The organism is Streptomyces sp. NPDC051940, assembly GCF_040680895.1.
Lineage (GTDB): Bacteria > Actinomycetota > Actinomycetes > Streptomycetales > Streptomycetaceae > Streptomyces.
In genome coordinates, this window is record NZ_JBFAXR010000005.1 from 1 (window position 1) to 114,111 (window position 114,111).

Genomic DNA, 114,111 nt, shown 5'->3' on the forward strand with positions numbered 1-114,111 from the left:
GTCCCAGGCGCCGGCGTCAGGCAAGACACACCGCAACGGGTGGTGTGTGGGTGGGGGCAACCCCGCGCCGAAGGCGCGGGCGGCGCCGGCCCCGGGCCGGCAACCGCCCACCCCGCGACCGCCAACAAACGCCACCCGTCCCCGAGTTACCACTTTGTCCCATTCACCGGAGGTGACATGTACCCGTAATATCCGGAGCGCGCGGCGAGGAACCCCCGCCGCGCCCCCGTTCCCGCGAGGAGACCCATGCGCACTCTCGCCCGAATGACCCCCCTCCTGCGCAAGCGCCTGATCGGCGCGGCAGCCCTGGCCGCCACCCTGGCCCTGGCCCCGCTCAGCGCACCCGGCGGCGCGAACGCCGCCCACGCCACCACCACGGACGCGACCGACTGCGTCGACACCGCCCCGCTCGCCCGCAAGGCCTCGGGCGCCGACGCCCACGAGCCCAACGAGGTCACCGAGGCCAAGGCCGCCGCCCTGGACAAGGACCTGGCGAAGCGGCTCGCCGACCTGCGGCGCCAGGGCGGCGGCGGCACCCTCGCCGCCACCACCATCCCCGTCTACTTCCATGTCATCCACGACGGCGCGAACGGCAACCTCTCCTCGTCCGCCGTCAACGCCCAGATGTCCGTGCTGAACGCCGCCTACGCCGGCCAGGGCACCGGCAACGTCGACTCCGGCTTCCAGTTCTCCCTCGCCGGCACCGACTACACCGACAACGCCTCCTGGTACAACCTCGCCTCCGGCTCCACGGCCGAGAAGCAGATGAAGGCGGCGCTGCGCCAGGGCGGAGCGAACGCGCTCAACGTCTACACCGCCAACCTCGGCGGCGGCCTGCTCGGCTGGGCGACCTTCCCCAGCTCGTACGCCTCCAACCCGAGCAACGACGGCGTCGTCATCCTCGACGAGTCGCTGCCCGGCGGCTCGGCCACGAACTACGACGAGGGCGACACCGCCACCCACGAGGTCGGCCACTGGCTGGGCCTCTACCACACCTTCCAGGGCGGCTGTAACGGCAACGGCGACTACGTGGCCGACACCCCGGCCGAGAAGAGCCCCGCGTACCAGTGCCCGACCGGGCGCGACTCCTGCGTGAGGCAGGCGGGCGTGGACCCCATCCACAACTTCATGGACTACACGTACGACTCGTGCATGTACCAGTTCACCGCGGGCCAGGTGCAGCGCATGCAGGACAGCTGGCTGGCGTACCGGGCGTAACAGGAAACCCGCCCAACGGACCGGACCAACCGCTCAACCCGGGTAGTCCGACAACCGGTTGGCCGTGTTGACCGCCCGCAGCACCGCCGCCGCCTTGTTGCGGCACTCCGCGTCCTCCGCGGCGGGGTCGGAGTCGGCGACGACTCCGGCCCCGGCCTGGACGTACGCCGTGCCGTCGCGCAGCAGCGCGGTGCGGATCGCGATCGCGGTGTCCGCGTCGCCCGCGAAGTCGAGATAGCCGACGCAACCGCCGTACAGGCCACGCCGCGTGGGCTCCAGTTCCTCGATGATCTGCATCGCGCGCGGCTTCGGCGCGCCGGAGAGCGTGCCGGCCGGGAAGCAGGCGGTGAGGACGTCGAACGCGGTGCGGTCGGAGCGGACCGTGCCGGTGACCGTCGAGACGATGTGCATCACGTGGCTGTAGCGCTCGATCGACATGAAGTCGACGACCTCGACCGAGCCGGGCTCGCAGACGCGACCCAGGTCGTTGCGGCCGAGGTCCACGAGCATCAGGTGCTCGGCCCGCTCCTTCTCGTCCCGGATGAGCTCCTCCGCCAGCGCCGCGTCCTGCTGCGGCGTCGCCCCGCGCGGGCGCGTACCGGCGATCGGGTGCACCATCGCGTGCCCGTCCTCGACCTTGACCAGGGCCTCGGGGCTGGAGCCGACGACGTCGAAGTCCTCAAAGCGGAAGAGGTACATGTACGGAGACGGGTTCGTCGCCCGCAGGACGCGGTAGACGTCCAGCGCGCTCGCCGAGCACGGCGTCTCGAAGCGCTGCGACGGTACGACCTGGAACGCCTCCCCGGCGCGGATGCGCTCCTTGATGTCCTCGACCGCGTCCTGGTAGTCGGGGCCGCCCCACAGCGCCTTGTACTCGGGGAGTTCGGACGGCGGCAGCGGGACCGCGCCGGCCGCGACCGGGCGGGCCAGGTCCGCCTCCATCGCGTCGAGGCGGGCGACGGCGTCCGCGTACGCCTCGTCGACGCCGGTGTCGAGGTCGTTGTGGTTGATGGCGTTGGCGATGAGCAGGACGCTGCCGTCCCAGTGGTCGAGGACGGCGAGGTCGGAGGTGAGCAGCATGGTCAGCTCGGGCAGGCGCAGGTCGTCGGCGGCGCTGTCGCCGACGCGCTCCAGCCGGCGGACGATGTCGTAGCCGAGGTAGCCCGTCATACCGCCGGTGAAGGGCGGCAGTCCGGCGTCCTTGTGGTGCAGGTCGCGCGGCGTGTGCAGGGCGCCCACCGTGGCGCGCAGTGCCTCGAGCGGATCCCCGTCCACGGGGACGCCGACCGGCGGGGTGCCCAGCCAGTGCGCCCGGCCGTCCCGCACGGTGAGCGTGGCGGCGCTGCGCACGCCGACGAAGGAGTAGCGGGACCAGGTGCGTCCGTTCTCGGCCGACTCCAGGAGGAACGTCCCCGCGCGCTCGGCGGCGAGCTTCCGGTACAGCCCCACGGGCGTGTCCCCGTCGGCGAGCAGCCGCCGTACGACGGGAATGACCCGCCGGTCCTTGGCAAGCGTCCGGAACGTCTCGAGGTCGGGAGTCGTCATGGCCCGACTTTAGCGGGCCTCCCGACGGCCGCCCGCCACGCCGGCAGCGTCAGCCCAGCGCCAGCTCGCGCGAGTCGAAGCACGTCCGCGTGCCCGTGTGGCAGGCCGCCCCGACCTGGTCGACCTTCACGAGCACCGTGTCGCCGTCGCAGTCCAGCGCGACGGACTTGACGTGCTGCACGTGCCCCGAGGTGTCGCCCTTGACCCAGTACTCGCCGCGGGAGCGGCTCCAGTACGTCGCCCGGCCCGTGGTGAGCGTGCGGTGCAGGGCCTCGTCGTCCATCCAGGCCATCATCAGCACCTCGCCGGTGTCGTACTGCTGGGCGACGGCCGCGACGAGCCCGTCCGCTGTGCGCTTCAGGCGCGCGGCGACGGCCGGGTCGAGGGCGGAGGAGGTCGGGGGCGCGGAGGAGGGCGAAGGCTGGGCGCTGGACATACGCACATTCTGCCAACGAAAGAGCGATACCCGGAAACCCCGGAAACACCACCCGCCCGTTGGGGCATGCTTCGGCCATGCCTCACCCACCGTCCAGCGAACCTCACCCTCCGCAACCGGCCCCCGAGGAGCGCCCCGGATCAGGCGGACCGTTTCCTCCCGTACGGGAGGGCGGCCCCGGGGCGCGGATCGCCGCCGCCTCGGCCGTCGGCGTGCTGCTGCTCGCGGCCATAGCGCTAAGCGTCGGCCTGCTGAAGGACTCCGGCCCGGGCGACGCGGCGGCCGACGACCGCTCCGCCGCCGCGCCGTCGGCGCCCGTACGCACCGCGGAGGGGTCCGCGGCGACCGCCCGGCGGGCCGCCTCCACCGGCTTCGCGCACGTGGTCCTCTCCCCCGGTGCCTGCTTCGACCACCCGCTGCTCGACAAGACCGTCGCCGAGGTGGAGGAGCGCCCGTGCGACGCGCCGCACGACGGCGAGGTCATCGCCAACCACACCCTCACCGCGGAGTTCGCCACCCGGCGCGAACTGCGGGACCGGGTGATGCGGCTGTGCAAGGCCGACGCGGACAGGCGGATCCGGACCGTGCCGCCGGACGGCACGTACTACTACTTCTACGCCCTGTACCCGGACCTCGACGCCTACCGCTACCAGAACCAGGACACCGTCTCCTGCGCCCTGACCCTGGGCACCGAACCGGGAGCGGAGAAGCTCACCGCTCCGCTCGGCACGGCCCGCTGACAAGAAGCGCACCGCTCACCACGGCGGCACCCCCTGACCCATGCGCGGAGCCCGTACGCTGGCCGCATGACCACTCACGCGAAGCGCGAACGCCTGTTGCTGGCCGAACTGCTGGAAGCCGCGGGGCCCGACGCCCCGACCCTCTGCGAGGGCTGGACGACCCGGGACCTGGCCGCCCACGTGGTCGTCCGCGAGCGGCGCGGCGAGGCGGCGGGGATACTGGTCAAGGCGCTGGCCCCGCGGCTGGAGAGGGTGCAGCAGGAGTACGCGGCCAAGCCGTACGAGGAGTTGCTCCAGCTCATCCGCACCGGCCCGCCCCGTTTCTCGCCGTTCGCGCTGAAGCAGCTCGACGAGGCGTCGAACACCGTGGAGTTCTTCGTCCACTCCGAGGACATCCGCCGCGCCCAGCCGGACTCCGCGCCGCGGGACGTCGACCCGGTGCTGTCGGAGGCGCTGTGGAAGCGCCTGGAGCGCGGCGCCCGGCTGATGGGCCGCCGGTCGCCGGTGGGGCTGGTGCTGCGCCGCCCGGACGGGCAGACGGCGGTGGCCCACCGCGGCACCCCCGTGGTGACGGTGACGGGCGAGCCGGCCGAGCTGGTGCTGTTCGCGTACGGGCGGCAGCACGCGGCCCAGGTGGAGGCGGAGGGCGACAAGGACGCGGTGGCGAAGCTCTACGCGGCCTCACTGGGCGTCTGACGGCTCACGCCCCGCCCCGCGCCCGACCGATCGCCTACGACGCCCCGCCACCCGCCCGGCCCGCGGCCACCAGCGGCGCACCGGCCCCCCGCCCGCCCTTCACCTGTGCCGGGCGCGGCAGTTCGGCGCGCCGCACCGACGCCGACGACAGCCCCGCCATCGCGCCCAGCGCGCTGAACACCGCCCCCGCGACGAACACCGGCCCGACCCCCCACACCCCCACGGCGGCGCCGAACACCGGCAGGCTGAGCGGGGCCAGCCCGACCCCCGTGAGGCTCATCGCCGAGGTGACCCGGCCGAGGTACGCGGGCTCGGCGGCGGTCTGGATCAGCGCGATGGCCAGCCCGCCGCACATCCCGCAGAGCAGCCCGGACGCCAGGGACATCCCGGCGGCCGCGGGCAGCGAGGGCATGAAGGCGACGGCGGCCACGGACGCCGAGGACAGCACCAGCATCACGTTCTGTACGAGCCCGGCGCGCGGCACGCGCCCCTTCACCGCCAGCAGGGCGGCGCACACGGCCTGTCCGAGACCGAACGCGCCCACGATCCAGCCGTAGCCGGACGGCCCCCAGCCCCGGTCGTCGTTGAGCAGGATCAGGCCGACGCTGAGCAGGCCGTTGGTCCCCAGTTCGCTCATCGCGCCGGAGATCATCAGCGGGCCGATGACCCGGTGCCGGCGTATGTAGCGCAGCCCGTCGACGAGTTCGCCCCAAGCGCTCCCGGTACCCGCCGGCCCGGCGTCGTCCGCCGGCAGCTCCCGTATCCGCAGGGACGTCAGCAGCGGCACGGACAGCGCGAACAGCACCCCGGCGACGGCCATCGCCGCGGACGCCCCGCCGTGCACCATCGCCATCCCGCCCAGCGGCGGCCCGACGACGTAACCCAGCCGGATGACGAGCACCCGCAGCCCCTGGATCCGGGCTATCTGGTCCGGCGCGGCCAGGCGCGGTGGCAGTGCGCCCACCGCCGGCATGAACAGGGCGTCCACGACGCCGAACACGACCGCGCCGGCCACCAGCAGCCACAGCCCCGGCGAGGTCAGCCACAGCGCCGCGGCGACGCCGAGCACCACCGCGGCCCGTACGGCGTCGCTGCCGATCACCACGCGCCGCGGCCCGAACCGGTCCGCGACGACGCCCCCGCCGAGCATCAGCAGCGCGCGCGGCACGGCCCCGGCCGCCATCACCAGGCCCACTTCGGCCGGCCCGCCCACCTCCTTCGCCGCGAATCCGTAGGCGACCATGCAGACGGTGTCGCCGATGAGCGAGACGGCGTACGACGCCAGCCACCGCAGCACGTTGGCGTCCCGGTAGGCGGGTATGTCCTTGCCGTGCATGGGTGATCCCCCTCAGGGCCGGAACGGGTAGCCGTACATCTGCAGTTCGACGTGCTCGCGGCCCTCGGTCGCACCGGCTTCGTCCGCCGCGCGGCTGCGGGCGGCCCAGCGCTCGGCGAACTCGGCCGCCTCGTCGGCCATCTCCTGCAGCTCGGCGGGTGTCAGCCGGAAGATGCGGCCCGTACCGAAGGCGGCGGTGGCCCACTCGCGGGGCCAGGCCGGCTGCTCGCCGATGTACCGCATCAGGTTCTGCATACGGGCGGAGGCCACCTGGTGGCTGGTGCCGATGTAGGCGGCGACGCCCTCCGGGTCGTCCGCGAAGTCCGCCCAGTGCATGTCGTAGCGGTCCGCGCTGTGCCGCCACCACCGCTCGCGGCCGTCGGCGCCCTGCCGCGGCGCCTCCTCGATGTAGCCGTACTCGGCGAGCTTGCGCAGGTGGTAACTGACCAGCGAGACGGGCTCGTCGACCTGCTCCGCGAGCTGGGTGGCGGTGGCCGTGCCGGCCGCGACCAGCGCCCGGTCGAGCCGGATGCGCAGCGGATGGCCGAACGCCTTGAGCGCCGCTACGTCGGTGATCTTCTTGGCTGCCATGCCCTTCACCGTAGATACAAAAGAAAAACTGCGCAATAGTTTTTGCGCAACAAATCTTTTGCATCAGTGCAACGGCGAGGCCCGGGGCCATTGCGCCCCGGGCCTCCCCGTGTTCGGGTGGCGTACGCCGCCTAGACGTCCACCCCGTACCCGCGCAGCCAGGCGACCGGGTCGATCGCCGTGCCCCACTCCGGGGTCGTCCGCACCTCGAAGTGCAGGTGCGGGCCGGTGACGTTGCCGGTGGCGCCCGACAGGGCTATCCGGTCGCCCGCGTCGACGGTCTGCCCGACGGAGACGTCTATCTGGGAGAGGTGGGCGTACATCGAGTAGTCGCCGTCGGCGTGCTCGATCATCACCTCGTAGCCGAACGAGCCGTCCCAGCCGGCCTTGACGACCTTGCCGTCGACGGCGGCCTTGACGGTCGTGCCCACCGGCACCGACCAGTCCTGGCCGGTGTGGACGCCGGTGGACCAGTTGGAGCCGGACGCCTCGTAGCCGGCGGTGGGGGTGCCGCCGCTGACCGGCATGACGGCGGAGGGCTCGGTGGAGACCTGTGTGGTGGTCGTGGTCTGGGTGGAGGTCCCGGAGTCCGCCGAGGCGGTGTCGAGCGTGAGCTCCTCACCGGGGCTGATCAGGTTCGGGTCGTCGCCGATGACGGACTTGTTGGCCTCGTACAGGGCGGTCCAGCCGCCCTCCACGTCCTGCTCCATCGCGATGGTGGAGAGCGTGTCGCCGGACTGGACGGTGTACGTCGACTCCTCCGCGAACGCGGAGGTGGCGGTGGCCCCGATGACCGGCAGGGCGAGCGTGGCCCCGGCGGCGGAGGCTCGGGTGGCGATGCGGCGCGTGGCACTCGGGGCGCGGCGGCCGCGGTGACGGCCGGCGTTGGCGGAGGGCGTCGCGGGGGACGACGGCATCAAAGGTGTTCTCCTCTCCGGACGCCTGCGAGGTGAGCTGTCGGGTTCGGGTCGGAGTTCGCCCCGGCCGCGCTCGCGCGGCTTCACCCCAAGCCGCTTGGACGCAGCGGCAAGAGCCCGTTGGACGGACCCTCCCCCAAGCTCTTCGAGCAGGGGGTGCCCCCAGTCCCCCGCTCCCGCCCGGTGGCCGACGAGGCGGCCCGGTTTCGTCCCGCAAGGTCGCCGGGGGCGGGATTCGGCGGTCCGGCGATGCGGTGTTCGCGTCTCGAACGTCCGCAACGCTAGGGCGATCACGGATCGGAATTCAAGCTCATCAGACCAGCTGACCTTTTAATTCACCGGCGAACCCGGCAGGTTGCCGGTGAATTCCCCGCCCCGCTGAGACAAGATCCTATTTGTCACCAAAGTATTGACATCGACTTGGAATGCCAGAAGAATCCGCGCCCGAAGTCTCCTTGGCGGCCTCCCGGGGGAGCAGACCCGCACCGGCCGCTCGCTTGGCCCAGCGTCCGGCCCGGGCGCTGACTGTTTCCGCACGCGCTAAGGAGCAAGACAGATGACACCACCGTCCGCACGTTCCTGGAAGGCCTCGCGCCGGCAGGCTCTGGCCGGCATGGCCGGAGCAGCCGTGGCCCTGGGTGCAGCGAAACTGCCCGCCGCGTCCGCCGCGTCCCTGCGGGACAAGGCCCGCGCGCTGGCCCGCCGGATGACCCTCGAGCAGAAGATCGGCCAGCTGTTCGTGGTGGAGGTGGCCGGCCGGGACGCGTACGACGTGACGGACGCGGCCAAGGCGGTCAACCGCGGCCGCTACGGCGTCGACACCCCGGCCGAGGTGGTCCGCAAGTACCAGCCGGGCGGCGTCATCTACTTCTCGGCCCGCTCCGACGACAACCTCGGCGACCCGGCGCAGATCGCCCGGCTCTCCAACGGTCTGCAGGAGGTGGCGCTGGGCCTGCCGAACGGCACCCCGCTGAACATCTCCACCGACCAGGAGGGCGGCCTCGTCTTCCGGATGCCCACGCCGCCCACGACGGAGCAGCCCGGCAACATGGCGCTGGGCGCCACCTGGTCACCGGGCGACGCCTTCCGCTCGTACCAGATCATCGGCGAGGAGCTGAAGTCGGTCGGCATCAACGCCAACTACGGCCCGGTGGCGGACGTCAACGTCAACCCCGCCAACCCGGTCATCGGCATCCGCTCCTTCGGCGCCCAGCCCGAGGTCGTCGCCCAGTACGTCACGGCCGCCGTGCGCGGTCTGCACCGGGGCGGGGTGGCGGCCACCGCCAAGCACTTCCCCGGGCACGGCGACACCGACACCGACAGCCACTTCGGGCTGCCGCGGATCCCGCACACCCGCGAGCAGATGGACACGATCGACCTGCCGCCGTTCCGGGCGGCGATCGAGGCCGGGATCGAGACCATCATGACGGCACACGTCGTCGTGCCCTCACTGGACGCGAGCGGCGCGCCGGCGACCATGTCGCACCCGATCCTGACCGGGCTGCTCCGCGACGAACTGGGCTTCGAGGGGCTCGTCGTCACGGACGCCCTCGACATGCAGGGCGCCAGCGGCACCTACCCGCCGGACGTGGCCGCGGTGACGGCCCTCAAGGCCGGCGCGGACGTGCTGGTCCTCTCCCCCAACATGGACCTGGCGCACGGTGCGGTGCTGGCCGCCGTGAACTCGGGCGACATCCCGATGTCGCGGGTGGAGGAGTCCGTCGTCCGGGTGCTCACGCACAAGCTGCAGCGCGGCCTGTACGACGACGTCTTCGTCAGCCAGAAGCGGGCCGTACAGGTCGTGGGCAACGCGGAGTTCCTGGCCGACGCCCGGGAGATCACCAGCCGCTCCACGACCCTGATCAAGAACGAGGGCGGCGCGCTGCCGCTGGCACCGGGAGCCCGCAAGGTGCTGGTGACCGGCTGGGGGCCGACGCAGACGGCCCGGATCGGCAACTCCTTCACCTCCCGCGGGCACACGGTGACGGTGCGCGAGACCGGGGGAATGCCGTCGGCGACCGCGATCTCCGGGGCCGTTGCGGCGGCCGCCGGCGCGGACCTGGTCGTGGTGTCGTCGTTCCTCGCCATCGCCAACACCGCCACCGGCGACAAGGGCGCCGCCCAGGTGGCGCTCGTCAACGCGCTGCTGGCGACGGGCAAGCAGGTCGTGGTGATCGGCGTGCGCAACCCGTACGACATCAACCGCTACCCGGGCGCGCCGCTGTACCTCACGACGCTCGGGTACAACGTCACCAACATCGACTGCGGCGTCCAGGTCATCCTCGGCGAGCTGAACCCGAGCGGCCGGCTGCCGGTGGCGATCCCCGACCTGGCGAACCCGGGCACGGACCTGTACGGGATCGGGCACGGGCTGGAGTTCTGACGGTACGAGGGACGCTCGCGGGGCCGGTCGTGCTGACCGGCCCCGCGAGCGGGCGGGTTTCCGTGATTGACTCGATGTCATGAGCAACGAAACTCCCTGGACCATAGCGGTGCTCGGCCCCGGCGGCGTGGGCGGTCTGCTGGCCGCCCTGCTCGCGCGGGCCGGGCACCGTGTCGTGTGCCTGGCCGGCGAGGAGACCGCGCGGACGCTGCGGGAGGGCGGGATCTCCGTCCGCAGCGGGCAGTTCGGCGACTTCTCCGTCCCGGTCGAGGCCGATACCCAGCTGCGTGAGCCGGTCGACGCATGCGTCATCGCCGTGAAGGCGACCGCGATGCCGCAGGCCCTGGACCGGGTGCCGCCCGCGGCGCTCGGGGACGGTCTGGTGCTGCCGCTGCTGAACGGCGTCGACCATATGCCGCTCCTGCGCTCGCACTACTCGCCCGGGCAGGTCGTGGCCGGGGCGATCCGGGTGGAGTCGACGCGGACGGCGCCCGGCGTGATCGAGCAGGGCTCGCCGTTCGCGGACGTGGACCTGGCGAGCGACACCGCTCCGGCGAAGCGGGTGGAGGCGCTGGCAGCGGTGCTGCGGGACGCGGGGCCGGGCGTGTCCGGGCCCGGCGACGAACAGCGCATCCTGTGGACGAAGATGGCGTTCCTCGCCCCCATGGCCCTGTCCACCACGCGCTACCGGGCCCCGGTCGGCGTCGTACGCACCGAGCACCGGGCGGACCTGCTGGCGCTGCTCGCGGAGACGACGGCGGTGGCGGCGTCCCTCGGCGTCACCGTGGACGCGGACCGGGTGCGCGCGCTGTACGACTCGTTCCCGGAGCCGACCAAGTCGTCGATGCTGCGCGACGCGGAGGCGGGCCGCCCGCTGGAGCTGGACGCGATCGGCGGCGCCCTGCTGCGCGCGGCCGAGCGCGGCGGGGTCGCGACGCCGACGGCGGCGCGGCTGGTGGCGGAGATCGCGGCGGGCTGATCCGCCGCCCGGGGTCCACCGACCGGTGGACCCCGGGTTCAACCGGCCGCTGGAGACGGGTTCAACTGGCCGGTGCTGTCGCCGGACACACCCCTGCGACCAGCATGAATGCCATGACGAACCCCACTGTTCAGATGGCGCGCTGGAGCGCGCACCACCCCTGGCGGGCGATCGCCGGCTGGTTCCTGTTCGTGGCCCTGTGCCTCGGCGTCGGGGCCGCCGTCGGCGGGAATCCCGCCACCGGGAAGGACTTCGGCGTCGGCGAGGCCGGCCGCGCGGAGTCGATGGCCCTGGACGGCGGCCTGCAGCAGCGGCCGACCGAGCACGTCCTGATCACCGATCCGGACGGCGCCCTGGACCGTACCGAGGCGCAGGCCGCCGCGCGGGACGTGGCCGCCCGGATGGAGCGGCTGCCCGAGGTACGGTCGGTCGCCTCGCCCGTCGAGGCCGAGGGGGCCGTACGGGTCACCGTGGTCCTGAAGGGCGCCGAACTCGACGGCAAGAAGCACGTGGAGCCGCTGCGGGCGCAGACGGCCGAGGTGCAGCAGGCGTATCCGGGGCTGCGGGTCGAGGAGACCGGCGGACCGTCCGTCAGCAAGGGCGTGGAGAAGCTGCGCGGCGAGGACCTCTCCCGGACGGAGATGATCGCGCTGCCGGTCACGCTGCTCACGCTGCTGGTCGTCTTCCGTTCGGCGTCGATGGCACTGGTGCCGCTGCTGCTCGCGCTGTCGTCGATCGCCGCGAGCATCGGCCTGTCGATGGTCGCCTCGCACGTCTTCCCCGACGCCGGGGTGGGCGCCAACATCATCCTGCTGGTGGGCCTGGCGGTCGGCGTCGACTACACGCTCTTCTACCTCAAACGCGAGCGGGAGGAGCGGGCGAACGGCCGGCTGGACGCCCGTATGCGAGTGGAGCTGGCCGCCGCGACCTCCGGGCGTGCGGTCGTGGTCTCCGGGGTGGCGGTCGCGGCCTCCAGCGCCACGCTCTATCTGGTGGACGACGTGATCTTCTCGTCCATCGCGACGGCCGCGGTGCTGGTCACCATGGTCGCCGTGGTGAGCTCGCTGACCGTGCTCCCGGCGCTGCTCGCGAAGCTCGGCGCCCGTGCGGAGCGCCGTGAGCGGCGGCGGGCGGCCCGTAACAAGCCGCAGGCCGCGGGCTCGTCCCGTAACAGGCCGCACGCCGCCGGCCCCGGCCGCCTGACCCGCGCGGTGCTCGAGGCCACCCGCCGCCGCCCCGCCGCGACGCTGGCGCTCGCGACCGCCGTGCTGCTGGCGCTGGCCGCGCCGCTGCTGGGGCTGAAGCTCACCGACATGGGCCGCGAGACGCACCCCCGCGCCATCCCGGCGATGCAGACGTACGACCGGCTCAACGCGGCGTTCCCGGAACTGAAGTCGATGCACCAGGTCGTCGTCCGCTCCACCCCCGACCGCGCGCCGCAGGTCCGCGCCGCCCTTCAGGAGCTGGCCGAACGGGCCGCCGACGACCCGGCGATCACCGGCACGCCCGAGCTGCGCACCTCCCCCGACGGCCGGATCAGCCTGCTGGAGCTGCGCGTCCCGCACTACGGCAGCGACAAGGCGGCCACGGACTCCCTGGACCGGCTGCGCGACGACTACGTCCCCGCCACGGTCGGCGGGGTGGCGGGCGCGGACGCCGCCGTCACCGGAGACGTCGCCCGGTACGCGGACTACCCGGAGCACCAGAAGGAAAAGCTGCCGCTGGTCGTCGCCACCCTGCTGCTGGTCACGTTCGGGATGACGGTGTGGGCGTTCCGCTCCGTGGTCCTCGCGGGTGTCGGCGTCGTACTGAACCTCCTCTCCGCCGCCGCGTCCCTGGGTGTGCTGGTGGCGGTGTTCCAGCACGAATGGGCCGAGGGGCTGCTGGACTTCACCTCCACCGGCTCGATCGGCTCGCGGGTGCCGCTGTTCCTGTTCGTGATCCTCTTCGGCCTGTCGATGGACTACCAGATCTTCGTGGTCAGCCGGATCCAGGAGGCCGTCCGCTCCGGGGTGCCCACGCGGCAGGCGGTGCTCGACGGGATCGGCTCGTCGGCGGGCGTCGTGACCAGTGCGGCGTTCGTGATGGTGACGGTGTTCGCCAGCTTCGTACCGCTGCACATCATGGAGATGAAGCAGATCGGCTTCAGCCTGGCGGTGGCGGTCCTGCTGGACGCCTTCCTCATCCGGGTGCTGCTCCTGCCGGCTCTGCTGCTGCTGCTCGGCGAGCGGACCTGGTGGCCGGGGCGCAACGCCCGCCCCGTGTCGCGCGATGAGGCTCCGGTCGTCCGTGAACCGCAGATCGTACGCTGATCACATGTTGCAACGACCTCAGCGCGGCGACCCGTTCTGGATCTGGCTGCTGCACTCCTGGGATCTGCTGGCCTGGGCGGTGATCGGCCTGCTGGCCCTGATCACCGTCCTGGGCGGCACCCCGGGACCGCAGAAGTACGGGTCGCTCGCGCTGATGGCCGTGCTCGCCGCCGCCAACGCGGCGGTACGGCGCTGGGGCCGCAGACGGCCGCTGGGCGGGTACGCGTATCTGGCCCTGCTGGTGCCGGTGCTGGGCGCGCTGGCGTATCTGCGGGACGGGTACGGCGTGCTCTACACGGTCACGCTGGTGCAGTTCGTGATCTACGTCGACAGTCTGCGCGGTGCGCTCACCGCCAGCGCGCTCGGGGCCGTCGCCATCACGGCCGGCGGCGTGCTGCGCGAGGGCTGGGACACGGACACGCTCACCAAGAACACCATCTCCTCCCTCGGGGTGTACGCCGTGAGCGTGCTGATCGCCCTGCTCACCCCGCGGGCCCTCGAACTGCGCGACGAGCGGGCCCGGTTGCGTGCCCAGCTGGCCAGCACGCAGGCGGAGCTGGCGGAGGCGCTGCGCCGGGAGGGCGCGGCCCGGGAGCGGGCCAGGATGGCCCGGGAGATCCACGACACGCTCGCCCAGGGCTTCGCGTCGATCGTGGTACTGGCGGAGGCGGCCCGCGCGGGCCTCGCCGGGGATCCGGACCGCAGCGCCGCGCAGCTGCGCTCCATCGAGCAGACCGCGCGCGAGAACCTCACCGAGGCGCGGGCACTGGTCGGTTCGGGTCCCCAGATCGCGCCGGGCTCGGTGGCGCAGGCGATCCGCCGCACGGTGGAGCGCTTCGCGCAGGACACGGGGCTGGCGGTCGAGGCGGACCTGCCGGACGTGGACTGCGACCAGCCCACCCGGATCGCCCTCCTGCGCTGCGCCCAGGAGTCCCTCGCCAACGTCCGCAAGCATGCGGCGGCGTCCACGGTGGGCGTCGTCCTGGCCGAGCAGCCGTACGGCGTGGAGCTGGAGGTCACCGACGACGGCCGGGGCTTCGTGGTCGGCGACGCCCCGGGCTTCGGCCTGGACGGCATGCGGCGGCGTCTCGCGGAGCTGGGCGGCGAGTTGACGGTCACCAGCTCCCCCGGCGACGGCACCCGGGTCCTCGCGGTCCTGCCGCTCGGACCCGGCGGCCCCGCGCCGGTCCCCCCGGCGCGCGAACTCGAATCCGGCGCCCCCACCCACGACAGTCAGGTGTGACAGATGGCAGACAAACTCCGCGTCGTCGTGGTCGACGACCACACCGTCATGCGCGCCGGGGTCGTGGCCCTGCTGGCCGCGGAGGACGGTATCGAGATCGTCGGCGAGGCCGACGACGGCCGCGCGGCGGTCCGGCTGGTGGAGGACCTGGACCCGGATGTGGCGCTGGTCGATCTGCGGATGCCGGTGCTGGACGGCGTGGCGGCCACGGAGCGGATCGTGGCGGGCCCGGCCCGCACCCGGGTGCTGATCCTCACGACGTACGACACGGACACCGACATCGAGCGGGCGGTGGAGGCGGGCGCGATCGGCTACCTGCTGAAGGACGCCACCCGTGAGCAGCTCGCCGACGCGATCCGCTCCGCGTCGCGCGGCGAGACGGTGCTGGCGCCGCGGGTCGCGCAGCGGCTGGTCGCCAGGATGCGGCGGCCGGCGGAGCCGGTGCTCACGCGGCGCGAACTCGACGTCCTGCGCGGGGTCGCGGACGGGCTGTCGAACGCGGAGATCGGGCAGCGGCTGTTCATCGGGGAGGCGACCGTGAAGACGCATCTGCTGCGGGTGTTCGCGAAGCTCGACGTCTCCGACCGGACGCGCGCGGTGGTGGTGGCGCTGGAGCGGGGGCTGCTGGCGCGTTGAGCGGGGTGGGCCGCGACCCGGGGTCGCGGCCCATGTGCTGACGAGGTCAGCCCAGCCGCTCCACCACCATCGCGTTGGCCAGTCCGCCGGCCTCGCACATCACCTGCAGTCCGTACCGCCCGCCCCGCGCCTCGAGCACCCCCAGCAGCGTCCCCAGCAGCCGGGTGCCCGAGGCGCCCAGGGGGTGGCCGAGGGCCAGGGCGCCGCCGTGGGCGTTCATCCGCTCCTCGTCCGCGCCGACCTCCCGCGCCCACGCCAGCGGCACCGGCGCGAACGCCTCGTTCACCTCGTACGCGTCGAGGTCGTCCATCGTCAGCCCGGCCCGGGCGAGGACCTTGCGCGTCGCCGGCACGATGCCCATCAGCATCAGCACGGGATCGTCGCCGGTCACGGCGAAGGAGTGGAAGCGGGCCCGGGGTGTGAGGCCCAGCTCGGCCGCCTTCTCCTCGCTCATGACGAGCACGGCCGACGCGCCGTCCGTCAGCGGCGACGAATTGCCCGCCGTGATACGCCAGTCGATCTCGGGGAAGCGTTCGGCCACGGCCGGGTCGTAGAAGGACGGCTTGAGTCCCGCGAGGGCCTCGACCGTCGTCCCCGGGCGCAGCGTCTCGTCGGTGCGGTGTCCGCCGACGGGCAGGATGTCGCGGTCGAACGCGCCCGCCGCCACGGCCTTCGCCGCCAGCCGGTGCGACCGCTCCGCGAAGGCGTCGAGCGTCCGGCGGCCGAGCCCCCAGCGCGCCGCGATCAGCTCCGCGGAGTGGCCCTGCGGGATCAGCCCGCCCGGGTAGCGGGCCGCCACCCGCGGCCCGAACGGATCCTGTCCGACCGCCGCCGTCCCCATCGGCACCCGGCTCATCGACTCGACCCCGGCGGCGATGACGATGTCGTACGCGCCCGCCATCACCCCCTGCGCCGCGAAGTGCGCCGCCTGCTGGCTGGAGCCGCACTGCCGGTCGACGGTCGTGGCGGGGACGGACTCGGGGAAGCCGGCGGCGAGGACGGCGTTGCGGCCGATGTTGAACGCCTGGTTGCCCGCCTGGGTGACGCAGCCGGTGATCACGTCGTCGACCAGGGCGGGGTCCAGTCCGTTGCGGGTGACGAGCCCGCGCAGCACCTCCGCCAGCAGGTCCACGGGGTGCACGCCGGACAGGGCGCCGCCCGGCTTGCCCTTGCCGGACGCGGTGCGGACGGCGTCGACGACTACGGCGTTGGTGAGGGTCATGGCGTACCTCTCTGCGGCTGTCCGGAACGGACGGAGCGTCCTACCCGAGAGTTACATACCAACGGTAGGTATGTACAGTGCGGGGCCGCCTACACTGCCTCCATGGCCGTCCGCAGAACCCAGCAGGAACGCACCGCCGCCACCACGAACGACCTTCTCGGCGCAGCCCGCGCGCACTTCGCCCGCGACGGCTACGCGGCGGCGTCCGTGGACGCGATCTGCGTGCAGGCGGGCATCACGAAGGGCGCGCTCTACCACCACTTCCGCGGCAAGCAGGCGCTCTTCCAGGCGGTCTACGAAGCCGAGCAGCACCGCCTGCGCGAGGCGATCGCCGCCGCCCACCACCGCTGCCCCGACCCCTGGGACGGCATGTACGAGGGCGTCCGCGCCTTCCTCGGCCTGTCCCTCGAGCCGGGGACGCAGCGCATCACGCTGCTGGACGCGCCGGGCGCGCTCGGCTGGCCGCTGATGCGTGAGATCCGCGCCGACTGCCGCCGGATGACGGAGCGCGGCCTGGTCCAGGCGTACGGCGACGGGCCCCCGCCCGCGCCGGAGCTGGAGGCCCAGGTGGCGCTGCTGTACGGGGCCCAGTGCGAGTCGGCCATGGCGATCGCGCACGCGCCGGAGCCGGCCGGGCGGCAGGAGGCGGCCCTGGCCCAGTTCCGGCTGCTGCTGGACGCGCTGCGGGCGGGCGCGGGGCGGGGCGCCTCGGCGTGACCCCGGCGGCTCAGCCGCCCCGCCGTACCCCCACCACCGCGCTCAGGTCCCCCGCCAGGGGGATCTCCACCGAGCGCAGCGCCGGATGCTCCAGCCAGTGCAGGCGGGCCGTGTCGGGCGCGCCCTCGTGGAGCGGGGGCCACTGGCCGTACCCCGGCGTGAAGTCGTCGACCACCAGGGCGCCGCCCGGGGTGAGCAGCCGCTCCGGGTCCGCCGCGCCGCCGCCTTTCGCGTTGCCGCCGCCGTCGAGGACCAGCAGGTCGTACGGGCCGTGCGCGTACACCTCGGTCCAGTCGCCGCACAGCACGCGCACGTGCGGCACGTCGGCGAAGACCTCCGCGGCGGCCTTCGCGCGGGCCGGGTCCAGCTCCACGCTGAGGAGTTCGACGCCCCGGCCCGCCCCGCTCGCCAGCCAGGCCAGCCCCACACCGCAGCCCGTGCCGGTCTCGGCGATCCGGTGCCGGGCGCCGCCGGCCAGGGCGTGCAGCAGCCGGCCCTGCTCGACGCGGCAGGAGTACGCGAAGCCGTGCCGCCGCGCGGCGTCCACGGCGCGGCGGACCAGGGGCGGGAGGTCGGGGTGGGCGGAGTACGAGTCAGTGCCGCGTATCGACATGGGGTGCAGTATGCCGACTCACCCGCGCGCCGGCCCCCCGAACCAACTCCCGTGCCCGGCCCGGCACATGGTCACAGCGGCGGCTCGTCGGCCAGCCGCATCAGCCAGTGCGCCCGGGCCTCCTCCCCCGCCCCGCCGGACGCACCCGGGAAGAACCGGCCCCAGGAGTCGGCCCGCCCCAGCGCGCTCAGCCGCCATGCCAGGCTCACGGCGCGCCGCAGCTCCGCCGGAGTGCGGCCGTGGCCCGTCCAGGGCTCCAGATAGGCGTCACGGAGGCGGAACAGGGCGTCCGGGCCGTGGTCTTCGCGGGCCCGCGCGGCCGGCACCATCAGGCTGCAGAACGGGTGGCTGACGGCCGCGTCGCCCCAGTCGAAGAAGGTGTAGCGGCCGGGCGCGGGCCGGAAGAGCTGACCGTCGTGCAGATCGGAGTGGTCGAGGGAGTCGGCCACTCCCAGGTCCGCGAGCTCCGCGCACCAGTCGGCGAGGCGCGGGCGCAGGGCCTTGAGCGCCGCGCGCCGGTCCGCGTCCAGCGCGGTGTTCGCCGCGACCAGCCGGTCGAAGACCTCCGGCAGCGCGGCGGTGCGCGCACTGGGCACGCCCAGCTGCTCCATCTCCCCGGCGTACGGCGTGAGCGCGCGCTGCATCCGCCCGTACTGGCACACGAGGTCCTCCCAGGCGCCCAGTCCGAGGCCCTCCCTTCCGAGCACCGTGCGGAACAGGTCGCCCCCGTCGGGCAGCAGCGACCAGCCCCGCACCGCGTCCACGGCGAGCGGCCGCAGTACGTACTGCGGCACCCACGCGGCCAGGGCGGCCGTGAGCGGCCCCTCGAAGGCGGAGGCCGGCGGGTTCGCCTTGAACCACACGGCGCCGCCGCCCGCGACGGCCACCCGTACCAGCACCGACCACGGCCGCAGCCGCACGGCCCGTTCGCCGTCCGCCCGCAGGCCGTGCGCGGCCAGTCCGCCCGCCACCCAGGCGAGGGCCTCGGCCCGCCACAGGTCCTGGTCCCAGGGCGTCGCGGTGTCCTCGTAGTCGCCCCGGTCCACGCTCACCGTTGTCTCGATCGGCATCGCGCCATCCCAGCACGGGCGGGGGGCGGGGGGCCACCCTGTTTCGCCGGGGCGGACGCGCCGGTCAGCTAGCCGGTCCCCACATGCCGGGCCCACACGGCCCGGGTGTTGGGCCGCTCGGGGTGCCGCAGCATCTGCAGCACGTACGTGGCGTGCAGCCTGGCCCACGGACTGGGCCGCTCCGCCACCGCGGCCAGCCGGTCGCGGAGCCCGGGGCTGTCGATGGCGCGCGCGACGCCGACGTAGTGGCGGTCCTTGCAGCGGTAGGCCCGGCCCACCACCAGCTCCACCATGGCGGCGAGGCGTTCGCGGGCGATGTCGCCGTGCCCGGGGACGGCGAGCCTGCGCAGCCAGTCCTCCTTGGTCCCCCACTTCTTCGCGTGCGCGGTCCACACGTCCGGGTGACGGGCCTCCCACTCCAGGAAGTTGAGGACGTACGGCAGGCCCGGCCAGTGCGGCACGTCCGCCGCCGGGACCCGGTCCCAGATGCCGGACGGGAGGCCGTAGCGCTGCGCGGCGATGTGTTCGGCGATGGCCTGGCGGAACGCCGGATCGGCGTAGTCGGCGCGGGTGCGGTGCCAGTGCCCGTTCATCCGCTGCAGCGCCGCGGACACGGCGGCGCCCGTCGCCTCGTGGTGACGCAGGGCGGTCTCCCGCTCGGCCGGGTCCGCGGATATCAGCCCGTGGGTCCAGCCGAGGCGGCGCTCCCAGGATTCGTCGAACACGCGGGTCAGCGTACGGGGTGGCCCGACGCCCTCAGCTCGTCCTTGACCTCGCCGATCCGCAGGTCACCGAAGTGGAAGACGGAGGCCGCGAGGACCGCGTCCGCGCCCGCGTCGATCGCCGGGGCGAAGTCCGCGAGCTTGCCCGCACCGCCGGAGGCGATCACCGGGACGGTCACGTGCTTGCGGACGGCCGCGATCATCTCGATGTCGTAGCCGTCCTTCGTGCCGTCCGCGTCCATCGAGTTGAGCAGGATCTCCCCCGCCCCGAGCTCCGCCGCCCGGTGGGCCCACTCGACGGCGTCGAGCCCCGTGCCGCGGCGCCCGCCGTGCGTGGTGACCTCGAAGCCCGACGCGGTCGACGGATCCCGCCGCGCGTCCACCGACAGCACCAGCACCTGGCGGCCGAAGCGCTCCGCGATCTCGTGGATCAGCTCCGGCCGGGCGATGGCCGCGGTGTTGACGCCGACCTTGTCGGCGCCCGCCCGCAGCAGCTTGTCGACGTCGTCGGCGGTGCGCACGCCCCCGCCCACGGTCAGCGGGATGAACACCTGCTCGGCGGTGCGCCGCACCACGTCGTACGTCGTCTCCCGGTCGCCGGACGACGCGGTGATGTCGAGGAACGTCAGCTCGTCGGCGCCCTCCGCGTCGTACCGCTTCGCCAGCTCCACGGGATCGCCCGCGTCGCGCAGGTTCTGGAAGTTGACGCCCTTGACCACCCGTCCGGCGTCGACGTCCAGACAGGGGATGACTCGGACCGCCAGGGTCATGACTCTCCTCGGTAGGCCTCGAGCTCGACCTCGACGAGGATCCGCGAGTCTATGAAGCCCGAGACGACGACGAGCGTCCCGGCGGGACGCACCGCGTCGAACAGTTCCTTGTGCGCACGCCCCGCCTCGTCGACGTCCCGGGCGTGCGCGATGTACATCCGGGTGCGGATCACGGACTCGATCCCCACGCCGAGCTTGGCGATCGCGTCGAGCGCGTTCCGGAAGGACGCCAGCCCCTGCTCGTAGGGATCGCCCTCCCCCTGCAGCACCCCCCGTACGAACGGGATCCCGCCGGAGACCACCACACGGTCGCCCGCGGCCACCGCCCGGGAGAACCCCATCTCGTCCTCCCAGGGCTCCCCCTGTACCCGCTCGATCCCGTCCATCGCTACGACACCGCCTCCAGAGCCTCTTCCAGGGTGAACGCCTTGGCGTAGAGAGCCTTGCCGACGATGGCGCCCTCGACACCTTCCGGGACGAGGGTCGCAAGAGCACGCAGGTCGGCCAGCGAGGACACGCCGCCGGAGGCGACGACGGGCCGGTCGGTGCGGGCGCAGACGTTGCGCAGCAGCTCCAGGTTCGGGCCCTGCAGCGTGCCGTCCTTGGCGATGTCGGTGACGACGTAGCGGGCGCAGCCCTCGGCGTCCAGCCGCGCGAGCGTCTCGTACAGGTCGCCGCCGTCGCGGGTCCAGCCGCGGCCGCGCAGGGTCGTGCCCCGTACGTCCAGGCCCACCGCGATCTTGTCGCCGTGCTCGGCGATGACCTTGGCGACCCACTCGGGGCTCTCCAGGGCGGCCGTGCCGAGGTTGACGCGTGTGCAGCCGGTGGCGAGCGCGGCGGCGAGCGAGGCGTCGTCGCGGATGCCGCCGGACAGCTCGACCCTGATGTCCATCGCCTCGACGACGGCCGCGATCCGCTCGCGGTTGTCGCCCGTGCCGAAGGCCGCGTCCAGGTCCACCAGATGCAGCCACTCGGCACCCGACCGCTGCCAGGCCAGGGCGGCCTCGAGCGGGTCGCCGTAGCCGGTCTCGGTGCCGGACTCGCCGTGCACCAGGCGTACGGCCTGGCCGTCGCGGACGTCGACGGCGGGGAGGAGCTCAAGGGCAGCAGGCATCAGAGGGTCTCGATCCAGTTGGTCAGCAGCTGGGCGCCGGCGTCGCCGGACTTCTCGGGGTGGAACTGGGTGGCCCACAGCGGACCGTTCTCGACGGCCGCGACGAACGGCTCGCCGTGCGTGGTCCAGGTGACCAGCGGCTTGGCGATCCGCGGGTTGTGGATCTCCAGACTCCAGTCGTGCACGGCGTAGGAGTGGACGAAGTAGTAGCGGGCGTCCGCGTCCGTCCCGGCGAAGAGCCGCGAGCCCTCGGGCGCCTTCACCGTGTTCCAGCCCATGTGCGGCACGACGGGCGCGCGCAGCGCCTCCACCGTGCCGGGCCACTCGTCCAGGCCCTCGGTCCGCACGCCGTGCTCCACACCCCGGGCGAACAGGATCTGCATGCCGACGCAGATGCCCATCACCGGCCGCCCGCCGGCCAGCCGGCGCTCGATGATCCAGTCGCCGCGCGCGCCCTGCAGCCCGCGCATGCAGGCGGCGAACGCGCCGACGCCGGGGACCAGCAGCCCGTCGGCGTTCAGGGCCTTGTCGTAGTCCCGGGTGATCTCGACGTCGGCGCCCGTACGGGCCAGGGCCCGCTCCGCGGAGCGGACGTTGCCGAAGCCGTAGTCGAAGACGACGACCTTCTTGGCGGCCACCGCCGTCACCAGTCGACTCGGAGCAGGCCCGCCGCCAGTGCGAACACGGCCGCGAAACCGAGGAGCGCGAGCGTGCCCTTGGGCTTGCCCTGCTTGGCGAAGGAGATCAGCCCGCCGAGGAAGAACAGGCCGACGAAGATCAGGACGGTGGAGAGGCCGTTCACAGGGCGCCCTTCGTGGACGGGATGCCGGTCTGACGCGGATCGATCTCGCTGGCGTACCGCAGCGCCCGGGCGAGCGCCTTGAACTGGCACTCCACGATGTGGTGCGCGTTGCGCCCGTACGGCACGTGGACGTGCAGCGCGATCTGCGCCTGGGCCACGAAGGACTCCAGGATGTGCCGGGTCATGGTGGTGTCGTACTCGGCGCCGATCATCGGGGCCATGCCCGCGGGCTCGGTGTGCACGAGGTACGGGCGGCCGGAGAGGTCGACCGTGACCTGGGCGAGGGACTCGTCCAGCGGGACGGAGGCGTCCGCGAAGCGGACGATGCCCTTCTTGTCGCCGAGCGCCTGCCGGAAGGCGGCGCCCAGCGCGAGGGCGGTGTCCTCGATGGTGTGGTGCGAGTCGATGTGCAGGTCGCCGTCGGTCTTGACGGTCAGGTCGAACAGGCCGTGCCGGCCCAGCTGGTCCAGCATGTGGTCGAAGAAGCCGACCCCGGTGGACACGTCGACCTTGCCCGTGCCGTCGAGGTTGATCTCGACGACGACGGACGTCTCCTTGGTGGTTCGCTCCACGCGGCCCACGCGGTTCATGCGCTCGTCTCCTTCAGGCTGTGCTCGTCCTTGAGGACGGCGCGTACCGCTTCCAGGAACGCGTCGTTCTCCTGCGGGGTGCCGGCGGTCACCCGCAGATACCCCGGTACGCCGTTGTCCCGGACCAGGACGCCGTGGTCGAGGATCCGCTGCCACACGGCGTGCGCGTCGGTGAACCGCCCGAACTGGATGAAGTTCGCGTCGGACGGCGTGACCTCGCAGCCCAGCGCCGTCAGCTCGGCGACCACCCGGTCGCGCTCCGCCTTCAGCCGCTCGACGTACCTGAGCAGCGTATCGGTGTGCTCCAGCGCGGCGAGCGCGGTGGCCTGGGTGACGGACGACAGGTGGTACGGCAGCCGCACCAGCTGGACGGCGTCCACCACGGCCGGGTCGGCGGCCAGATAGCCGAGCCTGAGGCCCGCGGCGCCGAACGCCTTCGACATGGTGCGGGTGAGCACCAGGTTCGGCCGGCCCTCGATCAGCGGGAGCAGCGACGGCCGGTGGCTGAACTCGCCGTACGCCTCGTCCACGATCACCATGGACGGCCTGGCGGCCAGCGCCGCCTCGTACAGCCGCAGCACGGCCTCGGCGGAGACCGCCGTGCCCGTGGGGTTGTTGGGCGAGCAGATGAAGACCACGTCCGGCTTCTGCTCGGCGATGGTCCGCTCGGCGGCGGGCACGTCGATGGTGAAGTCGTCGTTGCGGGGTCCGCTGATCCAGCCGGTGCCCGTGCCGCGCGAGATGATCGCGTGCATCGAGTACGACGGCTCGAAGCCGATCGCGGTGCGGCCGGGGCCCGCGAAGGTCTGCAGCAGCTGCTGGATGATCTCGTTGGATCCGTTGGCCGCCCAGACGTTGTCGAGCGTGACGTGGTGGCCGGCCGTACGGCTCAGATAGGCGGCGAGTTCGGTGCGCAGCTCGACCGCGTTGCGGTCGGGGTAGCGGTTGAGCTCGCGGGCGGCCTCCGTGACGCGCTCGGCGATGCGCCGGACGAGGGCGTCGGGGAGCGGGTAGGGGTTCTCGTTGGTGTTCAGCCGGACCGGGACGTCGAGCTGGGGGGCGCCGTAGGGGGACTGGCCGCGCAGTTCGTCGCGGATCGGCAGGTCGTCAATCCTGGTCACGCGCCGGGCACCTTCCAGTCGAAGCGGGCCTTCAGGGCGGCGCCGTGCGCCGGCAGGTCCTCGGCGTTGGCGAGGTTCACCACATGCCGGGTGACGTCCGCCAGCGCCTCGCGGGTGTAGTCCACGACGTGGATGCCGCGCAGGAAGGACTGCACGGACAGGCCCGAGGAGTGGCAGGCGCAGCCGCCGGTGGGCAGCACGTGGTTCGACCCGGCGCAGTAGTCGCCGAGCGACACCGGGGCGTAGGCGCCGACGAAGATCGCGCCCGCGTTGCGGACCCGGGCGGCGACACCGGCGGCGTCCTCGGTCTGGATCTCCAGGTGCTCGGCGGCGTACGCGTCGACCACGGCGAGCCCGGCGTCCAGGTCGTCGACCAGCACGATGCCGGACTGGCGGCCGCTGAGGGCCTCGGTGATGCGCTCGCTGTGCCGGGTGGCCCCGACCTGCGGGCCCAGCTCGGCCTCGACCGCGTCGGCGAGGCGCTCGGAGGGCGTGACGAGGACGGCGGCGGCCAGCGGGTCGTGCTCGGCCTGGCTGATCAGGTCGGCGGCGACGTGCCGGGGGTCGGCGGTGTCGTCGGCGAGGACGGCGATCTCGGTGGGACCGGCCTCGGCGTCGATGCCGATACGTCCCTTGAGCAGGCGCTTGGCGGCGGCCACGTAGATGTTGCCGGGTCCGGTGACCAGCTTGGCGGCGGGGCACTCGTCCGTGCCGTACGCGAACATGGCGATGGCCTGGGCGCCGCCGGCGGCGTACACCTCGTCGACGCCGAGCAGCTCGCAGGCGGCGAGGATGGTGGGGTGCGGCAGGCCGCCGAACTCCTTCTGCGGGGGGCTGGCCACCGCGAGGGAACCGACTCCGGCCTCCTGGGCGGGGACGACGTTCATGACCACGGACGACGGGTAGACCGCCCGCCCGCCGGGCACGTACAGCCCGACGCGGTCCACCGGCACCCAGCGCTCGGTGACGGTGCCGCCCGGCACGACCTGCACGGTGACGTCCTGGCGGCGCTGCTCGCGGTGCACGATGCGGGCGCGGCGGATGGACTCCTCCAGCGCGGCGCGTACGTCCGGGTCCAGGTTCTCCAGCGCGTTCTTCAGCTCCTGGGCGGGAACTCTCACCTGCTCCAGCCGGACCCCGTCGAACCGCTCGTTGTACTCGATCACCGCCGCGTCGCCCCGATGATGGACGGCGTCGCAGATCGGCCGCACGCTGTTCAGCGCGGCCTCGACGTCGAACTCGGCTCGGGGCAGCAGGTCGGCGACGCGGGTGAGGTCCGCGCCGCGCAGATCGATTCGGGAGATCACGCCCCCAGTTTCTCAGACCCCGCTGACAGCCGGAGCCGCGTTCCAAGGTACGAGACACGGATTCCGGCATGCGGCGCACACGACGGGTGACCTCGGCCGCTCACCCCAGCCCGGCGCTCCGCGGCCGCAGACCGTCGGCCGTCGGGGCGTGCGCGGTCATGATCCGCGGCAGGGCGTACGGGTGCTTCTCCGCCAGCCAGGCGACGAGCCCCTCGCGGACCTCGCAGCGCAGGCTCCACACCGCGTCCGCGTCGCGCGCGGTGACCAGCGCCCGGACCTCGATGGTCGACGGCGTGGTGTCCGTCACCACCAGGTTCCAGTTCCGCCCGTCCCAGTGGTCGCTGGCCTCCACCAGCTCCCCGAGCCGCTCCCGCAGCGCCTGGACGGGGGTGTGGTGGTCCAGATGGAAGAAGACCGTTCCGGTGATCTCCGCGCCGCCCCGCGACCAGTTCTCGAAGGGCCGCGAGGTGAAGTACGAGACGGGCACCGTGTACCGCCGCTCGTCCCAGGTCTTGACGGTGAGGAAGGTGAGCGTGATCTCCTCGACCGTCCCCCACTCCCCCTCGACGACGACGGTGTCGCCCAGCCGGACCAGGTCCCCGAAGGCGATCTGCAGCCCGGCGAAGAGGTTCCCGAGCGTCGACTGCGCCGCGATGCCGGCGATGATCCCGATGATGCCCGCCGACGCCAGCATCGACGTCCCCACGGCCCGCATCTGCGGGAACGTCAGCAGCATGGCCGCCACCGTCACCACGATGACCACGAAGCCGGTGACCCGTTCGACGAGCGTCAGCTGGGTGCGTACCCGGCGCAGCCGCGCCGCGTCGCGCGAGCGGTTCGCGTAGCGGCTGTACGTGACCTCCACGATCACGTTGACGATGCGGTTCACCAGCCAGCCCACACCGGCCAGCAGCGCCAGCGTCAGCGCCCGGCCGACGAACTCCTCGTGGCCCTCGGTCAGCCCGGTCTCCTCATAGGAGCCCAGCAGCAGCGCGGAGAGCACGACCAGCCGCAGCGGCACCCGGCACCGTCTCAGCGCCCCCCACAGCGGGGTCTCGGGGTGCCGGGCGTCGGCCCGGCGGAGCAGGAAGTCGACGAGTGCGCCGACCGCCAGGGTGAGCACGACGGCGCCGCTGACGACCAGCACGGGACGGAGCACGTCCTCCGTGGACACGTGAGAGCCCTCCTTTGGGGGTCGGCTCGCTCGTGGTTCCTGACTGAACTTCCTAAGACAGTAACTGGCAGGATGAGCCCATGGCGATTGTGCTCTTCCATTCCGCTTACGGGCTGCGGCCCGCCGTCCACGCCGCCGCGGACCGGCTGCGCGCCGCAGGTCACGAGGTGGCCGTGCCCGATCTGCACGACGGCCGGACGGCCGAGACGGCGGAGGAGGCGATGGCGGTCCGGGAGGAGATCGGCACCGACGAGCTCCTCAAGCGGGCCGTCGCCGCGGCGGCCCCGTACTCCGACGCCGGCGCGGTGTACGCCGGCTTCTCCCTCGGCGGCTCGCTGGCGCAGAACCTGGCGCTGGCGGACGGCAGAGCGCGCGGCCTGCTGCTGTTCCACGGCACGTCGGACATCGCCGACGGGACGGTGTCGGCCGTCGACGACCTGCCCGTACAGCTGCACGTGGCGGACCCGGACCCGTTCGAGTCCCACGACTGGCAGACGGCCTGGTATCTGCGGATGCAGCGGGCGGGCACGGACCCGGAGGTCTTCCGCTACCCGGGCGCCGGGCACCTCTTCACGGACCCGGACCTGCCGGACTACGACGCGGAGGCCGCGGAGACGGCGATGACCCGGGCGCTGGGCTTCCTGGACGAGCTGCGGGGCTGAGGCCCCGGGTCCCGGCGGACCGCGGGGCGGCGGCGGGGCCCGTCGGCCCCGCGCACCGCCCCGGCGGGCGTCACTTCAGCTTGGCGTCGAGGGCCTTGGTGAAGTCGTCGGCCGTCATGGGCGTGTTCTGGGTGCCCGGGACGGTCAGCTTCTCGCCGTTGAGCAGCAGGGTCGGAGTGCCCTGCTGGTCGAAGGTGGCGGCCATCTTCTTCGCCCAGGTGTCGTACGTGCCCTCCTTGACGTCCTTCTCGAAGGCGGCGTTGTCCTTCAGGGCGTCCACCTGGTCGGCGATCTTGAGCAGGTAGGCGTCGTCGGCGAACTTGTCGTCCGACTCCTCGGGGTGGTTGTCCTTGGAGTACAGGGCCGTCTTGTACTCCAGGAAGGCGTCGGTGCTGACGTTCAGCGCGGCGCCGAGGGCGTTGACGGCGTTGGCGGAGCCGCTGCCGGTCAGGTTGTTGTCGAGGAAGGTCGCGAGGGTGAACTGGAGCCGGTACTTGCCGTCCTCCATGCCCTTGAGGACGGTCTCGCCGGCGCTCTGCTCGAACTGGGCGCAGACCGGGCAGCGCGGGTCCTCGTAGACGCGCAGGGTGTTCTTCGTGTTGTCGCCGATGAACAGGTCGGTGCCGTCCTTGCCGGCCGTGTTCGCCGGCTTGACCAGCGGCTTGTCGTCGTCGCCGCCCATCTGGTTGACGGCGATGGCGATGCCCGCGCCGAGGGCCAGCACGGCGACGACGGCGCCGCCGACGAGGATCTGGCGGCGGGTCTTGTCCTTCTTCGCCTGCCGCTCGCGCTCGACCCGCAGCCGCTCACGGGCGGCGCGCTTGGCTTCCTGGCTGTTCCGCTTGCTCATGGTGGTGGGTGCTCTCTGCTTCGTGGTGTACGGGTGTGGGTGTCCGGTGTGCGCCGCGTTCAGGCAGCGAGCGCGACCGGAGGCCCACGCCGGGCCACGGAGTGCGAGAGCAGGACCGGCCGGCGCACCGGGGAGTGCGCGAACGCCGCCCGTACGGACCGCAGGGGCGCGTCCAGCGCCGCCCGGCAGACGGCGGCGGCCAGCCGCAGCGGCCGGAAGGCCGTCGCGGCGGCGGTGCGCAGCAGCCCGGCCAGGGCCGCCTCGCCGCGGGCCAGCCACGCGGCGCCTGCCAGGCCGACCGCGACATGCGCGGCGAGCAGCAGCCAGGGGGACGCGGAGCCGGTGAGCAGGCTGTCGCCGCGGGCCGTCATCCGGGCCAGCGGGGTGCCGAGTTCGCCGCCCCCGCACAGCAGGTTCACGCCGAGGGTGCGCAGGGTGCCGTCTATGGGGCCGCCGGACGGCCCGTAACAGGCGTGCTGGCCGGTGGTGAAGACGGTGTCCGCGGCCAGCTCCAGCGGCACCAGCAGCGCCGCGATCCGCCAGAAGCCGCGCTCGCCGTCCCCCGCCAGCGCGAAGGCGAGGAGGAAGACGCCCGCCGTGAGCCAGGCCACCGTGGCGGCCGGCAGCGGGGCGGAGGAGAGCAGCACATGGGCACCCGCGGACAGGGTGACGCACAACGCCGTGAACAGCGCCGCGCGCACCGCCCGGATGCGTATGCCCGACATGGTCTCCATCGCCGCCGAGTCTCCCACGGCGGAGCGTAAGCAGTGGTTAAAGAATGACGGTCAGTCCAGACCTGCAATCCGTCCGTTACGGAACAGGTCCACGAAGATCTGGTGGTCCGCCCGCGCCCGCGCCCCGTAGTCGTGCGCGAAGTCGACCAGGTGGTCGCCGAAGCCCTTCGCGTCGTCCCCGATGACCGCGTCGATGGCCTGCTCGGTGGAGAAGGGCACCAGGTCGTGGCCGCTCTCGGCGACGTCGGCGGCGGCGTGCATGGTGGCCGTGGCCCGGCCCAGGTCCGCGACCACGCTCTCCATGTCCGCCGGATCGTCGATGTCGGACCAGTCGAGGTCCACGGCGTACGGGGACACCTCGGCGACGAGCTGTCCGCGGCTGCCGTTCCCGGTGGTCAGCTCGCTCCAGCCCAGCCACGGGTCGGCGGCGGCCTGCAGGGCCCGCTGGGAGATGACGGTGCGGTGGCCCTCGTGCTGGAAGTAGCCGCGGATCGCGGGGTCGGTGATGTGCCGGGAGACGGCGGGCGTCTGCCCCTGCTTCATATAGATCACGACGTCGTTCTCGAGGGCGTCGCTGTGCCCCTCGACGAGGAAGTTGTACGACGGCAGCCCGGCGCTGCCGATGCCGATGCCGCGGCGCCCTATGACGTCCTTGACCCGGTAGGCGTCGCGGTTGATGCGGTCGGTGTCGGGCAGGGTGGCGAGGTAGGCGTCGAAGGCGGCCAGGGCCTTCTCGCGGGTGGGGCCGTCCAGCGGGATCGCGCCGCCGCCGCGGCGGAAGCGGCGCTCGTAGTCCTCGATCTCGGTCATGGAGTCCAGCAGCGAGACCCGGGTGTGCAGCCGGGCCTGGTGCAGGGCCTGCAGCAGCGGGCCGCGGGCGGTGTCCAGGGTGAAGGGCGGGACCTCGTCGGCCTTGGCGCCGGTGGCCAGGGCGTGGATGCGCTCGTGGTACGCGGCGGCGTAGGCGCGCACCAGGCCGGAGATGCGCTCGTCGCTGAGGGCCTTGGTGTAGCCGATCAGCGCCAGCGAGGCGGCGAGGCGCTGGACGTCCCAGGTGAAGGGGCCGACGTAGGCCTCGTCGAAGTCGTTGACGTTGAAGACGAGGCGTCCGCGGGCGTCCATGTAGGTGCCGAAGTTCTCGGCGTGCAGATCGCCGTGGATCCACACCCGGGCGGTGCGCTCGTCGAGGAAGGGCCGGCTGCCGGCCGCCCGCTCCTGGTCCGCGTAGAACAGGCAGGCGGTGCCCCGGTAGAAGGCGAAGGCGGAGGCGGCCATCTTCCGGAACTTGACCCGGAAGGCCGCGGGATCGGCGGCGAGCAGCTCCCCGAAGGCGCCGTCGAAGACCTCAAGAATGAATTCGCCCCGCTGGGCATCGCTGTACGCCATGAGTCGGAGCGTACTGGAGCCCCGGGCGCCGGGGAGGCCCGCCCGCGCACCCGGGCCGGCGACGAGCCGCCCCGTTGTGTCAGTGCCGAGCCGTAGACTCTTCGGCGTCCCGAAAAGTACCCGCCGAGACACCCCGACCGGGAGGTCACCCCCGTGGCGAAGCCGCCGTTCACGCACCTGCACGTACACACGCAGTACTCGCTCCTGGACGGTGCCGCGCGGCTGAAGGACATGTTCAACGCGTGCAATGAAATGGGCATGTCCCATATCGCGATGACGGACCACGGCAACCTGCACGGCGCGTACGACTTCTACCAGCAGGCGGTCAAGGCGGGCGTCACGCCGATCATCGGCATCGAGGCGTACGTCGCCCCCGAGTCCCGGCGCAACAAGCGCCGTATCCAGTGGGGCCAGCCGCACCAGAAGAGGGACGACGTCTCGGGCTCCGGCGGCTACACGCACAAGACGATCTGGGCGGCGAGCGCGACCGGCCTGCACAACCTCTTCCGCCTCTCCTCCGACGCCTACGCCGAGGGCTGGCTGACGAAGTGGCCGCGGATGGACAGGGAGACCATCGCCGAGCACGCCGAGGGCCTCATCGCCTCCACCGGCTGCCCGTCCGGCGAGGTCCAGACCCGGCTGCGCCTCGGCCACTTCGACGAGGCCCTGAAGGCCGCCGCCGACTACCAGGAGATCTTCGGCAAGGAGCGCTACTTCCTGGAGCTGATGGACCACGGCATCGAGATCGAGCGCCGGGTCCGCGACGGTCTGCTGGACATCGGCAAGAAGCTCGGCATCCCGCCGCTCGTCACGAACGACTCGCACTACACCTACGCCCACGAGGCCGGCGCCCACGACGCCCTGCTGTGCATCCAGACCGGCAAGAACCTCTCCGACCCGGACCGCTTCAAGTTCGACGGCACGGGCTACTACCTGAAGTCGACGGACGAGATGTACGCCGTGGACTCCTCCGACGCCTGGCAGGAGGGGTGCGCGAACACCCTGCTGGTCGCCCAGCAGATCGACACCACCGGCTGGTTCGAGAAGCGCGACCTGATGCCCCGCTTCGAGGTGCCCGGCGGGTTCACCGAGGTCACCTGGTTCCAGGAGGAGGTCAAGCGCGGCATGGCCCGCCGCTACCCGGGCGGCGTGCCGGAGGACCGGCAGAAGCAGGCCGAGTACGAGATGGACGTCATCATCCAGATGGGGTTCCCGGGCTACTTCCTCGTGGTCGCCGACTTCATCATGTGGGCCAAGGAGAACGGCATCGCGGTGGGCCCCGGCCGCGGCTCCGCGGCCGGCTCGATCGTCGCGTACGCCATGGGCATCACGGACCTCGACCCGATCCCGCACGGCCTGATCTTCGAGCGGTTCCTCAACCCCGAGCGCGTCTCCATGCCCGATGTCGACATCGACTTCGACGAGCGCAGGCGCGCCGAGGTGATCCGCTATGTGACGCAGAAGTACGGCGCCGACAAGGTCGCCATGATCGGCACGTACGGCACCATCAAGGCCAAGAACGCGATCAAGGACTCGGCCCGGGTGCTCGGCTACCCGTACGCGATGGGCGACCGGCTCACCAAGGCGATGCCCGCAGACGTCCTCGGCAAGGGCATCCCGCTCTCCGGCATCCTCGACAAGGACCACCCCCGCTACAGCGAGGCGGCCGAGATCCGCGGGATGTACGAGAACGAGCCGGACGTGAAGAAGGTCATCGACACCGCCCGCGGCGTCGAGGGCCTGGTCCGGCAGATGGGTGTGCACGCCGCCGGCGTGATCATGTCCAGCGAGCGGCTCACCGACCACGTCCCGGTCTGGGTCCGGCACACCGACGGCGTGACGATCACGCAGTGGGACTACCCCACCTGCGAGAACCTCGGCCTGCTGAAGATGGACTTCCTGGGCCTGCGGAACCTCACGATCATGGACGACGCCGTCAAGATGGTGAAGTCCAACAAGGACGTCGACATCGAGCTCCTCGAGCTCCCCCTCGACGACCCCACGACCTTCGAGCTCCTCTCCCGCGGTGACACCCTGGGCGTCTTCCAGTTCGACGGCGGCCCCATGCGCTCCCTGCTGCGCATGATGAAGCCCGACAACTTCGAGGACATCTCCGCCGTCTCGGCCCTGTACCGGCCGGGCCCGATGGGCATGAACTCGCACATCAACTACGCCCTGCGCAAGAACAAGCAGCAGGAGATCACCCCGATCCACCCGGAGCTGGAAGAGCCCCTCCGGGAGGTCCTGGACATCACCTACGGCCTGATCGTCTACCAGGAGCAGGTGCAGAAGGCCGCCCAGATCATCGCCGGCTACTCGCTCGGCGAGGCGGACATCCTGCGCCGCGTGATGGGCAAGAAGAAGCCGGAAGAGCTGGCGAAGAACTTCACCATCTTCCAGGCGGGCGCCCGCAAGAACGGCTACTCGGACCAGGCCATCCAGGCCCTCTGGGACGTCCTGGTCCCCTTCGCCGGCTACGCCTTCAACAAGGCCCACTCCGCCGCGTACGGGCTGGTCTCCTACTGGACGGCGTACCTCAAGGCGAACTACCCCGCCGAGTACATGGCGGCGCTGCTCACCTCGGTCAAGGACGACAAGGACAAGTCCGCGATCTACCTCAACGAGTGCCGCCGGATGGGCATCAAGGTGCTCCCGCCGGACGTCAACGAGTCCGACTCGAACTTCACCGCCCGCGGCTCCGACGTGATCGTCTTCGGCCTCAACGCGGTGCGCAACGTCGGCACGAACGTGGTGGACTCGATCATCCGCTGCCGCAAGTCGAAGGGCCGCTACACGACGTTCCCCGACTTCCTGGAGAAGGTCGAGGCGGTCGTCTGCAACAAGCGCACCATCGAGTCCCTGATCAAGGCCGGCGCCTTCGACGCGATGGGCCACACGCGCAAGGGCCTCACGGCGCACTACGAGCCGATGATCGACAACGTGGTCGCGGTCAAGCGCAAGGAGGCCGAGGGCCAGTTCGACCTCTTCGGCGGCATGGGCGACGAGGGCGGCTCCGACGAGCCGTCGTTCGGGCTGGACGTCGAGTTCTCGGACATCGAGTGGGACAAGGCGTACCTCCTCGCCCAGGAACGCGAGATGCTCGGCCTGTACGTCTCCGACCACCCGCTCTTCGGCATCGAGCACGTCCTGAACGACAAGACGGACGCGTCCATCGCCGCGCTCAACGGCGGCGAGCACTCCGACGGCGCGATCGTCACGATCGGCGGCATCATCTCGGGCCTGCAGCGCAAGATGACCAAGCAGGGCAACGCGTGGGCCATCGCCACGGTGGAGGACCTGGCGGGCTCGATCGACTGCATGTTCTTCCCCGCCACGTACCAGCTGGTCTCCACCCAACTCGTCGAGGACGCGGTCGTCTTCGTCAAGGGCCGCCTCGACAAGCGCGAGGACGTCCCGCGCCTGGTCGCGATGGAGCTGATGGTCCCGGACCTCTCCGAGGCCTCGGCGAACGCCCCGGTGACGATCCAGATCCAGACGGTCAAGGTGACCCCGCCCCTGGTGGAACGCCTCGGCGAGGTCCTCACGCACCACCGCGGCGCGACGGAGGTCCGGGTCAAACTGGTAGGCGCCCAGAAAACCACAGTCCTCCGCCTCGACCGCCACCGAGTAACCGCAGACCCAGCCCTGTTCGGCGACCTAAAAGCCCTCCTGGGCCCCTCCTGCCTCGCAGGCTGACGCCTGCACACCCGGCGCCCGGTGCCCCAGCACCGGCCGCCGGGACATCAGGGCGAAGATCGCACCCCAGCCCGTCCGGCGTTTGAGGACGAGGCGCGCAGCGCCGACAAGCCCGCCACCAGGCACCAGGCCGAAGGGCCCAAACCCAGCCCGTCCGGCGCTTGAGGACGAGCGCCGCAGGCGCGATGCGGGCGCAGCCCGCGAACGGGGGGCCGGGGGCGGAGCCCCCGCAGCGTAAGGCGACGTGCGGGGAGGCCGGGGGCGGACGCCCGGCCGGGTCAGGCGACGTTGACCCGCTGCCCCGGAGGCGCCGCCTCCAGCCACGCAAGAAACCCCGTCAACGCGTCCTCGGACATCGCAAGCTCAAGCCGAACCCCCCGATGCCGACAGGCAAGCACAACCGCGTCGGACAGGAGCGCCAGCTCCTCCTCCCCCTCGGGAGCCCGCCGCTGAAGCACCTCAATCGCATCCCGAGAAAGCACCCGCCGCGGCCGAGGCGAATAGGAGAAGACCCGGAACCACTCGATCGAGTCACCGGAGTAGCGGGCGACCCCGTACACCCACCCCTTGCCGTCCTCCTCCCCCGGAGCCGCAGGCTCAGGGGCAGGCATACGCAGCGAACAGTCGAACGTACCGCCCGCCCGCTGGATCAGCCGCCGCCGCAGACCGAAGGCGAAGAGGCCCACGAGGGCGAGCAGCACCACACACCCGATCAGCACCAGAGCGAGGACCATGTCCATCGACCTCCTCGCTTCATCCTGCGCCAACGGACAGCGGGACCGCTGCCACCGCCTTCGGTGTCCGGGACCCCGCAGCCGCGGGATCCCCCTTCCATCGCCTCAGCCGCGGACCGCTCCGGGAGACCCGGAACGATCCGCGGCTGAGGGCCACGCTCTGTCTGTCGCTCGCCGCAGCGATTACCGCACACCCGCGACCGCGGCGAGACGAACCTCCGCACGCCGCTCGGCGTGCGCGTCGTCGTCCGCCTTGGCCCGCTCGAGCGCCCGCTCGGCGCGGTCGACGTCGACCTCGTCGGAGAGCTCGGCGATCTCCGCCAGCAGCGAGAGTTTGTTCTCGGCGAAGGAGATGAAGCCGCCGTGCACAGCGGCGACGACCGTCCCCTCCCCGCTCTCGCCGGTCGTGCGGATGGTCACCGGGCCGGACTCCAGCACACCGAGCAGCGGCTGGTGCCCCGCCATGATGCCGATGTCGCCGGACGAGGTGCGCGCCACGACCCGGGTTGCCTCGCCCGACCAGACCTTGCGGTCGGCGGCGACCAACTCGACGTGCAGCTCAGCCACGATGGCTCCTCAACTGGGGTTTCTCAGAGAATATCTGGTTTGCGCGTCCGGGGGCGGGAGAAACCCGCCCCCGGTGGGCGATCCCGCTCACGCGGGATCCGCGGCGCCGGAGCGCGGGCGTCAGGAAACGCCCAGCTCCTTCGCCTTCTTCTTCAGGTCGTCCAGACCGCCGCACATGAAGAACGCCTGCTCCGGGAAGTGGTCGAACTCACCGTCGGCGATCGCGTTGAACGCCGTGATGGACTCGTCCAGCGGAACGTCGGATCCGTCGAGACCGGTGAACTGCTTCGCCGCGTGGGTGTTCTGCGACAGGAAGCGCTCGATACGACGGGCCCGGGACACGGTGAGCTTGTCCTCTTCGGAGAGCTCGTCGATACCGAGGATCGCGATGATGTCCTGCAGGTCCTTGTACTTCTGCAGGATCCCCTTGACCCGGGTGGCACAGGCGTAGTGCTCGGCCGAGATGTACCGCGGGTCCAGGACTCGGGAGGTCGAGTCCAGCGGGTCCACCGCCGGGTAGATGCCCTTCTCGGAGATCGGACGGGAGAGAACCGTCGTCGCGTCCAGGTGGGCGAAGGTGGTGGCCGGGGCCGGGTCGGTCAGGTCGTCCGCGGGGACGTAGATCGCCTGCATCGAGGTGATCGAGTGACCACGGGTCGAGGTGATGCGCTCCTGGAGGAGACCCATCTCGTCGGCCAGGTTCGGCTGGTAGCCCACCGCGGAGGGCATCCGGCCGAGCAGGGTCGACACCTCGGAGCCGGCCTGGGTGAAGCGGAAGATGTTGTCGATGAAGAACAGCACGTCCTGCTTCTGCACATCGCGGAAGTACTCCGCCATGGTCAGACCCGCCAGGGCCACGCGCAGACGGGTGCCCGGGGGCTCGTCCATCTGGCCGAAGACGAGGGCCGTCTGCGGGAGCACGCCCGAGTCGGTCATCTCCTCGATGAGGTCGTTGCCCTCACGGGTACGCTCACCGACGCCGGCGAAGACGGAAACACCCTCGTGCAGCTTCGCCACACGCATGATCATTTCCTGGATCAGCACGGTCTTGCCGACACCGGCACCACCGAACAGACCGATCTTGCCGCCCTTGACGTACGGGGTGAGAAGGTCGACGACCTTGAGGCCGGTCTCGAACATCTCGGTCTTGGGCTCGAGGTCCGCGAAGGCCGGGGCCTTGCGGTGGATCGCCCAGCGCTCGGTGATCTCCGACTCCGGGACGTCCTCGTTGAGGACCTCGCCCAGGGTGTTGAACACGCGGCCCTTGGTGACGTCACCGACGGGGACGGTGATGCCGTCGCCGGTGTCGGTCACCTGGGCCTGGCGGACCAGGCCGTCGGTGGGCTGCATGGAGATGGCGCGCACCACGCCCTCGCCGAGGTGCTGCGCGACCTCGAGGGTGAGGATCTTCGTCTCGCCGGCGTTGGCCGGGTCGGCGACCTCGACCTTGAGCGCGTTGTAGATCTCCGGCATCGCGTCGACGGGGAATTCCACGTCGACGACCGGGCCGATGACCCTAGCGACGCGGCCGGTCGCAGTAGTCGTAGCAGTGGTCATAATTATCGGTCACTCCCCGCGTTAGCGTCGGCCAGGGCGTTCGCGCCGCCGACGATCTCGCTGATTTCCTGGGTGATTTCGGCCTGGCGGGCCGCGTTGGCAAGCCGCGTGAGCGACTTGATGAGGTCCTCGGCGTTGTCGGTCGCCGACTTCATCGCCCGGCGGCGGGCCGCGTGCTCGGAAGCGGCGGCCTGCAGCAGCGCGTTGTAGATCCGGCTCTCGACGTACCGCGGCAGCAGTGCGTCAAGCACACCCTCGGTCGACGGCTCGAAGTCGTACAGGGGCGCGAAGTCCTCGCCCTTGCCCTTGGTGAGCACCTCGGCGCTCTCCTCGGCGGACCTCTCCAGCGACATGGGCAGCAGCCGCTTGTCGACGGGCGTCTGCGTCATCATCGAGTAGAACTCGGTGAAGACGATGTGGATCTCGTCCACGCCGCCCTCCGAGGTCTCCTTCGACAGCGCCTCGATCAGCGGCGCCGCGACCTTCTTGGCGTCCGCGTAGGTCGGGCTGTCGGAGAAGCCGGTCCACGACTGCGTCACCGTGCGCTCGCGGAAGGCGTAGTACGACACGCCCTTGCGGCCCACGATGAAGTTGTCGACGACCTTGCCCTCGCCGGTCAGCTTGGCGGTCAGACGCTCCGCCTGCTTGATGGCGTTGGAGGAGTAGCCGCCGGCCAGACCGCGGTCGCTCGTGATGAGCAGGACCGCGGCCCGGACGGGCTTGTCGACCTCGGTGGTCAGCGGGTGCTTGATGTCAGAGCCCGAGGCCACCGCGGTCACCGCGTGGGTGAGTTCGGTCGCGTACGGCGTGGAGGCCGCCACCTGGCGCTGCGCCTTGATGACGCGCGAGGCGGCGATCATCTCCATCGCCTTGGTGATCTTCTTGGTCGCCGAGACGGAGCGGATCCGCCTCTTGTAGACCCGAAGCTGGGCTCCCATGCTCAGCCCTCGCCCAGCAGCTTGCCGTCCGAGGTCTCGAACTGGGGCTTGAACGCCTCGACGGCCTCGTCGATGGCCTGGATGGTCTCGTTGCCCATCTTGCCGCCCTCGACGATCGCCGTCATGAGGCCCTTGTGCTCGCGGTGCATGTAGTCGAGCAGCTCGCGCTCGAAGCGACGCACGTCGGCCACCGGGACGTCGTCCAGCTTGCCGTTGGTGCCGGCCCAGACGGAGACGACCTGGTCCTCGGTCGGGTACGGGGCGTACTGCGGCTGCTTCATCAGCTCCATCATGCGCTGACCGCGCTCGAGGGACGCCTTCGAGGCCGCGTCCAGGTCGGACCCGAAGGCGGCGAACGCCTCCAGCTCACGGAACTGGGCCAGGTCCAGCTTCAGGCGGCCGGAGACCTGCCGGATCGCCTTGTGCTGGGCGGCGCCACCGACTCGCGACACGGAGATACCGACGTTCAGGGCCGGGCGCTGGCCCGAGTTGAACAGGTCGGACTCCAGGAAGCACTGGCCGTCGGTGATGGAGATGACGTTGGTCGGGATGTACGCCGAGACGTCGTTGGCCTTGGTCTCGATGATCGGCAGACCGGTCATCGAGCCGGAGCCCATGTCCTCCGACAGCTTCGCGCAGCGCTCGAGCAGCCGGGAGTGCAGGTAGAAGACGTCACCCGGGTAGGCCTCACGGCCCGGCGGGCGGCGCAGCAGCAGGGAGACGGAGCGGTAGGCCTCGGCCTGCTTCGACAGGTCGTCGAAGATGATCAGGACGTGCTTGCCGTCGTACATCCACTCCTGGCCGATGGCGGAGCCGGTGTACGGGGCGAGGTACTTGAAGCCCGCCGGGTCCGACGCCGGGGCGGCGACGATGGTGGTGTACTCCAGCGCGTCCGCGTCCGCGAGCGACTGGCGCACGCTCGCGATGGTGGAGCCCTTCTGGCCGATGGCGACGTAGATGCAGCGGACCTGCTTGTTCACGTCACCGGAGCGCCAGGCCTCCTTCTGGTTGATGATCGTGTCGATCGCCAGGGCGGTCTTGCCCGTCTGGCGGTCGCCGATGATCAGCTGACGCTGGCCGCGGCCGATCGGGGTCATCGCGTCGACGGCCTTGTAGCCCGTCTCGAGCGGCTCGTGCACCGACTTGCGCTGCATGACCGTGGGGGCCTGCAGCTCCAGGGCGCGACGGCCGGTGGACGCGATCTCGCCGAGGCCGTCGATCGGGTTGCCCAGGGGGTCGACGACCCGGCCCAGGTAGCCCTCGCCGACCGGCACGGAGAGGACCTCGCCGGTGCGGGTGACCGACTGGCCCTCCTCGATACCGGCGAACTCACCGAGGATGACGACACCGATCTCGCGCTCCTCGAGGTTGAGGGCGAGGCCGAGGGTGCCGTCCTCGAACTTCAGCAGCTCGTTCGCCATGACCGAGGGAAGACCCTCGACCCTGGCGATGCCGTCCATGGCCTGCGAGACCGTGCCGACCTCTTCGCGCGAGGCCGCGTCCGGCTTGTACGACTGGACATAGGTCTCCAGCGCGTCCCGGATCTCCTCCGGCCGGATCGTGAGCTCCGCCATCTGGGTTCCCTGCTCTCCTTGTTGGGCCCGTAAGTCTGTCTTTGGGGGGTTTTGGGGGCTGACCCCCCAATTCAGGCAATCGGCCCAACTCGGGCCGTACCCCTACTTTGAGTTGGTTGTCCGGCGTCAGCCGGCCAGCCGCCGTGCCGCGTCGTCCAGCCGCTCCGCGATGGAGCCGCTGATGACCTCGTCGCCGACCCGGACCTCGATACCGCCGATGACGGCCGGGTCCACGTCCAGGTTGAGGTGCATGTCGCGGCCGTACAGCCGTCCCAGCACATCGCCGAGGCGCTGCTTCTGGGTGTCGCTCAGCGGTACCGCGGTCACGACCACGGCGACCATCCGGTTGCGGCGCTCGGCGGCCAGCTTGGACAGGGCCTCGAGCCCTGCTTCCAGGCTACGGCCACGCGGCGCACTCACAAGACGGTCGACCAGCCGCTCGGTCACCGGGTTGGCGCGACCACCGAGCAGCGTGTGCAGCAGCGTGGTCTTCGCCGAGGTGAGAGCGGTGCGGTCGGTCAGCGCGGAGCGCAGCTCCTTGTTGTCGGCGACGATGCGGCCGAACCGGAACAGTTCGTCCTCGACGTCGTCGAGCGAGCCGGCGCGCTGGGCGGCGGTCAGGTCCGCGGAGTCGGCGAGCTCCTCGAGCACGTCGACCAGGTCGCGGGACGCCGACCAGCGGGAGCGGACCATGCCGGAGACGAGATCGATCGTCTCGCCGCCGACCTGGCTGCCCAGGACGCGGGTGATCAGCTCGGCCTTGGCCTCACCGGGCTGGGCCGGGTCGGTCAGGACCCGTCGCAGCGACACCTCGCGGTCGAGCAGCGCGGTGACGGCGGCCAGCTCGTCGGCGAGCTTCGCCACGTCGACCGAGGTGTTGTCGGTCAGCGCGTCGAGCCGCTCCCGGGCGGCGGCCTGTGCCTCGCGGCTCGCTCCGTTCATCGAGCTGCCCCGGTCTCCGCACCGGCGCCGGCAGTGGCCTGCGTCTCGAGCTCGTCCAGGAAGCGGTCGATGACGCGCGACTGGCGGGCGTGGTCCTCGAGGGACTCGCCGACCAGCTTGCCGGCCAGGTCGGTGGCGAGCTTGCCCACGTCCTGGCGCAGCGACAGGGCTGCGGCCTTCTGGTCCGCGGCGAGCTGGGCGTGGCCGGCGGCGATGATCTCGTCGCGCTGGCGCTGCCCCTCGGCACGCATCTCGGCCTTGAGGAGTTCGCCCTCCTCACGGGCCTTCTCACGGAGCCGGTTGGCCTCACGCTGGGCCTCGGCGAGCTGCTCCTTGTACTGCTGGAGCGTCTCCTCGGCCTCGATCTGAGCCGCCTCGGCCTTCTCCATGCCGCCTTCGATGGAGGCGTGCCGCTCGTCGAGCACCTTGTTGATGCGCGGGAGGAGCACCTTCGCCAGCAGGCCGAAGACGATGAAGAACGCGATCAGGCCGATGACGAGTTCCGGCAGCGGCGGAACGAGGGGGTTCATCTCCTCGCCCTCAGCCGCAATCTGCAGGAGAGTCACGTCGTTGCCTTTCGTCGAAAGTGTCAGAGAGGCTGGATCACTGACCGAACACGAACGGCATGACGATGCCGATCAGGGCGAGCGCCTCACAGAAGGCGAAGCCCAGGATCATGTTGGTACGGATCAGACCGGTGGCCTCGGGCTGACGGGCCATGGCCTGCACACCGTTACCGAAGATGTAGCCGATGCCGATGCCGGGGCCGATGGCGGCGAGGCCGTAGCCGATGGAGCCGAGCGAACCGGAGACCTCAGCGGCGGTGGTGATAGCGGACATGCCGGTTATTCCTTCTCTTTGCGCGAACCGGTGGGGGTTGGCCACCGGACGTTCCGGGGGTTGGGGTTCTCAGTGCGCTTCTTCGAGCGCGCCGGAGATGTAGCTGGCAGACAGCGTCACGAAGACGTACGCCTGCACGGCCTGGATGAACAGCTCGAAGGCGATCATCACGCAGACCATGATGAAGGCGACGGGCGCGTACACGAACCCGAGACCGTTCAGGAAGAAGTAGGTCGCGATCGTGAACATCACGATCAGCAGGTGACCCGCGAACATGTTCGCGAAGAGTCGGACGGCGTGGGTGAACGGGCGGACCAGGACGTTCGAGAAGAACTCGATGACCATGACCAGCGGAAGGACCGCGCCCAGCTCCTTGTTGTAGCCGGTGAGGTTCTTCAGGCCGCCGACGAAGCCGTGCTTCTTGAAGGTCAGCGTCATCCAGGTCACGTAGACCACGAGGGCCAGGCCGGCCGGGAAGGCGATGATCGACGTCACCGGGAACTGGGCGAGCGGGATGATCGACCAGAGGTTCATCATCCAGACGAAGAAGAACAGGGCGACCATGAGGGGAACCCACTTCTCGCCCTCCCTCTTGCCCAGCGTCTCGTAGACGATGCCGCGGCGGACGAAGTCGTAACCCGCCTCACCGACCATCTGCAGCTTGCCGGGGACGACCTTGGGCTTGGCAAAGGCCATCCAGAAGAACACGCCCAGGACCAGCGTCGAGAGCAGCGCCAGCAGCATCGGCTTGTTGAACTCGACGCCGCCGACGGTGAACATCGGCTCGAAGATGAAGGAGTGCAGGCCCGGGGCCTGGAATCCGCAACCGCCGTCGACGAAGATCTTGCAGCTCGTGTCGAAAGCGAGCGTGGTGGAGTCGGCACTCACCGGCGAGCTCCTTCGGTGTGACGCATGGAAACGGAATCCTCAAGGTGTCGGCGCGGCGCGCAGCCGCGGGTCGGCACTGGACTGGACTTCAGCGTGATGGGGGGTGCACTCTGCTCGGCGCATCCACCGGGCCGGGAGGCCCTTCCGCCCATCAGCGTGGCACGGGGACGATAGCAGTCCCGGGAGCGGCTGAGCGCACCGGGTCTCATCAGTGCGCCCCTGTCTGTTTGTGGTCCTGGCCGTCGGAGGCGGAGTCGCCGCTCTTCTCGGGTTCCACGTACAGGGTCTTGGCCTTCAGATAGCCGCGGCCCATGGCCACGATCCACACCAGGGCGGTGCCGAGGATGGTCAGGCCGAAGACCTTGGTGTCGAAGAGGTCCGTGTTCTTGAACACGGCGAGCACGACGCCCAGCAGCAACAGCTGGGTCATGTACGTGATCAGACCCACACCCATCATGAGTTCGGGGTGCTTGTGGGAGAGGCGCTGAAGTGCGAACAGACCGAGGCCGAAGAAGACCATCACTACTACGGTGGCGGCGGCAGCCCCGATACCGCCCTTGACGCCCGACACCAGTGACCCGATGATCACGGCGAGGACGCCCGCGAGGGCGGTCGGAATCGCGGCGCCGCGGAGTACCCGGGCGTCGTTGACCTGCATCTAGCTATCTCCGGCGGGGAGTCGGGAGCAACTGGTCGTCGTTGACGAGCGTATCCCCGGGGCGAGGCGCGCACGTACGGTCAGGTACGCACGGCCGTCACGCCAGAGAACCGCCGCACTACGGTCCTTCGGCTCATCACCGGGTTCTCGTGAACGGTATCACAAAGTCCTTGACCCGAGCTTTACTCAAGGAGTGTGGTTGCGGTCACACGGAGGAGTTACTGCGCGTGTCGCTCGTTGCGCCGCGCCGCGGGATGCGTATGGGCACGTGACGGGCCCGCGTTCAGTGGCCGGGCCGACGCCAGCGGGCGCGTTCGCCCACCGCTGTGGCACCGACCAGGACCTTCTCCGGTTCGTCGGCGGCGGACCCCGGTTGGGGCTCGGGGAGGGGGTGTTGCGGGCGGCGGTAGCGGGGCGGGACGAAGCGCTGCGCCCAGCGGGGGACGGTCGGGGTGTACCGCGGGAGCAGGAGTACGACGAGGCCGACCGCCGAGAGGCCGACGATCGCGAAGAGGATCCACAACTGGTCGGACTGGACCGAGAACGTCACCATGCCGAAGGCCACGAGCGCCGCCCAGAAGTACATCAGCAGCACGGCCCGCATGTAGGAGTGCCCCATCTCCAGCAGCCGGTGGTGGAGATGGCCGCGGTCGGCGGCGAACGGGGACTGGCCGCGCCAGGTCCGCCGGACCACGGCGAGGACCAGGTCCGCGATCGGCACCGTCAGGATCGTCAGCGGCAGGACGAGCGGGATGAAGACGGGGACCGTCGCCTTGACGGTCTCGCGCTCGCCACCCGTGAAGAGGTTCATCGCGTCGGGGTCGACCTGCCCCGTGATGGAGATCGCGCCGGCCGCGAGGACGAGCCCCAGCAGCATGGAGCCGGAGTCGCCCATGAAGATGCGCGCCGGATGCATGTTGTGCGGGAGGAAGCCGAGGCACATGCCGAGCAGGATCGCCGAGAACAGGGCCGCGGGCGCCGCCGCCTCGATGCCGTAGCCGTACCAGATGCGGTAGGCGTACAGGAAGAACGCCGCCGCGGCGATGGCCACCATGCCGGCCGCCAGCCCGTCCAGGCCGTCGACGAAGTTCACGGCGTTGATGGAGATCACGACCAGCGCCACGGTCAGCAGCGTGCCCTGCATCGGCGTGAGGATGACGTTGCCCACCGTCGGGATCGGCAGCCACAGCACGGTCAGGCCCTGCAGCACCATCACGCCCGCGGCGACCATCTGCGCGCCCAGTTTGACCAGGGCGTCGACGCCCCACTTGTCGTCCAGGACACCGAGCAGCCAGATCAGCGCCGCCCCGGAGAGCAGCGCCCGCGGCTCGTTCAGCTCGAAGACGAACTCGAAGGCGTCCAGTTTGGAGGCGACCAGCAGCGCCGCGCACAGACCGCCGAACATCGCGATGCCGCCGAGCCGGGGCGTCGGCTCGCGGTGGACGTCGCGGTCCCGGATCTCGGGCATGGCACCGGCGGCGATGGCGAACTTCCGCACCGGGCCCGTCAGCAGATATGTGACGGCGGCCGCGATGAACAGCGTCAGCATAAATTCGCGCACAGGGTGCCCCACGAGTTCCAGTAGCCGATTCAGCCCCACACGATAGCCGCTCCCCCGAACGGCGGTGCCCGCCTTGGTTCACCAACCAAGACCCGCGGCGGGCGCCGCCGGTTGCAGGGATACCGCGGGCGCCCTACAGGGCGGAACGGGCCGGGACGCCCGTCAGCGCCGTCACGACCGGGTCGAGGGCCTGCTGGATCTCCTCGCCCACGGCCCGGAAGTAGGTGACCGGCGCCCCGTACGGGTCCCCCACCTCGTCGGCCTCCACACTCGGCGCGAGCAGCCAGCCACGCAGCGCAGCGGCGGCCCGTACCAGGGCGGCGGCGCGGGCCACGGCGCCGTCCTCCGGCGGCGGGAGGGTGGCGGCGTCTATGGCCCGGACCAGCCGGGCGAACTCCTTCAGCGTGAAGGTGCGCAGGCCCGCGGAGTGCCCCATGGAGATCACCTGGGCCCGGTGGTCGCGGGTGGCGGTGAGCACCAGGTCGGCCTCGATGACGTGCTCGTCGCGCAGCTCACGGCCGGTGAATCCTTCCGCCTGCGCGCCCATCTCGTGCAGCACGGTGGCGGCGTGCGCCTCCATCTGCGCGCCCTCGTGCCCCCAGGTGCCCGCGGACTCCACCAGGATGTCGCGGGCACCGTCGCCCAGCCGCACGTCCAGGGCATGCCGCGTCAGCCGCTCGGTGATCGGCGAGCGGCAGACGTTGCCCGTGCTGACGTGGAGGATGCGGAAGGTGCCTATGCCACGCCCGTAGGGGGCATTCACCGCTTCCTCGGGGGCCTGGGGGCCCGCGCGGTCGTCACTCAGCCACCTCGAGGTCGGGTACGACCTCGCGCAGCTGCTCCGCCGTCAGCGCGCCCGCGCGCAGCAGCACCGGCGTCTTGCCCGTGACGTCCACGATGGACGAGGGGACGCTGCGCGGGGTGCGGCCGCCGTCGAGGTAGACGGAGACGGAGTCGCCGAGCATGTCCTGGGCGGCGTCGCAGTCCTGCGGCGCGGGGTGGCCCGTGAGGTTGGCACTGGAGACGCCCATCGGGCCGACCTCGGTGAGCAGTTCGATGGCGACCGGGTGCAGCGGCATCCGGATCGCGACGGTGCCGCGGGTGTCGCCGAGGTCCCAGGTCAGGGACGGCTGGTGCTTGGCGACGATGGTCAGCGCGCCGGGCCAGAAGGCGTCGACGAGCTCCCAGGCCGACTCGGAGAGGTCCGTGACCAGGCCGTGCAGGGTGTTGGGGGAGCTGACGAGGACGGGCGTGGGCATGGCGCGCCCACGGCCCTTGGCCTCCAGCAGCGAGGCGACGCCCTCGATGCTGAAGGCGTCGGCACCGATGCCGTACACCGTGTCGGTGGGGAGAACGACCAGCTCACCGCGGCGGACGGCGGACGCGGCCTCGCGCAGTCCGGTCTTGCGGTCGGTTGGGTCGCCGCAGTCGTAGCGCCGTGCCATGGACTTCAAGCCTCCTCGTGCTGCTGCGTACGTTGATGTCTGCGGGGCCGCCTAGCGGGCGACACGGCGGGCCGTGGCGAACCGCGGCCGGTTGTTCAGGTCCGGATGGTCCGCGGCGTCCGCCCAGCCCCGCTCCTCGGTGAAGATCCAGGGCACCTGCCCGCCCTGGGTGTCGGCGTGCTCGACCACGACGACCCCGCCCGGGCGCAGCAGCCGCTGGGCGGTGCGCTCGATGCCGCGGATGCAGTCCAGCCCGTCCTCGCCCGAGAACAGCGCGAGCTGCGGGTCGTGGTCGCGCGCCTCGGGGGCGACGTACTCCCACTCGGTCAGCGGGATGTACGGCGGATTGCTGATGACCAGGTCGACCTGGCCGTTCAGCTCGGGCAGCGCGGTCAGCGCGTCCCCCGCGTGCAGAACGACGCGGGAGCCCTCGACGTTCTTCCGGGTCCACTTCAGCGCGCCCTCGTCCAGCTCCACGGCGTGCACCCGGGAGCGGGGCACCTCCTGGGCCAGGGCGAGCGCGATGGCGCCGGAGCCGGAGCACAGGTCGACGATCAGCGGCTCGACCACGTCCATGGCGCGTACGGCCCCTATGGCCCACTCCACCACGGACTCGGTCTCCGGCCGCGGCACGAAGACGCCCGGCCCGACCTGCAGCTCGAGATAGCGGAAGTACGCCAGGCCCGTGATGTGCTGGAGCGGCTCGCGGGCCTCGCGGCGGGCGATCGCCTCCCAGTAGCGGGCGTCGAAGTCGGCGTCCGGCACCAGGTGCAGCTGGCCGCGCTTGACCCCGTGCACCCAGGCGGCGAGCTCCTCCGCGTCATGCCGCGGCGAGGGCACGCCGGCGTCGGCCAGTCGCTGGGTGGCCTGCGCCACCTCGGCGAGCAGCACGCTCCGAGCGCCCGCGGGGCGGCCCCCGGTCTCATGCAGCACTGTCGAGCCTTCCGTTGTCGTACCGCTGTCGTACCGCGCAGGTCTACTGCGCGGCTGCGAGCTTCGCCGCGGAGTCGGCGTCCACGCAAGCCTGGATCACCGCGTCCAGCTCGCCGTCGAGGACCTGGTCGAGGTTGTACGCCTTGAAGCCAACCCGGTGGTCGGAGATGCGGTTCTCCGGGAAGTTGTACGTCCGGATCTTCTCCGAGCGGTCCACCGTGCGGACCTGGCTGCGACGGGCGTCGGCGGCTTCCTTCTCCGCCTCCTCCTGCGCCGCGGCGAGCAGCCTGGAGCGAAGGATACGCATCGCCTGCTCCTTGTTCTGCAGCTGGCTCTTCTCGTTCTGGCAGGAGGCCACGACTCCGGTCGGCAGGTGCGTGATGCGCACGGCGGAGTCGGTGGTGTTCACGGACTGCCCGCCGGGGCCCGAGGAGCGGTAGACGTCGATGCGCAGATCGTTCGGGTTGATCTCCACGTCGATCTCCTCGGCCTCGGGCGTGACCAGCACACCGGCCGCGGAGGTGTGGATCCGGCCCTGGGACTCGGTGGCCGGCACGCGCTGCACGCGGTGCACGCCGCCCTCGTACTTCAGCCGCGCCCAGACGCCCTGGCCGGGCTCGGTGGCGCCCTGGCCGCCCTTGGTCTTCACCGCGACCTGGACGTCCTTGTAGCCGCCCAGCTCGGACTCGGTGGCGTCGATGACCTCGGTCTTCCAGCCGACGCGCTCGGCGTAGCGGAGGTACATCCGCAGCAGGTCGCCGGCGAACAGCGCCGACTCGTCGCCGCCCGCGCCCGCCTTGACCTCCAGGATCACGTCCTTGTCGTCGCTGGGGTCGCGCGGGACGAGGAGGAGGCGGAGCTTCTCGGTGAGCTCCTCGCGCTGCTTCTCCAGGTCCTTGACCTCGGCGGCGAAGTCCGGGTCGTCGGCCGCCAGCTCGCGGGCCGTGCCGATGTCGTCGCCGGTCTGCTTCCAGGAGCGGTACGTGCTCACGATCGGGGTGAGCTCGGCGTAGCGCTTGTTCAGCCGCATCGCCTCACGCTGGTCGGCGAAGACCGACGGGTCGGCGAGCCGCGTCTCGAGATCGGCGTGTTCGGCGGTCAGGTCTTCGACAGCCTCGAACATCGGGGGCTCCTGGGGCGGGGATGGGATGGGCCGGGACCGACAAAGGCGCCGGTCCCCGCGCGCGCCCGGAAACGGGGTACGCGGGGCCGGCGCCTGGGAAGTCGCTACTTCGCGGCGGCCTTCTTGCCGAAGCGGGCCTCGAAGCGGGCCACGCGGCCACCGGTGTCGAGGATCTTCTGCTTGCCGGTGTAGAACGGGTGGCACTCGGAGCAGACCTCGGCACGGATGGTGCCGGAGGTGAGGGTGCTACGGGTGGTGAACGAGGCGCCACAGGTGCAGCTGACCTGGGTCTCGACGTACTCCGGGTGGATGTCGCGCTTCAAGGGATTCTCCTGGGTTGTGGGAGGGCGCCGGGTCGCAGGCGGCGGGTGCCGCGTGCGTGAACCGGGGCCGACTAACCAGTGTGCCACTTCTACGGCCACCAGCCAAAACGGGGACGGGGGGTTCCGTATTCCGCTCCGGTCGCGCTGCGGGGGCTGCGCCCCCGGGCCCCCTTGTCGGCGCTTCGCGCCATCCGGCCTCAGACGCCGGCCGGGCTGTATCGGCGCTTCGCGCCTCGTCCTCAAACGCCGGACGGGCTTGATTGGCGCTTCGCGCCTCGTCCTCGGGCGCCGGACGGGCTTTTGTGCTCGCCTCGGTCTCTTATCCGGCGTTCGCGGTGTCCGGGGTCGTGTCGTTCTTCTGGGTTTCTTCCGCCGCGCTGTTCTTCAGGGCCGACTTCGGGATGGCCTGGTCCGCCTTCAGGGCTGCCCAGACCTCGTCCGCCTGGGCGGTGAGCGGGACCACCCGGTTCGGGTCCTGGGTGTCGTACGTCACGGGGAGGGTGACCATCTGGATGTCGTTCGAGCCGATCGAGCGGACGCTCTTCGCCAGGTTCATCAGGTCCGTGACCGAGGAGAGGCCCTTGTCCGTGGTGATCGACGACGTCGCGGTGTCCGCGAGCCCGTACAGGCGCGTGGGGCTGGAGAAGACGCCGATGTCCTTGACCTGCTCCAGCAGGGCCCTGATGAACGTCTGCTGCAGCTTGATGCGGCCCAGGTCGCTGCCGTCGCCTATGGCGTGGCGGGTGCGGACCAGGCCCAGCGCCTGCTCGCCGTTCAGCGTGTGGGTGCCGGCGGAGAGCTTGAGGTGGGAGTCGGGGTCGTCGATCGACTCCGTGGTGGTGATCTCGACGCCGCCCAGCTTGTCGATCAGCTTCTTGAAGCCCGTGAAGTCGACCTCGACGAAGTGGTCGATCCGGATCCCGGTCATCGCCTCGACGGTCTTCACCGAGCACGCCGGGCCACCGGTCGAGTACGCGGAGTTGAACATCACGCGCTCCGCCGCCGGGGTGGTCGCGCCGTCCTCCTGGACGCACGACGGCCGGCTGACGAGCGTGTCGCGGGGGATGGAGACGACCGACGCCTTCTTCCGGTCGTCGTAGAGGTGGACGACCATCGCGGTGTCCGACCGGGCGCCGTCCTCGGCGCCGTACTTCGCGTTGTCGCCGGAGCGGGAGTCGGAGCCGAGGACCAGGATGTCCAGCGAGCCGTTGTCGACGTCCTCGGGGCGGTCCGCGCCGAGCTTGGCGTCGAGGTCGACGCTCGTCAGATTGCCGTTCAGCTTGGCGTACGCGAAGCCCGCGAGCCCGCCGCCCACGACGACGATCGCCGCCACCGCCCAGGCGGAGACGACCAGCGCCGTACGGCGGCGGCTGCGCTCGCGGGGCTTGCGGCGGCGGCCCTTGCCGCCCCTGGATATTCGGGGCGGGCGCGGGCCGCGGTCGGCTGCGGAATTGTCCGGCATCTGATCACATTCTGGTATCGGGGCTACCCGAAAGGGTTACATACGAATGTTCGGATACGCAAAGGATCTCCGGGCCGAGCGGCCCGGAGATCCTCTGTATTACGCCCTTGACCTGCGGTTTAGCCCCAGAGGTTGTAGTTCTGGTAGCCCGTGTAGATCTTGATGCGGGAACCGAACAGCGACGACGTCCCCTGACCCGTCCCCGGGTAGAGGTAGAGCGTGCCGCCGGGGGTGCGGGCGATCCAGTCGGCGATGCCGTCACCGGTGACGTCGCCGGGGGCGGCGAGCACGTTGTAGTCGGTCCAGGTGCGCACCTGGACCCGGGCCGCGAACGGCGCCGCGGCCTTGCCGGTGCCCTTCAGCAGGAACACCGCCCCGTCGCTGGAGCGGCGGGCCAGGATGTCCGCCCGGCCGTCCCGGTTCAGATCCCCGCTGCCGCGGAAGGAGTTGTACCCGCTGTAGCCGGACCCGGCGTAGATCCGGGCGTCGAACGTGCCGTTACCCTTGCCCGGGTAGACGTACATCTTGCCGTCGGACTGCACCGAGACGACGTCCGGGTAGCGGTCGCCGGTCAGATCGCCGGGGGCCGCGGTGTACTTGCGGGTCCCCCAGCTGCCGAAGAGCTTGGTGTCGGTGTACGTCGAGCTGCTCGCCGAGCGGTGGCGCCAGTAGATGGTGCCGGTGGACGTGCCGCGCAGCAGGTAGTCCTGGTAGCCGTCGCGGTTGAGGTCCGTCTGCAGCACCAGGTTGTACCGGCTCCAGTCGCCGGACAGCTTGGTCAGCGGGGCGAGGCCGCTGCCCGTGGACTTCTTGTAGTAGCCCGTGCCGTCCTTGTGGCGCAGGAAGACGTCGGCCTTGCCGTCCCGGCTGATGTCGTTGTCGTCGATCTTCGGGTGGACGTACGGGAAGTGGTAGCCGACCTTGGTGAACGCCTGGTAGGAGCCCAGGTAGTTGCAGGCCGTGGCGCCGTCGCCGATGCCCCACGAGGTGACGCCGATCACCTCGCCGTTCATCACCATCGGGCTGCCGGAGTCGCCCGGGCAGACCGTGGCGCCGGTGGCGTCGTTCCCCGTGCCGGGCTGGCCGGCGCAGATCATCTTCGACGGCTGGAAGGTGCCGGGCGAGAACTGGTCGAGGTTCGTCTTGCACTCGGCGCCGGGGTGCAGCGGCAGCTCGATCTTCTGCAGGGTGCTCGCCAGGCTGGCGGTGCTCTCGTCCGAGCCGGTCAGCCCCCAGCCGTACGAGACGGCGGTCTGGCCCGTCGTGTACTCGACCGGGTGGTCCTCGATCCACTTGGTGGTGACCCCGGACGCCGGCTTGGCGAGGGTCAGCACCGCGATGTCGTTGTTGATCGTCGAGTCGCTGTAGCCCTCGCGGACATAGGTCCGCGTGACGTCGATGAACTGGCCCTTGCTGTTGTCGGGCCCGCCCGCGAGCAGGTTCGTACCCGCCAGCACCGCGCCGTAGTTGGCCCAGTCGAGCCGGCCGCCGCTGCCGTTGTAGAGGCAGTGCGCGGCGGTGACCACCTTGTTCGGCGCGACCAGCGTGCCGCCGCAGGTGAAGTAGTAGGTGTCGCCGGTCTTGTTCCAGTCGAAGAACAGCTGCACCACATAGGGCGCCTCGCTGTACGACGTGTCGGAGCCGCCGATGATGTTGGTGTGGACCTCGCCCTCACCGGTGTCGACGACCGTGTAGCCCTTGGGCGGCAGCAGTTCGGGGCGCGACGCCGAGTCGTCCGCGAAGGACGTGGCGGCCAGCGTGCCCCCGCCGACGAGCGCCAGGGCGACGGCGGCGATGGTTATTCGGCGCGCCGTACGGCGCTTGTGGCGACCCTCGCCACGGCGGAAGAGATTACGCACCCGATCTCCCGTGGGTTCGAAGACTTGAGTGCTTCAGGACGGGAGACGGCAAAGCAAGCGATGTACGGGCCGGTCGTGCCCCCTGGTCCAGATCCGGCGCAGGGCCCCCACCTTCGGCGTCGCGATCCTATACGCACACCGGCCCCCTGCCGCCACGGGGGGGCAGGGGGCCGGTGTCACGGAAGGGACGTGACCGATCAGTCGCCGTTCGGCATCGGGGTCGTCTTCTGGATCTGCAGCAGGAACTCCGCGTTGGACTTCGTCTGCTTCATCTTGTCCAGCAGCAGCTCCATCGCCTGCTGCGAGTCGAGCGCGTGCAGCACCCGGCGCAGCTTCCAGACGACCGCGAGCTCCTCGGCGCCCATGAGGATCTCTTCCTTACGGGTGCCGGACGCGTCCACGTCCACCGCCGGGAAGATGCGCTTGTCCGAGAGCTTCCGGTCGAGCTTGAGCTCGAGGTTGCCGGTGCCCTTGAACTCCTCGAAGATCACCTCGTCCATCCGGGAGCCGGTGTCGACCAGCGCGGTGGCGAGGATGGTCAGCGAGCCGCCGTCCTCGATGTTCCGCGCGGCGCCGAAGAAGCGCTTAGGCGGGTAGAGCGCGGTCGAGTCGACACCACCGGACAGGATGCGGCCGGAGGCCGGGGCGGCCAGGTTGTAGGCGCGGCCCAGACGGGTGATCGAGTCCAGCAGCACGACCACGTCGTGGCCCAGCTCCACCAGGCGCTTGGCGCGCTCGATGGACAGCTCCGCGACCGTGGTGTGGTCCTCGGCCGGGCGGTCGAAGGTCGAGGAGATGACCTCGCCCTTGACCGAGCGCTGCATGTCGGTGACCTCTTCCGGACGCTCGTCGACCAGGACGACCATCAGGTGGCACTCGGGGTTGTTGTGGGTGATCGCGTTGGCGACCGCCTGCAGGATCATGGTCTTGCCGGTCTTCGGCGGGGCCACGATCAGACCTCGCTGGCCCTTGCCGATCGGCGCGACCAGATCGATGATCCGGGTCGTCAGCACGCCCGGGTCGGTCTCCAGGCGCAGCCGCTCCTGCGGGTACAGCGGGGTCAGCTTGCCGAACTCCGGACGGCCGCGGCCCTGCTCGGGCGCCTGGCCGTTGACGGAGTCCAGGCGCACCAGCGCGTTGAACTTCTCGCGCCGCTCGCCTTCCTTGGGCTGGCGCACCGCGCCGGTGACGTGGTCGCCCTTGCGCAGGCCGTTCTTGCGGACCTGGGCGAGGGAGACGTAGACGTCGTTCGGGCCCGGCAGGTAGCCGGAGGTGCGGACGAACGCGTAGTTGTCGAGGATGTCCAGGATGCCCGCGACGGGGATCAGGACGTCGTCGTCGGAGACCTGCGGCTCGTTGCCGAACTCCTCGCGGTCACGGCCGCGGCCCCGGCGGTCGCGGTAGCGGCCGCGGCGTCCGCGCCGGCCGCCGTCGTCGCCGAAGTCGTCGTCGCGGCGGTCGTCGCGGCCGCGGTCGCGGTTGCCGCCGCCCTGGTTCTGCTGGCCGCGGTCGCGGTCACGGCCGCCGCCCTGGGACTGGCCGCCCTGCTGGCCGCCGTCGCCCTTGTCGCCGCGCTGGCGGTCCTGTCGGTCCTGGCGGTCCTGGCGGTCGCGCCGGTCCCGGCGGCCCTGGCGGTCACGCCCGCGGCCCTCGCCCCGGCCCTCGGCGGTGTCCGCGGCGGCCTCGGCGCCGGCGTCCGCCTTGGTCTCGGCGGCCTCGGCGGCCTTCGCGTCGCCCTCGGCCTTCACCGACTCGCTCTTGCCCTTGGGCTGGCCGGGGATGTCGATCTGCTGCTGGGCGTCGGCGGCCGCCTTGTCACCCTTGGTCTCCGTGCCGGTGTCACCCGCACGGGTCCGCGAGGTGGCGCGGCGCTTCGGCTTGGTCTCGGCAGCGCCCTCGGCGGCGGGAGCGGCGGCGCCCTCGGTGGCGGCGGACGCGCCGCCGCCGGCCTGGCGCTCCTTGATCACATCGATCAGCTGGCTCTTGCGCATCCGCGCGGTGCCCTTGATGCCGAGGCCGGAGGCGACCTGCTGCAGCTCGGCGAGGACCATGCCCTCGAGGCCCGTGCCGCGCCGGCGCCGCGTGCTCGTCGCACGGGCCGGGGTGCCCTCGGCGTTGGGAGCGTCGGCGGGGCTGGCTGTGCCCTCGGCAGTCACGCCCATCAGATCGGTGGTGTCGCTCACGAAGGGTCCTTCCCTGGAGCGGGCGTCGGCCTGTCTGGCTCGGCGACCGGTTGTGCTTCTCCGGCGGCGATCCGCTTGGTGTGGATGGAGCCGCCGGGGCGGTGTTCCGCCGGATGGCGGAGAGGTCTGTGCGGGGTGGCGCGCTTGGCCGGCGTCTGCGGCAGCAGATGTGAGGCCCGCGCCGTCGGGAGCGTCACACTGCGCAGCGCAGGCTGCGCAGGCAGTGGGACAGTCAGGGGGCTCCCGGAAGAGGGCGGTCCCTAATGAGGCTCACCCCCGTGGGACCACGGCACACGGCACAACAGCTCTACGTTGTCGCAACGACTGGCTTGGAGTGCTGGTGCTGCCTTGAGGTTAACACTATCGGATCCAACAAACATTCCCCCTCTCGACGTGTCAGTCACGCTTTCGATCAGATCAGCCCGCCAGCGGCAGGATCCCCGCACCGTCGCTGTCGAGCGTGAGCTGATTGGCCGCCCAGCCGGGACCCGCCGACTCCGCGGTCTTCTCCGCGGACCCCTCCGTGGTCAGGGCGAGCACCGTCGGTCCGGCACCGGACACGACGGCCGGGACTCCGTCGGCCCGCAGCCTGCTGACCAGCGAGATGCTCTCAGGCATGGCCGGCGAACGGTAGTCCTGGTGCAGCCGGTCCTCGGTGGCCGTGAGCAGCAGGTCGGGGCGCCGGGTGAGGGCCTCGACGAGCAGTGCGGCGCGTCCGGCGTTGGCGGCGGCGTCGGCGTGCGGCACGGTGCGCGGCAGCAGACCGCGCGCCTCCTCCGTCAGCACCGGCCGGCCGGGCACGAAGACCACCGGGACGACGGACGCGGCCGGGTCCAGGCGTACGGCGTGGGCGCTGCCCCCGTCGGTCCAGGCGATGGTGAAGCCGCCGAGCAGACAGGCCGCCACGTTGTCGGGGTGGCCCTCCAGCTCCGTGGCGAGGTCGAGCACGGCGTCGTCGGAGAGCCGCTCGGCGCCGCCGATGGTCACGGCGCGGGCGGCGAGGATGCCGGCGCAGATGGCCGCCGAGGACGAGCCGAGGCCGCGCCCGTGCGGGATCCGGTTGGCGCAGACGATCTCCAGGCCGCGCGGCTGGCCGCCGAGCAGCTCGAACGCGGCGCGCATCGCCCGTACCAGCAGATGCGACTCGTCGCGGGGCAGCGTGTCCGCGCCCTCGCCGGCGATGTCTATGTCCAGCCCGGACTCGGCGACGCGCACGACCACGTCGTCGTACAGGCCCAGGGCCAGGCCGAAGGCGTCGAAGCCCGGGCCGAGATTGGCGCTGGTCGCCGGTACGCGGACACGTACGGGGGCGGCGCGGAAGGCGGGACCGGCCATCGGTTGGGTGACTCTCCTCGTCGTACAGCGGTGTGGGAGGTGGGTGCCTGTGGGGGCTGTGCCGCGATGGGGTGCTACCCCGAAGGCCGCCCCGAAGCGTCAGCACGCGCATTGCGGGGATGGCTCAACGCCAGCTTATCGAAGGAAGGTTCTGTCGCGACATAGGGCGCACAGGAGGCGCACGGTGTGTTGCGACGGGCGGATTGTGCGACCCGGCTTCGCCGCGGCCCGCGCCGGAGGGTTCCGGCGCGGGGCGGCGGGATTCTCCGCGACGCTCAGGCCAGCCCGAGCCTCGCCGCCGCCGCGTCCGCGTCGACCTGGACGGTGACGGGCTGCGGGGCGCCGGCGATGGCCCAGTCGGGGTCCTTCAGACCGTTGCCGGTGACCGTGCAGACGATGCGCTGCCCGGGCTCGACGCGGCCCTGTTCGGCGGCCTGCAGCAGGCCCGCGACGGACGCCGCGGAGGCCGGCTCGACGAAGACGCCCTCGCGGGCGGCGAGCAGCTTGTACGCGCGCAGGATCTGCCGGTCGGTGACGGACTCGATGTGCCCGCCCGACTCGTCGCGGGCGGCCTCGGCGAACTTCCAGGAGGCGGGGTTGCCGATGCGGATGGCCGTGGCGAGCGTGGAGGGGTTCGGCACCGGCTCGCCGCGCACGATCGGGGCCGCGCCGGCCGCCTGGTAGCCCCACATGTGCGGCGTGTGGGTGGCCAGTCCGTCCGCGGCGTACTCCTGGTAGCCCTTCCAGTACGCCGTGATGTTGCCGGCGTTGCCGACGGGCAGGACGTGGATGTCCGGGGCGTCGCCGAGGGCGTCCACGATCTCGAACGCGGCGGTCTTCTGGCCCTCGATGCGCACCGGGTTCACGGAGTTGACCAGCGACACCGGGTACTTCTCCGACAGCCCGCGGGCAAGCGTGAGGCAGTCGTCGAAGTTGCCCTGGACCTCGAGGATCTTCGCGCCGTGCACCAGCGCCTGGCCCATCTTGCCCAGCGCGATCTTGCCCTGCGGGACGAGCACCGCGCAGACCATGCCGGCGCGGCCGGCGTAGGCCGCGGCGGAGGCGGAGGTGTTGCCGGTGGAGGCGCAGATGACGGCCTGGGAGCCCTCCTCCTTGGCCCGGGTGATGGCCATGGTCATCCCGCGGTCCTTGAAGGAGCCGGTCGGGTTGGCGCCCTCGACCTTGAGGAAGACGTCGCAGCGGGTGAGCTCGGAGAGCGTCAGCGCCTTGACGAGCGGGGTCCCGCCCTCGCCGAGGGTGATCACCTCGGTCGTCTCGCCGACCGGCAGCCGGTCGCGGTACTCCTCGATGATGCCCCGCCACTGGCGGGTGCCGGACATTCGCGGTTCATCGACGATTGCGTTCATTTCCGGTGCTCCCTTACTCCCCTTCGACGCGCATGATGCTCGCGACGTCACGCACGGTGTCCAGCTCGCGCAGCTTCCCGACGACGGCCTGCAGGGCGGAGTCGGGCGCCCGGTGCGTGACCACGACGAGGGACGCCTCTCCATCCTTGCCCTGCTGGCGCACGGTGTCGATCGACACGTCGTGCTCCGCGAAGATCGTCGCCACATGGGCGAGCACGCCCGGCTTGTCCGCCACGTCGAGGCTGATGTGGTAGCGCGTGACGACGTCGCCCATGGGGGCGACCTGCAGTCGCGCGTACGCGGACTCACCCGGCCCGTTGGACTCGCCCAGCTTGTGCCGGGCCACGGCCACCAGGTCGCCCAGCACGGCGCTGGCGGTGGGCGCGCCGCCTGCGCCCGGCCCGTAGAACATCAGCTGGCCGGCCGCGCTGGCCTCGACGAAGACGGCGTTGTACGCGCCGCGCACGGAGGCGAGGGGATGGCTGAGCGGGATCATCGCGGGGTGTACCCGGGCGGTGACGGTCCGGCCGTCGGCGCCGCGCTCGCAGATCGCCAGCAGTTTGACCGTGCAGCCCATCCGCTGGGCGGAGGCCATGTCGGCGGCGGTGACCTCGGTGATGCCCTCGCGGTGTACGTCGTCGAGGGAGACCCGGGTGTGGAAGGCGATGCCGGCCAGGATCGCGGCCTTGGCGGCGGCGTCGAAGCCCTCCACGTCGGCCGTGGGGTCGGCCTCGGCGTAGCCCAGGGCGGTGGCCTCGTCGAGGGCCTCGGCGTAGCCGGCGCCGGAGGTGTCCATCTTGTCGAGGATGAAGTTCGTGGTGCCGTTGACGATGCCCAGGACCCGGTTGACCCGGTCGCCGGCGAGGGACTCGCGCAGCGGGCGGATCAGCGGGATGGCGCCCGCGACGGCGGCCTCGTAGTAGAGGTCGACGCCGTGCTGCGCGGCGGCGGCGTAGAGGCTGGGGCCGTCCTCGGCGAGCAGGGCCTTGTTGGCGGTGACGACGGAGGCGCCGTGCTCGAAGGCGGTGGTGATCAGACTGCGGGCGGGCTCGACGCCGCCGATGACCTCGATGACGATGTCGAGGTCGCCGCGTTTGACCAGGGCCATGGCGTCCGTGGTGAGCAGCTCCTCGGGGATGCCCGGGCGGGCGCGCCCCTTGCGGCGGACGGCGACGCCCACCAGCTCCACCTCGGCGCCGATCCGGGCCGTGAGGTCGTCCGCGTGCGTCGTCATGATGCGGGCCACCTCGGAACCGACGGATCCGCAGCCCAGCAGCGCCACTTTGAGCTTGCGCCCAGTGCCCATGACGACCTCGCTTCAATCGTTGCGTCGTGCGTCCCCGTCTTGAGTGGGGACGTCCTAGTTTCACGCAGCGGGGGCCCGAGGGAACCCGCTGTCCGTATGGTGAGATTCGCGGCGCGGGAAGTGAGACGGTACCGTCCGCCGCCCCCCGCGCCGCAAGGAATCGCTAACCGACGTCCAGCCGCAGCAGATCCTCCTCCGTCTCCCGGCGGACGATCACCCGGGCCGCGCCGTCCTTGACGACGACGACCGGCGGCCGCAGGGCGTGGTTGTAGTTGCTGGCCATGGCCCGGCAGTACGCCCCGGTGGCCGGTACGGCGAGCAGGTCGCCGGGCGCCAGGTCGGACGGCAGGTACGCGTCGCGGACGACGATGTCGCCGGACTCGCAGTGCTTGCCGACGACGCGCGTCAGCATCGGCTCGGCGTCCGAGGTGCGCGAGACGAGCGCGACGGAGTACTCCGCGTCGTACAGCGCGGTGCGGATGTTGTCGGACATGCCGCCGTCGACGGAGACGTACGTCCGCAGCCCCGGCAGGTCCTTGATGGTGCCGACGGTGTAGAGCGTGAAGGCCGTCGGGCCGACGATCGCGCGGCCCGGCTCCACCGACAGCCGCGGCACGGTCAGGCCCGCGGCCGCGCACTCGCGGGTGACGATCTCGCTCAGCGACTTGGCGATCTCGTACGGCTCGCGCGGGTCGTCGTCGGAGGTGTACGCGATGCCCAGGCCGCCGCCGAGGTCGATCTCGGGCAGCTCGACGCCGTGCTCGTCGCGGATGTCGCGCAGCAGTCCGACGACGCGGCGGGCGGAGACCTCGAAGCCGGCCATGTCGAAGATCTGCGAGCCGATGTGGCTGTGGATGCCGACCAGCTCGAGCGAGTCGAGGTTCAGCACCCGGCGTACCGCCTCGGCGGCCTGGCCGTCCTGCAGCGCGAGGCCGAACTTCTGGTCCTCGTGGGCGGTGGCGATGAACTCGTGGGTGTGCGCCTCCACGCCCACGGTGACGCGGATCTGCACGCGCTGGCGCCTGCCGGCCCGCTCCGCGGCGGCGGCCACGCGCACGATCTCCTGGTACGAGTCGAGGACGATCCGGCCGACCCCGGCCTCGACGGCCCGCTCGATCTCCTCGACCGTCTTGTTGTTGCCGTGGAAGGCGATCCGCTCGGCGGGCATCCCGGCGTCCAGGGCGAGGCCCAGCTCGGCGCCGGAGCAGACGTCGAGGTTGAGGCCCTCCTCCTTCAGCCAGCGCACGATCGCCCGGGAGAGGAACGCCTTGCCCGCGTAGAACACGTCCGCGCCGGCGAACGCGTCCGCCCAGGCGCGGCAGCGGGCGCGGAAGTCGTCCTCGTCGAGGAAGTAGGCGGGGGTGCCGAACTCCTCCGCGAGGTCGGTCACCCGGATACCGCCCACGGTGGCGACGCCGTCGCCGTCGCGCCGGACGGTACGGGCCCACACCCGGGGGTCGAGCTCGTTGAGGTCCGGCGGCGGCGGGGTGTAGTGCCCCTCGGGCAGCACGTCGGCGTGCCGGGGTCCTGCGGGGTGGGCGGAGCGGCTCACGGTACTTCTTCTCCTCGGGGGCTTCTCGGGTCTGTGGTCGGGGCCGGGTGCGGGGCGGCTCAGAGGCGTTTCGGCGCGCTGACGCCGAGCAGGGCCAGTGCGTTCGCCAGCGCGGTGCGCGCCGCCTCGGCCGTGCGCAGCCGCTCGTGGTGGGCGGCCGTCGCGGGTTCGTCGCCGCGGGGGAGGCACGGGGCGCGGGTCAGGTACGCCAGGAGTTCGTCGGCGAGCGTCTCGGCGTACCGGGCGACCCGGTCGGGCGCGCGGTGGCGGGCTGCGGACTCCACGGCTTCGGGAAGCCCCGCAACGAGGGTTCGGAGAGCCGGGTGGGCCCCCTGGGTGGAACGGTACGGGGTGCCGTCCGCCCCGGGCACATCGGTCCCACCCTGCGGACAGGGCCCGCTGCCGGCGGCCGCGATCCCCAGCTCGCGGGCGGCCCGCCGCAGGGCGTGGGCCCGGGCGTGGGCGTACCGCACCAGGAACAGCGGGTTGCTCTCGCGCTGGACCAGCAGCCCGCCGTCCAGCCGGGGGTGGTCCTGCGCGGCGGGGCGCACCGAGGCCCACGTCAGGGCGTCCTCGGTGAAGGCGGCCGGATCGTGGGCGGGGAGGGGTACGACGTGCACGGGCTCCTCCGGCGCGCTCCGGTCCCCGTCTCCCGCCGGGGCCGCCCCCGCCGCGCGCAGGACGCGGTCCAGGGCGGCGGCCCAGCGCACGGCGCGGGGTTCCGTGGGGGCCGGCAGGCGGTAGCGCAGCCCGGTGAGCGCGGTGCCGTGCCCGTACTCCGTGCCCTGCGCGAGGACGTCCCGTACGACGTCGGGCCGGGCGTCCGGCACCAGGGTGAGGTTGAGGAAGCCGGGGCCGGTGACCTCGACCTCGGCGATGGCGGGGTCGTCGGCGAGCCGGTGCGCGAGGATGGCGGCGATCTCCAGCGGGGGGCGCCGCGCGGCGCGCGCCAGCTGCAGGGGGGCGGCGGTGGCCCAGTCGCCCCGGCCGCCGGGGCGGGGGCGTTCGACGGCGACGCGGTCCGGGACCGCCACGTCCAGCTGCCCGTCCGCCACGGCCTCGCGCACCGTGCGCAGGACGGTGCGGGAGAGCTGGGCGGGGGTCACGTTCCTAGCGTATGCGGTGGGCCCGTGGGGTGGGCGAGTGGTTTTCCGGGGCGGGACCGGAGGGGGGCCGGACGCGGTTCAGCGCAGACGCACGGTGGCCGGCTCACCGTCGTCGGCGGCCGCCTCCTCCCGCCGCCCGCGCGGGGCCGTCGGCGAGGGGGCGGCGCGGCGGGCCAGGTCGTGGACCATCTTGACCAGCTGGGCGGGCTCGAACGGCTTGGCGAGAAACGCGTCTATCCGGACCGCCCTGGCCATCTCCTCCTCCAGCGGGGTGCAGGCGCTGATCATGGCGATGGGCAGGGCGCGGGTACGGGGGTCGGCCCGCAGCCGGGCCGCGGTGCGCAGTCCGTCGAGGCGGGGCATGACGAGGTCGAGGGTCACCAGGTCGGGCTGCACCCGGTGGATGATCTCCAGGCATTCGGCACCATCGGCCGCGGTCATGACCTCGAAGCCCTCCAGCTCGAGATTGACCCTGATCAGCTGCCGGATGACCTTGTTGTCGTCCACGACAAGGACCCGGCCCGACAAGCCAGGCACAAGGGAAAGCGTAGGCGGGCGGACTCCATCACGTCCGGGTTTTAACTACTTCCGGTTTCCGACCGGTTGCGGAATCGGTACGGCAAGATCCGGCCACCTCTGTCCGGCTCACGACCCCGCCTCGACCGTTCCGTGCAGGTCGCAGGCCGCCGGATGTCCGGACATCCCGGGCCGGCCCGCGCTGTGCCGGGAGCGGTCACTCCACCAGCGGGAACCGTCCCGACTCCAGCACCTGCCGCACCGCGTCCGTGCGGGCCCGGGGGGCCGCGTAGTCCGGGTGGGAGCGCAGTACCGCGGCTGCCGTGTGCAGGCGGATCATCTGGTCCTCCGCCTGCTGGACGCTCCGGCCGCCCGGCGTGACCGGGTGGCGGGCCAGGGCCGGGCGGCGGGGGTCGACGCGGCCGCGGCGCACGGCGGTGTCGACGCGGCGCGAACAGCGGCAGAACGCCTCGGGGTTGACCAGGCCGCAGGTGCGGTCCATGAAGCCGCGGATGCGGGTGCGGGCGCGCTCCAGGCGTTTGCGGTACGCGGCGGGGGTGACGTCCAGCACCCAGGCGGCCTCCGTGGAGCTGAGCTCGAAGACCTCGCCGAGGACGAAGGCCACCCGCTCCTGGCGGCCCAGGCACTGCAGCATCGCCTGGGTGCACGTCAGCCGGACCTCGGTGGCCAGTACGGACGCCTCCGGGCCGGTGTGGTCGGCGGTGGCCAGCCCGTCGGCGAGGCCGTCGCGGAACTCGTCGAAGCTGAGGCCGGCCGCCTCCTGGGGGCTCTGGCGGCGCAGGTTGAGCAGGTGGTTGACGCCGATCCGGTACGCCCAGGTGAGCAGGCGCGCCTCGGCCCGCCAGGTGCCCAGGGCGGCCAGGGCCTTGAGCAGGATCTCCTGTGTCGCGTCCTCGGCGTCGGCGGGCCGGTTCACCATGCGCAGGGCGAGCCGGTAGAGCGGGTCCTGGAGGTGGCGTACGACCTCCTCCAGGGCCTCCTCATCACCGGCCGCCGCGCGGGCGACGACGGCGGTCTCGGACTCGGCGTCCGCGAACGGCGGTTGGTACTGGTCTGCCATGCACCCATTGTCCGCGGCGGGCGCCCGTTCGCGCGGCCGCCCCGGTGCTCACCCCGCGGTCAGCCCGTGCCGGTCCAGCCAGCGCGACACCGCCTGCCCGATCGCGTCCGGCTGGTCCTCCATCGCGTTGTGGCCCGCGGTGCCCACCGACTCGACCTCCAGGGCCGCGTAGGTGCGCGCCGCCCAGTCGGCGGCCTCCGCGCTCAGCGGCGTACCGGGCTCGACGGTCATCAGGAGCTTCGGCACCTCGGGGCTGGCGGCGGCCCAGCGGCCGTACGCCTCGACGCGTTCGTGCACGTCGGCCGGGGAGCCGTCGATGGGGATCTCGCGGGGCCACACCAGCGTCGGCAGCCGGGACTCGGGGGTGGGGTAGGGCGCGCGGTAGACGTCGTGGTCCTCCTTCGACAGACCGCTGAGGACGCCCCGGGGGAGGTTGAACTCGATGAAGCTGTTCTCCTGGAGCACCATCCGCTCGCCCTCGGGGCCGCGCAGCCTCGCGAACAACGCCCGGCCCTCGGGCGGGAGGTCGGTCAGCCGCGCCGGCCGCAGGAAGGTCTCGATCAGCGCGACACCGCGCACCCTCCCCGGGTGCCGGGCGGCGTGGTCCATGGCCAGCGCCCCGCCCCAGTCGTGCCCGACCAGCACCATGTCGTCCAGCCCCATGGCCTCGAACCAGGCGTCCAGGTAGCCGACGTGGTCGGTGAACCGGTAGCCGATGTCCGGCTTCCCCGACTCCCCCATCCCGATCAGGTCCGGGGCCAGGATCCGGCCCTGGGAGGACAGATGGGGGATGACGTTGCGCCACATGTACGAGGAGTTGGGGTTGCCGTGCAGCAGGACGACCGGGGTGCCGGTGCCGGTCTCGCGGTAGGCGAGGTGGGAGTCCTTGATCTTGATGGTGTTCGTCATGGCCGGTGGTGTCCTTCCCGGTGGGACGGTGTTTCCGTCGCTCTCACCGGGGTTGGACACAGCGGGCGGCCCGGTTGTGACGGCCGGGCCCGAGAAATCTTCTACTGGTACTTCGCCGACCGCGCCTCGCGCTCCTTCTGCACCAGATCGAACCGCTCGCCCGGCGGCAGCTCCGGATGCCGGGCGGCCTGCCCGTACGGCTCCGCCTTCAGCAGCAGGCTCTGCAGGGTGAGCGCGTGCTGGCCGTGCATCTGCCGGGCCAGCTCGAAGGGCGACTGGTCCTCGTACGGGACCGTTCCGGTCTTCCCCTCGATCTCGCCGGTGCCGATCTTCTCCCCGTCGTACGGCAGGATCCCGGCGCTCGGCACAGGCCGCCACACCGCGGGCTCGCCGTCGACCACCCGGTCGCGCACGATCAGGCCCAGATAGGTGTGCCCCTCCTTCACCCACGACCGGCAGGGCGGGCTGGTCAGCGGCGCCCGGAAGGCGCGGGGCAGCTTCCCGGCGCCCTCCCGGCTGAAGAGCACCTGGTCGACGACGAGTTCGGCGGACCGGTCCCCGCGCCCCGCCGTACGCTCACTGCCCGGCCTGACGCGGAAGACAGCCACATGGTCGCCGAACGACACCCAGTCCTGGGCGTCGTCCGCGCTGAAGTCCGGATACGCCGGGTCGTACGCGGCGTCCCGGTCCTGGCAGCCGGCGTACGAACCGCCCGCCGCCCGCCGCGCACCTCCGCCGTCGCCCCCTCCCGTCGCCAGGGCGAGTCCCCCGCCGACCGCCATCACGGTCACCGCGGCCACCCACGCCGCCCATCTGTGTCCGGCCCGCCCCAGCACGCCCATCGTCTGCTCCCTCCCGGAGATCCAGCCCTCTGACGCGGGCGGACTCCGGACGGTTGCACAGCTCAGCGTATGCAGTTTCCTGCTCACAACATCCTATTTTTAAACACGTATTGACACCCGCGACCCCGCCCGCGAGAGTCATCCCCGCCAGCGATGCCGAATTCGTCAACAGGGAGCGAACGCATGCCGGAAACAGCTGGAGTATCGCGGCGGGCCGTCGTCGGCGGAGCCCTGGCCGCGGGGGCGGCCACCGCCTTCGGGGTCACCGCGACGCCCGCGAGCGCCGCCGGGTCGAGCGGGACGCCGAGCCGGCCCGCCGGACAGAAGACCATGGTGGGCGTGCCCTTCGACACGTATCCGACCGTACGGGTGGGGGTCATCGGGCTGGGCAACCGCGGCAACGGGATGACCCAGAGCTGGGCCGCCGTGCCCGGCGCCGTCGTCACGGCGGTCTGCGACATCCGGCCCGACCGCGCCAAGCGCAAGGCCGACCAGCTGGTGGCGGCGGGCAAGCCGCGGCCGCTGGAGTTCGGCGGGGCGCGCGAGTCGTACCAGGAGATGCTCAAGCGCGAGGACATCGACCTCGTGTACATCGCCACGCCGTGGGAGTTCCACTACGAGCAGGGCAAGGCGGCGCTGCTCGCCGGGAAGCACGTGCTGGTCGAACTCCCCATCGCCACCGAGCTCGACCAGCTGTGGGACCTGGTCAACACCTCCGAGCAGACCCGCCGCCATCTGATGCTGTCGGAGAACTGCTCCTACGGCCGCAACGAGCTGGCGATGCTGCGCATGGCCCACGACGGCGTCTTCGGCGACGTCACCAACGGGCACGGCGGCTATCTGCACGACCTGCGGGCGCTGCTGTTCTCGAACACCTACTACACCGACTCCTGGCGCCGGCTGTGGCACACCCGCAGCACCGCCTCGTTCTACCCGATGCACGGCCTCGCCCCGATCGCCGCCGCGATGGACGTCAACCGCGGCGACCGGATGGTGAGCATGACGGCCACCGCGTCCGCGCCCAAGGGGCTGGCCGACTACCGGGCCCGGTTCATGCCCAAGGACCACCCGTCCTGGAACGAGACGTACATCAACGGCGACCTGATCACGTGCATGATCACCACCGCCGACGGCCGGCTGATCCGCGCCGAGCACAGCGTCAGCTCGGCCCGCCCGTACAGCCGGATCAACACGCTCGGCGGCAGCCGCGGGCTCTTCGAGGACTACGCCGGCACGGACGGGACCGGCGCGCGCGTCTACGTCGAGCCCGACCACAGCGGCGACGCGTGGCGCGACTTCCAGGAGATGCGCGACGAGTACGACCACTGGCTGTGGCGGAAGATCGGCGACGACGCCGCGAACAACGGCGGGCACGGCGGCATGGACTGGGTGCTGCAGTGGCGCACGGTGCAGCTGATGCGGACCGGCCAGGTGCCGGACATCGACATCTACGACTCGGCCGCCTGGTGCTCGCCGGTGCCGCTGAGCGTGATGTCGCTGAACGACAAGGGACGTCCGGTCGACATCCCGGACTTCACCCGCGGCTCCTGGTCCGGTCTGCGGATCGGGCTCGACTCCCGCGAATCCGACATGCCGCCGGTCGCCGGCTGACGACTCCCCGGAGGTTTACGCCCATGTCCCTCTCCCGCAGATCCTTCGCGCTCGCGGGCGCCGCGACGCTGCTGCTGCCCGCCCGGGCGCTGGCGGCCGGCGCGGATGCCGCGCAGACAGAGGTCTCGATATCCGCCGTCGACCTCGACGGCCCGAACGTCACCACCGTCACGGTCACCGTCCGCAACACGGCCGCGAAGCGGCTGCGCGATCTGCACGTCACCTTCTCCGGCCCGGTGGGCTGGACGGTGGAGCCGGCCGTACGCGAGGTCCAGGGCACGTTCGCCCAGGGCACCGAGGCCACGGCCACCTTCGAGCTGCTGGTGCCGGCGCCCACGTCCGGCTTCCAGCTGCTGACCTTCACCGCGACCGCGACGTACACCGGCGGTGACGGCCTCGGCTCGGCCACCGGCAGCCGTACCGAGCGGCGCGGCACGGCGCTCGCGAACCTGGCGGCGGCGTACAACAACGTCGGCGTCACCGACGAGTCGAACACCACGCCCGGCAACTACGACGGCGGCGGCAACAGCTTCTCCGCCCAGAAGCTCGCCGACGTGGGCATCGTCCGGGGCGGCGCGGTCTCCGCCCTCGGCGCCCGGCTCACCTGGCCGGACGTGGCGTCCGGGATGCCGGGCAACGTGTCCTGCGGCAGCCAGGCCATCGCCCTGTCCGGCTCCGGCAGCCGGCTGGTCTTCCTGGGCTCGGGCGTCGGCTTCGGCGCGCTGGGCAGCGCGACGGTCTTCTACACCGACGGGACGTCCAGCTCGGGCACCTTCGGCTTCCCCAACTGGTCGTTCCAGAACGTCACCGACCACGGCGCGACGCAGATCGCGGCCGCCAACGGGCGCAATCTGCAGACCGGTTACGGCAACGCGGGCATCGCGTACAGCGTGTTCGCCAACTCCATCCCGCTGACGGCGGGCAAGACGGTCGAGCTCGTGGTGCTGCCGGGCAACGGCGGCATCCACGTGTTCGACATGGCGATCGCACCCTGACGCGACCGCCCCCCTCCGGCGGTCGCACCCTGACGCGACCGCCGCCCGGCGCCCGGATCCGCCTCCCCTCCGCGGATCCGGGCGCCGTCGCGTCCGCCGGACGTGCTACCAGTTCGTGAACGCCCCGTCCGGCGTGCGCAGATGCGGCCGCTCGGCCGCGACCGCCTGGTAGCGGCGGGCCTCCTCGCGGTCGATGTCCACCCCGATGCCCGGCACGTCGCTGTACTCGACCCGGCCGGGGACGACCGAGGGGCGGACGGTGAACAGGCCGGCCGCGACCGGCTCCGGGTCGGTCTGGTGCTCCTGGACCGCCACGTTGGGGCAGGCGAGGTTGAGCTGCAGGGAGGAGGCGGCGGTGACCGGGCCGAGCGGGTTGTGGGTGGCGAGCTTGATGTAGTGGGTCTCGGCCATCGCGGCTATCTTCTTCGCCTCGGTCAGGCCCGCCGCCACGCCCAGGTCGACGCGGGCGTAGTCGATCAGGTCGCCCTCGATGAGCCGGCGGAACTCCCACTTCGAGCCGAACTGCTCGCCCGCCGCCAGCGGTACGCCGGTCCGGGCGCGCAGCATCCTGAAGCTCTCCGGGTTCTCGCTGCGCAGCGGGTCCTCGACGAAGTAGGGGCGGGCCGCCTCGATCTCCCGGCACAGGGTGACCGCCTCCGGCGGATCGAGCCGGGTGTGCACGTCGAGGATCAGCTCCACCTCGTCCCCCACCGTCTCGCGGACCTGGTGGAACAGCTCCACCGAGCCGCGCAGGCAGCGCCGCGGGTCGAGGACGTCGTCCTCGTCGTGCACGGTCGAGAAGCGCAGATGGCCCCACCCCTCGGCGACGAGGTCGCGGCAGCGCTGCAGGAAGCGCTCACGGTCGTGGTAGCCGTCGCCGACATGGACGTACGCCGGGACGTGGTCGCGCACCCGGCCGCCGAGCAGCTCGTGCACCGGGACGCCGAGCGCCTTGCCGCGGATGTCCCACAGGGCCACGTCCACCGCCGCGATGGCGGCGGCGAGGAAGCGGTCGGCGGGGAAGAAGCCGCGCCGGAACATCACCTGCCACAGATGCTCGATACGGGTCGGATCCTCGCCGACGAGCAGCTCGGCCAGATGCTCGAGCCCGCCCGCGACGGCCTTCTGCCGCGATCTGATGCCTACCTCGCCCAGCCCGTGGATGCCCTCGTCCGTGTCCACGGCCACCAGCATCATGCTGTCGCCGTGGTCCGGGAGGGTCAGCACTTCCAGGCCGGTGATCTTCATGGGACTCCCTTGCGCGCTGTATGCAGCCTGAGGCGGTATGAAAACGTTCCCGCAACATCACTCAGAAACTCAAGAACGCATCATTGGCGTGAACCGGCTTCGAGTTCAAGCCCTTTGCCACCATGAAGTTTTCCTGGATGCAACACTCTTGACACTCCCGGGAACGTTCGCAAAGCTTCTCCGCGTCCAGCAGGTTGAACCGAGGGAGGCCGGGGCGTGGCAGTCACGATCAGGGAAGTGGCGAGCGCGGCGGGCGTCTCCGTGTCGACGGTGTCGCGGGCCTTCACCGCGCCCGACCAGGTCCAGCCGGCCACCCGGCAGCGGATCCTCGACGCGGCGGCCAAGCTCGGCTACGCGCCGAACCCGGCGGCCCGCTCGCTGCGCGGCGGGGGGACGGGCACCCTGGGCCTGATCGTCCCGGACATCGCGAACCCCTTCTTCCCGCCCATCGTCAAGGCGATGCAGGCCCGCGCCCGGCGCCAGGGCTACACGGTGCTGGTCGCCGACAGCGACGAGCGGGAGGCGGACGAGCTGGAGACCATCGCCGCGGTCTCCAAGAAGGTGGACGGCCTGATCCTGTGGGCCTCCACGCTGACCGAGGAGCGGCTGCAGGAGCTCAGCGGCCAGATGCCGCTGGTCCTGGTCAACCGGCATGTGCCGGGCATCCCGGAGCTGCACATCTCCCTGGACGCCGGCATCCACCAGGCCGCGGAGCATCTGCGTGCGTACGGGCACCGGCGGTGCGTCTTCGTCAACGCCTCCCGCGCCGAGCTGAGCCGCGGCAAGTCCATCCACGAGTCCTTCGAGGCGCTCGACCTCTCGCTGGCCGAACTCGGTCCGTACGAGCCGCGGTTCGAGACCGGTCTGCACGCGGCGACGCTGGTCGCGGCGCACGGCGCGACGGCCGTCATCGCCCACAACGACCTGGTGGCGCTCGGCGTCCTGCACCAGCTGGCGAAGCTGGGCGTCTCCGTCCCCGGCGAGGTCAGCGTGCTCGGCATCGACGACACCCTGCTCGCCTCCGTCTCGACCCCCGGGCTCACGACGATCCGGATCGATCCCGAGGAGCTGGCCACGCGGGCGAGCGACCTCCTCATCGACACGATCGCGGGCCGTCCGGGAGCCGGCCCCGCGGCACCGGTGGAGGTCGGCTCCCGGCTGATCCCCCGGGCCTCGACCGGACCGGCCCCCCGCTGACACGTACGCCCGAACACCAACGCACCCCACGAGCAAGGCCCCCGCACGTACACCCATGCCCTTACTGGAGTCGAAATGTCACGTATATCCCGCCGGGCGGCGGTCCTCGGTATCACCGCCGCCCTGTCGGCCACCGCGCTCACCGCCTGCTCCGCCGTCACCCCGAGCAAGTCCGGCACGGACGGCGGGGACGGGAAGACCGTGCTGCGCGTCCAGGGCATGCCGCCGGCCACCGACAAGGCCGCGCTGGCGCTGTTCGAGAAGCAGGTCGCGGCCTTCGAGAAGGCCAACCCGGACATCGAGGTGAAGGGGTCGACGACCGTCTTCGACCCGCTGACCTTCTCCGCCAAGCTCGCCGGCGGCAACGTCGAGGACGTCATCAAGGTCCCGCTCACCGAGCCGCAGCGCCTCATCGAGCAGGGCCAGGTGCAGCCGATCACCGGCGGGCTGAAGGAGTGGGGCCACTTCAAGGAGTTCAACCCGCAGATCCTGAAGCCCCTCTCGGACTCCGCCGGCGAGGTCTACGGCGTACCGCAGAACCCGTACGCGCAGGGCCTGGTCTACAACCGCGAGCTGTTCGAGAAGGCCGGGCTCGACCCCGAGGCGCCGCCGAAGACCTGGGACGAGGTGCGCGCCGCCGCCAAGCAGATCGCGGAGAAGACCGGGAAGGCGGGCTTCGTCCACGAGTCGAAGGACAACCAGGGCGGCTGGCAGCTCACCATGCTCAGCTACGCCCACGGCGGCGACATGGAGAAGCAGGAGGGCGGCAAGTTCGTCGCGGACTTCGGCGACGCGACGAAGCAGGCGCTGCAGCTGCTGAAGGACATGCGCTGGAGCGACGACTCCCTGGGCAAGAACCAGCTCAACAGCCAGAACGACGTCATCCAGGACTTCGCCGCCGGCCAGATCGGGATGTTCATGGGCAGCCCCGGCACCTACCGGCTGGCCAAGACGCAGTACGGCATGGAGAACACCGACGCCTTCGGGGTGGCCCCCATGCCGCAGGCCGGCGGCAACGCCACGCTCACCGGCGGCGACGTCTACATGGTCCCCAAGTCGGTCGCCGAGAAGCAGGCCGACGCGGCCGTGAAGTGGCTGACCTACGCCTACGCCCAGCCGCAGTACGACACCAAGGCCGCCGAGCAGAACGCCAAGGACCTGTCCGCCGACCCGAAGGCCGCGGTGGGCGTGCCCACGCTGCCGGTCTTCGACGCCGCGCGCCAGGCGGAGATCAACGCCGCGATCAAGCCGTACGCGAACGTCAAGCTGGAGAACTTCCGGCCCTACCTGGACGGCCTGTCCGCCCTGGAGCTCAAGCCCGAGCCGCCGTACCAGGCGCAGACCCTCTACACCGCGCTGGACTCCGTCGTCCAGTCCGTGCTCACCAAGCGCGACGCCGACATCGACGCCCTGCTGGCCAAGGCCGAGAAGGACGTCAACGGCAAGCTCGCCGCGGACCAGAAGTAGCGATCCATGACCGTGCTCACCCCCGACAGCCGCACCGCCGGCCCGCAGGAGGCCCCCCGCAAGGGGGCCGCCCCGGTCCGGCGGGGCGGGGCCGCCAAGGCCCGCAGGCAGCTGACCGGCTGGCTGTTCCTGCTCCCCGCGCTGGTCGTCTTCGGCCTCTTCGCGTGGTGGCCGATCGTGCGCAGCCTGCTGATCAGCTTCCAGCACAACGACCTGGTCAACCCGCCGAGCTGGGTGGGCCTGGAGAACTTCCGGGCGGTCTTCGACGACCCGCTGCTCGGCACGGCCGTGTCGAACACCCTGCTGTTCGTCGGCCTCGGACTGCTCATCGGCTTCCCGCTGCCGCTGCTCCTCGCCTCGGTGATGTCGACGGTGGGCCGCGGCGCGGGCGTCTACCGCTTCCTGGCGTATCTGCCGGTGGTGATCCCGCCGGTGGTGGCGATCCTGCTGTGGAAGTGGTTCTACGATCCGGGCTCGGGCCTGTTCAACAGCGCCCTGGGCAAGATCGGCCTCGGCCCGTACCCGTGGCTGGAGTCCCCGGACACGGCGATGCTGTCGCTGGTACTGGAGGCCACCTGGGCCGGCATGGGCGGCGCGGTCCTCATCTATCTCGCCGCCATGGCCGGTATCCCCGGTGAGCTTTACGAGGCGGCCGAGGTGGACGGCGCGAGCGTGTGGCGGCGGATCTGGCACGTGATGCTGCCGCAGCTGCGCCCGGTGATCGGCCTGATGCTGCTGGTGCAGCTGATCGGCACGGTCCAGGTGTTCACCGAGCCGTATGTCTTCACCGGCGGCGGACCGGACAACGCCACGCTCACCGTGCTGCTGCTGATCTTCCGGTACGCCTTCCAGGACGGCGAGTACGGCCAGGCCGCCGCCCTCACCTTCCTGATGGTGCTCGTCCTCGCCGCGCTCTCCGCGGTCTATCTGCGGGCGACCCGCACCTGGAGCAAGTCATGACCGCACCCTCGACGTTCATCGCCCTGAACCGGGCCCGGCCGGCCTCCCGCACCGCGGTCCGCGTGGTGCAGGCGGCGGTCCTGCTGGGGCTGCTGCTCATCGGCATCGGACCGCTGTACTGGATGGTCAAGGGCGCCATCTCCAACCCGACCGAGCTGACCACCGAGCCGCTGGCCCTGTGGCCGGACGAGCCGCTGTTCGGCAACTTCTCCTCGGCGTACACCGACCTGGGCGTCGGCCGGTCGCTGCTGAACACCGTGCTGATCGTGGGTGGCTGCTGGTTCGTGCAGGTCTTCGTCTCCACGACGGCCGGGTTCGCGCTGTCCGTGCTGCGGCCGAGGTTCGGCAACGTGGTCTACGGGGCGATCCTCGCCACGATGTTCGTGCCGTACAGCGTCAACATGGTCAGCCTCTTCCTGACCGTCACCGACGTACCGCTGATCCACCTCAACCTGGGCGACACGTACTGGGCGATCTGGCTGCCGGCCGGCACCAACGCCTTCACCGTGCTGCTCGCCAAGCAGTTCTTCGACGCCCTGCCGAAGGAGCTGTTCGACGCGGCGCGCGTCGACGGGGCGTCCACCCGGCAGCTGCTGACGAAGATCGTGCTGCCGATGAGCCGGCCGGTGCTCGCCGTGATCAGCCTGCTGGCGGTCATGCACGCCTGGAAGGACTTCATCTGGCCGCTGGTGGCCCTGACCGACCCGGCGAAGCAGCCGATCAGCGTCACCCTCGCCCAGCTCGCCACGCAGGCGCCGCAGGACCAGTTGATCGCCGCCATGGTGATGGCGGTCATCCCGCCGGTGCTGGTGTTCGTCGTCTGCCAGAAGTACATCGTCTCCGGCCTCGGCTTCACGGGCGTCAAGGGCTGAGCGGCTCCGCCGCGGTCCGCACGGAGAAGAAACCGGGGCTCCGCCCCGGACCCCAACGCACCTTCCTCTTACGGGACAAGAGAAAGGCACCACCGCCATGTCCGCACTCCCCCGCCGCGCCTTCGTCCAGGGCGCCGCTGCCGCCACCGTCGTCACCGCGGTCGGCACCACCGCCGCCCACGCCGCCGATCCCGTCACCGTCTCCGCCGAGGGCATCACGCTCGTCGGCAACAGCGACGGCAGCCTGCTGGTCCGGGACGGCTCGGGCGCCGACCGGGTGCTGCTGCCGCACTTCATGATCAAGGACAGCGTCTACGGCCAGCAGCGCACCTGGGGCGGCACTCCTGCCCTCGTCACGCTGTCCGACGGCCGTCCCGCCATCCAGGTCACGTACAAGATGGCCACCTCCGCCGCGGCCGTCACCGTCACCGGAACCTTCGACGTCACCCCGCACAAGGCGCACCTGAAGTGGGAGGTCGGCGGCTCGGCCACCCTTCTGCCCACCGGGTTCATGTTCGCCCGCACGCTGTACGGCACGAGCGCGCCGGAGTCGTACGAGGCGCTGACCGTCTGGCAGCGCGACAGCCGCGGCGGCATCCCGTACGAGGTCAACGCGGGCCGCTCGTACATCGAGAGCTGGGCCGGGACCAAGGGCTTCTTCGTGCTGCCGACCAGCAACCCGGCGTACACGAACACCACCTGGATCCACGCCCCCGGTGCCTCGACGGGCACCACCACGGCCGTCTGCGAGGCGGACTTCGTCCTCGGCGACCTGCGCCCGCGCGCCGCGGGGGCCATCGCCGCCGCCCGGCCGCTGGGCGTGGAGGTGTGGACGGACCAGCCGTTCAACCTGTACCGGGCGGCCGGCCAGGAGATGACGCTGAAGGCCCAGGTGGTCAACGGCGGCCCGGCGGCGAAGGACGTCACCGTCACCTGGTGGGCCCGCGACTTCGCGGGCAACGTGCTGGGCAGCGACACGCGGACGCAGACCGTGGCCGCCGGCTCCGGCTGGGACACGTCCTTCACCCTGGCCTCGCCGACGCAGGGCATCGTCTTCACCGAGGTCGAGGCCGTCGCGGGCGACGACCGGGCGCTGGCCCGCACCAACCTCTCCGTCCTCCCGGACTTCGCCTACCGGGCGGGCGCCGAGTCGATGTTCGGCATCTCCAACTACCCCTGGCTGCTGAAGCCGGGCAAGGACGAGGTCCTGGCCCTGCTGAAGACCCTCGGCATCAAGTGGATCCGCATCGCCTACGCCGGCGCCCCCGGCATCGACACCGCGACCCTCGACGCGGCGGGCATCGGCCACAACGTCGAGCTGAGCGGCATCCCGGTCGGCGGCTCCGCCGAGCAGATCGCCGCCTGGGCGGACACCGCCGTGGCGCGGGCGCTGGACGCGAAGGCCGTCTACTTCGAGGTGTCCAACGAGGTCAACCAGCCCTGGATGTCCGGCCGCGGCGCCGACGCGTACGTCCGAGACGGGCTGAAGCAGGTCACCGACCGGCTGGCGGCAGCGGGCTCGCAGATGAAGGTGATGAACGCCGGGCTCGGCGGCATGGACTACGTCTGGACGGAGAACTTCCGAGCCGCGGGCGGCTGGGACCTCATCGACGTCTTCGCCTTCCACCCCGGCCGCGGCAACTTCGTCCCCGACTACGCCCCGGCGCCCGAGGAGTGGACGCAGGGCTCCACCGGCGTCTACTGGAACTTCCTCGGCGCGCTGCGCAAGGCCCGCCAGGTGGTCGACGAGTACGGCGGCGACAAGGAGATCTGGCTGACCGAGGCGTACGCCGCGACCAAGCCGAACGCCTGGTGGACCGACACCTACCGGCACGCCGCCGAGAACGTGCTGCTGCAGCTCGCGCTCGCCAAGTCCGAGGGGGTGCGCGGCGTCAACTGGTACCAGCTGCACGACTCGACGATCCACCATCCCCAGGAGGCCGACCCGGCGAACGTCGAGTACCACCACGGCCTGATGAACCGCGACACCTCCGCCAAGCCCTCGCTGCTGGCTTTCGCCACCGCGGCCCGGGTGCTGGACCAGGCCACGTTCGTCCGCTGGCTGTCCTTCGACGACGAGGAGGTCAAGGGGCTGCTCTTCGACACCCCCGACGGCCCGGTGTCGGTGCTGTGGACCCGTAAGGACGGCTACGTCCTGAACGCCGACCACGGCCCCGACGCCTGGTACGCCACCCCGGAGCCCTGGCTGGACCCGTGGCCGACGAAGACGGACGTGCTGCTGGAGACGGCGGCCACGGGAGGTACCGTCCGGGTGCTGGACTGCATCGGGCAGGAGACCGTGCTGACCGCCGAGGACGACAGGGTCCGGCTGCGCCTGGACGGCGCGCCGCGGGTGGTCTACGGACTGACGGACACGCCGGAGGGCGTCGTCCTGCCGGCGGCGGCGACCGCCGCGGCGATCGACGAGGAGCGCACCGCACGATGAGGAACGAGACGGCCGTCCACGACATCACCGTGATCGGCGGCGGCCTGGCCGGGACCTGCGCGGCCATCGCCGCCGCCCGGCTGGGCAGCCGGGTGGCCCTGGTCACCAACCGGCCCGTGCTCGGCGGCAACTCCTCCAGCGAGGTTCGGGTGTGGGTGGTCGGCGCCACCGGCCACGGGAAGAACCACCACGCCCGCGAGGGCGGCATCATGGGCGAGCTGCTGGTGGAGAACCAGTACCGCAACCCCGACGGCAACCCGTACTACTGGGACGCGGTCGTCCTGGACGCGGTGCGCAACGAGCCGAACATCAGCCTCTATCTGAACACCGACGTCCACGAGGTCGACGCCGAGGGCCCCGAGGACGAGCGCCGCATCACCTCCGTGACCGGCTGGATGATGGGCTCGGAGCGCCGCATCCGGTTCGAGTCGGACCTCTACCTCGACTGCACCGGCGACGGACTCGTCGGCGCGCTGGCCGGCGCCCGGCACCGGATCGGCCGGGAGTCGCGCGCGGAGTACGGCGAGCCGTGGGCGCCCGAGGAGGCCGACGGCATCACGCTCGGCTCGACGCTGCTGTTCTACACCAAGGACGTCGGCCACCCCGTCAAGTACGTACCGCCGTCGTTCGCGAAGGACATCACGCAGACGTCCATCCCCGAGCGCCGCATCATCAAGGCCGGCGACAACGGCTGCGCGTACTGGTGGATCGAGTTCGGCGGCGAGCTGGACACCGTGCACGACAACGAGCGCATCCGCGACGAGCTGTGGTCGGTCATCCACGGCATCTGGGACCACATCAAGAACTCCGGGCGGTTCGACGCGGAGAACATGACGCTGGAGTGGGTGGGCTCGGTCCCCGGCAAGCGCGAGTACCGCCGCTTCCTCGGTGACCACGTCCTCACCCAGCACGACATCCTCGGCCAGACGGAGTTCGACGACCGGGTCGCCTTCGGCGGCTGGTCGATCGACCTGCACCCGGCGCGGGGCATGTACGCCGCGGAGGCGGGCGCCAAGCAGCGGTACGCGGACGGGATCTACCACATCCCGTACCGCTCCCTGTACTCGGTGAACACCGCCAACATGCTGATGGCGGGCCGGGACATCTCCGCCAGCCATGTCGCGTTCGGCTCCACCCGGGTGATGGCCACCTGCGCCACGCTCGGCCAGGCGGCCGGCACGGCGGCGGCGCTGTGCGCCGCCTCGGGGGTCACACCCCGGGAGCTGCCGTACGCCGAGCTGCGGCGCACCCTGCTGCGGGAGGACGCCTCGCTGATCGGGCTGGCCTTCGACGATCCGGCCGAGCTGGCCCGTACGGCCACGGCTTCGGCGTCCTCGGCGCTGGAGACGCTCGCCGTCGAGGAACCGCAGGAGCGGTGGCCGCTGGCGGCGGACGCGGGCATCGTGCTGCCCGCCGACCCGGCGCTGACCGGGCTGTCGCTGCTGGTGGACGCGGCGGACGAGACCGAGCTGGTGGTGGACCTGTACGACCCGGAGCTGGGCCAGAACTATGTGCCGCGCTCCCTGGTCGCCACCGTCAGCGTCCCGGTGCCTGCGGGCGCGAAGCAGTGGGTGGACGTCGGGCTCGTGTGGACGCCGGACACCCCGCGCAACGCCTTCGCCGTGGTCCGCGCCAACGACGGCCTCGCCCTGTACTCGGCCGGGACGGCCGTCCCCGGGGTGCTGTGCTTCACCCGGGTCCCGCTGCGTCCGCAGGACGAGTCGCCGCAGCCGCTGCGCGAGTGGACGGACGCCGGCCTGCTGCGGCGGACGTTCTGCCTGCGGTACGGGCCGACCCGGGCGTACGGGGCGGACAAGGCGCTCGACGGGTACGCCCGGCCGTACGCGGGGCCGCACATGTGGGTGTCGGAGCCGGGTACGGAGGCGCCCTGGCTGCGGCTGGACTGGGCCGAGGAGGTTCCGGTCGGCCGCGTCGAGCTGCTCCTCGACGACGACGTCAACGAGGACCTGATCAACCTCCACCACCACCGCACCCCGTTCGACGTGCTGCCGACGCTGCTGCGCGACTACCGGATCGAGGCCCTGTCCACGTCCGGCGACGGCTGGCAGGAGATCGCCCGGGTGACGGACAACCGGCGCCGCCGGGTCGTCCACGAGCTGCCGCACGCCGTGCGCACGACCGCCCTGCGGGTCGTGGCGGAGGCCACCAACGGGGCGCCGTCCGCGCATATCGTCGCGGTGCGGGTGTACTGAGAAGGGAAGGGGACGGAGATGACCGGACGGGTCCTGGTCACGGGCGCCGCGGGGCGGATCGGCCGGGCGGTGCTGGACCGGCTCGCCGCCGAGGGCGTCGAGGCGCACGCCCTGGTGCTCCAGGACCCGGGCGACCTCCCGGCCCGGCTCACGGTGACGGGTGACGCGGCGAGCGCGGTGGCGGTACGGCACGCCCTCTCCGGGGTGGACGCGGTGATCCACCTCGCGGCGATCCCGACGCCGCAACGGCACGCCCCGCACGAGGTGTTCGCGGTGAACACGCTCTCCACCTTCACGGTGCTGGAGGAGGCGGGCCTCGCGGGGGTCCGCCGGGTCGCGCTGGCCGGCTCCTGGGGCGCCACCGGCCTGCCCTGGACGGCGGACCCCGAACCGCATCCGGCGTACGTGCCGGTGGATGCGGCGCTGCCGGCGCAGGTGGCGGACCCGTACGGGCTGTCGAAGCAGGTCGACGAGGTGACGGCGGCCGCCATGGCCCGCCGGCACGGGATGTCCGTGGTGTGCCTGCGCTACCCGTACATCGGCGGCTTCGACGAACGGCTGCGCGCGCACGCGGCGGCCGTCGAGGCCGATCCGGCGATCGGCGCCCGCGACCTGTGGACGTACCTGGAGGTGCGGGACGCCGCCCGGGCGGCCCTGCTGGCACTGTCGGTGGACGCCCCCGGCGCGCACGTCGTCCATCTCTGCGCGCCCGAGACGCTGGTGACGCACCCGACGGCGGACCTCATGGCCCGCTACCACCCCGGAACGGAGATCCGCCGCCCGCTGCCGGGCCGGACGGCGCCGGTGGACCTGTCGGCGGCGGAGGAACTGCTCGGCTTCCGGGCGCAGTTCGTGCTGTAGGCCGGACGTCGCGGGTCAGCCGAACTGCTTGCGCACCCTCGCCTCGAAGGCGGCGGCGAGCTTCTCGGCTCCGGCCAGGTCCACCCCGGAGTCGTCGTCGTTGAGGGCCGTGGCCACGACCGTGCCGACCCGGAAGACCAGCGCGGCGCCGTGCGGCCCGTACAGGTCGCTCTCGTTGCCGAAGGCGCGCGTGCCGGCGGTCTCGCCGTACATCGACGCCTCCCGGGACACCAGGCCGAACGCGTCGCGCGCGGCGTCCCTGCTCTCGTAGGCGCCGATGCGGAAGACGACCGAGCAGTCGGAGTCGCCGTCGCAGTTCGGCGCGTCCGGGTCCCGGTAGTAGATGTAGCCCGAGGCGGTCATGCCCCGGCACGGCGCGAGTCCCTCGACGTCCTCGTCCTCCACGGCGTCCGACCCGCACTGCGAGGTGACCGCCGCCCGGCCCGTGAAGGCGTGGGCGGTCCCGTCGCTGTTGTCGAGCGGGGCGAGCGGCCCCACGTCCGAAGCCGTCGGCAGGGCGGCCTTCACCTGGGCGGCCGTGAGGACCTGGGTGGGGTCCCCGCCCCGCCGGCCCGTGCTTCCGCCGTTCGCGTCGTCCGCACCGCCGCCGGTGTCCTCGCCGTCGCAGGCCGCGACGGCGAGGAGCACCGACGCCGCCAGCACCCCCCCGTAGCAGTGAACTGCGCATGCTGGCGTCTCCCCCGAGTCGTGAGTGGTCGTTGCACCGCGATTCTCGGCGGCGACCGGAGGGGCTCACCAACACCTTTCGAGGGTGCTCGAATCATCCGCCCGTACGAAGGAGGCGGCCGGCCTCCGCCGTGTGCTGGTAGTAGACGCTCGCCCCCTCGCGGTGGCGGGTGACCAGGCCGCAGCGGTGGAGTCTGCCCAGGTGGTACGAGACGGTGGCGGGGGCCAGGCGGTGGTTGCGGGCCAACTGGGTGGTGGTGCGGGGGCGGGCGACGGCGGCGAGCAGTCTGACGCGGGTCGCCCCCAGGACCTCGGCCAGAGCGGACCGCCCGGGGCGGCGGAGGTCCGGATCGATGCGGCGCATCGGGTAGATGACGGTGGTGGCGCGCTCCCCGAGCGTGTCCTCGCCGACCCCGCAGCCGTCCGTGAGGACGACCGACGGGATGAGGACGACCTCGCGGTCGGCGTACAGGCTGGTCTCGGAGACGTGGACGACGCTGAGGACGTCTTCGTGGAAGTCGACGGTGGGGTGCAGGGCGGTCAGCGCACGGCCGAGGCCCTCACGGGCGGCGAGGATCGCGTGCCGCTCGATGTCGACCTCGGCGCGGGCCCGGACCGTCTCCCACTCCGGCGCGAGCGCGAGGCGCCAGAACAGGGCGAGTTCGTCGGCGGCGAGCCGGGCGCAGTCCTGCTCGCCCCGCTCCAGCAGCCGCAGCAGCCCGTCCAGGCCGGCCGCCCGGCCGTCCCGGTCCGGGTCACCGGCCACGGCCCGCAGTTCGGCGGCGATCCGCTCCGGCGCGGTGGTGGCGACCGCGTGCAGCTCGGCGTCCAGATCCCCCTCGCCGGGGACGGGTGTCAGGAAGTCGGGGACGTACGAGCCGCAGGCGCCGTACAGCGCCGGCAGCAGCCGCAGGCCGGGAACGTCCCGCGCGACGACGCGACTGGTCCACGGCGTCCGGGTCATCGTCCAGGCCGGTGACCACTTGTGCCGCATGAGGACGGACGCCTCCAGCAGCGGCGAGGGCGCGAAACGGATGGAGGCGAGGGCCCCCGCGGTCAGCCGGATCCGGTACATGTGGTTCTCGCCCCCTGTCACCCGGCAGCATGCCCGACGGCCGGGGAACTCCGCCGTACCGGCCCCCGGTTCACGGCGTCGCGCCCGCCGCCCGGCGCGCACGGTAAAGTCCGGCCATGTCGATGCCTGGGGGACAACCCAACCCTTATCAGCAGCCTCCGCCCATACCCGCGCAGCCGCCCGCGATGCCCGGCCACCCGCCGACCGTGGCCGTGCCCGCCGAGCCGCCGTACCCGCAACAGCAGCAGCCCGCACCGGGGTTCGGGGCGCCGGCGCCCTTCCCGCAGCCCCCGGGGCCGCCGCAGCCCGGCGGACGGCGCGGGCGCGGGGTGCTCTGGGCGCTGGTGGGCGCGCTCGTCGCGTCCGCCGCCTGGGCCGGGGGCCTCTTCGCCACCGGGAACCTGACCTTCCTCACCGGTCCGGACCTGGGCGGCTACGCCTACACCAAGGACCTGTGCAAAGAGACGGACCTGAAGCCCTTCGAGAAGAACGGCCTGACCCTGCAGGAGTCCACCTCCGAGGACTCCCCCAACCCCCAGCCCCGCTCGCTCACCCACGCCGACCTGGACAGCATGCAGTGCCAGGTCGCGTTCGACGCGGGCACGCCCGGCACCGACGGGCTGCCGTCCAGCAGCCGGCTGTATCTGACGGCGGAGCGCCACAAGGCGACCGATCCGGGGCCGGAGTTCACCGCCCGGCAGCAGCACTGGAAGCAGTACTCCGACGACGAGTACACCTACTCGGTGAAGCCGGTATCCGGCGTCGGCGACGAGGCGTACCTGATCACGTACAAGAGCAAGGACGGCACTGCCTCCGGCTCCGGGGACGCGTGGGTCGTGCTCGCGGTGCGGGACGGCTGGCTGACGTACGAGTCGACGTTCAGCCAGTACCTCAGCGACAGCACGACCGGCGGTCCGGACCAGATCGACGACGCCAAGGCCGCCAGGATGCTCCAGGACAGCGCGGAGTCGAGCCTGGCGAAGCTCCGCGACTGACGCGTCGTGTCAGGCGGTGCCGCGTCACGTCAGGCGGTGCCGGGTCCACCACAGGCAGAACGCGGTCAGGAGGGCCGCGAGCGTCAGGAGCAGGCCCGTCTCCGCCCACTGCAGGGGCCAGAAGTGGGCGGAGGGGTGGTAGGTGACGCGCTGTTGGAGGCCGAGGCCGGCCAGCCAGTCGCGGCAGGGCCCGACCGCCCCGTCCGGGGCGCAGGCCCGGGGGTCCAGGGGGCCGGTGAAGGGGTGGCCCGACGCGTCGAGGGTCTGGTTGGCCAGCACCCAGCCGTCGTTGTCGGGGACGCGGCCGAGGATCACCGGGGCGCCCGCGTCCCCGCCGAACTGGAGCGCGTCCAGGTCCGTCACGTCCAGCGGGCGCCGGTCGCGGTACGGCGGGACCAGCCGCTCGCGGATCCACCCCTGGGTGGCGTACGCGAGTGCGTAGTAGACGCCGAGCGTCACCGCCATCGCCGGGATCGCCCGTCGTACGACCATGCCCACCGCGACACCGAGGGTGAACGCGAACAGCGCGTACCCGACCGGCACCACGCCCCGCGCGCTGAACTCCTGCGGTGTGATCCGCTCCCCGGTGACGAGGTCGATCCGGTGCGCCCAGGCCGTCACGGCCAGGCTGAGCAGCCCGGCGGTGACCGCCGCCGCGGCGCCCAGCAGCCCCAGTTTGACGGCGAGCCAGCGGGTGCGCGGCACGGACTGGTTCCAGGCGAGCCGGTACGTACCCGTCTCCAGCTCCCGGGCGAGCAGCGGGGCGCCCCAGAAGACGCCGATCAGCAGCGGTACGACGTACATGGCGAGGGTGGCGACGTCGTACGCGACGCCGCCCGCGCCGGACTTCGCCTCCCGCAGGAACGCCTCCCCGGCGGCGCCGCAGTCGGTGCCGCAGACCCTCAGGCCGGAGGCGTCGTACGCGTCGGACACGGCCCCCGCGGTGGCGGCGAGCAGCAGGCCGAGCGCGGCCAGCGCGGCTGCGCCGGCGAGCGCCTGGGTACGGAACTGGCGCCACGCGACCCAGATCACCGCGATCCCTCCAGTACGGGCTCCTCTTCGGCGGCCCGCGGCGCCATGTAGGCCAGCACCAGGTCCTCCAGGGTGAGCCGCTCGACGGTGTGCGAGGGCCCGCCGGCCGGGGTGCCGCCGCGCACGATCAGCGTGGACTGCCGGGCGGTGTGGCTCTCGCGCACCACCTCCGCGCCGGGCGGCAGCACCGCGGGGTCGCCGCGGGCGCCGGTGAGCCGGTAGTGGGAGGCGGTCAGGTCGTCGGCCGCGCCGCAGAGCCGGACCCGGGAGCCGACGAGGACGACGAGGTGGTCGCAGACCCGTTCCAGGTCGGACACCAGATGCGAGGAGAGGATGACGCCGGCGCCGTGTTCGGCGAGGTAGCCCATCAGCGACTGGATGAACTCCCGCCGTGCGAGGGGGTCGAGGCTGGCCACCGGCTCGTCGAGGACGAGGAGTTCGGGCCGCTTGGCCACGGCGAGCGTGAGGGCGAGCTGCGCGCGCTGGCCGCCGGAGAGCCGGCCGGCCTTCTGGCCCGGGTCGAGGCCGAGGCCCGCGATCCGCTCCTCGGCCAGGACCCGGTCCCAACGGGGGTTCGTGCGGGCGCCGTAGCGCAGATGGTCGGCGACGGTCAGCCCCGCGTACACGGGCGTGTCCTGGGCGACGAAACCCACCTTCGCCAGCTGGGCGGAGTCGCGGGCCGGCCGGCCGCCGAGGACCTCGATCCGGCCCGAGGTGGGGGTGAGCAGGCCGACGGCCAGGTGCAACAGCGTGGTCTTGCCCGCGCCGTTGGGGCCGACGAGGCCGACGACCCGGCCGGGCGGGACGGTCAGCGTGCAGTCGGCCAGCGCGGTGCGCCGCCCGTAGCGCTTGGTCAGCCGCTCGGCCCGGAGCACCGGTAACGCCGCTGAGCTCTTCATACGTTCCCCTCCACCATGTCGCGTACCTCGGCCGCTATCAGCGCCTCGATGCTCTCCGCGTCCAGCCCCGCGGCCCGGGCTCTCGTCAGCCAGTCGCGCAGCTCGGCCCGCAGCGGCTCGTGGGCGGCCAGCGACTCGTCGGCCAGGGTGCGGGTGACGAAGGTGCCGACGCCCGGGCGGGCGGCGACCAGTCCGTCGCGTTCCAGCTCCCGGTACGCCTTGAGCACCGTGTTCGGGTTGATCGGCACCTGGCCCACCACGTCCTTCACGGTGGGCAGTTGGTCACCCTCGTGCAGCAGGCCGAGCCGCAGCGCCTGCCTCACCTGGCGGACCAGCTGCAGATACGGGGCGACTCCGGACCGGCCGTCCAGATGGAACTCGATCAACACCCAACCCCATTCCTCTAGTTACCTAGCACTTTAGGGGAATGCGGGCGGGCGGGGTCAAGGGGCGGGAGCCCCCGGAAAGCCCAGAGGGCCGGACCGGAGGTGTCCGGTCCGGCCCTCTGGGGCCGTCAGTGTCGTGGGGCGTCAGCCCACGGCCTTGCGCACCAGGGCGACGATCTGCTTCTCCACCTCGGGCGTCACCTCGGTGACGGCGTAGGCGACCGGCCACATCGCGCCGTCGTCCAGCTTCGCCGGGTCGTTGAAGCCCAGCGTGGCGTAGCGCGCCTTGAACTTGTCGGCGGGCTGGAAGAACAGCACGTTCTTGCCGTCCAGCCAGTACGCCGGCATCCCGTACCAGAGCTTGGGGGCGAGGTCCGGGGCGTTCTCCGTGACGACGGCGTGGATCCGCTCGGCCAGCGCGCGGTCCGCGTCGCCCATCTCGGCGATCTTGGCCAGCAGGTCCTGCTTCGCCTGCTCGGCCTTCTCCGCCTTGGAGCCGCGGCGCGCCTCGGCCTTGAGCTCCTTGGCGTGGTCCTTCATCGCGGCCCGCTCGTCGGCGCTGAACCCCTCGTGCTTGCCGCTGTCCGTACTGGTCATGGCAGTTCCCCCTGGTGCATGTCGGTCCGGGATCTCGGACCGCACCCTATCCGTCAGCACACCGTCCGCGCGTGGTGCGCCGCGCCGATCGCCACCGCGTCGCTGCCGAGGGCGGCGCGCAGGAGCTTCACGGGGTGGCCGCTGACGGGGGGTTCGGCGGCGAGGGACGCCGTGATCGCCGGCTCCAGGAGGTGCCAGGCGCGGGTGACGCCGCCGCCGATCACCACCGTGGTGATGTCGACCAGGCCGGCCGTGACCAGGATGCCCCGCGCGATGCCCGCGCCGGCCGCCGTGAACACGGCCGCCGCGTCCGGGTCGCCGGCGTCGGCCGCCTCGGCCACGCCGTGCGCGGTCGTCACGCGGCCGGTGCGCTCGGCGTAACGGGCGGCGAGGGAACGGCCGGAGGCGAGCGTCTCCAGATGGCCCGTACCGCCGCAGGTGCACGGCAGGTCGCCGAAGCCTGGGATATGGCCGATCTCGCCGGCCGCCCCGTGCGGTCCCACGACCAGCGCGCCGTCCAGCCACAGCGCGCCGCCGACGCCCGTGCCGAGGGTGATGCCGAGCGCGGCGGGCTCTCCCTGGACCGCGCCCCCGCCGACCTCGCCGAGGAGGAAGGCGTTGACGTCGTTGTCGAGGGTGGCGGGGACGCCGAGGGCGTCCTCGACGGTCGCCGTGACGGGGAAGCCCGCCCAGTCGTGGAAGGAGTTGCTGGCGGCGACGATCCGGCCGGTGCGGGTGTCGACGACACCCGCGGCCCCCACCCCGACGCCGGTCAGGCGGGCGCCGGGTGAGCGGTCGAGGAGCCGCCGGATGCCGTCGACGGCGACGGCGGTCATCGCCGTGCCGCCCTCGGCGGCGGGGGTGGGTGCCTCGACCCGGTCCAGTACGCCGAGGTCCGGCGTGCACAGCAGCACCTGGGTGGTGGTGCCGCCGATGTCGACGCCGGCGACGACGTCGTACGCGGGCGGGTTCATCCGGCGGCCCGCTTCCCGGCGGCGAGCGCGGCCAGCCGCTCCTCGCGCCGCCTGCGCTGCAGCACGGGGTCGGGGACGGGGACGGCCGCGAGCAGCCGCCGGGTGTAGTCGGTCCCGGGGTGCAGCAGGGTCTCCATGGTGGCGCCCTGCTCCTCGATCCGCCCGGCCCGCATCACGACGACGCGCTGGGCGAACTGCTGCACCACGGCCAGGTCGTGCGAGACGAACAGGCAGGCGAAGCCCAGCTCGTCCTGGAGCTCGGAGACGACCTCCAGCACGGTCTGCTGCACGCTCACGTCGAGCGCGCTGGTCGGCTCGTCCGCGACGAGCAGCCGGGGCTGCAGCACCAGCGCCCGCGCCAGGCTGACGCGCTGGCGCTGGCCGCCGGACAGCTCGCGCGGCGCGCGGTCGGCGAGCGCCCGCGGCAGGCGTACCTGCTCCAGCACCTCCTCCACCCGGGCGCGCCGCTCGGCACCGGACATCCGGCGCCGGTGCACGCGCAGCGGTTCGGCGACGCACTCGGCGACGCTCATCCGCGCGTCCAGCGACGCCACCGGGTCCTGCAGCACCACGCCGATGCCGGAGCGCAGTTCGCGCCGGGCGCGGGAGCGGGTGCGGCCGAGGTCGGAGCCGAGCAGGGTGACCGAGCCGGCGGACGGCTTGATCAGGCCCAGCGCGACCCGGGCGGCGGTGGACTTGCCCGAGCCGGACTCGCCGACCAGGCCGACGGTCTCGCCCGGCCGTACGTCGATGGAGACGCCGTCCAGGGCGCGCACCGCGCCGGGCCCGCGGCCGTACACCACAGCGATGTCGGTCAGCGAGACCACGGGCTCGGCGGTGGCGGGCGGCGCGGCCTTGGGCGCGGCGGCAGCCGGTCGCGTCGTCCCCTCCTCTGCCACCGCGAGCCGCGGTACGGCCGCCAGCAGCCGCTTGGTGTAGGCGTGTTCCGGGCGCAGCAGGACGTCCTCGACCGTGCCGGTCTCGACGATCTCGCCCTGCAGCATCACGGCGACGCGGTCGGCGAAGTCGGCGACCACGCCCATGTTGTGGGTGACCAGCAGCACGCCCGTACCGGCCTCGGCGGCGAGCTTTCGCAGCAGGTCCAGGATCTCGGCCTGCACGGTCACGTCGAGGGCGGTGGTGGGCTCGTCGGCGATGAGCAGGCCGGGCTCGTTGGCGATGGCCATGGCGATGACGACGCGCTGGCGCTGGCCGCCGGACAGCTCGAAGGGGTAGGCGGACGCCCGCTTCTCCGGGTCCGGGATGCCGACCTTGCGCAGCAGCTCGACGGCCTCGGCGCGGGCCTCGGCGGCGGTGACGTCGCGGTGGTTGCGGATCACCTCGGCGATCTGCTTCCCGATCCGGGTGAGCGGGTCCAGCGCGGTGGCCGGCTCCTGGAAGACCATGGCGGCGGACTTGCCGCGCAGCCGGCACAGCTCGGCCTCGGTGGCGGCCGCGATATCGGTGCCGCCGATCGCGACGCGGCCCTCGGTACGGGCGTTGCGCGGCAGCAAGCCCATCGTCGCGAAGGCGACGGTGGACTTGCCGGAGCCGGACTCGCCGACCAGGGCGAGCGTCTCGCCGGGCCGCACGTGCAGGGAGACCCCGCGTACGGCCGGTACGTCGCCGGTCTCGGTGGAGAAGGTGACGTTCAGACCGTCGACGTCGAGTACGCGGGTGTCAACGGTGGTGGTCACGAGCGCCCCCTCACGCCGAAGGCGTCGCGCAGGCCGTCACCGACGGCGTTGAACGCGCAGACGACGAGGATCACGGCGAGTCCCGGCGGCAGGATGAGCCACCAGCGGCCGGAGTACGCGGCCGTCAGGCCGGCGGAGAGCATGCCGCCCCAATCTGTAGCGGGAGGCTGGACCCCGAGGCCCAGGTACGAGACGTACGCCACCAGCAGGATCGCGTCGGCGACCTGGAAGGTCGCGGCGACCACGATGGTGGAGACGGAGTTGGGCAGCACGTGCCGGGTGATGGCCCGGGTGTGCGAGCCGCCGATGGCGCGCAGGGTGAGCACGTAGTCGCGGCTCTTGAGGGTGAGCGTCTCGGCCCGGATCAGCCGGGACGGCACCAGCCACGACACGAGGCCGAGGATGAGGACCAGCCCCCACACGCCGGGGGTGGATATCGCGGAGACCACCAGCAGGATGAACAGCGCCGGGATCGCGATGCCGGCGTCCACGACGCGCATCATCACCGCGTCGACCCAGCCGCCCGCGTAGCCGGCGGCGGCGCCCCACAGGGTGCCGATCAGCGTGGCGAGGACGCCCGCCGCGAGGCCCACCAGCAGGGAGACCTTCCCGCCGTACATCAGCCGGCCGACGATGTCGTGGCCGACGGCGTCCGTGCCGAGCCAGTGGGCGCCGCTGGGGCCCTGGTTGGCCTGGTCGAGGGCGGTGTGCGTCTGGTCCGTGTCGTACAGGAACGGGCCGACGAAGCAGAACAGGACGAACAGGACCACGACCGTCAGGCCGATCACGGCCAGCCGGTTGCGGGTGAAGCGGCGCAGCGCGAGGCGGCGGCCGGGGACGGCGGGCGCGGCGTCCTTGGTCAGTACGGCGCTCATGCGCGGCCCTCCTTCACTCGGGGGTCGACGATCCGCTGCACGATGTCGGCGATGAGCGTGCCGACGACGGTCGCGACCGAGATGATCAGGACGCAGCCCAGCAGGACGGGGTAGTCCGAGGACTGGGCGGCGTTCCAGAAGAGCAGCCCCATACCGGGGTAGTTGAACAGCTGCTCGACGACGAGCGCGCCGCCGAAGACCACCGGGACGTAGTAGCCGAGCATCGCCACCACGGGGGTGAGCGAGTTGCGGAACACGTGCCGCCACAGGATCGCGGTCTGCCGGGTGCCGCCGGCGCGGGCGGTGCGGACGTAGTCCTCCTCGAGGTTCTCCAGCGTGGCCGAGCGCATGTAGCGGCTGAACACGGCGATCATCGAGGCGGCGCCCGCGATCACCGGCAGCACCAGCGCGTTCGGCTCGGCGAGTACGTCGGAGAGGGTCTCGCCCTGCGGGGCCTGCGGCGGGAACCAGGGCAGGGTCTGGGTGAAGACCAGGATCAGGATGAGGCCGAGGAAGTACACCGGGGTCGCGTAGGCCACGAAGCTGAGCGTGGTGATCACGTAGTCGGCGGGCTTGTTGCGCCGTACGGCCTGCCACATGCCGAGCGGAATCGCCAGCGCCAGGCCCACCACCGCGGAGAGCACGGTGAGCAGCAGCGTCTTGGGCAGCCGCTGCAGGACCAGGTCCGTGACGGACTCGTTCAGCGTGTACGAGGTGCCGAGGTCGCCGTGCAGCAGCGTGTTCAGGTAGTGCGCGTACTGCACGGGCAGCGACTGGTCGAGGCCCTGCTCGTGGTTGAACGCCGCGATCTGCTGGGCCGTCGCCTGCGGCCCGAGGATGCCGCGGGCGGGGCCGCCGGGCAGGGCGTGGAGCAGACAGAAGACCACCACGGTCACGATGAGGATCACCGCGAGGGCTTGCAGCAACCGCCTTGTGAGGTAAAGGAGGGTAGCCATGTGCTTTCCGGTGGGACTTGCCGGGTGGGAGCCGGCGGGGGGTGCCGGAGATCCGGCGGGGAGGGTGATGCCCTCCCTGCCCGGTGGTCCGGGCGGGAGGGTGGTGCCCTCCCCGTCCGCGGCCGCGTGGGCGAAGCGGGTGGGCCGCCGGGACGGCCGCGGACGGGGAGGAGTCGCGGAGAGGAGTCAGAGCCGGGGGCTCACTTGCTCCACTTCCACTGCGCGGGGTGGAAGTTGGCGAGGGAGTCCTGGGCGAAGGTCTCCAGCCCGCTCTTCAGCACCGAGACCTGGTAGACCGGCTCGGGCAGCCAGATCACCGGCAGGTCCTTGGCGAGGGCCGCACTGTAGTCCTGCATGGCCTTCGGGTCGTTCGAGGTGTTGGTGGCCTCGATCAGCTTGTCCACCTCGGGGTTGGCGTAGCTGCCGAAGTTGGAGCCGCCGTCGCTCTGGAAGAGCGAGTCACCGGTCGGGTAGGCCGGGAAGTACCAGCTGCCGGCGGTGCCGAAGTAGGACAGCTGCCACTTGCAGACCGCCTGGTCGGTGGTGCAGGTCGGGGTCTGCGACAGCACCGAGTTGACCGGCGCGGTCTTGATCGAGAAGCCGATGCCGGACTTGGCGAGCGACGACTGGATCGCGCTCATCATGTTGTCGGTCACGGACGAGCCGGACTGCGACAGCACCTGCATCTTGAACTCGGTGCCCTCCTTGACGCCCTCGCCGCACTGCGCGGCGCCGGTGCCCGGAGCGGTGCACACCATGACCCCGCCCTTCTCCGTCCAGCCGTGCGAGGTCAGCAGCTCGCGGGCCTTGTCGTTGGAGAACGGGTAGGGGTTGTCCTTCTGCTCCTGGGAGAGGAAGTCCGACTCCTGGCCCTGCGGGATCGGCCCGTAACCCTCGACGGCGGTGCCGTTGAAGATCACCTTGGCCAGCTCCGGCTGGTTGATGGAGTGCTGGATGGCCTGGCGCGCGTACAGCTGCTTGAAGACCGGCCCCATGGTGGGGTTGTTGAAGTTCAGCGGCATGTACGTGATGGCCCAGCCGCTCCACGGCTTCACCGTGTAGCCCTGGCCCGTGAAGGAGTCCTTCTGGTCCAGGTCGGTCACGTCGATGTAGCCGTAGTCGACCTGGCCGGCGCGCACCGCGTTCTTCTCGGCGTCCGAGGTGGTGAACGGCAGCAGGTTGACCGTGGTGATGTCGGCCTTGTCGCCGCCGTCGTACTTCTTGTTGGCGGTGAGGGAGACCTTGCCGGAGGTGGAGAAGGACTTCAGCGCGTACGGGCCGCTGACCGTCTTCCACAGCGGGTTCTTCTCGTAGTCCGCGATGGACTTGGCCTCGGTGTTGAGGTACGTCCAGACCTTCTTCGCGCCCTCGGGGGTGCGGTCGGCGTCCGCGACGGCCTCGGCGTCGGAGGTCTTGTCCCAGACGTGCTGCGGCAGCGGCTTGATGTTGTTGAGCTGGTTGGCCAGCATCCACTGCGCGTTGTACGCCTTGTCGAAGGCGATGGTGAAGGTGTGCTCGTCGACGACCTTCAGCGAGGTCCAGTTGTCCGGGTTCTTGCCCGGGCTGTAGCCGGCCCACTGGTCCTTGTTCGCCTTGATCAGGTTGAACCAGAACTCCACGTCGCGGGACGTGATCGGCTTGCCGTCGCTCCAGTGGCGGTCACCGAGGGTGATGGTGACGCTCTTGTTGTCGGCGGCGAACTTCGCGTCCGTGGCGACGGAGGCGTCCTTGTTCCACTCCACCTTGCCGGTCGAGCCGTCGTACGAGACGAGGGGCTCCCAGAGGGTGGAGGTGATCGAGGAGTTGTTGGTGTTGAGGTGCGCCGCGGTGCCGATCGGCAGGATCCAGTTCGGCGTGAAGTTCGCGGGCAGCGCGTAATTGATCTCGTCCTTCGAGCCACCGGCCGAGGAGCCGCTGCCGGATCCGCCACAGGCGGAAAGCAGGGTTCCGGCGGAAACGGCGGCCGCCGTGGCGAGCACCCATCGGCGACGCCGCGCCACATTGCGTACAGGCGACATGATTCTCCTAGCTGTGAAGAGCCCGTCACATCCCGTTGCGGAGGGCCCGCCCGACGGATGCACGCTGAAAGTAGATGCCGGGTCGGCGTTGAAAAAACAGGGGTGCCCGATAACAAATCCATTTCTTCGAAACTGCAGAAAGGGGGGCGGGGGGCGGATGAACGGCATCTGACCTGCGATTTTGCTGCTTCAACTTGCTTCGACTTGATTCGGGGCCGGACCGCGTGCCGTACCTCACAGCCAGATCCCGGCGTGATCTGCCTAATATCCTGAGCGTCGACCAGGCCCTCCGAAAGTTGCTTTCTCCATGACTGCAAAAAGCTCCGCGCAGCGGTCCGGCGGAACCGCGCCGCCCGCGCTGTCGACGCGTGTGCTGGAACTCATCGCGTCCGGACAGGCCACCTCCCGCACCGAGTTGGCGGAGATCCTGGGGGCCGCGCCCTCCACCATCTCGCTGACCGTGGGCCAGCTCCTGGAGCGCGGGATCGTCGCCGAGCAGGGCACCCGCTCCTCCACCGGCGGCCGGCCGCGCAAGGTGCTGCGGCTGGGCAGCGACGACGAGTTCGCGCTCGGCGCCGACCTCGGCGGCCGGCACGCGCGGATCGGCGTGGTGCTGCCCGGCGGGATCCTCGCCGGCGCGTCGAACGTGCCGTTCGCCATCGCCGACGGGCCCGAGCAGGCCCTGACGAAGCTCGCGGTCACGCTCCGTGCACTCGCCGAGCAGCGCGGAACGCAGCTGCTGCGCGGCGTCGGCTTCTCCCTGCCCGGCCCGGTGGACGTCGGCGCCGGCACGGTGACGCTGCCCTCACGCATGCCCGGCTGGAACGGCTTCCCCGTCGCCGCGTGGCTGGAGGACCACTTCCAGGTCCCGGCCGCGGTGGACAACGACGCCAACTGCATGGCCGTCGGCGAGCACGCCGCCCGGCACGGCGAGCAGCGCCAGTCGATCACCGTCAAGATCGGCTCGGCCATCGGCGCCGGCGTGATCGTGGACGGCCGGCTGTACCGGGGCGCGACCGGCGCCGCCGGGGACATCACGCACGTGCGCATCGAGGAGGCGGGCGACCGCTTCTGCTCGTGCGGCAACACGGGCTGTCTGGAGACGGTGGCGTCCGGCGCCGCCCTGGTGCGGATCCTGCGCGAGCGCGGCGCCGACGTCAGCTCGCCGGGCGACGTCGTACGGCTGGCGACCGAGGCCGATCCGGAGGCCACCCGGGCGGTACGCCAGGCGGGCAAGGCGCTGGGCACGGTCCTGTCGGCGAACGTCAACTTCTTCAACCCGGACGCGGTGTACCTCGGCGGCATCCTGTCCACCCTGGAGCCGTTCGTGGCCGCCGTACGCGGTCAGCTCTACGACGGCTGCCATCCGCTGGTGACCAAGCACCTGGTGATCGAGCGCACGATGCTCGGCCGGGACGCGGGGCTGGTCGGAGCGGGCCAGTTCGCGCTGCAGCGGGCGCTGCGGCGGACCCTGTCGGCGAGCGCGTGACGCCGCCTCTTTGCTGCGGTACGCCGCCTCTTCCCGGTGATACGCCGCCTCTTCCCGTGAACCGTCCATCCCTCCCGTAGGAGTCCAGGAGCCATGACGCAAGCCCCCGCCCGTACCCCCGTCGCCCGGCCCGTGATCGCCATCGCGGGGCTGGGCATCGAGTCCTCCACCTTCTCCCCGGCCCGCACCGAGGCACCGGCGTTCCACCCGCAGCGGGGCGAGGAGGTGCTCACCCGCTACCCGTTCCTCGCGGCGGGCGAGCCGCTGCGTGCGGCCGCCGAGTGGCACGGCGCGCTGGTCGGCAAGTCGCTGCCCGGCGGGATGGTGACGGCCGCCGCCTTCGCCGAGCTCTCCGAGGAGCTGCTGGAGCGGCTGGCCGCGCTGCCCGCGCTGGACGGGCTCTGGTTCGACATCCACGGCGCGATGACCGTGGAGGGTCTCGACGACGCGGAGGCGCTGCTGCTCGCGCGGATACGGGACGTGGTCGGCCCGGACGTGATCGTCTCCACCTCCATGGACCTGCACGGCAACGTCTCCCGCGAGCTGGTCCACGGCAGCGACCTCATCACCTGCTACCGGATGGCGCCGCACGAGGACCACATGGAGACCAAGGAGCGCGCCGCGCGCAACCTGGTCGGGCTGCTGACCGACGGCGGCCCGCGGCCGGTCAAGGCGTGGGTCCCGGTGCCGGTGCTGCTGGCCGGCGAGCAGACCTCGACGCGGATCGAGCCGGCGAAGAGCATCTACGCCGCGGTGGACGAGGTGGAGGCCCTCGACGGCGTCATCGACGCGGCGATCTGGGTCGGCTACGCGTGGGCGGACGAGCCCCGCAACCGTGCGGCGGTGGTCGTCACCGGTCAGTCCGAGGAGGCTGTCGCGGCGGGCGCGGAGCGCCTGGCGCGGGGTTTCTGGGACGGCCGGAAGGACTTCGCGTTCGTGGCGCCGACGGACTCCCTCGACGGGTGCCTCGACGCGGCGCTCGCCTCCTCCGCGCGGCCGTTCTTCGTCAGCGACAGCGGCGACAACCCGACGGCGGGTGGCGCGGGTGACGTGACGTGGGGCCTCACGCAGGTCCTGGCCCGGCCGGAGTTCCAGTCGCCGTCCGGACCGACGGTGATCTACGCGTCCGTGCCGGGCCCGTCGGCGGTGGCCACGGCCGTGGCCGCGGGCGTCGGCGCGACGGTCACCGTCACGGCGGGCGCGGAGGTCGACGACCGGCACGCGGGGCCGCTCACGATGACGGGCGTGGTGCACGCGATCCGGCACGGTGACCGGGACGCGCGCACGGAGGTCGTGCTCCGGGTGGGCAGCGTGTACGCGATCCTCACGGAGCTGCGCAAGCCGTACCACCTCGAGGCGGACTTCACGGGCCTCGACCTCGACCCGCGCTCGGCGGACCTGGTGATCGTCAAGATCGGCTATCTGGAGCCGGAGCTGTACGACATGGCGTCGGACTGGCTCCTCGCCCTGACGCCGGGCGGCGTCGACCAGAACCTGGTCCGCCTCGGCCACCGCCGCATCCGGCGCCCGATGTTCCCCTTCGACGCCGACATGGCGCAGCCGGACCTCTCGGCGCGGATCATCGCGGCGTCGTGCGACGCGCTGGGCGGCGCGGACGAGTGACCCCCGGGCGGCCCCGGGGCTCCCGGGGCCGCCCGGTCGATCGCTAGGTGCCACGGTGCGGTTCGTCACCACCGAACCCGGTCCGGTGCGCGACGAGTTGGGCTCCCCGCCGGTGCACGTGGCGACGCGGTACGCCGAGGTGGAAGCCTGCGACGTGCTGCGGTCCCGGGCAGGAGCAGCCACCTGGCCATGGCGGCGGGCCTGCTGCGGGGGCTGACGGCCACCACGCACTGGGGCGCGGTCGCCACGCTGGAGTCGTACGGTGCGGTCTACACCGCCGAGCGCGTGGTCCGGCAGGGGCGGGTGATCACGTCGGCCGGGGTGTCGTCCGGCATCGACATGGCCGTCGGCCTGGCGGCGCTGCTCACGGACGACCTGACGGCGCAGGCGATCCAGCTCTACACGGAGTACGACCCCGAGCCCCCGTTCGACGCGGGCTCGGTGGCGAAGGCGTCGCCGGAGGTCCTGCGGCGCGCGCGGGCGCTGGGATAGGGGTCCGGTGGCCGGTGCCGCGCCTCAGGCGCCGGACCACTCGCCGGGGCGGTACCAGGTCTCTCCGTCGCCCGGCCGGACCCGGACCGAGTCGCCCGCGCCCAGAGCGGCCAGGAGCGAGAACACCCGGTTCAGCACATCCGTGCGGTCCAGGGACGGATCCACTTCGAGATCGAGATGGGAGAAGTGCTCACCGGTGCCGGCGCCGACCACTTCTCCCGTTCCCTCGAACACCTCGGTGAGACCGTCCTCGATGTCGTCGCGGTCGACCGGGATCGGCCCGTCGACGACGATCTCCACGAAATCCACGGTCGTCCGGACGGCCGCCGCGGTCAGCGGGCGGACCTGAGGCGTTCGAGGATGCGGTCGCGGCCGCTCGACCAGTTGTCGGAGAGCGCCTCGACCGCGGCCGGGACGTCGCCGCGCAGGAGGCACTGGGCGATGCGCTCGTGCTCCTGCGCGGAGCGTTCCAGGATGTCCTGGTCGCCGACCACCACCCGCTCGTAGCGGTGCATCGTCAGCTTCAGGGACATCAGGAGGTCCATCAGCCGCTCGTTGCCGCAGCCGGAGAGGAGCAGGTCGTGCCACTCGTCGTCGTACCGCTCGATCACCTCGTGCCGGGCCGCCGGGGCGGAGAACGCACGGGCCTCGTCCAGCAGGCGGGGCGCGATCGACGCGAGGTGGGCCGGGTCCGAGGAGCGCAGGGCCAGGGACTCCAGGGCCACCACGATCGCCGTGAGGTCGTGGAACTCCTGGGGGTTCATCGGCGTGAAGCTGAAGCCCTTGCCGCGCCGGCTCGTGATGACGCCCTCACGCTCGAGCGTGATGAGCGCCTCGCGCAGCGGCGTCCGGCTGACCCCCAGCTCGGCGGCGAGCTGCACCTCGTTGAGCGGCTCGTCCGTGGTGAACTCACCCCGGGCGAGACGCGCCAGCAGCTCGTCCTTGACCTGCTCGCGCAGCGGACGCCGATCGATCGCCATGGTCGGTGGCCCTTTCCTCCGGTCCGGTCCATTATCCGGGATGCGTGAGCGTCCGATCAGGCGGTCCCCGCACCGTCCACGGCGATCACCGCTCCGGACACGAACGCCGCCGCGTCACTCGCCAGGAATGCGACGGTCTGGGCGATGTCGCGGGGCTGCCCGATGCGGCCCAGCGGGCGGTCCGCGGCCTCCGCGTAGAACGACTCCGCGCTCTCCCCCAGCTGGCCGGCCTCGTCCGCGAGCATGCCCGTGTTGGTGTCGCCGGGGCACACGCAGTTGACGCGGATGTTCGCGGGGCCGTGGTCGATGGCCATCGCGCGGGTCATGTTCACCACCGCGCCCTTGGAGGCGCAGTACGAGACGGCCTGGCCCCCGCCCTTGATGCCCCAGCCCGAGCCGGTGTTGACGATGCTGCCGCCGCCCGCCTCGGTCATCAGCGGGACGACGAGCCGGCTCATCAGCATGATCGACTTGATGTTCACCGCCATCACCAGGTCCCAGTCGTCCTCCGTGATCTCCAGCACGGTGGAGCGGCGGATGATCCCCGCGTTGTTGAACAGGACGTCCACGCCGCCGTACGTCTCCGTCGCGGTACGGACGACCGCCTCGCAGTCGGCGGCCCGCGACACGTCGCAGCGGACGAAGACGCCGCCCGTCTCCTTGGCCGCCTGTGCGCCCGCCGCCGGGTCGATGTCCGCCAGGACGACGCGCGCGCCCAGCTCTGCGAGGAGGCCCGCGGTGGCGCGGCCGATGCCCGAGGCGGCGCCGGTGACGATCGCGCGCTTGCCGGTGAGGTCGATCATGGTGTTCGTTCCTTCGCGTGTTCGAGGGGCGGGAGGATCATCCCGCAAGTCGGTAGAGAGAGGTGCTGCCGCGTCCGGTGAGGACGGGCAGATAGCCGGCCAGCTCCGCGTCCAGTGACGCGTCGCCCGTGTCGGCGAGCAGGGGGCGGCCGCCGAGGGAGGCGAGCTTGGCCTCCGTACACAGGACCAGGAGCCGGTCGCGGCCCGCGGCTCGCAGCAGGTCCGGGGAGAGCTGCTGGTTGCCGCGGCCGAGGAGGAAGCCCTGGCCGCCGATGGGCGACACGGCGATCCAGGGGGGCGAGCCTCCCTGGATCGCGGACCGCAGCCCCGCCGCGCTCGCGTCCCGCGCCAGGACCCCGGCGCGGCCGTCCGCCAGGGTCAGGGCGTTGACGCCGGTCAGGGCGACGTCCGCGCCGAGGGCCGCCGCCACCGCGTGGGTCGTGCCGCCGGGGCCGAGGACGAGCGGGGCCCCGGCGGGAACGCGGGCCGCCAGCTCGGCGGCGATGCCCGCGGTGGCCTCCGGGGCGGCGGCCGGCGCGCCGGACTTGCGCTGCTGGACGCGGGCGGGGACGTCCGGCACGGTGAGCCAGCCGTACAGCCGGGCCGTGAGCCGGCCCTCGCGCAGCGCCTCCTCGTCCCGGTCCATGACCTCGGCCTGCCGCAGCCGCAGCCGGGCCCGCCCGTCGCCGCCCGCCCAGGCGGCGGCGGTCTCCCCCGCGGCCCGGGGGGTGACGCCGAAGACCGCGGAGTGCATCTTGACCCCGGTCGGGATACCCAGCACGGCGAGGTCCGCGCCGCGGGTGGCCGGCCCCCCGGTCACCCCCACCAGCGCGTCCCACACGTCCCGTGCCGTCCCGTCACCCCCCGCGAAGAGGACCAGCCCGGCCCCCGCGTCGCGCAGCGCCCGCACCGCGGCGACGGTGTCGCCGGGCCCGGTCTCGGCACCCGGCGCGGACCCCGGCGACCCGGGCGCCGAGCCCGCCGCGGACGGGCCCGCCGGGCCGCCCGGCCCCGGCCCCGTTCCCGTACCGGCCCCGGGTGCGCGCGGCGCGCCCGGCTCGTACACCACCCGCGCCTCCCACCCCGCCGCCCGCGCCGCGTCCGCGCCCATCGGGCCGCCCGCGGTGAGCAGTTCGCACGGGGTGCCCCGCAGCGAGGCCAGGGCCGCCGCCGCGCGCTCCCCCGCGCGCGGCACCGCCCCCAGCTCCAGCGCCCGGCGCTGGACCTCGCGGCCGTCGCTGCCCTTCAGCCCCACGGGACCGCCGAGCCCGGCGACGGGGTTCACGACGAGGCCGATGCGGGGGACGGTCACGCGGGTCCGCCGGACCAGGCGCCGGAAGGCCCGCCGGACGAGGCGCCGACCACCTTGCGCTGGTAGGCCCGCCACGTCACCGCCCACGTCGCCGGGTCGTCGAGCGACGACTCCCGCACCCGGTGCACCGTCGAGCGGTGCGGGGCGGTGCGAACCGTCTCCGGGTCCTCGTACGCCTCCCGCGCCACCTCCGCCAGGATCGCCGCGTACTCGTCGAGGTCGGCGCGCGAGTACGACTCGGTCGGCTCCAGCGTCATCGGCTCCGGCACGACGTACGGGTGGTGGCTGGTCCAGTAGTGCGTGCCGAAGTCGGCCGCCCGCAGGCCGAGGTCCTCGCTGTGCACGCCGGTGTCGGCGTAGAGCTGCTCCCAGCTGTAGCGCACCTGCTCCACCCGCGGCCGGCCGGCCGCGTAGGGCGCGCTCACGCCGCGGATCTTCAGCACCTGGTGCATCAGGTAGTTGTTGTTGAGGACGGCGGTCTCCGCGGCCTCCCGCAGCCCCTCGGCCCCGAGCGCCATGATCCAGGCGTACGCCCGGACCAGGTTCGGCATCACGCCGTAGTACGGCCGCATCTTGCCGACCGAGTCCGGCCGGTCGTCGTCGAGCGTGTAGCGGGTGCCGTCGTACGACACCACCGGCCGCGGCAGGAACGGCGCCAGCTCCTCCGTCACACCGCAGGCGCCGGCCGCGGGGCCGCCGCAGGCGTGCGGGGTGGAGAACGTCTTGTGCAGGTTGAAGTGGCACAGGTCGAAGCCCGCGTCGCGGGCGCGGGTGATGCCGAGGATGCCGTTGGCGTTGGCCTGGTCGTACGAGCACAGGCCGCCGGCCTCGTGGACGACGCGGACGAACTCCTCGATCCGCGGGTTGTAGATGCCCGTGTCCTCGGGGTTGGTGATGAGCAGCGCGGCGGTGCGCGGGCCGGCGGCGGCCTTCAGCGCCTCGAGGTCCGGGTAGCCGTCCCCGTCGGGGTGGAGGGTGATGACCTTGAAGCCGGCCGTCTTGGCGCAGGCGGCGTTCGAGGGGTGGGAGAAGATCGTGGTGATGATCTCGTCGCGCTGCTCCAGCTCGCCCTTCGCCGCGAAGTAGGCGCGGATCATAGCCACGTTGGTGTAGATCGCGGCGGAGCCCGCGCCGGGCTGCAGCGTGACGCGGTCCATGCCGGAGACCTCGGCGAGGAGCCGCTCCAGCCGGTGGATGACCTCCAGCGCGCCCTGCACGGTGTCCTCGTGCTGGCGGGGGTGCAGTTCGGCGATCCGGTGGTCGCGGACGAACTGGTCGTTGACCTTGGGGCTGTACTTCATCGTGCAGGTGCCCTGGCCCACGTCGATGTTGAGGTCGGCGCCCAGGTTCTCCTGCGACAGCCGCAGATAGTGGCGCAGCACCTGCTGCTGGGCCAGCTCGGGGAGGGCGGGCGGGTCGGTGCGGCGGATGAAGGCGGGCAGCTCGGGCGTCTCGGCCGCGCAGGCGGGGTCGGGGGCCGGCACCAGCACGCCGCGCTCGCCGGGCGTGCCGAGTTCGAAGACCAGCTTCTCGTCCCAGCGGGCCTGGTGGAACCGCCGCAGCCGCGGCTTGGCGGCGATCCGGGCGTCCTCGGGCGTCACGGGCGCGGAGGGTCGGGGGGCGCTCACTGGGCGGTCTCCTTCAGGGTGTCGGCGAGGCGGTCGATGTCGGCGCGGGTGTGGACCTCGGTCACGCAGAACAGCGCCTCGTGCGGGTCGGCCAGCGGCGTCGCGCCGAGGATGCCGTGGCGCAGCAGGCCGTCGGCGACCCGGGCCGCCGTGCGGTTCGTGAAGCGGACCGGGAAGTCGGCGAAGTGGACGGCGTCCGCCTGCGGGATCTCCACCCCGGGGACGTCGGCGAGCCGGCGCTTGGCGTAGGCGGTGTGGGCGAGGATCGTCTCGCCGATCTCCCGCATGCCGTGCGGGCCCATCAGCGACAGGTAGACCCCGGCGGCGATGCCGTGCAGGGCGGCGGCGGTGCCGACCCACTCGTTGCCCTCCTCGCGGCGGGCGAAGGAGGTCCGTTCGTACGCGACGTCGCCGAAGCCGTACTCCCCCTCGACGCTCGTGGGGACCAGGCCGAAGAGGCGGGACGGGTACTCGGCGACCAGGCGCTCGTCGTCCCGGGTGGCGATGAAGCCGGCGTTGCCGCCGCCGTAGCTCATGTGGATGCCGAGCGGCTGGATGTCGCCGCAGGCGATGTCCGCGCCGTAGGAGGCGGGCGGGGCGAGGACGCCCAGGGAGACGGGGTTGCAGCCGACGACGTACAGGGCGCCCGCGGCGTGGGCGAGTTCACCCAGGGCGGGCAGCGCGGGGTCCACCAGACCGGTGTACGACGGGGCTTCGGCGTACACGGCGGCGGTCGCGCCGCCCGCCACGGCCGCGCGTACGGCGTCGAGGTCGACCGGGCCGGTGGCGGGGACCACGACCAGCTCCAGGTCGGGGCGGACGTAGTCGGCGACCTTGGACAGCTTGTCCGGGTCGACGGCGCCGGCCACCACGAGCCGGGTGCGCCCGGTCGCCCGCGCCGCCATCCGCAGCGCCGTGGCGGTGGCCTGGAAACCGTCGTAGACGGGGACGTTGACGACCTCCACGTCCAGCAGCTCGGCCATCAGCGACTGGTACTCCCACAGCGCCTGGAAGCGGCCGTGGTCCTCGTAGGGCTCGCCGGCGTACGCGGTGAGGAACTCGCTGCGGTTCACGATCTCGTCGACGACGGCCGGTACGTGGTGCTGGTAGCAGCCCGCGCCGAGGAAGCTGAGGAGCTGCTTCGTTGAAGTGTTACGACCCAGCAACCCCTCGACATGACGGGTGAGTTCGGCCTCCGAACGCAGCGGGGCGGGCAGGTCGAGGGGGCGCTTCAGCCGGATCGTGTCCGGGATGTCGGCGTAGAAGTCCTCGACGCTCGCGGCGCCGATGGCGTCGAGCATCGCCTTCCGGACGGCGGGGACGGAGTTCGGTATGTACGGGTGGCCTTGCGGATCGCGTTCGCTCATCCTCGCGCTTCTGCCTTCTGTGTCGGTGTTCATCGGTGTTCGCGTACAACCTCTTGACGAACAGCTCCATCATTCAGTGTTCTGTATACAGCATTAGCCATTCAGTCGTCAGGAGGCAAGGGTGCCCACCGCTCCCAGCAGATTCACCAGCCCCACCAGACGTTCCGTCCTGGCCACGGGTGCCGCGGCCGCGGCCACCCTGCTCACCGGCTGCGCCACCGGCGGCACCGGGGCGAAGGACAAGCCCCGCGACCTCAAGGCCGGCGCCGAGCTCAAGGGCTCGATCACCGTCTGGTCCTGGGACGTCGCCGCCCAGGCCCTCGAGCGCCTCGCCCGCGCCTTCGAGTCGGCGCACCCGGGGACGAAGATCAAGGTCCTCGACACCGGCTACGACAACGCCTACGACAAGATCACCGTGGGTCTGAAGGCGAACACCGGCCTCGCCGACGTACTCACCGTCGAGGGCTCCCAGCTGCCCAGCTATCTGGGCAACTTCCCGGCCGGCTTCTACGACCTGACCAAGCAGACCGCCGCCCTGGCGAAGGACTTCGACCAGGCGGCCTGGGCGACGGTCACCGACCGGAGGAAGCAGGTCCTGGGCCTGCCGTGGGACATCGGCCCGTGCGCGCTGTTCCACCGCACCGACTACTTCCGCCAGGCCGGCGTCGACCCCGCCTCCCTCACCACATGGGACGCGTACGCCGAGGCAGGCACGGCGGTGAAGAAGAAGACCGGGCGCAAGTTCCTGGTCATGGACTCCGACGACACCGGTCCCCTCCCCCTGCTCCTGCAGCAGCAGGGCCGCGGCTACTTCCGGGACGGCAAGGTCGCCGTCGCGAGCCCCGAGGCCGTGCGCGCGCTCACCCTGATGAAGGAGCTGGCCGACCGGGAGCTGATCGCGTACGAGAAGGGCTGGGACGGCCTCGTCAGCGCGACGAAGACCGGCAAGGTCGCCACCACCCTCACCGCCGCCTGGTGGACGGGCACCCTGACCTCGGAGATGCCGGAGCTGAAGGGCAGGTTCGGCGTGGTGCCGCTGCCCGCGTTCGACGAGGGCGGCACCCGGACGTCCAACGAGGGCGGCTCCACGCTGTGCATACCCGCCCAGAGTAAGAACCCCGAGCTGGCCTGGGCGTTCGTCCAGTTCGTACTGACGGACAAGGCGAACCAGGTCTCCATGCTGAAGGAGGAGGGCCTCTTCCCCGCCTATCTGCCGGCGCTCGATGACCCGTACCTCAGCGCCCCGCAGGAGTACTTCGGCGGTCAGCCCGCGCTGAAGGTCTTCGCCGACCTGGCCCGCACCATCCCGGCCACGGAGACCACCGAGGACGGCGCGAAGGCGGGCGAGATCATGAAGTCCGCGGTGAACAAGGTGCTGCTGCGCGGCGGCGACCCGCAGAGCGCGCTGCGCTCGGCGGCCGACCAGATCGCCGCGGCCACCGGCCGCGAGATCGCGGGATAGGGCGCCCGTGTCCGTCCAGACCCACCCCGCACCCGCCGCCGCCCGGGCGAGGGTCGCACCCAGGCCGCGAAAGCGCCGGATCCGGCTCACCCACTGGGTCTTCGCCGGTCCCGCGGCCGTGCTGTTCACCGCGTTCTTCGCCTATCCGCTGGCCGCCAGCCTCTACCAGTCGTTCACCCGCGACGAGGGCGGCGTCACGGTCTGGGCGGGCCTCGACCAGTACCGGCGGATGCTGCACGACCCGGCGTTCCTGGAGTCGCTGCTGAACACCGGGCTGATCCTGGTCACCCAGGTCCCGGTGATGCTGGTCCTGGCCCTCGCGCTGGCCGCGCTGCTCAACCAGTCCTGGCTGCGCTTCCGCGGCACCTGGCGCGCGCTGTACTTCCTGCCGGCGGTCACCACGCTGGTCGCGTACGCCGTGGTCTTCCAGGTGCTGCTGAAGGGCGACGGCGGTCTGGTCAACCAGACCCTGACAGCCGTCGGCCTGCCCGCCGTCGACTGGCTGAACGATCCCGCCTGGGCCAAGACCGCCCTGGTCGGCTCGCTGACCTGGCGCTGGACCGGCTACAACGCGGTGATCCTGCTGGCCGGCCTGCAGTCCATCGGCCGCGAGCAGTACGAGGCCGCCGCGATCGACGGGGCCGGCACCGTCACGACGTACACCAGGGTGATCTTCCCGCAGCTGCGTCCGGTGGTGCTGTTCTGCGCGGTCACCTCGACCATCGGCACGCTGCAGCTCTTCGACGAGCCGTACGTGCTGACCCGGGGCGGGCCGGACCACGCCACCCTCACGCCCGTCGTCTACCTCTACCAGACCGGCTTCCAGCAGATGGACTTCGGCTACGCGGCCGCCATCGCCTGGGCGGTGGTCGTCGTGATCGCGGCGGTCTCCGCCCTGCAGTTCTGGTTCTTCGGAAGGGAGCGCCGCTGATGGGGACCTTCGTGGCGCGGTACGCCGTACGTCTGCTGCTGCTCGCGGGGGCGGTGCTCAGCCTGGTCCCGTTCCTGTGGATGGCGGTGGCCGCCACGCACTCCACGTCCGAGCTCTTCGACTCGCCGCCGCCGTTCCTCCCCGGCGGGAAGCTGCTGGAGAACCTGGCGCGGCTCCAGGACACCATCGGCTTCGGCCGCGTGATGGCCAACAGCCTCGGCATCGCGCTCGTGCACACCGCGCTCAGCTCGCTGGTCTCCGCGATGTGCGGGTACGGGCTGGCCAAGTACCGCTTCCGGGGCCGCGGTCTGCTGCTGGGCGTGGTGCTGGCGACGATGATGATCCCGTTCCAGGTGCTGCTGGTGCCGCTGTTCCAGATGATGGCGAACCTGGGCTGGGTCGACACCTACCAGGCGGTGATCCTGCCGTTCCTGGCGAACTCCTTCGGGATCCTGCTGATGCGCCAGGCGTTCACGACCTTCCCCGACGAGATCCTCGAGTCCGCGCGGATCGACGGCTCGGGCGAGCTGCGGACCTTCTACCAGGTGGTGCTCCCCTGTGTGCGGCCGCAGCTCGGCGCGCTGGTGATCTTCACGTTCATGGGGGCCTGGAACAGCTTCATCTGGCCCCTGCTCATGCTCAACAGCGAGGAGAAGTACACCGTGCCCGTGGCACTGAACACCCTCACCGGCCTCACCCGGGTCGACTACTCGGGCCTGATGCTCGGCTCCCTGCTCGCGACCCTGCCGCTGATGCTGCTGTTCCTGCTCTTCCAGCGGCAGTTCGTGGCCGGTCTGCTCGGCGGGGCGGTGAAGGGATGAGCCTCACCCGCGTCGGGGGCCTGCTGTACGGCGGCGACTACAACCCCGACCAGTGGCCCGAGGAGGTGTGGGCCGAGGACGTGAAGCTGATGGGCGAGGCCGGGGTGAACACGGTCACCGTCGGCGTCTTCTCCTGGGCCCGGCTGCAACCGGGGCCGGAAGGCTGGGACTTCGGCTGGTTCGACCGGCTGCTGGACCTGCTGCACGCGCACGGCATCGCCGTGGACCTGGCCACGGCCACCGCCTCCCCGCCGGCCTGGCTGGTGCGCGCCCACCCGGAGATCCTGCCGGTGACGGCCGACGGGGTCCGGCTGGAGTTCGGCTCCCGCCAGCACTACTGCCCGTCCTCCCCCGTCTACCGCGCCGCCGCGGTCCGCCTCACCCGCGCGCTCGCCGAGCGGTACGGCGACCACCCGGCGCTCGCGCTGTGGCACATCCACAACGAGTACGGCGACCACGTCACCGAGTGCTTCTGCCCGGAGTCGGCCGCCGCCTTCCGCCGCTGGCTGACGGACCGCTACGGCACGGTCGAGGCCCTCAACCACGCCTGGGGCACCGCCTTCTGGTCGCAGCGCTACGGCGCCCTCGCCGAGATCGAGCCGCCGCGCACCGCGCCCGGCCCGGTCAACCCGACCCAGACGCTGGACTGGCGCCGCTTCTGCTCCGACGAGCTGCTGGCCTGCCACCGCGCCGAGAAGGCGGTCCTGGACGAGGTCATCCCGGACATCCCCGTCACGACGAACTTCATGTCGATGTTCAAGGCGCTCGACTACTGGACCTGGGCCGAGCACGAGGACTTCGTCTCCGACGACGCCTACCCCGACCCGGCCGACCCGCGCGCCCAGGTGAACGCCGCCCTCAACTACGACCTGATGCGCTCGCTGAAGCGGGGCCGCCCCTGGCTGCTGCTGGAGCAGGCGCCCTCCGCGGTGAGCTGGCGCGAGGTCAACGTGCCCAAGCGGCCCGGGCTGCACCGGCTCTGGTCGCTGCAGGCCCTGGCCCGCGGCGCGGACGGGATCATGTACTTCCAGTGGCGGGCCTCCCGGGCCGGCGCCGAGAAGTTCCACAGCGCGATGCTGCCGCACCGCGGCACCGACTCGCGCGGCTGGCGCGAGACGGTCCGCTTCGGCGCGGAGCTGCGCCGGCTGGCGGAGGTCGCGGGCTCGCGGCTGCGCGCCCGGGTCGGGATCGTCCTGGACTGGGAGTCCTGGTGGGCGCTGGAGCTGGACGACCACCCCTCGGCCCGGATGCGCTGGCCGCGGCTGCTGCGCCCCTGGTACGAGGCGCTGCACGAGCGCGGGATCACGGTCGACTTCGTCCGCCCCGGCGCCCCGCTGGACGGCTACCGGCTGCTGCTGGCGCCCAACCTCTACCTCGTGACCGGGGCGACGGCCGACTGGCTGCGCTCGTACGTCGAAGGAGGCGGCGTACTCGCGGCCGGCGGCTTCTCGGGCATCGCGGACGCCGACGACCACGTCCACCCCGGCGGTCACCCCGGCCCGCTGCGCGACCTGCTGGGCGTCGTCGTCGACGAGCACTGGCCGATCCCCGACGGGGAGCACACCGGCACGGAGCTGGGCGACGCCACCGTGTGGAGCGAGTGGCTCGAGGCCACAGACGCCCAGGTCAAGGCCAGCTACACGGGCGGTGAACTCGCCGGGCAGCCGGCCGTCACCCGCCGCGCCCACGGGGCCGGTTCGGCCTGGTACGTCAGCTGCCATCTGGCCGACGCGGGCCCGGCGCTCGACCCGCTGCTCGCGGAGGCGGGCATCGCCGCCGCGCCCGGCGTACCGCCCGGGGTGGAGAGGACGCTGCGGTCCGGCGCCGACGGCACGTCGTACCTCTTCCTGCTCAACCACACCGCCGAGGAGACCGTCGTACGGCGGCTCCCGGCGGGAACGGACCTGCTCACCGGCGCGGAGGTCGCCGGGGAGCTGCGGCTCGGCCCGCTGGGCGCGGCCGTCGTCCGTACGCGCTGACCTCCCCGTACGACCGCACATCCCGCCCTGCCACGTCACCGATGGAGTTGACCCATGCGCTCGCGTCACCGCACCACCCTCGCCGCGACGGCCCTCGTCGCGGCACTGACCACCCCCGTCCCGCTCGCCCAGGCGGCGCCCGGACCGCAGGACGTCTCCTACGCGGACGTCCTCGACCTGCACGGCGTCCCCGGCGCCGCGCTGCCCGGCGACCGGGAGGACACCAGCCCCGTCAACGTCTTCGCCGACCGGGGCGCCTGGCACGCCTACGCCCTGCCCGGGGTGCACGACCGCGCCCAGTGGGGCGGGTTCTCCGGGCCGCTGTACATCGCCCAGGAGTACCCGTGGTGGCTGAGCAAGTCGTTCAGCCGGCTGAGCCTCACCGAGGACGGGCGCGCGCTGGACCTCGGCGCGGGCGGGACGCCCGAGTTCACCTCGCTGCCGGGGCTGCTGCGCCAGTCGTACGACCTCGGCGGCGGCCTGACCCTGCGCATCGAGCTGCGCTTCGCCACCGACCGCACCGCGCTGGTCCGCGCGTCCGTCCGCAACGAGGGCGGCCGGGCCCGCACCCTCGGCGCCGACTGGCGCGGCACGCTGCTGCGCCCCACCGAGCAGCCGATGCGGGACGCGCCCTCCCTGGGCGCCACCGCCGGCGGGGTCGCCGTGGACTTCGCCGAGGTCCGCGAGACGTGGGACTACCTCACGGACGGCACCGAGCGCTTCGAGGTCAGGCACGGCGAGCCGGTCCGTACGACGGTCAAGGGCGACGCGTACCGCACCACGCTGGCCGGTGACTTCACGGTGGCGCCCGGGGCGTCGCGCAGCCTCGACTGGACCGAGACGTACACCTTCACCGCCGGGGAGCGCACCCGCGAGGACGGCCGGGTCCGGCGGATCCTCGACCGCCCCGGCGACTGGGCCCAGGCGGGCGACAAGCGCTGGCGCGGCTATGTGGCGGGCGTGACCGAGGGCGTGCCGGCGGAGCGCCGGCGGCTCGCGGTGAAGTCGCTCCAGACCCTGGTCACCAACTGGCGCAGCGCCGCCGGGGCGCTGAAGCACGACGGGATCACGCCGTCCATCTCGTACAAGTGGTTCACCGGCGGGCTGTGGTCCTGGGACACCTGGAAGCAGGCCGTGGGCACGGCCCGCTTCGACCCGTCCCTGGCGCAGAACCAGATCCGCGCCATGTTCGACCACCAGATCCGCCCCGACTCGGCGACCCGCCCGCAGGACGCGGGCATGATCCCCGACTGCGTCTTCTACAACGACCCGGCGCGCGGCGGCGGCAACTGGAACGAGCGCAACACCAAGCCGCCGCTGGCCGCCTGGTCGGTGTGGGAGGTGTACCGCGAGAGCGGCGACCCGGACTTCCTGCGCGAGCTGTACCCGAAGCTGGTGGCGTACCAGGAGTGGTGGTACCGCAACCGCGACCACGACGGCAACGGCCTCGCCGAGTACGGCGCCACGGTCGACCCGGCCAACACCGACCCGGCCGAGGCGCGCCAGGCCGCCGCCTGGGAGAGCGGGATGGACAACGCGCCGCGCTTCGACGCCTCGCGGGTGCTGGAGAACCGCGACGCCTCGGGCCGGCTCGTCGGCTACTCCCTCGACCAGGAGTCGGTGGACCTGAACGCCTATCTGGCCGGCGACCAGGCGTATCTGGCGAAGATCGCCGGCGAGTTGGGGCGGTCCGCCGACGCGGAGCGCTGGGCGGCGAAGTCGGCGGCGACGGCGCGGGCGGTCCGGGAGCGGATGTACGACCCGGCGACCGGCTGGTTCTACGACACCGCCCTCGGCACCGGCGCCCCGCTGACGGAGCGCGGCCGGGGCATCGAGGGCGCGATCCCGCTGTGGACGGGCACGGCGTCCGCCGGCCAGGCGGCCACGGTCCGCAACACGCTGACCGACCCGGCGGAGTTCGCCACGAAGGTGCCCTTCCCGACCGTCTCCGCCTCGTCCCCGTTCTTCGACTCCACGGCGTACTGGCGCGGCCCGGTCTGGCTGGACCAGGCGTACTTCGCGCAGGCGGGCCTGCGCCGGTACGGCTACGAGGCGGACGCGCGGCAGCTGACGGCGCAGCTCATCGACAACGCGGACGGGCTGGCCGGGGACGCGCCGGTCATGGAGAACTACGACCCGCTGACCGGCGACCGCCTCAACTCGACGAACTTCAGCTGGTCGGCGGCGCTGCTGCTGCCCATGCTCGAAGGCTGACGCCCACGGGGGCCCGGGGGCTCCGCCCCGGGCCCCCGCGGGGCAAGTGGTCACCTCCCCGGGGATGGGGGCTCCGCCCCGGGCCCCCGCGGGGCAAGTGGTCACCTCCCTGGGGATAGGGGCTTCGCCCCCGGGCCCCCGCGGGGCAAGTGGTCACCTCCCTGGGATGGGGGCTTCGCCCCCCGCCCGGATGGGCGGGCGCCTCACCGCGTCCGCCCGCTCACTCCGCCCGGGGAAGGGCGGGTCGGCTTACAGCGTGAGCCACCCGCGCCGCAGCGCCTGCACGCCCGCCTGGAAGCGCGTCTCCGCGTCCAGGGTCTCCAGGAGGCGGCGGATGCGGCGGCGGACCGTGTGCACGTGTATGTCGAGGCGGCGCGCTATCGCCTCGTCCTTCAGGCCGGAGGCGAGCATCGTCAGCAGTTCGCGGTCCTCGACCGTGACCTCGTCCTGGGCCTGCGGCCCGATCGGCATCGCGCGGTCCCAGATCGCCTCGAACAGCGGCACCAGGGCGTTGCGCAGCAGGACGTCGCTGACGACGAGGGCCGAGGCCGTGGGGTCGGCGGCGTCGGTCGGGGGCAGCAGGGCGACCCGGCCGTCGACGGAGATCAGCTTCGTCGGCAGGTCCGAGGCGACCCGGATCCGGACACCCTCCTCGGCCAGCTCGTTCAGGCCCCGTGCCCGGCCGGGGAAACTGAGCCCCTCGCGGTCGACGACGGCCATCACGTCCACACCGCGCCGTACCAGGTCGCCCATCCGCAGCGGCTCCGGCATGCCGTCGGGGGCGCTGGAGGCGTAGGGCGGGCGGTCCAGCAGGGTCAGCCGGGTCGTGGCGGAGGCCATCATGGCCTGCACCCGTGCGCCGATCTCGCGGCTGCCCCGGATCGTCTCGATCCCGACGACCCGCTCCCCGCCCGCCTCCCCGGCGAGGTGCGCCGCCACCCGGTCGACGGAGGCGCTGAGCGTCTCCAGCTCGGCGGAGCGGCGCAGGAGTTCCGCCTGACGCAGATGGATCAGGTTGCGCAGCGCGGTGGCCGGGGGAACGGCGGCCGGCAGCTCCCGGCCGGAGCCCGGCGCAACGGTGAAGCCCTGTCCCGCCAGCCGGGCCAGCACGTCGGCGACCCGGCCGCCGGACAGTCCGACCGCTTCCGCCAGGGCGTCGCGCGTGGGATGCGAGGGCGTGCGCAGCAGCTCCTCGTACAGCAGCCGCTCGTCGGCACCCAGTCCGAGCGCCTCCCAGTCGCCGCCCGTTCCGCCCCAGTTCACCCCGGCTCCTCACCTCGCTGCACAGGCCACACAAGTGTGCGTGTCCACAAGTGCACACCCGGTTCTCATTGTTCACCTCCCCGCCCCGTACTTGCATGTGCCCGTCGTCACACGACGGCCGTCGCACCCGGAGGGGAACTGCTTTGCGTACTTCATCCCGTACGATAGGGAAGGCATCGGCGGGCCGCCGCGGCATATCCGCCGGCACCGGCGTCGCCGCCCTGCTCGCCGCCGCCGGCCTGCTCCTGCCGGGGATGCCCGCGGTCGCGGCCTCCGGAGACGCGCCGGCCGAGGCGGTCGCCGGAACCGGCACCGAGACCCCGGCGCTGGTCACCGGCCTCGACGAGGCCGCCGACGCGTCCGCGAGCCCCGCCGACGCCGCCCGCGGCCACCTCGCCGCGCACAAGGGCCGCTACCACATCGCCGACCCGGCGAAGGACCTGACGGCGCTGGGCGCCGAGAGCCACGGCGGTCAGGAGACCGTGCGGCTGCAGCAGAAGTACCGGGGCGTCGAGGTGCTGGGCGGCCAGTACGTGGTGCGGATGGAGAAGAAGGACGGCAAGCGCACCGTCACGGGCACCTCCGGCCGCTACTACACCGAACTCGACCTGGACACCGTGGAGCCGAAGGTCACCGCGGACAAGGCCGTCGAGCGGGCGATCGGCGCCGTCGTCAACCAGCTGGGCGCCGGCAAGCTGACCCGCCCCGGCCAGGAGAAGAACCCCCTCACCGGCAGCGAGCAGGGCCTGGTCGTCCTGCCGCAGGGCGCGGGCGTGCTGACCCGGCACATCACCGTCGAGGGCGTGAGCGGCCCCGCCGACGGCACGCCGGTGAAGCAGGAGGTGTACGTCGACGCCCACTCCGGCTTCCCGCTGCTGCAGTACAGCGGTCTGCAGACCTTCGGCGCGACGGCCGGCGCGACCGGCGCGGCCACCGAGGACGCCGCCACGGCGGACGAGGCGGGCACCACCGCGGTCCCGGGCGCCGTGCAGGGGACCGGCGTGCGCTACAACGGGCAGACCGCCACGCTGAACCTGTACAAGGGTGCCGACGGCCTGTACCAGATGATCGACTACAGCAAGCGGGCGCCCGAGACCCCGTTCAGCGGCCCGATGCTCGTCACCTACGACGCCCGCGGCCGGGAGGCCTCCTCCGCGTCCGGTGCCTGGCCCACCGGCATCAAGACCTTCAGCAACACGACGCCCGACTTCGGTGCGGACGCCACCAACGCCGGCGCCGTGGACGCCCACTGGGGCGCGGGCAAGGTGTACGACTTCTACAAGAACCACTTCGGCCGCAAGAGCCTCGACGGCAAAGACGGCTACATGTACTCCCTGGTCGGCGTGGTCTCCAACGGCCGGCCGTACAACAACGCCTTCTGGGACGGCCAGAAGATGGTCTACGGCCAGGGCGGCGGCGACTTCCGCACGTTCTCCGCGGACACCGACGTCGTCGGCCACGAGATGACCCACGGCGTCGTCCAGCACAGCGCGAACCTGGTCTACGTCGGCCAGTCCGGCGCCATGAACGAGGCGCTCGCCGACTACTTCGGCAACGCCATCGACGTGGAGGCCAACGGCCTCGACATGGCCGACCCGGACACCGCGCTGCTCGGCGAGGACCTGTGCACCACCGCCGCCCCGCGCGACTGCGCGCTGCGCGACCTCGACGACGGCGCCACCACCCAGGACGACTTCATCGGCGTCACCATGCGCGGTGACAACGGCGGCGTCCACCTGAACTCCACCATCTTCTCCGGCGCCCTGTGGGACATCCGCCAGGCGCTCGGCGGCGAGCTTGCCGACCAGTACGTGTACCGGGCGCTGTCGGCGTACATGACGCCGCTCGACGGCTTCACCGACGGCCGCAACGCCGTGGTCGCCGCCGCGACGGAGCTGGGCGCGACCAAGGCCCAGCTGGGCGTGGTGGAGCAGGCGTTCGACGACCACGGCATCGTGGACGGCTGGGAGCGCCGCCTGGGCGTCGACTCCGACACCCTGATCGACGACGTCAACATCTACTCCACCGGCGTCGGCGCGGGCGGCGGCCGCTACGCGGTGTCCCGTTCCAGCGTGTCCGGGGACGAGCCGTTCTCCGTGTGGGCGGGCCGCACCGACGGTAGGGGCACCGCGCAGCTGGTGAGCGAGAACAACGGCGACTACAACGTGTACGCCGACACCGACGGCAAGACGGTCGTGTGGGCGCAGTACACCAGCTCGGGCGTCCGCATCATGGCCCGCCCGGTCGACGGGGGCCTGGCCGAGCAGATCGGCGCGTCCGGCACCGAGGCGTGGGGGCTGTCCGTGGACGGCGACATCGTCGTCTTCACCCAGGTCAACCCGAGCAACGGCACCCAGCACGTCACCTGGATCAACATGGCGACCGGGAAGACCGGCCTGGTCGACAACGGGAGCGGGCAGTTCAACACCGCGCTGCCCTCCGTCAAGGACGGGGTGGTCGCCTACGCCAAGCTGTACCCGGAGCTCGTGAACGGCAGCTTCCAGTACCGCCTGGGCGTGGAGACGTACGACACCGCCACCGGCGTCAAGACGCTGATGCCCGGCGACGGCGCGACGGCGAAGGCCATCGGCCAGACCACGATCTCGGACGACGGCGTCTTCTGGCTGCGGGACGAGAACGTCGCCGACGGCGGCAAGACGTCCCTGGAGCGCGCGGCCACCGACGGCTCGAACCCGGTGACGCTCCTGCCGGAGACGAGCGACGACCCGGTGTACGGCTTCGAGCTGACGTCCTCCGACGACGCGGTCACCATCACCTCGGTGCCGGCGGCCACGTGGTGGGCCAACGCCACGCTGCCGAAGCTGTTCCAGATCGCCCCCGACGGCAAGGGCGGCCCGGTCCGGGTCTCCTGCAACCGCGGCGACCAGGTCTACCCGGCCGCGGACGACGGCCGGCGGGTGCTGTGGATCGACGGCACGACCGGCTCGACGGACCTGGTGACCCGGCCCAGGCCGGCGGGCAAGTGCTGAGGCGCTGACGCGCCGACCCACCGGCATGTGGACGGGCCGGGCCCGGGGGGCGTTCCCCGGGCCCGGCCCTGTTCCGTATGGCGTACGCGGAAGCTACCGCGGCGCCATCCGCAGCGCGCCGTCCATCCGGATCGTCTCGCCGTTCAGGTAGTCGTGCTCGGCGACCATCGTGACCAGGCGCGCGTACTCCGCGGGCGCCGCGAGGCGCTGCGGGAAGGGGACGCCCGCCGCGAGGCCCGAGCGGACCTCCTCGGAGAAGCCCGCCATCATCGGCGTGTCCACGATGCCCGGGGCGATGGTGACCACCCGGATGCCGTGCTGGGCGAGGTCGCGGGCGGCCGTGATGGTCATGCCGGCGACGCCCGCCTTGGAGGCGGCGTACGCGATCTGGCCGACCTGGCCCTCGAAGGCGGCGATCGAGGCGGTGTTGACGATCAGGCCCCGCTGCCCGGACGCGTCCGGCTCGAGGGCCGTCATGGCCTCGGCGGCCAGGCGCAGCACGTTGAACGTGCCGATCAGGTTGACGTCGATGACCGTACGGAACAGGTCGAGGTCGTGCGCGCCGCGGCGGCCGACGACCCGGGCGGACGGGGCGATGCCCGCGCAGCTCACGGCCAGCCGCAGCTCCGCGCCGTCCGCCGCGATACGCGCCAGCGCCTGACGTACCGGCTCCTCCCGGGTGACGTCCGCCGCCAGCAGGGTGACGCCGGCGGGCTGGTCCCCGGCCGCCGCGACGGCCTTGTCGAGGTCGAGGCCGTACACCGTGGCGCCCCGCTCGGCGAGCGCGGCCGCGGTGGCCGCGCCGAGTCCGGAGGCGGCGCCGGTGACGAGTGCGGCGGTTCCTGCGATGTCCATGGAGCTCCTCGTTACGTGGCCGGAAGTGGCTGGAGGCGGGTGGAAGCGGGTGTCAGCGGCCGGCCAGGCCGCGGCTGATCACCAGGCGCTGGATCTGGTTCGTACCCTCGAAGATCTGCATGATCTTCGCCTCGCGCATGAAGCGCTCGGCCGGGAAGTCCCGGGTGTATCCGTACCCGCCGAGCACCTGGACGGCATCCGTCGTCACCTTCATGGCCGCATCGGTCGCCACCAGCTTGGCCACGGACGCCTGCCGGGAGAAGGGCCGGCCGAGGTCGCGGCGGCGGGCCGCGTCGAGGTAGGTCGCGCGGGCGGAGTCGACCGCGGCGGCCATGTCGGCGAGGAGGAAGCCGAGGCCCTGGTGGTCGATGATGCGCCGGCCGAAGGTGGTGCGCTCGTTCGCGTAGTCGACGGCGACGTCCAGGGCCGCCTGGGCGAGGCCGGTGGCGCAGGCGGCGATGCCCAGCCGCCCGCAGTCCAGGGCGCTGAAGGCGATCTGCAGGCCCTGGCCCTCCGTACCGATGAGCCGGTCGGCGTCGAGCAGGGCGCCGTCCCAGTACGCGGCGGTGGTGGGGATGGCGTGCAGGCCCATCTTCTTCTCGGGGGCGCCGAAGGCCAGACCGTCGGCGTCGCCCGGGGCGAGGAAGCAGGAGACGCCGTGGCTGCCGGGCGCGGTACGGGCGAAGAGGGCGTAGAAGTCGGCCTTGCCGCCGTGCGTGATCCACGCCTTGGTGCCGGTGATCCGGTAGCCGTCGTCGGTGCGCTCGGCCCTGCAGGACAGGGAGGCGGCGTCGGAGCCGGCCTGCGGTTCGGAGAGGCTGTAGCCGCCGATCGCCTCGCCGGCGAGCATGCCGGGGAGCCAGCGGTCCTTCTGGGCCGCGGTGCCGAAGGCGGCCAGCGGGTGGCAGGCGAGGGTGTGCACGCTGGTGGCGACGGCCACGGCGGCCCAGCGGGCGGCGAGCTCCTCCAGGACCTGCAGGTACACCTCGTACGGCTGGTTCCCGCCGCCGTACTCCTCCGGGTACACGAGCCCGAGCAGCCCGGCGTCGCCGAGCGTGGCGAAGAGGCCCTCCGGGTAGGTCTCCGCGTTCTCGTGCTCCTCGACGCGAACGGCGAGTTCCTTGTCGGCGATCTCCCGGGTGAGGGCGATCAGGTCCGCGGCTTCCGTGGTGGGGAGCAGGCGGTCGACGTCCATGGCGACTCCAAGCGGCACTCAAGGGGTACTCGAGCAGGTCTTAACGGTACTGTAGAAGGTACGGCAGTACCGTTTCAAGGTATGAGCTGCGTCGGCCTGGAATACTGGCCGGGTGATCGAGACCTCCGCCGCGGGCGGCCCGAAGCTGACGGGACGGGGCGCCGCGCGGCGCACCGAACTGTTCGAGCAGCTCGTGGACCTCCTGGTCGCGGAGGGGTTCGCGCAGTTCACCCTGGACGACCTCGCCGCCCGGCTGCGGTGCTCCAAGCGCACGCTGTACGGCCTGGCGGGCAGCAAGGAGCAGCTGGTCCGGGCCGCGGTCGTGTACTTCTTCCGCCGGGCCACCGCCCGGGTGGAGGCGGCGACCGCCGCCGAGACGGAGCCGGCGCGGCAGCTCGCCGCGTATCTGCGCGCGGTCTCGGCGGAGCTGGCGCCCGCCTCCCCGCAGTTCTTCGACGACGTGGCCGGCTTCGAACCGGCCGCGGAGGTCTACGACCGCAACACGCGCGCGGCGGCCCGGCGCGTCCAGCAGCTGATCGAGGAGGGCACGGCGGCGGGCGCGTTCCGCGAGGTGCACGTGGCGTTCGCCGCGGACGTGCTCACCTCGGTGATGGTGCGCATCCAGCGCCGCCAGGTGGCCGCCGCGACGGGGCTGACCGACGCCCAGGCGTACGGCCATCTCGCGGAGCTCCTGCTGCACGGGCTGCTTCACTCGTCCCACTCGTCCGCGGGGTGACCCTCCCGTTCCCCGCGCTTCTTTGGAGGTCTCGCCCGTGTCGGAGAAGTACCTGCAGGAGCTGGCCGACCCCGACGGCGTCTGCTACGGCTGCGGGCACGCGCACCCGACGGGCCTGCACGTCAGCAGCCGCTGGGACGCGGACGGCGTGCACGTGCTGTGCGAGCACGAGCCTGCGGCGACGTTCACAGGCTGGCCGGGGTTGGTGTACGGCGGGCTCATCGCGATGCTCGTGGACTGCCACTCCAACTGGACGGCGATGGCGTACCACTACCGCGCGGAGGGCCGGGAGGCCGGCACGCTCCCGCGCATCGACTGCGTGACGGGCGAACTGTCCGTCAGGTACCTGAAGCCGACCCCGATGGGCGTACCGCTGCTGCTGCGCGCCCGCGTGGAGGGCCCGGTCGCCCGCAAGAGCCGCGTCGTCTGCGAGGTGTACGCCGGCGAGACGCTGACGGCGGTCGGCGACTCGGTGTTCGTGCGCGTGGACACGACCCGCCTAGCGGCGTCGGCCCACGCGGCGCCGGCGGACGAACGGTCCACGGGCTGACCGGCTCCGGTGCCCGTGCGACCGGCCGGGTCCTTGGGCGGTCAGGCGCCGACCGTACCGTCGACCCCCTCGCGGAGGAGGTCCGCGTGGCCGTTGTGGCGGCCGTACTCCAGCAGGACGTGCACCAGCGCCATCCGCAGCGACACGTCCTCGCCCCAGCGCGGCTGGTGGCCTGTG

General features: G+C 72.0%; 103 protein-coding genes and 1 riboswitch (1 of these 104 only partly in view). Of the genes, 32 read left to right on the plus strand and 71 right to left on the minus strand.

The genetic code is table 11. The features are described 5' to 3' along the window. The first annotated feature begins 264 nt into the window (after positions 1-264). Complete coding sequence (locus AB0M28_RS03650) at positions 265-1,218, plus strand: zinc metalloprotease (RefSeq protein WP_365397104.1); 954 nt, start codon at positions 265-267, stop codon at positions 1,216-1,218. A gap of 33 nt (positions 1,219-1,251) precedes the next feature. On the opposite strand, the gene AB0M28_RS03655 is transcribed toward AB0M28_RS03650, so the two are convergent. Both AB0M28_RS03655 and hisI read right to left on the minus strand, forming a co-directional pair. After that, entirely contained in the window at positions 1,252-2,763 is a 1,512-nt protein-coding gene (locus AB0M28_RS03655) for an anthranilate synthase component I (RefSeq protein ID WP_365397107.1), read from the minus strand. Between the two features lie 49 nt (positions 2,764-2,812). After that, positions 2,813-3,199 (minus strand): phosphoribosyl-AMP cyclohydrolase, encoded by a 387-nt coding sequence (gene hisI, locus AB0M28_RS03660; protein ID WP_365397110.1) that lies wholly within the window; start codon positions 3,197-3,199, stop codon positions 2,813-2,815. A gap of 77 nt (positions 3,200-3,276) precedes the next feature. Here hisI and AB0M28_RS03665 point away from each other — a divergent pair, with 77 nt between their 5' ends. Both AB0M28_RS03665 and AB0M28_RS03670 read left to right on the plus strand, forming a co-directional pair. Beyond that, complete coding sequence (locus AB0M28_RS03665) at positions 3,277-3,939, plus strand: hypothetical protein (RefSeq protein ID WP_365397111.1); 663 nt, start codon at positions 3,277-3,279, stop codon at positions 3,937-3,939. A gap of 66 nt (positions 3,940-4,005) precedes the next feature. Beyond that, on the plus strand, positions 4,006-4,635 hold the full coding sequence (locus AB0M28_RS03670; RefSeq protein ID WP_365397113.1) for a TIGR03085 family metal-binding protein: 630 nt from the start codon (positions 4,006-4,008) through the stop codon (positions 4,633-4,635). A 34-nt stretch (positions 4,636-4,669) separates the two neighbouring features. Here AB0M28_RS03670 and AB0M28_RS03675 read toward each other — a convergent pair whose 3' ends face one another. From AB0M28_RS03675 to AB0M28_RS03685, 3 genes are all read right to left on the minus strand, one after another. Next, entirely contained in the window at positions 4,670-5,971 is a 1,302-nt protein-coding gene (locus tag AB0M28_RS03675; protein WP_365397116.1) for an MFS transporter, read from the minus strand. Positions 5,972-5,983: 12 nt separating this feature from the next. Beyond that, positions 5,984-6,562 carry a helix-turn-helix domain-containing protein gene (locus AB0M28_RS03680; RefSeq protein ID WP_365397119.1) on the minus strand — a complete coding sequence of 193 codons (579 nt, stop codon included), beginning with the start codon at positions 6,560-6,562 and terminating at the stop codon, positions 5,984-5,986. 131 nt (positions 6,563-6,693) lie between these two features. After that, entirely contained in the window at positions 6,694-7,479 is a 786-nt protein-coding gene (locus AB0M28_RS03685; RefSeq protein WP_365397122.1) for a peptidoglycan DD-metalloendopeptidase family protein, read from the minus strand. Positions 7,480-7,487: 8 nt separating this feature from the next. After that, positions 7,488-7,646: riboswitch (cyclic di-AMP (ydaO/yuaA leader) on the minus strand. 389 nt (positions 7,647-8,035) lie between these two features. On the opposite strand from AB0M28_RS03685, the gene AB0M28_RS03690 reads away from it, so the two are divergent. From AB0M28_RS03690 to AB0M28_RS03710, 5 genes are all read left to right on the plus strand, one after another. Further along, entirely contained in the window at positions 8,036-9,862 is a 1,827-nt protein-coding gene (locus AB0M28_RS03690) for a glycoside hydrolase family 3 N-terminal domain-containing protein (RefSeq protein WP_365397125.1), read from the plus strand. Positions 9,863-9,941: 79 nt separating this feature from the next. Next, positions 9,942-10,841, plus strand: coding sequence for a 2-dehydropantoate 2-reductase (locus AB0M28_RS03695; protein ID WP_365397128.1), 900 nt, complete (start codon positions 9,942-9,944; stop codon positions 10,839-10,841). Between the two features lie 113 nt (positions 10,842-10,954). Beyond that, positions 10,955-13,153 (plus strand): MMPL family transporter, encoded by a 2,199-nt coding sequence (locus AB0M28_RS03700; protein ID WP_365397131.1) that lies wholly within the window; start codon positions 10,955-10,957, stop codon positions 13,151-13,153. A gap of 4 nt (positions 13,154-13,157) precedes the next feature. After that, a complete protein-coding gene (locus tag AB0M28_RS03705; RefSeq protein ID WP_365397134.1) occupies positions 13,158-14,396 on the plus strand; it encodes a sensor histidine kinase in 1,239 nt (412 codons plus the stop codon). A 3-nt stretch (positions 14,397-14,399) separates the two neighbouring features. Then, positions 14,400-15,032, plus strand: coding sequence for a response regulator transcription factor (locus AB0M28_RS03710; protein WP_365397137.1), 633 nt, complete (start codon positions 14,400-14,402; stop codon positions 15,030-15,032). A 46-nt stretch (positions 15,033-15,078) separates the two neighbouring features. On the opposite strand, the gene AB0M28_RS03715 is transcribed toward AB0M28_RS03710, so the two are convergent. Beyond that, complete coding sequence (locus AB0M28_RS03715; protein ID WP_365397140.1) at positions 15,079-16,254, minus strand: thiolase family protein; 1,176 nt, start codon at positions 16,252-16,254, stop codon at positions 15,079-15,081. Between the two features lie 102 nt (positions 16,255-16,356). Between AB0M28_RS03715 and AB0M28_RS03720 the strand changes: the two genes are divergently transcribed. Next, positions 16,357-16,971, plus strand: coding sequence for a TetR/AcrR family transcriptional regulator (locus tag AB0M28_RS03720; protein ID WP_365397143.1), 615 nt, complete (start codon positions 16,357-16,359; stop codon positions 16,969-16,971). Positions 16,972-16,981: 10 nt separating this feature from the next. On the opposite strand, the gene AB0M28_RS03725 is transcribed toward AB0M28_RS03720, so the two are convergent. From AB0M28_RS03725 to AB0M28_RS03780, 12 genes are all read right to left on the minus strand, one after another. Beyond that, positions 16,982-17,584, minus strand: a complete 603-nt coding sequence (locus AB0M28_RS03725; protein ID WP_365397146.1) for a class I SAM-dependent methyltransferase — start codon at positions 17,582-17,584, stop codon at positions 16,982-16,984. A gap of 71 nt (positions 17,585-17,655) precedes the next feature. Next, entirely contained in the window at positions 17,656-18,654 is a 999-nt protein-coding gene (locus AB0M28_RS03730; RefSeq protein ID WP_365397149.1) for an aminoglycoside phosphotransferase family protein, read from the minus strand. Positions 18,655-18,722: 68 nt separating this feature from the next. Next, positions 18,723-19,379, minus strand: coding sequence for a hypothetical protein (locus tag AB0M28_RS03735; protein WP_365397152.1), 657 nt, complete (start codon positions 19,377-19,379; stop codon positions 18,723-18,725). A gap of 5 nt (positions 19,380-19,384) precedes the next feature. Continuing rightward, on the minus strand, positions 19,385-20,146 hold the full coding sequence (hisF, locus tag AB0M28_RS03740; RefSeq protein ID WP_365397155.1) for an imidazole glycerol phosphate synthase subunit HisF: 762 nt from the start codon (positions 20,144-20,146) through the stop codon (positions 19,385-19,387). Beyond that, on the minus strand, positions 20,143-20,532 hold the full coding sequence (locus AB0M28_RS03745; RefSeq protein ID WP_365397158.1) for a Rid family hydrolase: 390 nt from the start codon (positions 20,530-20,532) through the stop codon (positions 20,143-20,145). The genes hisF and AB0M28_RS03745 overlap by 4 nt, the downstream gene beginning before the upstream one ends. 2 nt (positions 20,533-20,534) lie before the next feature. Next, positions 20,535-21,260, minus strand: coding sequence for a bifunctional 1-(5-phosphoribosyl)-5-((5-phosphoribosylamino)methylideneamino)imidazole-4-carboxamide isomerase/phosphoribosylanthranilate isomerase PriA (priA, locus tag AB0M28_RS03750; protein WP_365397161.1), 726 nt, complete (start codon positions 21,258-21,260; stop codon positions 20,535-20,537). Further along, positions 21,260-21,907, minus strand: coding sequence for an imidazole glycerol phosphate synthase subunit HisH (hisH, locus tag AB0M28_RS03755; RefSeq protein ID WP_365397164.1), 648 nt, complete (start codon positions 21,905-21,907; stop codon positions 21,260-21,262). The genes priA and hisH overlap by 1 nt, the downstream gene beginning before the upstream one ends. After that, complete coding sequence (locus AB0M28_RS03760) at positions 21,904-22,062, minus strand: hypothetical protein (protein WP_365397167.1); 159 nt, start codon at positions 22,060-22,062, stop codon at positions 21,904-21,906. The genes hisH and AB0M28_RS03760 overlap by 4 nt, the downstream gene beginning before the upstream one ends. Continuing rightward, positions 22,059-22,652 carry an imidazoleglycerol-phosphate dehydratase HisB gene (gene hisB / locus AB0M28_RS03765; protein ID WP_365397170.1) on the minus strand — a complete coding sequence of 198 codons (594 nt, stop codon included), beginning with the start codon at positions 22,650-22,652 and terminating at the stop codon, positions 22,059-22,061. The genes AB0M28_RS03760 and hisB overlap by 4 nt, the downstream gene beginning before the upstream one ends. Then, positions 22,649-23,773, minus strand: a complete 1,125-nt coding sequence (locus AB0M28_RS03770) for a histidinol-phosphate transaminase (RefSeq protein ID WP_365397173.1) — start codon at positions 23,771-23,773, stop codon at positions 22,649-22,651. The genes hisB and AB0M28_RS03770 overlap by 4 nt, the downstream gene beginning before the upstream one ends. Further along, complete coding sequence (gene hisD / locus AB0M28_RS03775) at positions 23,770-25,080, minus strand: histidinol dehydrogenase (protein ID WP_365397176.1); 1,311 nt, start codon at positions 25,078-25,080, stop codon at positions 23,770-23,772. The genes AB0M28_RS03770 and hisD overlap by 4 nt, the downstream gene beginning before the upstream one ends. Before the next feature lie 100 nt (positions 25,081-25,180). After that, positions 25,181-26,254, minus strand: a complete 1,074-nt coding sequence (locus tag AB0M28_RS03780) for a mechanosensitive ion channel domain-containing protein (protein WP_365397179.1) — start codon at positions 26,252-26,254, stop codon at positions 25,181-25,183. An 80-nt stretch (positions 26,255-26,334) separates the two neighbouring features. Here AB0M28_RS03780 and AB0M28_RS03785 point away from each other — a divergent pair, with 80 nt between their 5' ends. Continuing rightward, positions 26,335-26,916 (plus strand): dienelactone hydrolase family protein, encoded by a 582-nt coding sequence (locus AB0M28_RS03785; RefSeq protein ID WP_365397182.1) that lies wholly within the window; start codon positions 26,335-26,337, stop codon positions 26,914-26,916. A gap of 70 nt (positions 26,917-26,986) precedes the next feature. On the opposite strand, the gene AB0M28_RS03790 is transcribed toward AB0M28_RS03785, so the two are convergent. Genes AB0M28_RS03790 through AB0M28_RS03800 form a run of 3 tightly spaced genes read right to left on the minus strand, consistent with a single transcriptional unit; the run spans position 26,987 to position 29,886 of the window. Next, positions 26,987-27,766 carry a thioredoxin domain-containing protein gene (locus AB0M28_RS03790; protein ID WP_365397185.1) on the minus strand — a complete coding sequence of 260 codons (780 nt, stop codon included), beginning with the start codon at positions 27,764-27,766 and terminating at the stop codon, positions 26,987-26,989. A 59-nt stretch (positions 27,767-27,825) separates the two neighbouring features. Next, entirely contained in the window at positions 27,826-28,500 is a 675-nt protein-coding gene (locus AB0M28_RS03795; RefSeq protein ID WP_365397188.1) for a hypothetical protein, read from the minus strand. Positions 28,501-28,551: 51 nt separating this feature from the next. Beyond that, a complete protein-coding gene (locus AB0M28_RS03800; RefSeq protein ID WP_365397191.1) occupies positions 28,552-29,886 on the minus strand; it encodes a DUF2252 domain-containing protein in 1,335 nt (444 codons plus the stop codon). A 153-nt stretch (positions 29,887-30,039) separates the two neighbouring features. Here AB0M28_RS03800 and dnaE point away from each other — a divergent pair, with 153 nt between their 5' ends. Continuing rightward, on the plus strand, positions 30,040-33,582 hold the full coding sequence (gene dnaE, locus AB0M28_RS03805) for a DNA polymerase III subunit alpha (RefSeq protein ID WP_365397194.1): 3,543 nt from the start codon (positions 30,040-30,042) through the stop codon (positions 33,580-33,582). Between the two features lie 278 nt (positions 33,583-33,860). On the opposite strand, the gene AB0M28_RS03810 is transcribed toward dnaE, so the two are convergent. The 28 genes from AB0M28_RS03810 to AB0M28_RS03945 form a co-directional block, all read right to left on the minus strand. Next, on the minus strand, positions 33,861-34,316 hold the full coding sequence (locus AB0M28_RS03810; RefSeq protein ID WP_365397464.1) for a DUF2550 domain-containing protein: 456 nt from the start codon (positions 34,314-34,316) through the stop codon (positions 33,861-33,863). A 183-nt stretch (positions 34,317-34,499) separates the two neighbouring features. Beyond that, positions 34,500-34,883, minus strand: coding sequence for a F0F1 ATP synthase subunit epsilon (locus tag AB0M28_RS03815; RefSeq protein WP_365397197.1), 384 nt, complete (start codon positions 34,881-34,883; stop codon positions 34,500-34,502). Positions 34,884-35,003: 120 nt separating this feature from the next. Beyond that, entirely contained in the window at positions 35,004-36,440 is a 1,437-nt protein-coding gene (gene atpD / locus AB0M28_RS03820) for a F0F1 ATP synthase subunit beta (protein WP_365397200.1), read from the minus strand. Between the two features lie 2 nt (positions 36,441-36,442). Then, a complete protein-coding gene (locus AB0M28_RS03825) occupies positions 36,443-37,378 on the minus strand; it encodes a F0F1 ATP synthase subunit gamma (protein WP_365397203.1) in 936 nt (311 codons plus the stop codon). Between the two features lie 2 nt (positions 37,379-37,380). After that, positions 37,381-38,952, minus strand: coding sequence for a F0F1 ATP synthase subunit alpha (gene atpA / locus AB0M28_RS03830; RefSeq protein WP_365397206.1), 1,572 nt, complete (start codon positions 38,950-38,952; stop codon positions 37,381-37,383). Positions 38,953-39,078: 126 nt separating this feature from the next. Next, positions 39,079-39,894, minus strand: a complete 816-nt coding sequence (locus AB0M28_RS03835; protein ID WP_365397209.1) for a F0F1 ATP synthase subunit delta — start codon at positions 39,892-39,894, stop codon at positions 39,079-39,081. Then, a complete protein-coding gene (locus tag AB0M28_RS03840; protein ID WP_365397212.1) occupies positions 39,891-40,460 on the minus strand; it encodes a F0F1 ATP synthase subunit B in 570 nt (189 codons plus the stop codon). The genes AB0M28_RS03835 and AB0M28_RS03840 overlap by 4 nt, the downstream gene beginning before the upstream one ends. A 37-nt stretch (positions 40,461-40,497) precedes the next feature. Beyond that, entirely contained in the window at positions 40,498-40,734 is a 237-nt protein-coding gene (gene atpE / locus AB0M28_RS03845; protein ID WP_365397215.1) for an ATP synthase F0 subunit C, read from the minus strand. 69 nt (positions 40,735-40,803) lie between these two features. Then, positions 40,804-41,622: a F0F1 ATP synthase subunit A gene (gene atpB / locus AB0M28_RS03850; protein WP_365397217.1), complete on the minus strand. Its 819-nt coding sequence runs from the start codon at positions 41,620-41,622 to the stop codon at positions 40,804-40,806. A 208-nt stretch (positions 41,623-41,830) separates the two neighbouring features. Then, complete coding sequence (locus AB0M28_RS03855) at positions 41,831-42,280, minus strand: hypothetical protein (protein WP_365397219.1); 450 nt, start codon at positions 42,278-42,280, stop codon at positions 41,831-41,833. A 283-nt stretch (positions 42,281-42,563) separates the two neighbouring features. Next, positions 42,564-43,841 carry an MraY family glycosyltransferase gene (locus tag AB0M28_RS03860; protein ID WP_365397222.1) on the minus strand — a complete coding sequence of 426 codons (1,278 nt, stop codon included), beginning with the start codon at positions 43,839-43,841 and terminating at the stop codon, positions 42,564-42,566. A 133-nt stretch (positions 43,842-43,974) separates the two neighbouring features. Then, positions 43,975-44,604, minus strand: coding sequence for a protein-tyrosine-phosphatase (locus AB0M28_RS03865; protein WP_365397225.1), 630 nt, complete (start codon positions 44,602-44,604; stop codon positions 43,975-43,977). A gap of 34 nt (positions 44,605-44,638) precedes the next feature. Next, positions 44,639-45,286, minus strand: coding sequence for an L-threonylcarbamoyladenylate synthase (locus AB0M28_RS03870; protein ID WP_365397228.1), 648 nt, complete (start codon positions 45,284-45,286; stop codon positions 44,639-44,641). Between the two features lie 51 nt (positions 45,287-45,337). Continuing rightward, positions 45,338-46,216: a peptide chain release factor N(5)-glutamine methyltransferase gene (gene prmC / locus AB0M28_RS03875; protein WP_365397466.1), complete on the minus strand. Its 879-nt coding sequence runs from the start codon at positions 46,214-46,216 to the stop codon at positions 45,338-45,340. 46 nt (positions 46,217-46,262) lie between these two features. After that, complete coding sequence (gene prfA, locus AB0M28_RS03880; RefSeq protein ID WP_365397231.1) at positions 46,263-47,342, minus strand: peptide chain release factor 1; 1,080 nt, start codon at positions 47,340-47,342, stop codon at positions 46,263-46,265. Between the two features lie 104 nt (positions 47,343-47,446). Beyond that, entirely contained in the window at positions 47,447-47,665 is a 219-nt protein-coding gene (rpmE, locus tag AB0M28_RS03885; protein WP_153451345.1) for a 50S ribosomal protein L31, read from the minus strand. Between the two features lie 319 nt (positions 47,666-47,984). Then, entirely contained in the window at positions 47,985-49,127 is a 1,143-nt protein-coding gene (locus AB0M28_RS03890) for an LCP family protein (RefSeq protein WP_365397234.1), read from the minus strand. A 119-nt stretch (positions 49,128-49,246) separates the two neighbouring features. Continuing rightward, positions 49,247-50,986 (minus strand): trypsin-like serine protease, encoded by a 1,740-nt coding sequence (locus AB0M28_RS03895; protein ID WP_365397237.1) that lies wholly within the window; start codon positions 50,984-50,986, stop codon positions 49,247-49,249. 197 nt (positions 50,987-51,183) lie between these two features. Continuing rightward, positions 51,184-53,169: a transcription termination factor Rho gene (gene rho, locus AB0M28_RS03900; protein ID WP_365397240.1), complete on the minus strand. Its 1,986-nt coding sequence runs from the start codon at positions 53,167-53,169 to the stop codon at positions 51,184-51,186. Between the two features lie 417 nt (positions 53,170-53,586). Next, entirely contained in the window at positions 53,587-54,504 is a 918-nt protein-coding gene (thrB, locus tag AB0M28_RS03905; RefSeq protein WP_365397243.1) for a homoserine kinase, read from the minus strand. A gap of 275 nt (positions 54,505-54,779) precedes the next feature. Next, positions 54,780-55,844, minus strand: coding sequence for a threonine synthase (gene thrC, locus AB0M28_RS03910; RefSeq protein WP_365397469.1), 1,065 nt, complete (start codon positions 55,842-55,844; stop codon positions 54,780-54,782). A 40-nt stretch (positions 55,845-55,884) separates the two neighbouring features. Continuing rightward, positions 55,885-57,177, minus strand: coding sequence for a homoserine dehydrogenase (locus AB0M28_RS03915; protein WP_365397246.1), 1,293 nt, complete (start codon positions 57,175-57,177; stop codon positions 55,885-55,887). 163 nt (positions 57,178-57,340) lie between these two features. Next, the gene (gene lysA, locus AB0M28_RS03920) at positions 57,341-58,729 is read right to left on the minus strand and encodes a diaminopimelate decarboxylase (protein ID WP_365397249.1); all 1,389 of its coding nucleotides are present in this window, start codon (positions 58,727-58,729) and stop codon (positions 57,341-57,343) included. Between the two features lie 59 nt (positions 58,730-58,788). Then, positions 58,789-59,835, minus strand: coding sequence for an ArgS-related anticodon-binding protein NrtL (nrtL, locus tag AB0M28_RS03925; protein ID WP_365397252.1), 1,047 nt, complete (start codon positions 59,833-59,835; stop codon positions 58,789-58,791). A 78-nt stretch (positions 59,836-59,913) separates the two neighbouring features. After that, positions 59,914-60,372, minus strand: coding sequence for a response regulator (locus AB0M28_RS03930; RefSeq protein ID WP_365397255.1), 459 nt, complete (start codon positions 60,370-60,372; stop codon positions 59,914-59,916). 196 nt (positions 60,373-60,568) lie between these two features. Beyond that, positions 60,569-61,432 (minus strand): sigma-70 family RNA polymerase sigma factor, encoded by an 864-nt coding sequence (locus tag AB0M28_RS03935; RefSeq protein WP_365397258.1) that lies wholly within the window; start codon positions 61,430-61,432, stop codon positions 60,569-60,571. 48 nt (positions 61,433-61,480) lie between these two features. Further along, the gene (locus AB0M28_RS03940; RefSeq protein ID WP_365397261.1) at positions 61,481-62,341 is read right to left on the minus strand and encodes a haloalkane dehalogenase; all 861 of its coding nucleotides are present in this window, start codon (positions 62,339-62,341) and stop codon (positions 61,481-61,483) included. A gap of 101 nt (positions 62,342-62,442) precedes the next feature. Beyond that, entirely contained in the window at positions 62,443-63,183 is a 741-nt protein-coding gene (locus tag AB0M28_RS03945) for a hypothetical protein (protein ID WP_365397264.1), read from the minus strand. 183 nt (positions 63,184-63,366) lie between these two features. Between AB0M28_RS03945 and AB0M28_RS03950 the strand changes: the two genes are divergently transcribed. Beyond that, positions 63,367-64,794, plus strand: a complete 1,428-nt coding sequence (locus tag AB0M28_RS03950) for a Gfo/Idh/MocA family oxidoreductase (protein ID WP_365397267.1) — start codon at positions 63,367-63,369, stop codon at positions 64,792-64,794. A 23-nt stretch (positions 64,795-64,817) separates the two neighbouring features. After that, positions 64,818-65,789 (plus strand): NEW3 domain-containing protein, encoded by a 972-nt coding sequence (locus AB0M28_RS03955; protein ID WP_365397270.1) that lies wholly within the window; start codon positions 64,818-64,820, stop codon positions 65,787-65,789. Positions 65,790-65,894: 105 nt separating this feature from the next. On the opposite strand, the gene AB0M28_RS03960 is transcribed toward AB0M28_RS03955, so the two are convergent. Next, a complete protein-coding gene (locus tag AB0M28_RS03960; protein ID WP_365397273.1) occupies positions 65,895-67,037 on the minus strand; it encodes a mandelate racemase/muconate lactonizing enzyme family protein in 1,143 nt (380 codons plus the stop codon). A 216-nt stretch (positions 67,038-67,253) separates the two neighbouring features. On the opposite strand from AB0M28_RS03960, the gene AB0M28_RS03965 reads away from it, so the two are divergent. The 7 genes from AB0M28_RS03965 (at position 67,254) to AB0M28_RS03995 (ending at position 77,053) form a co-directional block, all read left to right on the plus strand. Continuing rightward, positions 67,254-68,234: a LacI family DNA-binding transcriptional regulator gene (locus tag AB0M28_RS03965; protein WP_365397276.1), complete on the plus strand. Its 981-nt coding sequence runs from the start codon at positions 67,254-67,256 to the stop codon at positions 68,232-68,234. Positions 68,235-68,309: 75 nt separating this feature from the next. Further along, entirely contained in the window at positions 68,310-69,701 is a 1,392-nt protein-coding gene (locus AB0M28_RS03970; RefSeq protein ID WP_365397279.1) for an extracellular solute-binding protein, read from the plus strand. Positions 69,702-69,707: 6 nt separating this feature from the next. Next, positions 69,708-70,661: a sugar ABC transporter permease gene (locus AB0M28_RS03975; protein WP_365397282.1), complete on the plus strand. Its 954-nt coding sequence runs from the start codon at positions 69,708-69,710 to the stop codon at positions 70,659-70,661. Beyond that, positions 70,658-71,533 carry a carbohydrate ABC transporter permease gene (locus AB0M28_RS03980; protein WP_365397285.1) on the plus strand — a complete coding sequence of 292 codons (876 nt, stop codon included), beginning with the start codon at positions 70,658-70,660 and terminating at the stop codon, positions 71,531-71,533. The genes AB0M28_RS03975 and AB0M28_RS03980 overlap by 4 nt, the downstream gene beginning before the upstream one ends. A 97-nt stretch (positions 71,534-71,630) precedes the next feature. After that, positions 71,631-73,979 carry a hypothetical protein gene (locus tag AB0M28_RS03985; protein ID WP_365397288.1) on the plus strand — a complete coding sequence of 783 codons (2,349 nt, stop codon included), beginning with the start codon at positions 71,631-71,633 and terminating at the stop codon, positions 73,977-73,979. Further along, a complete protein-coding gene (locus AB0M28_RS03990) occupies positions 73,976-76,192 on the plus strand; it encodes an FAD-dependent oxidoreductase (protein WP_365397291.1) in 2,217 nt (738 codons plus the stop codon). Before AB0M28_RS03985 ends, AB0M28_RS03990 begins: the two co-directional genes overlap by 4 nt. A gap of 18 nt (positions 76,193-76,210) precedes the next feature. After that, positions 76,211-77,053, plus strand: coding sequence for an NAD(P)-dependent oxidoreductase (locus tag AB0M28_RS03995; RefSeq protein WP_365397294.1), 843 nt, complete (start codon positions 76,211-76,213; stop codon positions 77,051-77,053). Positions 77,054-77,068: 15 nt separating this feature from the next. Here the strand turns inward: AB0M28_RS03995 and AB0M28_RS04000 are convergent, their stop codons facing one another. Together AB0M28_RS04000 and AB0M28_RS04005 are read right to left on the minus strand one after the other, a co-directional pair. Next, positions 77,069-77,716 carry a hypothetical protein gene (locus tag AB0M28_RS04000; protein ID WP_365397297.1) on the minus strand — a complete coding sequence of 216 codons (648 nt, stop codon included), beginning with the start codon at positions 77,714-77,716 and terminating at the stop codon, positions 77,069-77,071. A gap of 118 nt (positions 77,717-77,834) precedes the next feature. Further along, a complete protein-coding gene (locus AB0M28_RS04005) occupies positions 77,835-78,815 on the minus strand; it encodes a helix-turn-helix domain-containing protein (protein ID WP_365397300.1) in 981 nt (326 codons plus the stop codon). Positions 78,816-78,931: 116 nt separating this feature from the next. Here AB0M28_RS04005 and AB0M28_RS04010 point away from each other — a divergent pair, with 116 nt between their 5' ends. Continuing rightward, positions 78,932-79,810, plus strand: a complete 879-nt coding sequence (locus AB0M28_RS04010) for a hypothetical protein (RefSeq protein ID WP_365397303.1) — start codon at positions 78,932-78,934, stop codon at positions 79,808-79,810. A 24-nt stretch (positions 79,811-79,834) separates the two neighbouring features. Here the strand turns inward: AB0M28_RS04010 and AB0M28_RS04015 are convergent, their stop codons facing one another. The 9 genes from AB0M28_RS04015 to AB0M28_RS04055 form a co-directional block, all read right to left on the minus strand. Further along, a complete protein-coding gene (locus AB0M28_RS04015) occupies positions 79,835-80,842 on the minus strand; it encodes a transporter (protein ID WP_365397306.1) in 1,008 nt (335 codons plus the stop codon). Beyond that, positions 80,839-81,741 (minus strand): ABC transporter ATP-binding protein, encoded by a 903-nt coding sequence (locus tag AB0M28_RS04020; protein ID WP_365397309.1) that lies wholly within the window; start codon positions 81,739-81,741, stop codon positions 80,839-80,841. The genes AB0M28_RS04015 and AB0M28_RS04020 overlap by 4 nt, the downstream gene beginning before the upstream one ends. Then, a complete protein-coding gene (locus AB0M28_RS04025) occupies positions 81,738-82,127 on the minus strand; it encodes a GntR family transcriptional regulator (protein WP_365397472.1) in 390 nt (129 codons plus the stop codon). Before AB0M28_RS04025 ends, AB0M28_RS04020 begins: the two co-directional genes overlap by 4 nt. A 144-nt stretch (positions 82,128-82,271) precedes the next feature. Next, positions 82,272-82,724: a DUF1801 domain-containing protein gene (locus tag AB0M28_RS04030; protein ID WP_365397312.1), complete on the minus strand. Its 453-nt coding sequence runs from the start codon at positions 82,722-82,724 to the stop codon at positions 82,272-82,274. Between the two features lie 53 nt (positions 82,725-82,777). Next, entirely contained in the window at positions 82,778-83,698 is a 921-nt protein-coding gene (locus tag AB0M28_RS04035) for an ROK family protein (RefSeq protein WP_365397315.1), read from the minus strand. Further along, a complete protein-coding gene (locus AB0M28_RS04040) occupies positions 83,695-85,395 on the minus strand; it encodes an ABC transporter ATP-binding protein (protein ID WP_365397318.1) in 1,701 nt (566 codons plus the stop codon). The genes AB0M28_RS04035 and AB0M28_RS04040 overlap by 4 nt, the downstream gene beginning before the upstream one ends. Then, positions 85,392-86,270: an ABC transporter permease gene (locus AB0M28_RS04045; protein ID WP_365397321.1), complete on the minus strand. Its 879-nt coding sequence runs from the start codon at positions 86,268-86,270 to the stop codon at positions 85,392-85,394. Before AB0M28_RS04045 ends, AB0M28_RS04040 begins: the two co-directional genes overlap by 4 nt. Then, a complete protein-coding gene (locus AB0M28_RS04050; protein WP_365397324.1) occupies positions 86,267-87,226 on the minus strand; it encodes an ABC transporter permease in 960 nt (319 codons plus the stop codon). The genes AB0M28_RS04045 and AB0M28_RS04050 overlap by 4 nt, the downstream gene beginning before the upstream one ends. A 200-nt stretch (positions 87,227-87,426) precedes the next feature. Then, complete coding sequence (locus tag AB0M28_RS04055) at positions 87,427-89,244, minus strand: peptide ABC transporter substrate-binding protein (protein WP_365397327.1); 1,818 nt, start codon at positions 89,242-89,244, stop codon at positions 87,427-87,429. A gap of 307 nt (positions 89,245-89,551) precedes the next feature. Between AB0M28_RS04055 and AB0M28_RS04060 the strand changes: the two genes are divergently transcribed. From AB0M28_RS04060 to AB0M28_RS04070, 3 genes are all read left to right on the plus strand, one after another. After that, positions 89,552-90,733, plus strand: coding sequence for an ROK family protein (locus tag AB0M28_RS04060; RefSeq protein ID WP_365397330.1), 1,182 nt, complete (start codon positions 89,552-89,554; stop codon positions 90,731-90,733). 93 nt (positions 90,734-90,826) lie between these two features. Further along, positions 90,827-92,356 (plus strand): M81 family metallopeptidase, encoded by a 1,530-nt coding sequence (locus AB0M28_RS04065; RefSeq protein ID WP_365397333.1) that lies wholly within the window; start codon positions 90,827-90,829, stop codon positions 92,354-92,356. Positions 92,357-92,545: 189 nt separating this feature from the next. Next, complete coding sequence (locus AB0M28_RS04070; RefSeq protein ID WP_365397335.1) at positions 92,546-92,848, plus strand: DJ-1/PfpI family protein; 303 nt, start codon at positions 92,546-92,548, stop codon at positions 92,846-92,848. A gap of 24 nt (positions 92,849-92,872) precedes the next feature. On the opposite strand, the gene AB0M28_RS04075 is transcribed toward AB0M28_RS04070, so the two are convergent. From AB0M28_RS04075 to gcvPA, 6 genes are read right to left on the minus strand one after another with little or no spacing between them, the layout of a single operon-like run. After that, positions 92,873-93,148 (minus strand): hypothetical protein, encoded by a 276-nt coding sequence (locus tag AB0M28_RS04075; RefSeq protein ID WP_365397338.1) that lies wholly within the window; start codon positions 93,146-93,148, stop codon positions 92,873-92,875. A gap of 32 nt (positions 93,149-93,180) precedes the next feature. Then, positions 93,181-93,828 (minus strand): GntR family transcriptional regulator, encoded by a 648-nt coding sequence (locus tag AB0M28_RS04080; protein ID WP_365397341.1) that lies wholly within the window; start codon positions 93,826-93,828, stop codon positions 93,181-93,183. A gap of 56 nt (positions 93,829-93,884) precedes the next feature. Beyond that, on the minus strand, positions 93,885-94,631 hold the full coding sequence (locus tag AB0M28_RS04085) for an SDR family oxidoreductase (protein WP_365397343.1): 747 nt from the start codon (positions 94,629-94,631) through the stop codon (positions 93,885-93,887). A gap of 37 nt (positions 94,632-94,668) precedes the next feature. Then, entirely contained in the window at positions 94,669-95,943 is a 1,275-nt protein-coding gene (locus AB0M28_RS04090) for an NAD(+)/NADH kinase (RefSeq protein WP_365397346.1), read from the minus strand. Continuing rightward, positions 95,940-97,571: an aminomethyl-transferring glycine dehydrogenase subunit GcvPB gene (gene gcvPB, locus AB0M28_RS04095; protein WP_365397349.1), complete on the minus strand. Its 1,632-nt coding sequence runs from the start codon at positions 97,569-97,571 to the stop codon at positions 95,940-95,942. The genes AB0M28_RS04090 and gcvPB overlap by 4 nt, the downstream gene beginning before the upstream one ends. Then, entirely contained in the window at positions 97,568-98,938 is a 1,371-nt protein-coding gene (gcvPA, locus tag AB0M28_RS04100; RefSeq protein WP_365397352.1) for an aminomethyl-transferring glycine dehydrogenase subunit GcvPA, read from the minus strand. Before gcvPA ends, gcvPB begins: the two co-directional genes overlap by 4 nt. Before the next feature lie 121 nt (positions 98,939-99,059). Between gcvPA and AB0M28_RS04105 the strand changes: the two genes are divergently transcribed. The 5 genes from AB0M28_RS04105 to AB0M28_RS04125 are packed head-to-tail and all read left to right on the plus strand — an operon-like array spanning position 99,060 to position 106,345. Further along, a complete protein-coding gene (locus AB0M28_RS04105) occupies positions 99,060-100,400 on the plus strand; it encodes a sugar ABC transporter substrate-binding protein (RefSeq protein WP_365397354.1) in 1,341 nt (446 codons plus the stop codon). Positions 100,401-100,407: 7 nt separating this feature from the next. Next, positions 100,408-101,331, plus strand: coding sequence for a sugar ABC transporter permease (locus tag AB0M28_RS04110; RefSeq protein WP_365397357.1), 924 nt, complete (start codon positions 100,408-100,410; stop codon positions 101,329-101,331). After that, on the plus strand, positions 101,331-102,152 hold the full coding sequence (locus tag AB0M28_RS04115) for a carbohydrate ABC transporter permease (protein ID WP_365397360.1): 822 nt from the start codon (positions 101,331-101,333) through the stop codon (positions 102,150-102,152). Before AB0M28_RS04110 ends, AB0M28_RS04115 begins: the two co-directional genes overlap by 1 nt. Beyond that, positions 102,149-104,131 carry a beta-galactosidase gene (locus AB0M28_RS04120; protein ID WP_365397363.1) on the plus strand — a complete coding sequence of 661 codons (1,983 nt, stop codon included), beginning with the start codon at positions 102,149-102,151 and terminating at the stop codon, positions 104,129-104,131. Before AB0M28_RS04115 ends, AB0M28_RS04120 begins: the two co-directional genes overlap by 4 nt. Positions 104,132-104,185: 54 nt before the next feature. Continuing rightward, entirely contained in the window at positions 104,186-106,345 is a 2,160-nt protein-coding gene (locus AB0M28_RS04125) for a trehalase family glycosidase (protein WP_365397366.1), read from the plus strand. A gap of 249 nt (positions 106,346-106,594) precedes the next feature. Here AB0M28_RS04125 and AB0M28_RS04130 read toward each other — a convergent pair whose 3' ends face one another. Continuing rightward, positions 106,595-107,608, minus strand: coding sequence for a LuxR C-terminal-related transcriptional regulator (locus tag AB0M28_RS04130; protein ID WP_365397369.1), 1,014 nt, complete (start codon positions 107,606-107,608; stop codon positions 106,595-106,597). Between the two features lie 254 nt (positions 107,609-107,862). On the opposite strand from AB0M28_RS04130, the gene AB0M28_RS04135 reads away from it, so the two are divergent. After that, a complete protein-coding gene (locus AB0M28_RS04135; RefSeq protein ID WP_365397475.1) occupies positions 107,863-110,598 on the plus strand; it encodes a M4 family metallopeptidase in 2,736 nt (911 codons plus the stop codon). A gap of 93 nt (positions 110,599-110,691) precedes the next feature. On the opposite strand, the gene AB0M28_RS04140 is transcribed toward AB0M28_RS04135, so the two are convergent. Next, complete coding sequence (locus AB0M28_RS04140; protein WP_365397372.1) at positions 110,692-111,453, minus strand: SDR family NAD(P)-dependent oxidoreductase; 762 nt, start codon at positions 111,451-111,453, stop codon at positions 110,692-110,694. A gap of 52 nt (positions 111,454-111,505) precedes the next feature. Continuing rightward, positions 111,506-112,648 carry an acyl-CoA dehydrogenase family protein gene (locus AB0M28_RS04145; RefSeq protein ID WP_365397375.1) on the minus strand — a complete coding sequence of 381 codons (1,143 nt, stop codon included), beginning with the start codon at positions 112,646-112,648 and terminating at the stop codon, positions 111,506-111,508. Between the two features lie 112 nt (positions 112,649-112,760). Here AB0M28_RS04145 and AB0M28_RS04150 point away from each other — a divergent pair, with 112 nt between their 5' ends. Together AB0M28_RS04150 and AB0M28_RS04155 are read left to right on the plus strand one after the other, a co-directional pair. After that, the gene (locus AB0M28_RS04150) at positions 112,761-113,384 is read left to right on the plus strand and encodes a TetR/AcrR family transcriptional regulator (RefSeq protein ID WP_365397378.1); all 624 of its coding nucleotides are present in this window, start codon (positions 112,761-112,763) and stop codon (positions 113,382-113,384) included. Between the two features lie 37 nt (positions 113,385-113,421). Next, positions 113,422-113,934 carry a PaaI family thioesterase gene (locus AB0M28_RS04155; RefSeq protein ID WP_365397381.1) on the plus strand — a complete coding sequence of 171 codons (513 nt, stop codon included), beginning with the start codon at positions 113,422-113,424 and terminating at the stop codon, positions 113,932-113,934. A 41-nt stretch (positions 113,935-113,975) separates the two neighbouring features. Here the strand turns inward: AB0M28_RS04155 and AB0M28_RS04160 are convergent, their stop codons facing one another. Beyond that, positions 113,976-114,111: the end of a DinB family protein gene (locus AB0M28_RS04160; protein WP_365397384.1), read on the minus strand. Its footprint extends 374 nt past the window's final position; 136 of the gene's 510 nt are visible here — the last part of the coding sequence; the start codon falls outside the window, past its right edge; its stop codon occupies positions 113,976-113,978.

Bases quoted from the DNA above. Each gene is read 5' to 3' on its own strand.
- AB0M28_RS03835 (WP_365397209.1), bottom strand. From the start codon at position 39,894: ATGAACGGAGCGAGCCGCGAGGCACAGGCCGCCGCCCGGGAGCGGCTC.
- AB0M28_RS04035 (WP_365397315.1), bottom strand. From the start codon at position 83,698: ATGAACCCGCCCGCGTACGACGTCGTCGCCGGCGTCGACATCGGCGGC.
- AB0M28_RS03795 (WP_365397188.1), bottom strand. From the start codon at position 28,500: ATGGAGACCATGTCGGGCATACGCATCCGGGCGGTGCGCGCGGCGCTG.
- AB0M28_RS04145 (WP_365397375.1), bottom strand. From the start codon at position 112,648: ATGGACGTCGACCGCCTGCTCCCCACCACGGAAGCCGCGGACCTGATC.
- AB0M28_RS03940 (WP_365397261.1), bottom strand. From the start codon at position 62,341: ATGACGAACACCATCAAGATCAAGGACTCCCACCTCGCCTACCGCGAG.
- atpD (WP_365397200.1), bottom strand. From the start codon at position 36,440: ATGACCACTGCTACGACTACTGCGACCGGCCGCGTCGCTAGGGTCATC.
- AB0M28_RS04060 (WP_365397330.1), top strand. From the start codon at position 89,552: ATGACTGCAAAAAGCTCCGCGCAGCGGTCCGGCGGAACCGCGCCGCCC.
- AB0M28_RS03700 (WP_365397131.1), top strand. From the start codon at position 10,955: ATGACGAACCCCACTGTTCAGATGGCGCGCTGGAGCGCGCACCACCCC.
- AB0M28_RS03790 (WP_365397185.1), bottom strand. From the start codon at position 27,766: ATGAGCAAGCGGAACAGCCAGGAAGCCAAGCGCGCCGCCCGTGAGCGG.
- AB0M28_RS03945 (WP_365397264.1), bottom strand. From the start codon at position 63,183: ATGGGCGTGCTGGGGCGGGCCGGACACAGATGGGCGGCGTGGGTGGCC.
- AB0M28_RS03890 (WP_365397234.1), bottom strand. From the start codon at position 49,127: ATGCCGGACAATTCCGCAGCCGACCGCGGCCCGCGCCCGCCCCGAATA.
- AB0M28_RS03685 (WP_365397122.1), bottom strand. From the start codon at position 7,479: ATGCCGTCGTCCCCCGCGACGCCCTCCGCCAACGCCGGCCGTCACCGC.
- AB0M28_RS04005 (WP_365397300.1), bottom strand. From the start codon at position 78,815: ATGTACCGGATCCGGCTGACCGCGGGGGCCCTCGCCTCCATCCGTTTC.
- AB0M28_RS03970 (WP_365397279.1), top strand. From the start codon at position 68,310: ATGTCACGTATATCCCGCCGGGCGGCGGTCCTCGGTATCACCGCCGCC.
- AB0M28_RS03935 (WP_365397258.1), bottom strand. From the start codon at position 61,432: ATGGCAGACCAGTACCAACCGCCGTTCGCGGACGCCGAGTCCGAGACC.
- AB0M28_RS03975 (WP_365397282.1), top strand. From the start codon at position 69,708: ATGACCGTGCTCACCCCCGACAGCCGCACCGCCGGCCCGCAGGAGGCC.
- AB0M28_RS03650 (WP_365397104.1), top strand. From the start codon at position 265: ATGACCCCCCTCCTGCGCAAGCGCCTGATCGGCGCGGCAGCCCTGGCC.
- AB0M28_RS03705 (WP_365397134.1), top strand. From the start codon at position 13,158: ATGTTGCAACGACCTCAGCGCGGCGACCCGTTCTGGATCTGGCTGCTG.
- AB0M28_RS03665 (WP_365397111.1), top strand. From the start codon at position 3,277: ATGCCTCACCCACCGTCCAGCGAACCTCACCCTCCGCAACCGGCCCCC.
- AB0M28_RS03725 (WP_365397146.1), bottom strand. From the start codon at position 17,584: ATGTCGATACGCGGCACTGACTCGTACTCCGCCCACCCCGACCTCCCG.
- AB0M28_RS04085 (WP_365397343.1), bottom strand. From the start codon at position 94,631: ATGATCGACCTCACCGGCAAGCGCGCGATCGTCACCGGCGCCGCCTCG.
- AB0M28_RS04125 (WP_365397366.1), top strand. From the start codon at position 104,186: ATGCGCTCGCGTCACCGCACCACCCTCGCCGCGACGGCCCTCGTCGCG.
- AB0M28_RS04120 (WP_365397363.1), top strand. From the start codon at position 102,149: ATGAGCCTCACCCGCGTCGGGGGCCTGCTGTACGGCGGCGACTACAAC.
- AB0M28_RS04045 (WP_365397321.1), bottom strand. From the start codon at position 86,270: ATGAGCGCCGTACTGACCAAGGACGCCGCGCCCGCCGTCCCCGGCCGC.
- AB0M28_RS03915 (WP_365397246.1), bottom strand. From the start codon at position 57,177: ATGGGCACTGGGCGCAAGCTCAAAGTGGCGCTGCTGGGCTGCGGATCC.
- AB0M28_RS03980 (WP_365397285.1), top strand. From the start codon at position 70,658: ATGACCGCACCCTCGACGTTCATCGCCCTGAACCGGGCCCGGCCGGCC.
- AB0M28_RS04030 (WP_365397312.1), bottom strand. From the start codon at position 82,724: ATGACCAGTACGGACAGCGGCAAGCACGAGGGGTTCAGCGCCGACGAG.
- thrB (WP_365397243.1), bottom strand. From the start codon at position 54,504: ATGGCCGGTCCCGCCTTCCGCGCCGCCCCCGTACGTGTCCGCGTACCG.
- AB0M28_RS04115 (WP_365397360.1), top strand. From the start codon at position 101,331: ATGGGGACCTTCGTGGCGCGGTACGCCGTACGTCTGCTGCTGCTCGCG.
- AB0M28_RS04065 (WP_365397333.1), top strand. From the start codon at position 90,827: ATGACGCAAGCCCCCGCCCGTACCCCCGTCGCCCGGCCCGTGATCGCC.
- AB0M28_RS03995 (WP_365397294.1), top strand. From the start codon at position 76,211: ATGACCGGACGGGTCCTGGTCACGGGCGCCGCGGGGCGGATCGGCCGG.
- AB0M28_RS03675 (WP_365397116.1), bottom strand. From the start codon at position 5,971: ATGCACGGCAAGGACATACCCGCCTACCGGGACGCCAACGTGCTGCGG.
- AB0M28_RS03985 (WP_365397288.1), top strand. From the start codon at position 71,631: ATGTCCGCACTCCCCCGCCGCGCCTTCGTCCAGGGCGCCGCTGCCGCC.
- AB0M28_RS03720 (WP_365397143.1), top strand. From the start codon at position 16,357: ATGGCCGTCCGCAGAACCCAGCAGGAACGCACCGCCGCCACCACGAAC.
- AB0M28_RS03810 (WP_365397464.1), bottom strand. From the start codon at position 34,316: ATGGTCCTCGCTCTGGTGCTGATCGGGTGTGTGGTGCTGCTCGCCCTC.
- hisI (WP_365397110.1), bottom strand. From the start codon at position 3,199: ATGTCCAGCGCCCAGCCTTCGCCCTCCTCCGCGCCCCCGACCTCCTCC.
- AB0M28_RS03990 (WP_365397291.1), top strand. From the start codon at position 73,976: ATGAGGAACGAGACGGCCGTCCACGACATCACCGTGATCGGCGGCGGC.
- AB0M28_RS04010 (WP_365397303.1), top strand. From the start codon at position 78,932: ATGTCGATGCCTGGGGGACAACCCAACCCTTATCAGCAGCCTCCGCCC.
- thrC (WP_365397469.1), bottom strand. From the start codon at position 55,844: ATGTCCGGCACCCGCCAGTGGCGGGGCATCATCGAGGAGTACCGCGAC.
- AB0M28_RS03730 (WP_365397149.1), bottom strand. From the start codon at position 18,654: ATGCCGATCGAGACAACGGTGAGCGTGGACCGGGGCGACTACGAGGAC.
- AB0M28_RS04135 (WP_365397475.1), top strand. From the start codon at position 107,863: ATGCCCGCGGTCGCGGCCTCCGGAGACGCGCCGGCCGAGGCGGTCGCC.
- AB0M28_RS04055 (WP_365397327.1), bottom strand. From the start codon at position 89,244: ATGTCGCCTGTACGCAATGTGGCGCGGCGTCGCCGATGGGTGCTCGCC.
- AB0M28_RS03690 (WP_365397125.1), top strand. From the start codon at position 8,036: ATGACACCACCGTCCGCACGTTCCTGGAAGGCCTCGCGCCGGCAGGCT.
- AB0M28_RS03670 (WP_365397113.1), top strand. From the start codon at position 4,006: ATGACCACTCACGCGAAGCGCGAACGCCTGTTGCTGGCCGAACTGCTG.
- hisF (WP_365397155.1), bottom strand. From the start codon at position 20,146: ATGACCCTGGCGGTCCGAGTCATCCCCTGTCTGGACGTCGACGCCGGA.
- gcvPA (WP_365397352.1), bottom strand. From the start codon at position 98,938: ATGAGCGAACGCGATCCGCAAGGCCACCCGTACATACCGAACTCCGTC.
- AB0M28_RS03855 (WP_365397219.1), bottom strand. From the start codon at position 42,280: ATGCAGGTCAACGACGCCCGGGTACTCCGCGGCGCCGCGATTCCGACC.
- AB0M28_RS03745 (WP_365397158.1), bottom strand. From the start codon at position 20,532: ATGGACGGGATCGAGCGGGTACAGGGGGAGCCCTGGGAGGACGAGATG.
- atpA (WP_365397206.1), bottom strand. From the start codon at position 38,952: ATGGCGGAGCTCACGATCCGGCCGGAGGAGATCCGGGACGCGCTGGAG.
- AB0M28_RS04080 (WP_365397341.1), bottom strand. From the start codon at position 93,828: ATGGCGATCGATCGGCGTCCGCTGCGCGAGCAGGTCAAGGACGAGCTG.
- AB0M28_RS03955 (WP_365397270.1), top strand. From the start codon at position 64,818: ATGTCCCTCTCCCGCAGATCCTTCGCGCTCGCGGGCGCCGCGACGCTG.
- AB0M28_RS03680 (WP_365397119.1), bottom strand. From the start codon at position 6,562: ATGGCAGCCAAGAAGATCACCGACGTAGCGGCGCTCAAGGCGTTCGGC.
- AB0M28_RS03785 (WP_365397182.1), top strand. From the start codon at position 26,335: ATGGCGATTGTGCTCTTCCATTCCGCTTACGGGCTGCGGCCCGCCGTC.
- atpE (WP_365397215.1), bottom strand. From the start codon at position 40,734: ATGTCCGCTATCACCACCGCCGCTGAGGTCTCCGGTTCGCTCGGCTCC.
- AB0M28_RS04140 (WP_365397372.1), bottom strand. From the start codon at position 111,453: ATGGACATCGCAGGAACCGCCGCACTCGTCACCGGCGCCGCCTCCGGA.
- AB0M28_RS03825 (WP_365397203.1), bottom strand. From the start codon at position 37,378: ATGGGAGCCCAGCTTCGGGTCTACAAGAGGCGGATCCGCTCCGTCTCG.
- AB0M28_RS03655 (WP_365397107.1), bottom strand. From the start codon at position 2,763: ATGACGACTCCCGACCTCGAGACGTTCCGGACGCTTGCCAAGGACCGG.
- priA (WP_365397161.1), bottom strand. From the start codon at position 21,260: ATGCCTGCTGCCCTTGAGCTCCTCCCCGCCGTCGACGTCCGCGACGGC.
- AB0M28_RS03870 (WP_365397228.1), bottom strand. From the start codon at position 45,286: ATGGCACGGCGCTACGACTGCGGCGACCCAACCGACCGCAAGACCGGA.
- AB0M28_RS04050 (WP_365397324.1), bottom strand. From the start codon at position 87,226: ATGGCTACCCTCCTTTACCTCACAAGGCGGTTGCTGCAAGCCCTCGCG.
- AB0M28_RS03960 (WP_365397273.1), bottom strand. From the start codon at position 67,037: ATGAAGATCACCGGCCTGGAAGTGCTGACCCTCCCGGACCACGGCGAC.
- AB0M28_RS03695 (WP_365397128.1), top strand. From the start codon at position 9,942: ATGAGCAACGAAACTCCCTGGACCATAGCGGTGCTCGGCCCCGGCGGC.
- prfA (WP_365397231.1), bottom strand. From the start codon at position 47,342: ATGTTCGAGGCTGTCGAAGACCTGACCGCCGAACACGCCGATCTCGAG.
- AB0M28_RS04020 (WP_365397309.1), bottom strand. From the start codon at position 81,741: ATGAAGAGCTCAGCGGCGTTACCGGTGCTCCGGGCCGAGCGGCTGACC.
- AB0M28_RS03950 (WP_365397267.1), top strand. From the start codon at position 63,367: ATGCCGGAAACAGCTGGAGTATCGCGGCGGGCCGTCGTCGGCGGAGCC.
- AB0M28_RS04070 (WP_365397335.1), top strand. From the start codon at position 92,546: ATGGCGGCGGGCCTGCTGCGGGGGCTGACGGCCACCACGCACTGGGGC.
- AB0M28_RS03800 (WP_365397191.1), bottom strand. From the start codon at position 29,886: ATGGCGTACAGCGATGCCCAGCGGGGCGAATTCATTCTTGAGGTCTTC.
- hisB (WP_365397170.1), bottom strand. From the start codon at position 22,652: ATGAACCGCGTGGGCCGCGTGGAGCGAACCACCAAGGAGACGTCCGTC.
- AB0M28_RS03715 (WP_365397140.1), bottom strand. From the start codon at position 16,254: ATGACCCTCACCAACGCCGTAGTCGTCGACGCCGTCCGCACCGCGTCC.
- AB0M28_RS03710 (WP_365397137.1), top strand. From the start codon at position 14,400: ATGGCAGACAAACTCCGCGTCGTCGTGGTCGACGACCACACCGTCATG.